Origin of the sequence: Campylobacter sp. CFSAN093249 (genome assembly GCF_011067895.1) — a bacterium.
Lineage (GTDB): Bacteria > Campylobacterota > Campylobacteria > Campylobacterales > Campylobacteraceae > Campylobacter_D > Campylobacter_D jejuni.
In genome coordinates, this window is the sequence record NZ_JAAMWM010000001.1 from 1 (window position 1) to 115343 (window position 115343).

The 115343-nt window shown below is 30.3% G+C and carries 122 protein-coding genes and 4 pseudogenes (1 of these 126 running past the window's edge); 47 read left to right on the forward strand and 79 right to left on the reverse strand.

Annotated features, from left to right (window positions below; genetic code table 11):
• Window positions 1–17: 17 nt before the first annotated feature.
• The gene (locus tag FBF10_RS00005; RefSeq protein ID WP_165433884.1) at window positions 18–755 is read right to left on the reverse strand and encodes an ATP-binding protein; all 738 of its coding nucleotides are present in this window, start codon (window positions 753–755) and stop codon (window positions 18–20) included.
• Window positions 748–1974, reverse strand: a complete 1227-nt coding sequence (locus FBF10_RS00010; RefSeq protein ID WP_002889046.1) for a hypothetical protein — start codon at window positions 1972–1974, stop codon at window positions 748–750. The genes FBF10_RS00005 and FBF10_RS00010 overlap by 8 nt, the downstream gene beginning before the upstream one ends.
• A gap of 127 nt (window positions 1975–2101) precedes the next feature.
• Between FBF10_RS00010 and FBF10_RS00015 the strand changes: the two genes are divergently transcribed.
• Complete coding sequence (locus tag FBF10_RS00015) at window positions 2102–2686, forward strand: YigZ family protein (protein ID WP_002860257.1); 585 nt, start codon at window positions 2102–2104, stop codon at window positions 2684–2686.
• A gap of 43 nt (window positions 2687–2729) precedes the next feature.
• Here FBF10_RS00015 and FBF10_RS00020 read toward each other — a convergent pair whose 3' ends face one another.
• From FBF10_RS00020 to FBF10_RS00045, 7 genes and pseudogenes are all read right to left on the reverse strand, one after another.
• Window positions 2730–3113, reverse strand: a complete 384-nt coding sequence (locus tag FBF10_RS00020) for a hypothetical protein (protein WP_002889045.1) — start codon at window positions 3111–3113, stop codon at window positions 2730–2732.
• 77 nt (window positions 3114–3190) lie between these two features.
• Entirely contained in the window at window positions 3191–3526 is a 336-nt protein-coding gene (locus FBF10_RS00025) for a hypothetical protein (protein ID WP_002859498.1), read from the reverse strand.
• Window positions 3516–5093: an ABC-F family ATP-binding cassette domain-containing protein gene (locus FBF10_RS00030; protein WP_002889044.1), complete on the reverse strand. Its 1578-nt coding sequence runs from the start codon at window positions 5091–5093 to the stop codon at window positions 3516–3518. Before FBF10_RS00030 ends, FBF10_RS00025 begins: the two co-directional genes overlap by 11 nt.
• A gap of 129 nt (window positions 5094–5222) precedes the next feature.
• Window positions 5223–5420, reverse strand: a complete 198-nt coding sequence (locus FBF10_RS08505) for a hypothetical protein (RefSeq protein WP_002889042.1) — start codon at window positions 5418–5420, stop codon at window positions 5223–5225.
• Window positions 5421–5434: 14 nt separating this feature from the next.
• Window positions 5435–5638 carry a hypothetical protein gene (locus FBF10_RS08510; protein WP_002889040.1) on the reverse strand — a complete coding sequence of 68 codons (204 nt, stop codon included), beginning with the start codon at window positions 5636–5638 and terminating at the stop codon, window positions 5435–5437.
• A gap of 12 nt (window positions 5639–5650) precedes the next feature.
• Window positions 5651–6284: pseudogene (locus FBF10_RS00040) on the reverse strand (toxin-antitoxin system YwqK family antitoxin).
• Window positions 6259–6519 (reverse strand): superinfection immunity protein, encoded by a 261-nt coding sequence (locus FBF10_RS00045; protein ID WP_052804098.1) that lies wholly within the window; start codon window positions 6517–6519, stop codon window positions 6259–6261. Before FBF10_RS00045 ends, FBF10_RS00040 begins: the two are co-directional and overlap by 26 nt.
• A gap of 168 nt (window positions 6520–6687) precedes the next feature.
• On the opposite strand from FBF10_RS00045, the gene FBF10_RS00050 reads away from it, so the two are divergent.
• Together FBF10_RS00050 and FBF10_RS00055 are read left to right on the forward strand one after the other, a co-directional pair.
• Entirely contained in the window at window positions 6688–6897 is a 210-nt protein-coding gene (locus FBF10_RS00050; protein ID WP_002778401.1) for a transcriptional regulator, read from the forward strand.
• A gap of 60 nt (window positions 6898–6957) precedes the next feature.
• A complete protein-coding gene (locus FBF10_RS00055; RefSeq protein WP_002889038.1) occupies window positions 6958–7914 on the forward strand; it encodes a hypothetical protein in 957 nt (318 codons plus the stop codon).
• 4 nt (window positions 7915–7918) lie between these two features.
• On the opposite strand, the gene FBF10_RS00060 is transcribed toward FBF10_RS00055, so the two are convergent.
• Together FBF10_RS00060 and FBF10_RS00065 are read right to left on the reverse strand one after the other, a co-directional pair.
• Window positions 7919–8491 (reverse strand): YceI family protein, encoded by a 573-nt coding sequence (locus tag FBF10_RS00060; RefSeq protein ID WP_002855621.1) that lies wholly within the window; start codon window positions 8489–8491, stop codon window positions 7919–7921.
• Between the two features lie 73 nt (window positions 8492–8564).
• Window positions 8565–8927, reverse strand: coding sequence for an HIT family protein (locus FBF10_RS00065; RefSeq protein WP_002855609.1), 363 nt, complete (start codon window positions 8925–8927; stop codon window positions 8565–8567).
• 107 nt (window positions 8928–9034) lie between these two features.
• Between FBF10_RS00065 and FBF10_RS00070 the strand changes: the two genes are divergently transcribed.
• On the forward strand, window positions 9035–9739 hold the full coding sequence (locus tag FBF10_RS00070; RefSeq protein ID WP_002859493.1) for a putative metalloprotease CJM1_0395 family protein: 705 nt from the start codon (window positions 9035–9037) through the stop codon (window positions 9737–9739).
• Between the two features lie 105 nt (window positions 9740–9844).
• Here FBF10_RS00070 and FBF10_RS08670 read toward each other — a convergent pair.
• The 11 genes and pseudogenes from FBF10_RS08670 to lgt form a co-directional block, all read right to left on the reverse strand.
• A pseudogene (locus FBF10_RS08670) lies at window positions 9845–10078 on the reverse strand (hypothetical protein); the annotation flags it as partial.
• Window positions 10079–10365: 287 nt separating this feature from the next.
• A complete protein-coding gene (locus FBF10_RS08675) occupies window positions 10366–10539 on the reverse strand; it encodes a hypothetical protein (protein ID WP_002889036.1) in 174 nt (57 codons plus the stop codon).
• Window positions 10540–10744: 205 nt separating this feature from the next.
• On the reverse strand, window positions 10745–12466 hold the full coding sequence (locus FBF10_RS00080; RefSeq protein WP_002889035.1) for a GMC family oxidoreductase: 1722 nt from the start codon (window positions 12464–12466) through the stop codon (window positions 10745–10747).
• A gap of 1 nt (window position 12467) precedes the next feature.
• A complete protein-coding gene (locus tag FBF10_RS00085; protein ID WP_002855611.1) occupies window positions 12468–13196 on the reverse strand; it encodes a gluconate 2-dehydrogenase subunit 3 family protein in 729 nt (242 codons plus the stop codon).
• A 135-nt stretch (window positions 13197–13331) separates the two neighbouring features.
• Window positions 13332–14036: a tetratricopeptide repeat protein gene (locus FBF10_RS00090; protein ID WP_002860264.1), complete on the reverse strand. Its 705-nt coding sequence runs from the start codon at window positions 14034–14036 to the stop codon at window positions 13332–13334.
• Complete coding sequence (locus FBF10_RS00095; RefSeq protein ID WP_002874540.1) at window positions 14036–15865, reverse strand: dynamin family protein; 1830 nt, start codon at window positions 15863–15865, stop codon at window positions 14036–14038. The genes FBF10_RS00090 and FBF10_RS00095 overlap by 1 nt, the downstream gene beginning before the upstream one ends.
• A complete protein-coding gene (locus tag FBF10_RS00100) occupies window positions 15855–18041 on the reverse strand; it encodes a dynamin family protein (RefSeq protein ID WP_002889034.1) in 2187 nt (728 codons plus the stop codon). Before FBF10_RS00100 ends, FBF10_RS00095 begins: the two co-directional genes overlap by 11 nt.
• Window positions 18042–18068: 27 nt before the next feature.
• Window positions 18069–18794: a fumarate reductase iron-sulfur subunit gene (locus FBF10_RS00105; protein ID WP_002854302.1), complete on the reverse strand. Its 726-nt coding sequence runs from the start codon at window positions 18792–18794 to the stop codon at window positions 18069–18071.
• Window positions 18787–20778, reverse strand: coding sequence for a fumarate reductase flavoprotein subunit (locus FBF10_RS00110; protein ID WP_002861159.1), 1992 nt, complete (start codon window positions 20776–20778; stop codon window positions 18787–18789). The genes FBF10_RS00105 and FBF10_RS00110 overlap by 8 nt, the downstream gene beginning before the upstream one ends.
• A complete protein-coding gene (locus FBF10_RS00115; protein WP_002854660.1) occupies window positions 20762–21544 on the reverse strand; it encodes a fumarate reductase cytochrome b subunit in 783 nt (260 codons plus the stop codon). The genes FBF10_RS00110 and FBF10_RS00115 overlap by 17 nt, the downstream gene beginning before the upstream one ends.
• Window positions 21545–21612: 68 nt before the next feature.
• A complete protein-coding gene (gene lgt / locus FBF10_RS00120; RefSeq protein WP_002854600.1) occupies window positions 21613–22428 on the reverse strand; it encodes a prolipoprotein diacylglyceryl transferase in 816 nt (271 codons plus the stop codon).
• An 89-nt stretch (window positions 22429–22517) separates the two neighbouring features.
• Between lgt and FBF10_RS00125 the strand changes: the two genes are divergently transcribed.
• Entirely contained in the window at window positions 22518–23417 is a 900-nt protein-coding gene (locus FBF10_RS00125) for a membrane lipoprotein lipid attachment site-containing protein (protein ID WP_002859484.1), read from the forward strand.
• Between the two features lie 74 nt (window positions 23418–23491).
• Here FBF10_RS00125 and FBF10_RS00130 read toward each other — a convergent pair whose 3' ends face one another.
• From FBF10_RS00130 to gatC, 8 genes are all read right to left on the reverse strand, one after another.
• Entirely contained in the window at window positions 23492–24280 is a 789-nt protein-coding gene (locus FBF10_RS00130; RefSeq protein WP_002858718.1) for a shikimate dehydrogenase, read from the reverse strand.
• Window positions 24277–25113: an SPOR domain-containing protein gene (locus FBF10_RS00135; RefSeq protein ID WP_002869928.1), complete on the reverse strand. Its 837-nt coding sequence runs from the start codon at window positions 25111–25113 to the stop codon at window positions 24277–24279. Before FBF10_RS00135 ends, FBF10_RS00130 begins: the two co-directional genes overlap by 4 nt.
• Before the next feature lie 13 nt (window positions 25114–25126).
• Window positions 25127–25672: a DUF1882 domain-containing protein gene (locus FBF10_RS00140; protein ID WP_002859481.1), complete on the reverse strand. Its 546-nt coding sequence runs from the start codon at window positions 25670–25672 to the stop codon at window positions 25127–25129.
• Window positions 25669–26913 carry a serine hydroxymethyltransferase gene (locus tag FBF10_RS00145; protein ID WP_002859480.1) on the reverse strand — a complete coding sequence of 415 codons (1245 nt, stop codon included), beginning with the start codon at window positions 26911–26913 and terminating at the stop codon, window positions 25669–25671. Before FBF10_RS00145 ends, FBF10_RS00140 begins: the two co-directional genes overlap by 4 nt.
• Entirely contained in the window at window positions 26910–28415 is a 1506-nt protein-coding gene (gene lysS, locus FBF10_RS00150; RefSeq protein ID WP_002869930.1) for a lysine--tRNA ligase, read from the reverse strand. Before lysS ends, FBF10_RS00145 begins: the two co-directional genes overlap by 4 nt.
• Window positions 28416–28889 carry a Fur family transcriptional regulator gene (locus tag FBF10_RS00155; RefSeq protein ID WP_002854230.1) on the reverse strand — a complete coding sequence of 158 codons (474 nt, stop codon included), beginning with the start codon at window positions 28887–28889 and terminating at the stop codon, window positions 28416–28418.
• Between the two features lies 1 nt (window position 28890).
• Window positions 28891–29454: a CvpA family protein gene (locus FBF10_RS00160; RefSeq protein WP_002869932.1), complete on the reverse strand. Its 564-nt coding sequence runs from the start codon at window positions 29452–29454 to the stop codon at window positions 28891–28893.
• Window positions 29455–29521: 67 nt separating this feature from the next.
• Window positions 29522–29806, reverse strand: coding sequence for an Asp-tRNA(Asn)/Glu-tRNA(Gln) amidotransferase subunit GatC (gene gatC, locus FBF10_RS00165; RefSeq protein ID WP_002858734.1), 285 nt, complete (start codon window positions 29804–29806; stop codon window positions 29522–29524).
• A 143-nt stretch (window positions 29807–29949) separates the two neighbouring features.
• On the opposite strand from gatC, the gene FBF10_RS00170 reads away from it, so the two are divergent.
• The 7 genes from FBF10_RS00170 (at window position 29950) to FBF10_RS00200 (ending at window position 36114) form a co-directional block, all read left to right on the forward strand.
• The gene (locus FBF10_RS00170; RefSeq protein WP_165433885.1) at window positions 29950–30528 is read left to right on the forward strand and encodes a hypothetical protein; all 579 of its coding nucleotides are present in this window, start codon (window positions 29950–29952) and stop codon (window positions 30526–30528) included.
• Window positions 30525–31523, forward strand: coding sequence for a hypothetical protein (locus FBF10_RS00175; RefSeq protein ID WP_002859476.1), 999 nt, complete (start codon window positions 30525–30527; stop codon window positions 31521–31523). Before FBF10_RS00170 ends, FBF10_RS00175 begins: the two co-directional genes overlap by 4 nt.
• Window positions 31520–31810, forward strand: coding sequence for a hypothetical protein (locus FBF10_RS00180; RefSeq protein ID WP_002859475.1), 291 nt, complete (start codon window positions 31520–31522; stop codon window positions 31808–31810). Before FBF10_RS00175 ends, FBF10_RS00180 begins: the two co-directional genes overlap by 4 nt.
• Window positions 31797–32426 (forward strand): type III pantothenate kinase, encoded by a 630-nt coding sequence (locus tag FBF10_RS00185; RefSeq protein WP_002854234.1) that lies wholly within the window; start codon window positions 31797–31799, stop codon window positions 32424–32426. The genes FBF10_RS00180 and FBF10_RS00185 overlap by 14 nt, the downstream gene beginning before the upstream one ends.
• 117 nt (window positions 32427–32543) lie before the next feature.
• Window positions 32544–33890 carry an FAD-dependent oxidoreductase gene (locus FBF10_RS00190; protein ID WP_002859474.1) on the forward strand — a complete coding sequence of 449 codons (1347 nt, stop codon included), beginning with the start codon at window positions 32544–32546 and terminating at the stop codon, window positions 33888–33890.
• Between the two features lie 48 nt (window positions 33891–33938).
• Window positions 33939–35381: a pyruvate kinase gene (gene pyk / locus FBF10_RS00195; RefSeq protein WP_002860275.1), complete on the forward strand. Its 1443-nt coding sequence runs from the start codon at window positions 33939–33941 to the stop codon at window positions 35379–35381.
• 97 nt (window positions 35382–35478) lie between these two features.
• Window positions 35479–36114: a hypothetical protein gene (locus FBF10_RS00200; protein ID WP_002860276.1), complete on the forward strand. Its 636-nt coding sequence runs from the start codon at window positions 35479–35481 to the stop codon at window positions 36112–36114.
• Window positions 36115–36144: 30 nt separating this feature from the next.
• Here FBF10_RS00200 and pflB read toward each other — a convergent pair whose 3' ends face one another.
• From pflB to der, 5 genes are read right to left on the reverse strand one after another with little or no spacing between them, the layout of a single operon-like run.
• Entirely contained in the window at window positions 36145–38607 is a 2463-nt protein-coding gene (gene pflB, locus FBF10_RS00205) for a motility protein PflB (protein WP_020246872.1), read from the reverse strand.
• 9 nt (window positions 38608–38616) lie between these two features.
• Window positions 38617–39852, reverse strand: a complete 1236-nt coding sequence (gene serS, locus FBF10_RS00210) for a serine--tRNA ligase (RefSeq protein WP_020246871.1) — start codon at window positions 39850–39852, stop codon at window positions 38617–38619.
• Window positions 39853–39862: 10 nt separating this feature from the next.
• Window positions 39863–40822 carry a tryptophan--tRNA ligase gene (gene trpS, locus FBF10_RS00215; RefSeq protein WP_002858719.1) on the reverse strand — a complete coding sequence of 320 codons (960 nt, stop codon included), beginning with the start codon at window positions 40820–40822 and terminating at the stop codon, window positions 39863–39865.
• The gene (locus FBF10_RS00220) at window positions 40819–41316 is read right to left on the reverse strand and encodes a shikimate kinase (protein ID WP_079263719.1); all 498 of its coding nucleotides are present in this window, start codon (window positions 41314–41316) and stop codon (window positions 40819–40821) included. The genes trpS and FBF10_RS00220 overlap by 4 nt, the downstream gene beginning before the upstream one ends.
• On the reverse strand, window positions 41303–42685 hold the full coding sequence (gene der / locus FBF10_RS00225) for a ribosome biogenesis GTPase Der (RefSeq protein WP_002888375.1): 1383 nt from the start codon (window positions 42683–42685) through the stop codon (window positions 41303–41305). Before der ends, FBF10_RS00220 begins: the two co-directional genes overlap by 14 nt.
• A 100-nt stretch (window positions 42686–42785) precedes the next feature.
• Between der and FBF10_RS00230 the strand changes: the two genes are divergently transcribed.
• Genes FBF10_RS00230 through FBF10_RS00265 form a run of 8 tightly spaced genes read left to right on the forward strand, consistent with a single transcriptional unit; the run spans window position 42786 to window position 48528 of the window.
• The gene (locus tag FBF10_RS00230; protein WP_002860282.1) at window positions 42786–43718 is read left to right on the forward strand and encodes a DMT family transporter; all 933 of its coding nucleotides are present in this window, start codon (window positions 42786–42788) and stop codon (window positions 43716–43718) included.
• Window positions 43715–44530: a 3-deoxy-8-phosphooctulonate synthase gene (gene kdsA / locus FBF10_RS00235; protein WP_002854449.1), complete on the forward strand. Its 816-nt coding sequence runs from the start codon at window positions 43715–43717 to the stop codon at window positions 44528–44530. The genes FBF10_RS00230 and kdsA overlap by 4 nt, the downstream gene beginning before the upstream one ends.
• Window positions 44527–44991 carry a 6,7-dimethyl-8-ribityllumazine synthase gene (gene ribE / locus FBF10_RS00240; protein WP_002854278.1) on the forward strand — a complete coding sequence of 155 codons (465 nt, stop codon included), beginning with the start codon at window positions 44527–44529 and terminating at the stop codon, window positions 44989–44991. The genes kdsA and ribE overlap by 4 nt, the downstream gene beginning before the upstream one ends.
• A complete protein-coding gene (nusB, locus tag FBF10_RS00245; protein ID WP_165433886.1) occupies window positions 44991–45389 on the forward strand; it encodes a transcription antitermination factor NusB in 399 nt (132 codons plus the stop codon). The genes ribE and nusB overlap by 1 nt, the downstream gene beginning before the upstream one ends.
• The gene (gene pyrF / locus FBF10_RS00250; RefSeq protein ID WP_002860283.1) at window positions 45386–46225 is read left to right on the forward strand and encodes an orotidine-5'-phosphate decarboxylase; all 840 of its coding nucleotides are present in this window, start codon (window positions 45386–45388) and stop codon (window positions 46223–46225) included. The genes nusB and pyrF overlap by 4 nt, the downstream gene beginning before the upstream one ends.
• Window positions 46222–47007, forward strand: a complete 786-nt coding sequence (locus FBF10_RS00255) for a hypothetical protein (protein ID WP_002888372.1) — start codon at window positions 46222–46224, stop codon at window positions 47005–47007. Before pyrF ends, FBF10_RS00255 begins: the two co-directional genes overlap by 4 nt.
• 55 nt (window positions 47008–47062) lie before the next feature.
• Entirely contained in the window at window positions 47063–47956 is an 894-nt protein-coding gene (gene msrP, locus FBF10_RS00260; protein WP_002858649.1) for a protein-methionine-sulfoxide reductase catalytic subunit MsrP, read from the forward strand.
• Window positions 47956–48528: a sulfite oxidase heme-binding subunit YedZ gene (locus FBF10_RS00265; protein WP_002859467.1), complete on the forward strand. Its 573-nt coding sequence runs from the start codon at window positions 47956–47958 to the stop codon at window positions 48526–48528. The genes msrP and FBF10_RS00265 overlap by 1 nt, the downstream gene beginning before the upstream one ends.
• Here FBF10_RS00265 and FBF10_RS00270 read toward each other — a convergent pair.
• The 8 genes from FBF10_RS00270 to rpsU all read right to left on the reverse strand — a co-directional run bounded on the left by FBF10_RS00270 (window position 48493) and on the right by rpsU (window position 55060).
• A complete protein-coding gene (locus tag FBF10_RS00270) occupies window positions 48493–50205 on the reverse strand; it encodes an ATP-binding protein (RefSeq protein WP_002854291.1) in 1713 nt (570 codons plus the stop codon). The genes FBF10_RS00265 and FBF10_RS00270 overlap by 36 nt on opposite strands.
• Complete coding sequence (locus tag FBF10_RS00275; protein ID WP_020246867.1) at window positions 50205–51029, reverse strand: hypothetical protein; 825 nt, start codon at window positions 51027–51029, stop codon at window positions 50205–50207. The genes FBF10_RS00270 and FBF10_RS00275 overlap by 1 nt, the downstream gene beginning before the upstream one ends.
• Before the next feature lie 10 nt (window positions 51030–51039).
• Entirely contained in the window at window positions 51040–51516 is a 477-nt protein-coding gene (locus tag FBF10_RS00280; RefSeq protein ID WP_002854442.1) for a hypothetical protein, read from the reverse strand.
• An 8-nt stretch (window positions 51517–51524) separates the two neighbouring features.
• Window positions 51525–52016, reverse strand: coding sequence for a YajQ family cyclic di-GMP-binding protein (locus tag FBF10_RS00285; protein WP_002854188.1), 492 nt, complete (start codon window positions 52014–52016; stop codon window positions 51525–51527).
• Window positions 52006–52941: a D-2-hydroxyacid dehydrogenase gene (locus FBF10_RS00290; RefSeq protein ID WP_002854730.1), complete on the reverse strand. Its 936-nt coding sequence runs from the start codon at window positions 52939–52941 to the stop codon at window positions 52006–52008. The genes FBF10_RS00285 and FBF10_RS00290 overlap by 11 nt, the downstream gene beginning before the upstream one ends.
• A gap of 2 nt (window positions 52942–52943) precedes the next feature.
• Entirely contained in the window at window positions 52944–54113 is a 1170-nt protein-coding gene (locus FBF10_RS00295) for a glutathionylspermidine synthase family protein (protein ID WP_002888116.1), read from the reverse strand.
• A 9-nt stretch (window positions 54114–54122) separates the two neighbouring features.
• Window positions 54123–54728: a UPF0323 family lipoprotein gene (locus FBF10_RS00300; RefSeq protein ID WP_002854351.1), complete on the reverse strand. Its 606-nt coding sequence runs from the start codon at window positions 54726–54728 to the stop codon at window positions 54123–54125.
• Between the two features lie 119 nt (window positions 54729–54847).
• Window positions 54848–55060 (reverse strand): 30S ribosomal protein S21, encoded by a 213-nt coding sequence (gene rpsU, locus FBF10_RS00305; RefSeq protein WP_002780697.1) that lies wholly within the window; start codon window positions 55058–55060, stop codon window positions 54848–54850.
• A gap of 159 nt (window positions 55061–55219) precedes the next feature.
• On the opposite strand from rpsU, the gene ccoG reads away from it, so the two are divergent.
• The 5 genes and pseudogenes from ccoG (at window position 55220) to cmeC (ending at window position 63004) form a co-directional block, all read left to right on the forward strand.
• Window positions 55220–56596: a cytochrome c oxidase accessory protein CcoG gene (gene ccoG / locus FBF10_RS00310; protein WP_020246865.1), complete on the forward strand. Its 1377-nt coding sequence runs from the start codon at window positions 55220–55222 to the stop codon at window positions 56594–56596.
• Complete coding sequence (gene cmeR / locus FBF10_RS00315; protein ID WP_002866632.1) at window positions 56583–57215, forward strand: multidrug efflux system transcriptional regulator CmeR; 633 nt, start codon at window positions 56583–56585, stop codon at window positions 57213–57215. Before ccoG ends, cmeR begins: the two co-directional genes overlap by 14 nt.
• A 93-nt stretch (window positions 57216–57308) precedes the next feature.
• Window positions 57309–58412 (forward strand): multidrug efflux RND transporter periplasmic adaptor subunit CmeA, encoded by a 1104-nt coding sequence (cmeA, locus tag FBF10_RS00320; RefSeq protein ID WP_020246863.1) that lies wholly within the window; start codon window positions 57309–57311, stop codon window positions 58410–58412.
• Entirely contained in the window at window positions 58412–61534 is a 3123-nt protein-coding gene (gene cmeB / locus FBF10_RS00325) for a multidrug efflux RND transporter permease subunit CmeB (protein WP_002867772.1), read from the forward strand. The genes cmeA and cmeB overlap by 1 nt, the downstream gene beginning before the upstream one ends.
• Window positions 61527–63004: pseudogene (gene cmeC / locus FBF10_RS00330) on the forward strand (multidrug efflux transporter outer membrane subunit CmeC). Before cmeB ends, cmeC begins: the two are co-directional and overlap by 8 nt.
• 22 nt (window positions 63005–63026) lie before the next feature.
• On the opposite strand, the gene cmeU reads toward cmeC, so the two are convergent.
• A complete protein-coding gene (cmeU, locus tag FBF10_RS00335; RefSeq protein WP_002854407.1) occupies window positions 63027–63278 on the reverse strand; it encodes a CmeU family protein in 252 nt (83 codons plus the stop codon).
• Window positions 63279–63404: 126 nt separating this feature from the next.
• On the opposite strand from cmeU, the gene FBF10_RS00340 reads away from it, so the two are divergent.
• The gene (locus FBF10_RS00340) at window positions 63405–64751 is read left to right on the forward strand and encodes a coproporphyrinogen III oxidase family protein (protein WP_002875811.1); all 1347 of its coding nucleotides are present in this window, start codon (window positions 63405–63407) and stop codon (window positions 64749–64751) included.
• Here FBF10_RS00340 and hemJ read toward each other — a convergent pair.
• The 4 genes from hemJ to FBF10_RS00360 all read right to left on the reverse strand — a co-directional run bounded on the left by hemJ (window position 64748) and on the right by FBF10_RS00360 (window position 68103).
• On the reverse strand, window positions 64748–65200 hold the full coding sequence (hemJ, locus tag FBF10_RS00345; protein WP_002854237.1) for a protoporphyrinogen oxidase HemJ: 453 nt from the start codon (window positions 65198–65200) through the stop codon (window positions 64748–64750). The two genes, FBF10_RS00340 and hemJ, sit on opposite strands and share 4 nt — an antisense overlap.
• On the reverse strand, window positions 65184–65654 hold the full coding sequence (gene lspA / locus FBF10_RS00350; protein WP_002858678.1) for a signal peptidase II: 471 nt from the start codon (window positions 65652–65654) through the stop codon (window positions 65184–65186). Before lspA ends, hemJ begins: the two co-directional genes overlap by 17 nt.
• Window positions 65647–66984: a phosphoglucosamine mutase gene (gene glmM / locus FBF10_RS00355; protein ID WP_002888125.1), complete on the reverse strand. Its 1338-nt coding sequence runs from the start codon at window positions 66982–66984 to the stop codon at window positions 65647–65649. The genes lspA and glmM overlap by 8 nt, the downstream gene beginning before the upstream one ends.
• A 93-nt stretch (window positions 66985–67077) precedes the next feature.
• On the reverse strand, window positions 67078–68103 hold the full coding sequence (locus tag FBF10_RS00360) for a cytochrome-c peroxidase (protein ID WP_002857587.1): 1026 nt from the start codon (window positions 68101–68103) through the stop codon (window positions 67078–67080).
• 199 nt (window positions 68104–68302) lie between these two features.
• On the opposite strand from FBF10_RS00360, the gene plsY reads away from it, so the two are divergent.
• The 5 genes from plsY to FBF10_RS00385 all read left to right on the forward strand — a co-directional run bounded on the left by plsY (window position 68303) and on the right by FBF10_RS00385 (window position 71781).
• Entirely contained in the window at window positions 68303–68911 is a 609-nt protein-coding gene (gene plsY / locus FBF10_RS00365) for a glycerol-3-phosphate 1-O-acyltransferase PlsY (RefSeq protein WP_002860289.1), read from the forward strand.
• Window positions 68896–69213 carry a dihydroneopterin aldolase gene (locus FBF10_RS00370; RefSeq protein WP_002854273.1) on the forward strand — a complete coding sequence of 106 codons (318 nt, stop codon included), beginning with the start codon at window positions 68896–68898 and terminating at the stop codon, window positions 69211–69213. The genes plsY and FBF10_RS00370 overlap by 16 nt, the downstream gene beginning before the upstream one ends.
• Window positions 69214–69291: 78 nt before the next feature.
• A complete protein-coding gene (hsrA, locus tag FBF10_RS00375; protein ID WP_002857553.1) occupies window positions 69292–69963 on the forward strand; it encodes a homeostatic response regulator transcription factor HsrA in 672 nt (223 codons plus the stop codon).
• 112 nt (window positions 69964–70075) lie between these two features.
• Window positions 70076–70321 (forward strand): YfhL family 4Fe-4S dicluster ferredoxin, encoded by a 246-nt coding sequence (locus FBF10_RS00380; protein WP_002854647.1) that lies wholly within the window; start codon window positions 70076–70078, stop codon window positions 70319–70321.
• Window positions 70321–71781, forward strand: a complete 1461-nt coding sequence (locus tag FBF10_RS00385; protein ID WP_002888126.1) for a Ppx/GppA phosphatase family protein — start codon at window positions 70321–70323, stop codon at window positions 71779–71781. Before FBF10_RS00380 ends, FBF10_RS00385 begins: the two co-directional genes overlap by 1 nt.
• On the opposite strand, the gene FBF10_RS00390 is transcribed toward FBF10_RS00385, so the two are convergent.
• The 9 genes from FBF10_RS00390 to FBF10_RS00430 all read right to left on the reverse strand — a co-directional run bounded on the left by FBF10_RS00390 (window position 71778) and on the right by FBF10_RS00430 (window position 79018).
• Window positions 71778–72575, reverse strand: a complete 798-nt coding sequence (locus FBF10_RS00390) for a hypothetical protein (protein ID WP_002858691.1) — start codon at window positions 72573–72575, stop codon at window positions 71778–71780. The genes FBF10_RS00385 and FBF10_RS00390 overlap by 4 nt on opposite strands.
• Window positions 72576–72884: a flagellar motor switch protein FliN gene (fliN, locus tag FBF10_RS00395; RefSeq protein WP_002854694.1), complete on the reverse strand. Its 309-nt coding sequence runs from the start codon at window positions 72882–72884 to the stop codon at window positions 72576–72578.
• Window positions 72884–73306 carry a chemotaxis protein CheX gene (locus tag FBF10_RS00400; RefSeq protein WP_002854524.1) on the reverse strand — a complete coding sequence of 141 codons (423 nt, stop codon included), beginning with the start codon at window positions 73304–73306 and terminating at the stop codon, window positions 72884–72886. The genes fliN and FBF10_RS00400 overlap by 1 nt, the downstream gene beginning before the upstream one ends.
• Before the next feature lie 70 nt (window positions 73307–73376).
• A complete protein-coding gene (gene trpA, locus FBF10_RS00405; protein ID WP_002854645.1) occupies window positions 73377–74126 on the reverse strand; it encodes a tryptophan synthase subunit alpha in 750 nt (249 codons plus the stop codon).
• The gene (gene trpB / locus FBF10_RS00410; RefSeq protein ID WP_002854204.1) at window positions 74119–75297 is read right to left on the reverse strand and encodes a tryptophan synthase subunit beta; all 1179 of its coding nucleotides are present in this window, start codon (window positions 75295–75297) and stop codon (window positions 74119–74121) included. The genes trpA and trpB overlap by 8 nt, the downstream gene beginning before the upstream one ends.
• On the reverse strand, window positions 75294–75893 hold the full coding sequence (locus tag FBF10_RS00415; protein WP_002872431.1) for an N-(5'-phosphoribosyl)anthranilate isomerase: 600 nt from the start codon (window positions 75891–75893) through the stop codon (window positions 75294–75296). The genes trpB and FBF10_RS00415 overlap by 4 nt, the downstream gene beginning before the upstream one ends.
• Entirely contained in the window at window positions 75880–77481 is a 1602-nt protein-coding gene (gene trpD / locus FBF10_RS00420) for an anthranilate phosphoribosyltransferase (RefSeq protein WP_002888127.1), read from the reverse strand. The genes FBF10_RS00415 and trpD overlap by 14 nt, the downstream gene beginning before the upstream one ends.
• Window positions 77478–78728: an anthranilate synthase component I family protein gene (locus FBF10_RS00425; protein WP_002858746.1), complete on the reverse strand. Its 1251-nt coding sequence runs from the start codon at window positions 78726–78728 to the stop codon at window positions 77478–77480. Before FBF10_RS00425 ends, trpD begins: the two co-directional genes overlap by 4 nt.
• A 164-nt stretch (window positions 78729–78892) precedes the next feature.
• A complete protein-coding gene (locus tag FBF10_RS00430) occupies window positions 78893–79018 on the reverse strand; it encodes a hypothetical protein (RefSeq protein WP_002854718.1) in 126 nt (41 codons plus the stop codon).
• A gap of 122 nt (window positions 79019–79140) precedes the next feature.
• Here FBF10_RS00430 and FBF10_RS00435 point away from each other — a divergent pair, with 122 nt between their 5' ends.
• The 3 genes from FBF10_RS00435 (at window position 79141) to FBF10_RS00445 (ending at window position 83272) form a co-directional block, all read left to right on the forward strand.
• Window positions 79141–79926 carry a TSUP family transporter gene (locus tag FBF10_RS00435; protein WP_002858695.1) on the forward strand — a complete coding sequence of 262 codons (786 nt, stop codon included), beginning with the start codon at window positions 79141–79143 and terminating at the stop codon, window positions 79924–79926.
• 72 nt (window positions 79927–79998) lie between these two features.
• Window positions 79999–82824, forward strand: coding sequence for an excinuclease ABC subunit UvrA (uvrA, locus tag FBF10_RS00440; protein ID WP_002887793.1), 2826 nt, complete (start codon window positions 79999–80001; stop codon window positions 82822–82824).
• A 4-nt stretch (window positions 82825–82828) separates the two neighbouring features.
• The gene (locus tag FBF10_RS00445; protein WP_002868165.1) at window positions 82829–83272 is read left to right on the forward strand and encodes a YqaA family protein; all 444 of its coding nucleotides are present in this window, start codon (window positions 82829–82831) and stop codon (window positions 83270–83272) included.
• Here the strand turns inward: FBF10_RS00445 and FBF10_RS00450 are convergent.
• Together FBF10_RS00450 and FBF10_RS00455 are read right to left on the reverse strand one after the other, a co-directional pair.
• The gene (locus FBF10_RS00450; protein ID WP_002860301.1) at window positions 83228–84235 is read right to left on the reverse strand and encodes a nucleoside hydrolase; all 1008 of its coding nucleotides are present in this window, start codon (window positions 84233–84235) and stop codon (window positions 83228–83230) included. The two genes, FBF10_RS00445 and FBF10_RS00450, sit on opposite strands and share 45 nt — an antisense overlap.
• Window positions 84232–85593: pseudogene (locus tag FBF10_RS00455) on the reverse strand (MFS transporter). The gene FBF10_RS00450 and the pseudogene FBF10_RS00455 overlap by 4 nt, the downstream one beginning before the upstream one ends.
• Before the next feature lie 163 nt (window positions 85594–85756).
• On the opposite strand from FBF10_RS00455, the gene polA reads away from it, so the two are divergent.
• The 3 genes from polA to motB are packed head-to-tail and all read left to right on the forward strand — an operon-like array spanning window position 85757 to window position 89934.
• On the forward strand, window positions 85757–88396 hold the full coding sequence (gene polA, locus FBF10_RS00460; protein ID WP_002887796.1) for a DNA polymerase I: 2640 nt from the start codon (window positions 85757–85759) through the stop codon (window positions 88394–88396).
• Window positions 88397–88411: 15 nt separating this feature from the next.
• Window positions 88412–89188: a flagellar motor stator protein MotA gene (motA, locus tag FBF10_RS00465; RefSeq protein WP_057033246.1), complete on the forward strand. Its 777-nt coding sequence runs from the start codon at window positions 88412–88414 to the stop codon at window positions 89186–89188.
• A gap of 2 nt (window positions 89189–89190) precedes the next feature.
• A complete protein-coding gene (gene motB, locus FBF10_RS00470; protein ID WP_165433887.1) occupies window positions 89191–89934 on the forward strand; it encodes a flagellar motor protein MotB in 744 nt (247 codons plus the stop codon).
• A 5-nt stretch (window positions 89935–89939) separates the two neighbouring features.
• On the opposite strand, the gene flhB is transcribed toward motB, so the two are convergent.
• Both flhB and FBF10_RS00480 read right to left on the reverse strand, forming a co-directional pair.
• Window positions 89940–91028, reverse strand: coding sequence for a flagellar biosynthesis protein FlhB (gene flhB / locus FBF10_RS00475; RefSeq protein ID WP_002857279.1), 1089 nt, complete (start codon window positions 91026–91028; stop codon window positions 89940–89942).
• 118 nt (window positions 91029–91146) lie between these two features.
• On the reverse strand, window positions 91147–91743 hold the full coding sequence (locus FBF10_RS00480; protein WP_002854219.1) for a peroxiredoxin: 597 nt from the start codon (window positions 91741–91743) through the stop codon (window positions 91147–91149).
• Window positions 91744–91949: 206 nt separating this feature from the next.
• On the opposite strand from FBF10_RS00480, the gene FBF10_RS00485 reads away from it, so the two are divergent.
• The 6 genes from FBF10_RS00485 to FBF10_RS00510 all read left to right on the forward strand — a co-directional run bounded on the left by FBF10_RS00485 (window position 91950) and on the right by FBF10_RS00510 (window position 95244).
• Window positions 91950–92234, forward strand: a complete 285-nt coding sequence (locus tag FBF10_RS00485) for a 4Fe-4S dicluster domain-containing protein (protein ID WP_002854354.1) — start codon at window positions 91950–91952, stop codon at window positions 92232–92234.
• A 112-nt stretch (window positions 92235–92346) separates the two neighbouring features.
• Entirely contained in the window at window positions 92347–92760 is a 414-nt protein-coding gene (ndk, locus tag FBF10_RS00490) for a nucleoside-diphosphate kinase (protein WP_002854376.1), read from the forward strand.
• Entirely contained in the window at window positions 92761–93114 is a 354-nt protein-coding gene (locus FBF10_RS00495; protein ID WP_002859434.1) for a hypothetical protein, read from the forward strand.
• Between the two features lie 24 nt (window positions 93115–93138).
• Window positions 93139–93285 (forward strand): 50S ribosomal protein L32, encoded by a 147-nt coding sequence (gene rpmF, locus FBF10_RS00500; RefSeq protein WP_002858674.1) that lies wholly within the window; start codon window positions 93139–93141, stop codon window positions 93283–93285.
• A gap of 5 nt (window positions 93286–93290) precedes the next feature.
• Window positions 93291–94277, forward strand: a complete 987-nt coding sequence (plsX, locus tag FBF10_RS00505; RefSeq protein WP_004308353.1) for a phosphate acyltransferase PlsX — start codon at window positions 93291–93293, stop codon at window positions 94275–94277.
• On the forward strand, window positions 94270–95244 hold the full coding sequence (locus FBF10_RS00510) for a beta-ketoacyl-ACP synthase III (protein ID WP_002858639.1): 975 nt from the start codon (window positions 94270–94272) through the stop codon (window positions 95242–95244). The genes plsX and FBF10_RS00510 overlap by 8 nt, the downstream gene beginning before the upstream one ends.
• On the opposite strand, the gene FBF10_RS00515 is transcribed toward FBF10_RS00510, so the two are convergent.
• The 17 genes from FBF10_RS00515 to FBF10_RS00595 all read right to left on the reverse strand — a co-directional run bounded on the left by FBF10_RS00515 (window position 95241) and on the right by FBF10_RS00595 (window position 112026).
• Entirely contained in the window at window positions 95241–95591 is a 351-nt protein-coding gene (locus tag FBF10_RS00515) for a RidA family protein (RefSeq protein ID WP_002868753.1), read from the reverse strand. The genes FBF10_RS00510 and FBF10_RS00515 overlap by 4 nt on opposite strands.
• A complete protein-coding gene (gene serC, locus FBF10_RS00520; RefSeq protein ID WP_004308357.1) occupies window positions 95588–96664 on the reverse strand; it encodes a phosphoserine transaminase in 1077 nt (358 codons plus the stop codon). The genes FBF10_RS00515 and serC overlap by 4 nt, the downstream gene beginning before the upstream one ends.
• Window positions 96665–96673: 9 nt before the next feature.
• A complete protein-coding gene (gene xseA, locus FBF10_RS00525) occupies window positions 96674–97837 on the reverse strand; it encodes an exodeoxyribonuclease VII large subunit (protein WP_004308359.1) in 1164 nt (387 codons plus the stop codon).
• A complete protein-coding gene (ubiE, locus tag FBF10_RS00530) occupies window positions 97834–98541 on the reverse strand; it encodes a bifunctional demethylmenaquinone methyltransferase/2-methoxy-6-polyprenyl-1,4-benzoquinol methylase UbiE (protein WP_002859428.1) in 708 nt (235 codons plus the stop codon). The genes xseA and ubiE overlap by 4 nt, the downstream gene beginning before the upstream one ends.
• Before the next feature lie 2 nt (window positions 98542–98543).
• Entirely contained in the window at window positions 98544–99740 is a 1197-nt protein-coding gene (locus tag FBF10_RS00535; RefSeq protein ID WP_002860308.1) for a hypothetical protein, read from the reverse strand.
• Window positions 99741–99785: 45 nt separating this feature from the next.
• Window positions 99786–100196, reverse strand: a complete 411-nt coding sequence (perR, locus tag FBF10_RS00540; RefSeq protein ID WP_002854244.1) for a peroxide-responsive transcriptional repressor PerR — start codon at window positions 100194–100196, stop codon at window positions 99786–99788.
• Between the two features lie 85 nt (window positions 100197–100281).
• Window positions 100282–102129 carry a 1-deoxy-D-xylulose-5-phosphate synthase gene (dxs, locus tag FBF10_RS00545; protein ID WP_002908762.1) on the reverse strand — a complete coding sequence of 616 codons (1848 nt, stop codon included), beginning with the start codon at window positions 102127–102129 and terminating at the stop codon, window positions 100282–100284.
• Entirely contained in the window at window positions 102122–102952 is an 831-nt protein-coding gene (fliH, locus tag FBF10_RS00550; protein ID WP_002858748.1) for a flagellar assembly protein FliH, read from the reverse strand. Before fliH ends, dxs begins: the two co-directional genes overlap by 8 nt.
• Window positions 102953–102959: 7 nt before the next feature.
• Window positions 102960–103988 carry a flagellar motor switch protein FliG gene (fliG, locus tag FBF10_RS00555; protein ID WP_004308364.1) on the reverse strand — a complete coding sequence of 343 codons (1029 nt, stop codon included), beginning with the start codon at window positions 103986–103988 and terminating at the stop codon, window positions 102960–102962.
• Window positions 103988–105670 (reverse strand): flagellar basal-body MS-ring/collar protein FliF, encoded by a 1683-nt coding sequence (gene fliF, locus FBF10_RS00560; RefSeq protein ID WP_002859425.1) that lies wholly within the window; start codon window positions 105668–105670, stop codon window positions 103988–103990. The genes fliG and fliF overlap by 1 nt, the downstream gene beginning before the upstream one ends.
• Before the next feature lie 51 nt (window positions 105671–105721).
• Entirely contained in the window at window positions 105722–106816 is a 1095-nt protein-coding gene (gene hisC, locus FBF10_RS00565; RefSeq protein ID WP_002868177.1) for a histidinol-phosphate transaminase, read from the reverse strand.
• The gene (pheA, locus tag FBF10_RS00570) at window positions 106806–107879 is read right to left on the reverse strand and encodes a prephenate dehydratase (protein WP_002858741.1); all 1074 of its coding nucleotides are present in this window, start codon (window positions 107877–107879) and stop codon (window positions 106806–106808) included. The genes hisC and pheA overlap by 11 nt, the downstream gene beginning before the upstream one ends.
• Window positions 107867–108634, reverse strand: coding sequence for an HAD-IIA family hydrolase (locus tag FBF10_RS00575; protein WP_020246859.1), 768 nt, complete (start codon window positions 108632–108634; stop codon window positions 107867–107869). The genes pheA and FBF10_RS00575 overlap by 13 nt, the downstream gene beginning before the upstream one ends.
• A 1-nt stretch (window position 108635) precedes the next feature.
• Window positions 108636–109844 carry a diaminopimelate decarboxylase gene (gene lysA / locus FBF10_RS00580; protein ID WP_002860313.1) on the reverse strand — a complete coding sequence of 403 codons (1209 nt, stop codon included), beginning with the start codon at window positions 109842–109844 and terminating at the stop codon, window positions 108636–108638.
• 43 nt (window positions 109845–109887) lie between these two features.
• On the reverse strand, window positions 109888–110946 hold the full coding sequence (locus tag FBF10_RS00585; RefSeq protein ID WP_002860314.1) for an LptF/LptG family permease: 1059 nt from the start codon (window positions 110944–110946) through the stop codon (window positions 109888–109890).
• 1 nt (window position 110947) lies between these two features.
• Complete coding sequence (pth, locus tag FBF10_RS00590) at window positions 110948–111493, reverse strand: aminoacyl-tRNA hydrolase (protein WP_002857525.1); 546 nt, start codon at window positions 111491–111493, stop codon at window positions 110948–110950.
• Window positions 111490–112026, reverse strand: coding sequence for a 50S ribosomal protein L25/general stress protein Ctc (locus tag FBF10_RS00595; protein ID WP_002791314.1), 537 nt, complete (start codon window positions 112024–112026; stop codon window positions 111490–111492). Before FBF10_RS00595 ends, pth begins: the two co-directional genes overlap by 4 nt.
• Window positions 112027–112159: 133 nt before the next feature.
• Here FBF10_RS00595 and FBF10_RS00600 point away from each other — a divergent pair, with 133 nt between their 5' ends.
• From FBF10_RS00600 to bioD, 3 genes are read left to right on the forward strand one after another with little or no spacing between them, the layout of a single operon-like run.
• A complete protein-coding gene (locus FBF10_RS00600; RefSeq protein ID WP_002783219.1) occupies window positions 112160–112498 on the forward strand; it encodes a multidrug efflux SMR transporter in 339 nt (112 codons plus the stop codon).
• Between the two features lie 2 nt (window positions 112499–112500).
• Entirely contained in the window at window positions 112501–112815 is a 315-nt protein-coding gene (locus FBF10_RS00605; protein WP_004308370.1) for a multidrug efflux SMR transporter, read from the forward strand.
• 9 nt (window positions 112816–112824) lie between these two features.
• A complete protein-coding gene (bioD, locus tag FBF10_RS00610) occupies window positions 112825–113430 on the forward strand; it encodes an ATP-dependent dethiobiotin synthetase BioD (RefSeq protein ID WP_004308372.1) in 606 nt (201 codons plus the stop codon).
• Here the strand turns inward: bioD and FBF10_RS00615 are convergent.
• Complete coding sequence (locus FBF10_RS00615) at window positions 113417–114700, reverse strand: adenosylmethionine--8-amino-7-oxononanoate transaminase (protein WP_004308375.1); 1284 nt, start codon at window positions 114698–114700, stop codon at window positions 113417–113419. The genes bioD and FBF10_RS00615 overlap by 14 nt on opposite strands.
• Before the next feature lie 67 nt (window positions 114701–114767).
• Here FBF10_RS00615 and FBF10_RS00620 point away from each other — a divergent pair, with 67 nt between their 5' ends.
• On the forward strand, window positions 114768–115343 hold the 5' portion of the coding sequence (locus tag FBF10_RS00620) for a pyridoxal phosphate-dependent aminotransferase family protein (protein WP_002894788.1). It continues 567 nt past the right edge of the window; 576 of the gene's 1143 nt are visible here — the first part of the coding sequence; it begins with the start codon at window positions 114768–114770; the stop codon falls past the right edge of the window.

Here is a 115343-nt window from a genome sequence, read left to right on the forward strand (position 1 = left end):
TTAAAAATGGGGGGGGGTTATATTTTAGAGCACTCGTAATTTTTATTTTTTATATTAACAAATTGACTTTTAAGTGTTTTAAAATCTGGAATATAAGCATAACCACTAAGCGTATCTATAACGATACAAAGAGCATGCTTTTTTGATAACAAATGTATAATGCAATCTGAATTATTCTTTGCTAAAGTTTTTTCATAGGCATAATTGGCATTTTTTAACGGAGAATATACTCTGCCCATTTCATCAAATACTAATCTAGCAAATCCTGAACAAGATCCTTTAAATTCAACCTTTTCTATTCCGAATCTTTTTGTAAGATTAAATCTTTGTGTAGTTTTTTCATCATCTTTACTGATAACTCCACTTTGACCTGAATTCATTAATTTGTTATGATTGATTACATCAACAGCAATTTCTCTATCTATATTGATTTCAGTTTTACCTAAATTAGCATTTCCATCGCCATTTTTATCCAAGAAAATAGTATATGTTTGATCATAACCTGTGGCAGCTGATTTTATAAAATAAATCTGCCACCTACTTTTAAACCACTCTCTTTTTGCGATAGCCAACTCATCAACTCTTATACCTTCTTGCATCATGGCTAAACTTTGGGTGTATTGGATATCATTAAGAATTTGTATTGCGCCTTCTAGTAAATTGTCTTTTTTTAAGTAAAGACTACCTAAATTAAAAACTATACCTAAAATAAGAATTATAAACACAAATTCTAACAAACTGAAAGCTTTAATCATAGTTTAAAATCTGATATACTTTTTCATATTTTCCAAGTTTTACTTTAACAATTTTTTTATCCATATCATACTTATCAGCTTGTTTTAAAGCTTTTAAATAAAACTTATTGCTATTTTTTATTCCATAAAATCGCAATCTTTTTTGCAAACTTGGGGCTGTTGCAAGCTCTAAAACATCTTGTTTTTTTAATTCTAGTGCCAATTCTTTAGCAAAATGATAATTATTGGCAAAATGACGATTTGGATTGTTTATAAAATAATACAATAATTGATTAGCGACGATTAAAAAGTAACAAAATATCAAAAAAATTATAGAACATTCTATAAAGATTTTATACCTTAATCGAAAAACTGGTAATCTCACCCTATAACTTTGCATTAAAGTTTTTATAAGCAAAGGAGTGCAAATAACACAAAAAGGCAAAAAATCATCTAAAAAAAGTTTTTGTCTTAAAGAAAGCAACAAACAAAATACAAATGTTACGCTCATTAAAAACCATAATAAATTTTTATATTTTTGAAAAGTCAAACGATAAATAGTATAAAAAAAATACACAAAAACCAAAGGAGAAAAACATGCAGCAAAAATTCCTAAGGTATCTAAAAAATAACCTCTTGGACGACCACCTGTATCAAAACCATAAAAACTGATACTCACTCCAAACAAAACAAGAGATAAGGTAAATAAAATAGCATTTCTTTTATAAATCCCAAAAAAGAAAAAAGTTAAAAATAAAATATTAAAAGATTTATCAACAAATAATACTATAATCAATAATATATAAAAAAGCCATTTTTTTTCATATTCGTAAGCACATAATATAGCAAGGGTTAAAAAAATCACCAAAGATGCGGCATTAACCAGTAAAGCACTTGCAACAGTACCCGGCAATAAAACAAATAACAATAAAGCAAAAAAAGCATCAATTTTAGTTTTAGTATATTTTAAAGCTAGCAAATACAAAAGCAAACAACTTAAAAAATGAAAAAATAAAAAAGGAAGCCTTAAACCAAAATCATTTTGCCCAAAAATAAAAGTTCCAAAATGAGATATATAATAAAGCAAACTATGGGAAAAAATAAGTGATTTACCCTGCTCACCAAAATAAATATCAGCTTCATCAGCACTAATACTCAGTGTTGAAATTCCATAAAGCAAAGCCAACAAATCAAGACTAAGTAAAATGATGATAAGTTTATAATTTTTGATTTTTTCCATAATGAAAATTTTACAAAATTAAACTTAAAATATCAATGCAAATCATACAAATATCAAATATCTTAAAAATTAACATCAAATTGATTTTAGTTTTTATAAGTATAATTTTAAATAAAAGAAGGCAAAAATGCAAACTATTGATCAAATTTTTCAAACACAAATCGATATTAAAAAATCTACTTTCTTATCTTTTCTTTGCCCTTTTAAAGATTTTAAATTTTTAATAGAAACACTAAAAAAAGAACATCCAAAAGCCGTTCATTTTGTCTATGCTTATCGTGTTTTAAATGATTTTAATCAAATTGCAGAAGATAAAAGTGATGATGGAGAGCCTAAAGGAACTTCTGGAATGCCAACTTTAAATGTTCTTAGGGGCTATGATCTTATCAATGCGGCTTTAATCACTGTAAGATATTTTGGCGGTATAAAACTTGGTACAGGGGGACTTGTAAGAGCCTATAGTGATGCGGCAAATGCCGTGATCAATAATTCTTCTTTACTTTCATTTGAATTGAAAAAAAATATAACCATTGCTATTGATTTAAAAAATTTAAATCGTTTTGAACATTTTTTAAAAACTTATTCTTTTAATTTCACAAAAGATTTTAAGGATTGCAAAGCTATATTACATATCAAATTAAATGAAAAAGAGGAGCAAGAATTTGAAATTTTTTGTAAAAATTTTGCACCTTTTGAAATAGAGAAATTATAAATTCTTGCAAGTAAATACAAAAGCTCCAAAATGGAGCTTTTGATTAAATTGCGTTCAATAAATCATTTAACAAAGTATTATTCTTACTTTGTTCATTTGCACCTTGTTGCGCAAGATCATTGTGAACGCTAGTACTTTGAGCTCTCATAGACAACTCGCCTTCATTTTGTCTAAAACGATAAGCGTAAACATTTGACATTTGAGCATAATTACTTAAATTTGAATTTGAGTTTTGCGCATTGCTTTGAAAACTATTGCTAGAATTTAAAGCATCTCCGCTTGACTTCTCATCTGCCTTATTTAATATATCCATAAAATCAGAATTTCCAGATGAAGAATAATCTTCAACCTGTTTATCCACCTGTTTATACTGACCACTAATAGCATCGTATTCATACGAGCTGATCGTTCTATAATTTACCTGCATAGTTTTCTCCTTTCAAAATATGCAAAAACTATACAAGCAAAAAGTATTCCTTTTTTTATGTAAAAAATTAATGTTTTTCAATCATGATGAGTAGGCAAATGCTCCACATCAAGCTCATTATTGGCTATAAATTCTTCCTTGGCTTTTTTACAGTTTTCATCACGCATTTTGCGGTATTCATTGCGAATCGTGATCTCTTTATCGCTTAGAGGTCTATCTTCTAAAAAACTGATATGAAAATAAGTATCATCGCTCTTTGAATAAGTTTTATAAAAATCTATATAATCAAAATAATCCTTGCCATTATCAAACTCTACGACTTCTTCTATATAAATCGTAGGCCCAAAACCCTTGTGATTTTGCGTATAGTGCCCAAAACCTGCGCTGTATTGAATTCTAAATTTAGCCATCATTTTCTCCTAAAAATTCTTGATAAGTTCCACGAAAATCCGTAAGCTTACCATTTTCTAAATGCCAAATTCTATTAGCAAAAGCAGAAACTAACTCCCTGTCGTGGCTGATACAAAGCACTACACCTTTGAAATTATACAAAGCTTCACCCAATGCAATAATACTTTCAAGATCTAAATGGTTATCAGGTTCGTCTAAAAGCAAGAAATTCGGACGCTCTAGCATTAAACGAGAAAGCATTAAACGATGTTTTTCACCCCCACTTAAACTTGCTGCCATTTTTTCTTGATCGCTGCCACTAAAAAGCATTCTACCTAAACACTTGCGGATTTCATCTAGATCTTTAAATTTTTCACTCATAAGCCATTCGTAAAGTTTCAAATTTTCACAAATTAAATTACTTGTATCTTGAGGAAAATATCCAAGCTCTATAGTTGCCCCAAGGTGCATAGATCCACTATCTGGACTTATAGCATGAGCGATGATTTTTGCCAAAGTACTTTTGCCCACACCATTTGCCCCAATCAAAGCGATTTTATCATTTTTTTCTATTTTTAACTCCAAGTTTGAAAATAGTTGTTTATCATAAGCCTTGCCTATACCTTTAAATTCTAAAACTTCATTACCTATTTCACGATTGGTTCTAAACACTATACTAGGGTCTCTACGGCTTGAAATTTTAATCTCTTCAAGCTCTAGTTTTTCAAGTGCCTTAGCACGGCTTGTGGCTTGTTTTGCCTTAGAAGCATTTGCACTAAAACGGCGAATAAAATTTTCTAATTCTTCTCTTTCTTTCAAGGTTTTATCGCGTTTAAGCTCAGCTTGTTTTGCCAAAAGCGTTGAAGCCATATACCAATCATCGTAATTTCCCGCAAAATCACGAATTTGTTTAAAATCCACATCCAAAATTCTTGTACAAATTTTATTTAAAAAATGCCTATCGTGAGAGATGACAACCAAAGTTCCTTCATGTCTTAAAAGTTCATTTTCAAGCCAAGAAATCGCCTCTAAATCAAGGTTATTTGTAGGCTCATCTAAAAAAAGCACATCCGCACCCAAAAACAAAACTTGAGCTAGTAAGACTTTAAATTTATCCGCACTTTGTAAGGTGCTCATTAAAGCATCAAAATCTTTAATCTTTAAAGAACTTAAAATTTTTTCACAACGCGTTTCACAATCATAATTTGGATCTTCTTCAGCCGTTATTATCTCAAGCTCACCTAAACGCTCATTGATCTCATCTGTAAATTCCTCGCTCATATAAAGCTTTTCTTTTTCTTTTAAAGCCTCATACAAACGCTTATTTGCACACATCACCGCATCTTTGATGGTGTAGTTTTCAAAAGCAAATTGATCTTGTCCTAAAACTGCAATTTTTAAACCTTCATCAAATACTATTTCACCACTATTTGACTCAATTTCTCCTGAAAGAATTTTTAAAAAAGTCGATTTTCCCGCACCATTAGCACCGATAAGTCCGTATCTTTGTCCTCGAACAAGTTTTAAATTAACATTTTCAAATAAAAGCTGATTTGCAAAACGCATAGTAAGATTTTTTACTTCAACCATGATTTTCCTTAAATTTTTTACTTATAAAAATTTTTAAGAAATTGTATCAAAAAAAGACTTGAAATTAATTGAGTATAAAATATTAGTAAGTCATGAAATTAATTCTATTGACTTACTTTAATAAAAATATTATTGGAAATCTCCATTGATATAAGTTATATCTGTAATTTTCACTTGATTTATGTTAGAAACCTTATAAACAACACTCCAAAGACCTTTTCTCTGTTCCCCTTTTAATGCAGCATTAATCGTAGCCATACAAGAATCAAAATTAAGATCAAAATTTGAAATGGAATTAATTTCGATCATATCAGTGTAATTTACCATTCCATCATGCTTGGCTATTTCTTTGAGGCCTTTTGCATAATCTTCATAATCAATCCCTTGGGCTTTAAGTCCGGATAATTCGTAAAGATTTTTAAAATTTCACTAGGAATTTTTTCTTTAAGATTTGAAACAACTGCCGTATTATCACATTTGTCTAATGAGTTGGCCTGAAGCAAGGCAAACCCCATTAAGAAAAATAAAATTACTTTTTTAAACATATCTAAACTCCTCTAATTTTTAGGTTTTGCTACTAAAATACCATTTTTATATTCTTCTTCTCTTACAATCTCCCCTTTTTTTATATTCTCTAAAGACTCCATTTTTAAGTCCATTTTTATAATTTTCTTCGTCTTCTAAGGCGCCATTTTCATCATAACGCTTTTGTACTCCATCAAATTTACCTTTATTATCAAAATTATAATCACACATTAAAGTTCCATTTTCATAATATTCCTTGTAATTACCTTCAAATTCTGGCATACCATCTTCATTATAGCCAAGTAGTTTTCCCTTTGCTCTCATATTTCCATTCTCATAATAGCTTACAAAATCACCATATCCGCGATTATCTTTAAAATGCACCTCCTCAAGTAATTGCCCATTTCTAGAATATTCCCTGCTAATTCCATCTTTTTTTCCATTTTTATAATTTTCTTCAGCTCTTAGCTGACCATTGTCATAAAAAGCTCTTTTTAACCCATGTATTCTTGAATCTTTATTATAGGGAATTTCTTCTTTTAAATTTCCATTTGGATATTTGTTTTGCTGAACTCTAGCCACATCGCTAGGTTGTCCAGGAAAATCACTTCCACAACCACTTAACAACATCGCAATTAAACTACAAATGCTTAAAAATTTTGTCATTTTTTCTCCTATTTCTCATTTTTTCTTTAATAATAATAGTTTGCTTAAAACTTCCCGTAAAAGACCATATTAAACAAACAAGCCAAACAATAATAGTCCAACCAAAAAACAAATTTAGCAAAGAAATTATCAGCCAATTAGAATGCTTTCTGCTCAAACCAATAATAGCGGGCAACATGTATAATACAAACAATAATATTGTTACAAAAATAGACCCGCCACTTGCACCTTCCATGTAATTCTCCTTAAATAAAAATTTTATAAAAACTATTATTCCATACTATAACTTAATTAATATTGAAATATTAAATATATTTTATATAAAAGATTGAATATTTCAAGTGTTTTTAATAAAGAAATTTTAATGTAAAATTTTTTAAAGGCTAAATTTTTAAGGTAAAAAATGACAAAAAAGAGCAAGCGTGATATGGCATATGAACTAGACATTGATGTTAGCACTTTATATAATTGGAGAAAATATAAACCCAATTTATATCGTATTGTTATGCTTGGCTTTAAATTTGATGAACTTTTAGAAAATAGTAAAAAAACTCATGAAGAATTACTCCATATAGAACAAACTATACAAGATGAGATTGCTAAATTTAAATAAAATCCGCTTTTAAGCTTTTTTCTATACAATTATCACTTTTATTAAAATCAAGGATTTGAAATGTTTTTATTAGATTTTTTAATATCATTGAGTTTTATTTTTGAAATTTCAGCTCTTGTGCTATCCTTTTACTTTAAAAATTCAAAAATTTTCTTTTTGACTTTAGTATTACTAGGAGCTAAGCTGCCTTATTTTTATACAAGTTTTTTTCAAGCTAATTTATTTGTGGCTTTGTTTTTACCTATGATTTTTACTCTATTTTGCCTTGGAAAACATCATGTTTTAATTTTAAATAAAAAAAATATCGCCTCAATTACAACCCTTATTTTTATAGGCGTTTTAAGCATCATTTTACCTAGAAATACTACTTTCAATAGCGCTGGTTTAGAATTCCATTTTATTACATTAAATTTTTTTAAACCTGTGAGTGAATTAGGATTTTTATTTTTTTTAGTCGGCTTAATACTCATTTTTATCAAAACTTTTAAAACTAAAGAATATTATTTTCTTATCGCATTTTTTGCTGCATATTTTCAGTTTTTATTCCAAGAAGGAACAGGAATAAGATATTTTGAATTTGCAAGTTTGGTTTTTTGTTTTTATCTTTTAAATCACGCTTATAGGTTAGCTTTTTTTGACACCTTAACAAAGCTACCCAATGAAAAAAGCCTTACACGCTTTACAAAAGGAAAAAACAACTATATCATTGCCTTGCTTCATTTTAATGAACTAAAAGATACCAAAGAAAGCTATACCAAACTCATTTTAAAACAAATTGCAAAAATTTTAAAACGCTTTAGAGCAAAAATTTTTATCGTAGAAAATGATTTTATTTTAATTTTTAATGATAAAAATCAAGCTTTAAATCATCTTGCTTTTTTAGAATCCACCTTGAAAAACACGGAATTTAATTTAGAAAATGAAAATTTTAAACCGGATTTTAAATTGATTTGGCAAGAAAGTGAAGAAAATTTGGATAAAAATTTACAAAGTCTAAGAGCAAGACTCTTAGACTAAAAAATTATTTTTCGTTTGCTTCAACTTCGATATTTAAATTAATATCATCACTTAAAGTAATAGTTGAAGTACTTGTTGCAAATTTAAAATCAGAGCGTTTGATTTTTCCATTTAAAGAAAATCCTATTTTTTCTTTTCCATCTTTGCCTTTAGCTACACCGCCGATTTCAGCATCTAAAACGATATCTTTAGAAACTCCAGCTATAGTTAAAGTTCCTGTCATTTTGCCTTTTTCATTATCGATTTTTTCATATTTTTTCATTGTAAAAGTCATATCAGGATATTTTTTTGCTTTGAAAAAATCATCTTGTTGTAAGTGATTATCTCTTGTTTGATTTTCTGTATTTACAGATGCGATTTTTATAGTTACATCAAGCTTTTTAAATTCAGCACTCGCAGGATCAAAATCAATCACCGCAGAATAATCTTTGAAATTTCCTTTTACATTGCTAATTTGTAAATGTTTGATTTTAAAACCTACATCTGTATGTGCTTTATCTAAAGTATATTCTTTAGCAAACAAACCTGTGCTTAACAAAGACACCGCAACCAATGAACTCAATAAAACTTTTTTCATTTTTTTCCTTTTTTATAGTAATTTTCAATATAAAAATTTTATTAGATAAAACATAACAAATCATTAATAAAAATCAAAAAATTTTACTATTTAAAAATTTTACAAATTCTTCAAATTTAGGCAAATCAAGCTTTATTGTTTCTCTTTGCTGTTTTCCCCACATACACTCTGGAAAAAACGCATCTTCTTTAAATCTTGCCATAACATGAAAATGCACCCTTGGCACATAATTTGCAAAAGAGGCGATATTGATTTTTTCAGGTTTGTAAAATTCTATCATAGCCTTTTCACAAAGTAAAATTTTTTCAAAAAGTTCCTTTTGCAACTCTAAAGGACAATCGCTAAATTCTTTATAAATTTCTTTAGTAAAAATTTTAAGCCAAGGCACTTGAGCCTCCTCTTTCTCTATATAAATCAAATCATTTTCATAAATCATTACATTCCTTTGAAATTGTATTTATGATTATTTTACAAAATTTATCAAATTTTTAAGTCAAAATGCGTTAAAATTCCTAAAAATTTAAAAAACAAAAAGGAGGATAAATGCAAATTAGTTCAAGTTATAACTCTTATGATTACTACTCTAGCAAACCTTCTTTTGATAAAACAAATCAATCTGATTCCACTCAAAAAGATGAAAAAAATCTTAGTGAAAATAAAGATGATAAAGAAAAAAATGGCGAACAAACCCAAATGGTTAATGGCGTAGAGCTAAGCCAAAAAGAAGTAGCTCAAGTTCGCGAACTCCAAAGTATCGATAGAAATGTAAAGGCTCATGAAGCTGCGCATCAAGCAGCGGGTGGCGGCTTAGCAGGTGCTGCAAGTTTTACTTATACAAGAGGCCCTGATAATCAAATGTATGCTACAGCGGGTGAAGTTCCTATCAGCATGCAAAAAGGAAACACACCAGAAGAAACTATAGCCAATGCAAGACAAATCGCAGCAGCAGCTATGGCTCCTGCTGATCCTAGCCCACAAGACTATAAAGTTGCAGCAAATGCTGCAAAAATGGAATTTGAAGCAAGAGCTGAAGCAATGAAGCTTAAAGCCGAAGAAGCCAAAGAAAAAGAAGAAGAAAATAAAGAAAAAGATGACAAAAATTCAGAAAATAGCTTAGAAAAAACAGATAAAGATTCAAAAAACAACGATAAAAATTCAAATTTTGATAAAGACTTTAAAAATTTTGTTGCTAGAACTTATCAACAAAACTCACAAAATAACGACATTAAATTCAATATCGCATCTTAAAATTCTTAATTTAAATAAAAAATTTCCTTATAAAAACGATGACTTGAATTTGTATGTTAAGATATTTAACATTTTTTCTTTTTTATAATTTAAATTTTTGCATTTTCAAGCTTTTATATCTATACTTTTTGGTGCAGAATTTAAAGAAAGAATTTTATTAAATTCTCCTGCATCATCATCACTAAATTTCACACCAAAAAGAATTTCTAATTCTTTGCTAGTGCTAAATTTACCTTCTAATAGTTTTTTTACAAGCTCGTTTCTTGTATTATCATCTTTGTAAGTTTCTTTGTTTTTACTTTCTGCTTGTATAGGTTTGAAAGCTTCTTTGTCTTCTTTTTGATTGTTTTTATTAGTTAAGAACCTATCTATATCTTCTTGAGTAAGTGGCTTACCAAGTTCATTAAAGAATTGTTTTTCTCTTTGTGCCCTTTCAGCACCCCATATTTTCTCAAATTCATTCATACTTGTAAGAGTTTTTAAAAGATCAACTTTTCGTTTATGAAGTGCGGACAAATCTACGCCTTCTGTAAGATAGTCTGTGCCAAATTTATTAAGTATTTTTATTTCATCCTTGCTTAGTCTATCTTCCATATATCTTTTATATAAAGAGTTTTCTACTTCTTTTACATCAGGAGATCCATTATAGCCATTTTCTTCTTTAAATTTTTCAAGATCTCCAAATTTTTTATTATGGATTCATAATAAGCATCATCATCATTTTTAAGCACAGCTTTTTTATTGCTTGTGTTATTATTTGGATAATTGATATTTGTATATTGAGTATCAAAATTTACCATAGAAAACCCTTTTTTTATGATATTTTATTAAAATAATCTTGGATTCCAACCACCAAGAGCAGACTACATTTGCCTTTTTGTATAATTGTAGTTTAAATAAGAATTTACACCATTAATCATTTTTGCCTTCCTTGATATTATACTATATCGGAAGAAAATTAAAAATTTATAATCTTGAGAGTTTTCAAAAACTCTCAAGTTATTATCAAGCTAAGCTTTTTCCACTTTTATGATACTTTAAAATACCTTCAGCACAGCGATAAGCCAAAGCTCCTACAGTATCAGTTGGATTATATCCACTATTGTGTTGGAAATTTCCTGCTCCTACAACAAAAAGATTATCCGCATCCCAGTGTTGTAAATAAGTATTAACCACACTAGTTTCTCTATCTGCACCCATGGTTGTTCCACCTGTGTTATGAGTAGATTGATAAGGCACAACGCTATAATCCTTAAGATAAGCACCTTTTTTGATTGATTTTACTCCTTGCATTCTTTTTGCTACCTCAGCTGTTTTATCTGTGATAAATTTATGCAAAGCTCTATCTTGATCAGTGAAATTATAAGTTAAGCGTAAAAGTGGCATACCAAAAGCATCTTTATAAGTTGGATCAAGACTTAAATAATTATTCTTATGAGGCAAAGAAGCACCTTGTCCTGCTACGGTAATAGCTCTTGTGAAATTATAGTTTAATGCTTTTTTAAATTCAGCACCCCAAGTTGGAGCTCCTGCTGGAAGTGGGGCTGATTGTATAGGGCGAGTTCCAAGCTGAACGCTATAAATCATAGCTCCATGAAGGAATTTTTCCTTAGAATGATCAAAATTATCTCCGTTAAAATCATCACTCGTAGTTCCCAAAGCACCTGAACCCATGAAGGTGTTAAATTGCTCATCAAAGAAAGCTGTTGTACCCATGTTCATTTGATAACAATAATTTCTACCTAAAGTTCCTTTACCTGTTTTTGGATCGTATTGCTCACCTATGTTGCTTACCATTAAAAGCTTAGCATTGTTAAACATATAACTTGTAAGCACAACTATATCAGCAGGTTGAATATACTCTTTCATCGTTCTAGTATCGACAAATTTTACCCCCGTTACTTTTCCGTCTTTTTTAAGAATTTGCGTTACATTGCTATAAGTGCGTATAGTGTATTTACCTGTGCTCATAGCCTTTGGAATTACTGTGTTTAAAGGACTTGCTTTTGCGCCATACTCACAACCAAAACGCTCACAATACGCACAGTATTGACAAGGAGCTAAATCTTGACCATCAGGGTTTGTATAGCCACCTTTAGAATTTGAAGCTGGCAAACGATAAGTGTGTAAATTTGAACTTTTTGCTGCACTTTCAAATCGTTTAAGCATTTTAGTATTTTCAAGAGGTTCTTGTGGATAAGGACTGGATCTAAAAGCTCCCATTTTTTCCGCTAAAGGATTTGACTCACCTGATACCCCACAGGTTTTTTCAAATCTATCATAATAAGGCTCCATATCCTTATAAGTCACACCCCAATCTTGCAAGGTATAATCATTACCTAATTTATTACCATATCTTTGTTTGCTTAGGGTTTGAATTTCAAAATCATAAGGCATAAACCTAAAAGTCCAACCATTCCAATGCACCCCTGCACCGCCAACATTATTACCCAATAAAAACGAACCCATTTTACGATAAGGCAAGGCTAAACCACTAGGATCATGGCGAAAAGTCACAGTGTCTTTCGAGCAATCTTGCATCAAACCATAATTAATCCCGTATCTCCACTCATCATGGATAAAATTAAAATTTTCAGTACTTTGCATATGTCCGCGTTCTAAACCAAGTACATTCAAACCTGCTTTAGTAAGCTCTGCAGCCACTATACCTCCAGTCCATCCTGCCCCAACTGTTACCACATCTACTTTTTTTAATACTTCAGCCATTTTAACTCTCCATATCTGCTAAACTCATAGGTTCAATGTTAAAAAATTCATCACTTGCAATTTTATCCACATAGCTCATTTGTGCGCCTGGATATTGCATCATTCTCCAACCATTTTTATTATCATTTCCGCCATAAATTGGATCAGCTAAAACTCCAGCTACTGTCATATCTCTTAAAAGAGTGAAAAAATAAGAAGATTTAAAACCCGTAGTTTGAATTTTTCCTTTTTCAAAATCGCTTAGAATTTTATCCTGATCTCCACCTTTAAGCAGAGAAAAAGATTTTTTATAACGCTTTTGAGCATTTTCTTCAAGAGCATGCACACCTTCTAAAAAAATATCTTTGCGTTGCATAGGAGTTTGATAGCCTTGTTCAGCTTTACCCTCAATGAAAGGTCCTTGCATATATTCTCTATCATTATAACCATAAGCACTAGCTAGCTGATTATCGATAAAATAAGGTACGCCTAAACCTATAGCTCCTTCTCCTTGCTCATCTTTAGGATAAATTCTTTCACAGGCTGCACTTAAGGTATCAAATTCAGTTTGAGTTTGAAAAAACATTCTACCTCTAACTTTATTTGATTTTCCTTGTGAAGCTTGATGCGAATGCGTAAGTTCTGCTGCCTTTAAAACAGCACCGCCACCTATAGTACTAGCTGCTACTACAGAACCACCTAAAAGCCCTAGTTTAAAAAAGCTTCTGCGATCAATAATATTGTCTTGCATTACTTCTCCTTGATAATAATTTAAACAAGACTATATTAGCCCTATTAATATAAATTTAACTTTAAAAAGCGATAAATTTTGTGTTATTCTTAATTTTATTTAAGAATATCTTTGAAAGTAATGAAAATAGAACTTTTAATAAAGCTCTATATCTTTAGAATTAAGTTCTTTATAAGCTGCACAAGCTTCTTGATGTTTTTGATCACAAGCCATACCAAAATATCTTTTTGCCTTTGTTAAATCTTGTTTTTCTAGTTGATTATAGCGTCCTAACAAATAACAAGACTCACCAAAACCTAAAGTGCAAGATTTAGAATAAAAAGCAAGGGCAGATTTTACACTTGCTTTAACAAGCTCTCCTTTATCATATAAAGACCCTAATTGATAACAAGCTCTTGCATTTTTTAAATCACAAGATCTTTTATAAAAACTTGAGGCCATTTGTCCATCTTTTTCTTTTTCATAAAATAAAGCTATATTATTACAACTTAACGATTCTCCTAAAGTACAAGCTTTATTAAAAGCCAAAAGAGCTTCATTTTTATAACCTTGATTTTGCAAAAGCAAAGCCATATTAGAACACGCACTTGCTAAACCCAATTTACAAGCTTTATCATAAAATTTATAAGCTTGATTTAAATCCTTACTCATACCCTTAGCACTTTCGTACATAAAAGCTAAAGAAAAACAAGCTTTAGAAATATCTTTTTCACAAAGGCTTTTAAAAATTTCATAAGCTTTATCAAATTTATTTGCTTCATAAAGTTTTAAACCTTCTTCTAATTCACTTAATGCAAGTAATGAATTAAAAAATAAAAATAAAGCTAAAAATATTCTCATTAATCTTCCTTTATACTTTCTCTAACATTTAAAATCTGTACTCTTCTTTTTTGAAGTTCTGCTTTTTTAAGATCTAAAAATTTATTTTTTTCTTGGATTAAATTTTGACTTTGTTCTAAAAAATTTTTTGCAATTTTTGTCAAAATAGGCTTATTAATAAGCAAAGTTTCAAACTCATAAACATTTAATTCATTTAAAACTCTTTCATAAATTTCGCTTTTTTTAGGATAAAAAAGTACGAATTCAGAACTATCAAGCTCATAAAGAACACGACTTTCATTGATTTTACGACTAAAAAATGCGAGGCTTAGTTTCGTAGCATTTTCATAATTTGTAAAAGCCTTAAGATTTAATTTTTCAAAAAATAAATCAAGCTCTAAAATACTTTTAAATAAAAGCTCCTTAAAATCTTTCAAAAAGTACTCATCACTTGCATTGCAAAAAGCTCTTAATTCACTAAAATTTTTATCACTTTGGAAAATGTGATCTTTTTGTATGTTTGAAAATTCTGCTTTAAAAAGCAAAATTTCTCTTTCAAGTATGTTTATAAAATCTTTTAATTTCATCTTGATTTCTTCAAAAGATTTATAAAGTTCATTTTTGATTTTTTTAAACTCTTTACTCATTACATCACTATTGTAAAACATCGCCAAAAAAGCATCGTCGCTTGAAATATAAGGCGCTTTATAATCATATCTTGTGTATAAATCTTTCTTTAAAAATCCTTTGCTTTCTTTGTAAAAATAAGCATCTTTTTCCTTAACACTTGCAAAAATTTCACTAGAAATTCTTTCGCTAATGCTTTTAAGCTGTTCTAAAATCTGATGATTTAAAATTTCAATCTCTTTTAAAAAAAATTCATACGCTAAAAGTAAATGCTTTTCATAACTTTGAAATTGATTTAATAAACGATCAAAAATACCTACAAAAAGTTGGTTTTCATCTTCTAAAATTTCGCATAAATTTAAAATTTTTCTTTTAACAAATTTTTCTTTTAAAACTGTTGTATCTAGCTGAGTTAAAAAATCAAGCAAAGATTGAAAATTAGATTTTTCATAGCTTTGCTCATCTTTAGCCTCTTTGCAAGAAATGGCAATAAGCTCATTAAAATATTTTAAAAACACACTTTTTGCATAATTTAAAACATTATCTAGCTCTTCTGTGCTTAATTTATCTTTTTGATTTAATACACAAATGCTATTTTCTCCTAAAAGTTCTAAATTTGCTTTTATGGCATCTTCTTCACTTTTTTTACCTGCATTATCAATCAAACTTAACCAAATCGCTCCATGAATATTTTTAAGCTCATCAAGAGTTGTTAAAGTATCATTTTCATTTGCATTTAAACCTGGAGTATCTACAAGAGTGATTTTTTCAAGCAAAGGAATGGGTGCAAAAATATGCAAACTTTTTGCTTGTTTTACTTCATTTCTTTGATCCGTATAAAAGGCTAATTTTTCTATATTTGTGATAATATCACTTCCATCTTCAAATTCTACTCTTAAAAAATATTCTTTTGCATAGCGTAAAAAAGTAGGTTTAAAAGTAACAGGAACAACACCCGTAGGCAAACAATCACGCCCTAAGATCAAATTTAGCAAACTTGATTTACCACTTGAAAACTGCCCTATAATAGCGATATTAACATTCTTATCCAAAGAAAACACAAGCTCTTTTAATTCATTTTCTAAAGCATAACTTGCGTGCATAAAAGGCTCGTTAAGTTCCTTGCAAAGCTCTTGAATACGCCCTTTAAAACTATCATCAAAACTCACACTATAAGTATTTTCATAGGCTTTTATAAAATCATTTAAAAGATTAATCTGCATTTAAAAGCCCCATTTCAAGTTGTTTTAATTTTTCAATTTTTTCTAAATTTTCTTTAAAAGAATTTAAAATATTGGCATCTTGATTTTTCAGACTCTGTAAAACTTTTTCAAGACTTTCTAATTTTGATTTTTGATTTTTTTCATAATGTTTTAATTTATCATTTAAAAACTCAAAAAATGCTCCATTGATATTTAAAGAGTTTAAAATTTCGCTCATTTTAAATTCTTTAAAAGTATCAAAAATAACCGTATCTAAATTCGTTTCAAGCTCATATAAATCTGATTTTAGATTGCTTAATTTTTCAATTTTCAATCTTAAAAGTGCAAATTTTTCGCTTTGAAAAATACTATCTATATTTTTTGAAATTCCATCTTTAAAACCTTCAAAACCATTATCAAAATCATCTTTTAAAAAATCATATTTTAAAGATAAATTTGTTTTAAGCTCCTCGATTTTTTTAATATTTTCAAATTTAATTTCTCTTAAAATATCATTAATCCCATCTTTTGTGGTAATATCAACTATATTTAAAATACGAGAAAGATTAAGCTTTTGTGCATTATTTTTCAAATATTTAAACTCATCTATCAAGCGTTCTTTTAATTTTTTAGCCAAAAGTAAAACAAGATTATCTATGCCACTATCTATATTTTTAAGTTTTGCAACGGAATTTGAAATTTCATCTTGTGCTTCTTTTAATAAGATATTTTGCTTTTGAAGTTCAAGTAAAAGCTTTTGATTTTCTTCACTTACACCTTGTTTATTCTCCTTAATAAGACGATTTTGCATTTCATATTCGCTTAGAATATTTTTAAGTTCCAAATGTAATTCTTTTTTGTAAGCTCTTAAGGCAATCTTGCTTTTTTCTCCTGCATAAAGCTCGTTAAAAAGATAGTTTTCAAATTCTTGCATACCACTTTTTTGCAAACTTTCCTTAGGTGCTAAACCCTTATAAAAATCACTTGCCATTTTAGCACTCACACATAAAAAATCAATCTTTTCCACTAAATTTTCATCTAAATCCACAAGTCTTGATTTTAAGCTTTCCTTGGTATAAACAATGACTTCTTCTAAATCCTTTTTGCTTAACAAATCCGCTTTAGTTAAAACAATTAAAAACTTACTCAGCCTTGAATTTAAAAGACAATGCACCAAAAAGTCTGCATCTTTTTGAGTCAAGCTTTGAGAAGCATTCATTAAATGAATTAAAAAATCACTTTCTCTAAGATACTCATTTGTAACAATTTCTCTTTGAACTACAACATCATCAAGCCCTGGAGTATCAACTATGGAAATATTATTTTTTAAAAAATCTAAATGACTTTTAATTTCTATTTTTCTAATTAAAGCTGAAATTTTATTTTTAGCTGAACTGAAATTTTTAAGTTCACAAAGTGCGATATTTTGTATTAAAGGTTTATCCTTGATAAAATCCTCTATATTTACACTCTTATCCAGCTTGTCAATAAATTCTTTTAAATCTGCATTAAAGTGCGAACTTTCAAGTATATTTTGCCATTCTTTTTTATCCCAAAAATATATCTTTGCTTCTTCACTCTTACCATAGCTTAATACTGTTAAATTAGCTGTTTCAGGTATGTTTGAAACCCCTAAAAAATCTTCTTTTAAAAGAGCATTTAAAAGACTTGATTTTCCTGCATTCATCACGCCAGTGATGGCTATATTAAACTCTAAATTTTGAAATTTTTCCAAAGTTTTTTGAAGTCTTGATTTTAAATTTTCATCAAAACTTAGCTTTTGAAGCTCTAAATTAATGGTGTTTAATTCTTTAAAATCATTTTGAAATAAAGCTTTTTGATCTATACTTTGAACTTTTTCTTGTGAAATAAAATCAAGCATTTCAGTATTTTTTGAAATTTTTTCTAAAATTTTTAGAGCCTTAAGCAAATCTTGCTTTGAAATAAAACCTGATTTAAAAAAATTTAAAATACAAATTTGAGCATTTTGTATACTAAAAATATCCACTCTTAAATCAATTTTTTTGCAAAGCTCTTGAAATTCTTTTAAGAGAAAATATCTTTCATAATTGTCTTTATTGACACTTAAAATAATCGCACACTCGGCCGTATTAAGTTTGTTTTTATCTTGAAATTTAGCATCAAAATTTAAAAATTGAAGTTCATTTTGCCAAATTTTTTGGAATAATTCTTTCATAATCTTCCCCTTAAAAAGGGGAAAGATTTATTTGTTTCTTTGAGCGACAAGTTGTCTTCTCATATAAGCGATTTTACTTTGCAAAGGTAATTCTTTAGGGCAATTATCTTCACAAGCAAGCAATGACATACAACCAAAAACACCATCATCATCGCCTACTAATTCATAAAAATCTTCCACACTTCTATGGTCATGCGGATCTTGTAAATATCTAGCTGTTCTTAAAAGTCCTGTAGCAGCTATGAAATTTGGGCGCATAAGTTTAGTTGCACAAGAAGCTACACAAATTCCACACTCTATACAACGATCAAGTTCAAAAGTTTCATCCGCAACTTCTGGCTCAATGCGTTCTTCAAGTTTAGAAATATCAGTTTCTTTTTCATTATGCACCCAGCTTTCAACGCGTTTACACATGTCTTCAAACCACTCGCCTGTATTCACGCTTAAATCTTTAATATGCCTAAATGCAGGCATAGGCATAAGCTCTATCACTCCATCAGGATAATCTTTAGTTAAAGTTTTACAAGCAAGTTTTGGCACTCCATTAATCATCATTGCACAAGATCCGCAAATCCCTGCACGACAAACAAAGTCAAAACTCAGATCCGCATCCATTTTTTCACGGATCAAAGTCAAACATACAAAAACCGTCATAAAAGGAGTTTCTTCAAGCTCATAAGTCACAAAATGTGGTTTAGAAATTTTGCTTAAAGGATTATATTTAAATGCCTTTATTGTCAATTTTCTACTCATAATCAACTCCTATTCTTTGGTTTGGTGCTTTATATTTAGCTTGTAATTCATAAGGCATTAAAGCGTTTTGAATTTCATAACGACCTTTGCCTTCAGCTTCCATTTTTTCACGTATTGCATCCACTTCAGCTTGGCGTTTTTCACTTAAAGGATTTTCTATAATATTTCCTTTAGCTCCATATCCACGGAATGCTGGTGGAATTTCCATTTTCATAATATCAAGCTCTTCATATTCTATGCGTGGTAAGGTTTCGCCTTCTACCCAAAAAGTATTGGTTCTTTTCATCCAATTTAAATCATCTCTTTTTGGATAATCTTCCCTATAATGCGCCCCACGACTTTCTGTTCTTAAAAGCGCTCCATAAGCTACGCAAAGTGCTATTTTTAACATTCTTGGCACTCTATACGCTTCTTCAAGCTCTGGATTTGCACAATCAAGTTCTTTACAATGTACTTTAACATCTTGAGAATCTTTATAAAGTTTTTCAAGTTCATCTACTGCTTCTTTCAAACCTTCACCTGTTCTAAAGATGGCCACCTTATCCCACATAATTTCTTTCATTCTATTTTTAATTTCAAAAACATTATATTTACCTTCTTTATCTACTAAAGATTTTAAATATTGATACTCTTTAGTTAAGAAGTCTTTTACTACATTTGTGTCAATTACTTCACCATTATTCTTACAATAATCTGCAAAATAATCTCCCACTATCATACCTGCTACAACAGTTTCAGCACATGAATTTCCACCTAAACGATTAAATCCGTGCATATCCCAGCAAGCTGCTTCTCCACAAGCAAAAAGTCCGTTTAACCATTGACTTTCACCTGTTGGTTTAGTTCTAATTCCACCCATAGAATAATGCTGCATTGGAAGAACTGGCGCCCAACCTTTTGGACCTTCATCTGCTGGATCAATACCATTGAAAGTTTTGCAAATATCTTGTACATCGCGGAGATTTTTTTCCACATGAGCACGACCCAATATAGAAATATCAAGCCATAAATGATCCCCATAAGGACTTTTTACACCTTTACCTTTGCGAATATGCTCCATCATTCTACGACTTACCACATCACGGCTTGCAAGTTCTTTTTTCTCTGGTTCGTAATCAGGCATAAAACGATATCCATCCACGTCACGTAAAATTCCACCATCACCACGACAGCCCTCAGTAAGCAAAATACCGCTTGGTACAATAGGAGTTGGGTGAAATTGCACTGCTTCCATATTTGAAAGTCTACAAAGTCCCGTTTCAAGAGCGATAGCAGCACCTGTTCCTTCACAAATTACCGCATTTGTAGTTTGTTTATAAATTCTACCATAGCCCCCTGTTGCTATCATAGTTCCTCTTGCGATATAAGCAATGAGTTGTCCATTGGTTAAATCTCTAGCAATCACACCTAAGCATTTTTTACCATCATGGATAATTCTTACTGCTTCCATTCTATCAATAATTTTTACTTGATGTTTAATAGCTTCATTTGCTACACCATAAAGCATACAATGCCCTGTTGCATCTGCGATATAGCAAGTTCTCCATTTTTTAGTTCCACCAAAATCTCTAGCATTAATAAGCCCGTGCGCTTCTTCTTTTTCTTCAATCACAGTTTTTTGTGCATTGATTACAACAGTTCTTGGACCTTTAGTAACTCTAGTCCAAGGCACACCCCAAGCCGCAAGCTCACGCACTGCTTTTGGCGCAGTTTGAGCAAACATTCTTGCTACTTCTTGATCACAGCCCCAATCACTTCCTTTTACTGTATCTGCGAAGTGAAGATCTTCATTATCACCCTCACCTTTTGCCCCATTTGCTAAACTTGCCTGCATACCTCCTTGCACCGCTGCAGAGTGAGAACGCTTCACTGGACAAATACTTAAAAGTGTTACACTTTGGCCACTCTTTGCTACTTCAATAGCCGCTCTAAGACCTGCTAATCCTCCGCCTATTACTAAAGCATCACTATATTGTATATTCATAATTTGCTCCATTGTAGTTTTTTATCATCGCAGTAGTTTGGGTTTGATTTTGGTAGTTTTCATAACCTATTTTTATAAATGCTGCAAGACTTAACACACCTAAAACTAGGAAGAAAATACTGATTATCCATTTAGCAGTTTTAAGCTTTTTGCGACTTTCTTTTACATTTTTTCCTTCAAACCAACCCCATTTAACACAAAGTCTATAAAGCCCTATACTTCCATGAAGTTCAACACAGACTAAAAGAACAGCATAAAAAAGCCACATAAAATGACTTACAACCCTATCTCCTGACATATCGCCGCTGATTTTATCTGCATTGGTTACAATAAAAATAAGATGAGCAGAACCTAAGAAAAACATAATAAAACCTGTAAAAGCTTGAACCCACCATAACGAAGTATCGCTGTGATTCATTTTTTTACTGTGTGTTCTTAGTATTTGATACTGACGGTAATTAATAGGAAATTTTCTCATTGCAAGTAAAGCATGAACGAAAAAAACCACTAAAACACAGGCGGCTAAAAATGAAGTAAGATAACTCATAACAGGATTATCGTAAACAAATTTTAATTCTAAAAAATGTACCACAGAATTAAAAAAATCCTCACTGACTAAAATTGTAGAAACAAAAAGCATATGCACCCACATAAAAAGACCTAAAAAAAGCCCTGAGGCGCTTTGGATAAAGTCTAATTTCGCAGGCATTTTACTTTTTTTGCCCTCAATGCTCTTACCCAAATAACCTTCGATAAGCTCACGCATCTTTACTCCTTTGTAAAAAGAAATTAAAAAAATCCATTTCATTATATTACAAAAGTCTTTAAGATAGATTAAATATTTACTTTTTTAAACTTTATACAAATATAAACTAACAAAGCTGTTATAAACATTATAAAACTTAAAATTTGCCCCATACTCATACCCCATAAAACAAAACCTATACCAAAATCAGGCTCGCGATAAAATTCACATATAAATCTTGCCAATGAATAAGCACCAGCATACACAAGAATCAATTCCCCTTGAAAACTTTGCTTAAATCTTGCTAAATAAACTATAATAAAAACAACAATACCTTCTAAAAATGCTTCATAAAGTTGCGATGGATGGCGCAATACTCCATCAACATAAATTCCCCAAGGCACATTTGTAATGCGACCAAAAAGCTCTTGATTTAAAAAATTTCCTATACGACCAAAAACATAAGCCAATGGAACACTTAAAGCAACCAAATCAAGAAAAATCCAAGGATTTGTTTTATATTTTTTACAAAACAATAAAGTAGCTATCAAAAATCCTATAATTGCTCCATGATAACTCATACCTCGAATACCTACAAATTCACCATTAATATAAGGATTAAAAATTTGCCAAGGATGAGTAATATAATACATAGTATTTGCATCATAAATCAAAATATATCCAAGCCTTGCACCTAAAATAACCCCTATTTCAACCCATATAAAATAACTATCCAAATGTTTTTCATTAATGTCTAGTTGAAATTTTCTTACAAAAAATTTAGCCAAAAGCAAAGCCAAAAGCAAAGCTATAACATACATAATGCCATACCAATGCACCTTTAAACCAAAGATGCTAAAAGCTATAACATTAAAATTTGAATAAATATGCTGCCAAAATTCCATATATCTTTCCTAATTTTCTTTTATAAAAATATAACAAAAAAACTTTAACTTGCTATAATTAACACAAACACATTAAATAAAGGTAAAAAATGAAAAAATATATTTTACTTGCTAGTAGTATGTTAATTTTAGCAGCTTGTGGGGGTACAAGCAGTAATTTTGTCAATGTTTCTATGCCAAATTTTAAACCCCAAGTTCCAACAAAGGTTGAACCTATTGATTCTGGAGTAAGCATTGCTCTTGAGCCTATTAATATAGAACAAAATAACAATTATTCTGATTATTTTGAAAATTCAGTGCTTAAAATTCGCATAGAAAAAGAAATTGATCTTTTAAAACAAAATTTAGAAGAGCAGATCAAAACCATCGCTCAACTAAAAGGCTATAAAATAGTTACTACTAATCCAGACTACACTCTTAAAAGTTCAATCAGTATTTATACGGAAGAAAAAAATGCACAAAAAACAAGCAATTTTATGAGTGGAGATTATGTAAAATCCAATTTAGGTATAAATTTTAAAGGTAAAATAGATTTTATAGATGCACACAATCCACAAAATTCAACCAATCTTTCAAGTAGCACTAAACTAGATTCTTTAGTTGCGCTTAACTATCCTATTAAAAATGATGATGGGGTTAATATGTTTAAAACTACTATCTCTACCGTACCAACTCAACTCAATAAAGGTTTAGAGCAACCTGCTTTTGAAATTGATAAAAGTTTTTTAGCTTTTTATAAAAATACATTAAATACACTTTATAACAATCTACCAAAAGCAACAGACATAGGCAAAACTATACCTAATACAAACAGTGGTTTTAATAGTTTTGATGGCGATGCTACCTTTGAAGAAAGCTTACCTCAAACAAATTCTAATCAAAATAATACAATTGAAAACACGCCTACACAAAATATTCCTACAAATCCATCTTCAACAAATCAAAATAATCAAAGTAAAAATCAAGATGGGGTAGAAATATTTGAATGATAAAACTTGTGGGAAAATTAAACTTTCTCACACAAAAAATAAGATTTTCTTATACAAGAAAAATAACTATCATTCTACTTTAAAATCAATGCCTGTTGCATTGCATTTTTTATCATCTCTCTTTTATCTTGTATTTCAAAAAAAAGTTCAAAAGCAAAAACTCCTTGCCATAAAAGCATATCAAGTCCATCTTTAATTTTTAAATGATACTCTTTACATAATCTATAAAAAGGTGTTTCTCTGCCATAAATTACCTCAAAAGCAAATTTAGCTTTAGGTAAAATTCTATCTAAAAGCTCTCTATCACAAGGTAAATTTTCATCTTTTAATCCAGCAGAAGTTGAATTTATAACCAAATCAAAGTCAAAATCTTGCAAGTTTTTATAAAGATAAGTTGGATAAGCTAAAAAATCTTTAAATCTTTCTTTACTACGATTAGCTATATACACTTCTACGCCTTTTTGTTTTAATGCATAAGCAAGCGCCAAAGCTGTACCTCCAGCACCCAAAATCAAAGCTTTTTTTATATTATCAAAATCCTTAATAGCTTCTAAAAAACCTAAAGCATCAGTATTATAAGCGTAAATTTTATCTTCTTTTAAGCATAAAGTATTTGCAGAGCCAATATTTCTAGCAAAATCATCCTTCACATCAGCAATATCTAAAGCTTTTTCCTTAAAAGGCAAAGTAATATTAGCTCCACTAAGTCCTAATTTAAAAAAATCTTCTCTTAAACAGTTAGCATTTCTTAAATGATAGCGTGTATAAATGCTATCAAGCCCTAAGGCTTTAATAGCATTATTATGCATTCTAGGCGATTTAGAGTGAGAAATAGGATCGCCTATAACTGCTAAAAATTTCATTTTAAAGTAAAAGAAAAAGCATCTTTTGCAATATCCTTACGGATTTTAGCAAGTTCTGCTGCAATATCTGCCTTTTCAAATGGTCCTATTAAAACCTTGGTAATTTCTTTACCTCCAACTGTAGTTTTATAAAGTTTATAATCATAACCTTTTTGCTTTACAGAAGCAAGTTCTTTTGATTTTTGATCCAAATTACTTACTGAGAAAATTTGCACATAAATACCCGATGCTAAACCACTTGGATGTACAGGTTTAGCATCAACATTTTTAAATAAATCATTTGCATTTTGTTCTTTTTTAGGGGTTTGTTTTGCACTTTCTTTTTCTTTTTTTACAGCTATTTGTTTTTTTGCTTCTTCTTTAGGTTTTGCAGTTTGTTTTACTTCTTGTTTAGGAGCACTTGCTTGTGGAGTGGTATTTTCTGAAGTAGTTGCTGTTGGTTCTGCTGGAACTTCTTGATCAGGCATAGCAAAATTTGTGCTATCATTGTTATTTAAACTAGAGGTTGTTGTATTTTGAGTTGTATTTTGTTCATCTTGAAATTGTTTTCTTAATGCCTCAAATTGATCTTCTGCTGAAGTATTATCTGTAATTGGCATACTTTCAAAAGAAGTATCATTGTTATTGTCTTGAGTTGCTATAGGTTCACTTGGCAATACACTTTGATTTTGCGTATTTTCATCACCACTACCATTAATAAGCTTCATAACTATCATGATAGCTAAAAACAAAATAACTAAAGCAATAACTCGTAAAAGAATTTTTTTTACTTTTTCACTTTTATTACTTTTTTCTAAAATAATATCATCAAATTCATTTTTTTGATTTTCCATAATTTGTCCTTTCTTACATATGCTTAGACCAAGAACTTCCTCGTTCTTTTTGATAAACCTCATAAGGCAATATTAAAATATTAAATTCCCTAGGTACATCCATGCTAGGAAACACCTTCCATTCTACTGGCATTTTACTTGCAAACATCATTGAAAGTTTAGACGCTAAAGAATAACCTTCGTTTAACGCCGTATGTCCTTTATGAATATAAAGATGTAAATGTCCTGGAGTTTTAGTCTTATAGGCTGTGAAATTTATAAAACCTTCTTCTCTTAAAATAAGTTGTGCACGGTGATAAAATCTTTCAGCATTAAAACCATTATAATCAAAGACAATATTTTCTACTTTATTATCTTTTGTTATTAAATCATGAGCAACAACAATTTTTTTAGCAGCGTGTTCTCTCATGACATTTAAATTTAAAGGAGCATCAACTCTTTCAAATTTATCAAAAAATAAGCGACCTCTATGTGTAATTTTATTTACAATTTTATCGCGTCTTATATAATAATGATCGCCAATTATTTTAATTAGCGACATATCCATTGGTGAAATCAAAACATAGCCCTTTCATAAATAATAAAATTACTTGCAAGTTTTTTTAATTCTTGTTTAATATTCTTTTGTAATTTTTCATTATTAACATCATCTAAAATATCTGCAATATAATTTGACACAATTTCCATTTCTTTTTCTTTAAAACCTCTGGCAGTAAGGGCTGGAGTTCCAAGTCTTAATCCACTTGTGATAAAAGGACTTCTAATCTCTCCTGGAACGGTATTTTTATTTGCAGTAATACCTGCATTTCCAAGAGCTAAATCTGCATCTTTTCCGCTAAACTCACGATCTAAAAAACTCATTAAAACAAGGTGATTATCCGTTCCATCGCTAACAAGTTTAAATTTTCTATCCATTAAAACATTAGCTAAAACTTGAGCATTGGTTCTTACTTGTTTTGCATAAACTTTCCACTCATCGCTAAGATTAAATTTAAATCCTACTGCTTTTGCAGCAATTACATGCATCAAAGGACCACCTTGAATACCTGGAAAAATGGCAGAATTAATTTTTTTAGCAAGCTCTTCATCATTTGTCATAATAATACCACCTCTTGGGCCACGCAAAGTTTTATGCGTAGTTGAACTTACTACATGAGCGTGTGGAAAAGGACTTGGATGCTCACCTGCTACAACAAGACCTGCAATATGTGCTATATCAGCAAAAAGATAGGCGCCTACTTCATCAGCGATTTCTCTAAATTTAGCAAAATCAATCACTCTTGCATAAGCACTAGCTCCACAAACTATTAATTTTGGCTTTTCTTTTTTAGCAATTTCTCTTACTTTTTCATAATCAATTCTTCCATCAAGTTCTACGCCGTAAAAACAACTTTCGTACATTTTACCCGAAGAACTTACTTTTGCACCATGAGTTAAATGTCCACCATGACTTAAATCCATTCCTAAAATTTTATCACCTGGATTAATCAAAGCCGCATAAACACCTTGATTAGCTTGAGAACCTGAATTAGGCTGAACATTAGCAAATTTACAATTAAAAAGTTTTTTACATCTTTCAATAGCTAGAGTTTCAATCTCATCAACAAATTCACAACCACCATAATATCTTTTACCTGGATAACCTTCTGCGTATTTGTTCGTCAAGATACTTCCCATAACTTCCATTACTTCAGGTAAAGTGAAATTTTCACTCGCTATCATTTCAAGACCTTCGCATTGACGCTCTAACTCTTTGTTTGTTAAATCAAAAATTTCTTTATCAAACATTTCTAAACTCATTCTTTCTCCTTTAGTTCTGATTTTAATGGACGCATTGCAGGAAACAATATCACATCACGAATGGATTTTTTATTTGTCAAAAGCATAACAAGTCTATCTATACCTATGCCCTGCCCTGCCGTTGGAGGCATTCCATAACCCAAAGCATTTACAAAATCTTCATCCATTTCACAAGCCTCTTCATCGCCTGCATTTTTAGCTTCAATTTGTTTTAAAAATCTCTCATATTGATCAAGAGGATCATTAAGCTCATTAAAACCATTTGCCAATTCTCTTCCGCAAATAAACAACTCAAATCTCTCAGCAATCTGAGAATCCTCATCGCTACGTCTTGATAAAGGACTTATGGAAATAGGAAAATCAATCACAAAAGTAGGATTGATCAATTTTTCTTCCACATAATTGTCAAAAAGTTCAGCTTGCAAATGTCCAAGTTCAAGCTTTTCATTCGCTTCAAAACCATCTGCTTTTAATTTAGTAAGAATTTTTTCCTTATCTTCGATTAAATCCCTATCTAAACCACCATACTTACAAAGTGCGTCTTTATAGGTTATTCTTTCAAAAGGTTTGGAAAAATTTATCATTTTTCCATCAAATTCTATTGTTTTTCCTAAATTAAGTTTATCCAAAAGTAAAGCAAAAAGTTCTTCGGTTAAATCCATTAAATCTTTATAATTATGATAGGCCCAATAAAATTCTATAGTTGTAAATTCGGGATTATGAGTTAAATCCATACCTTCGTTTCTAAAACAACGATTGATTTCAAAAACCGCCTCAAAACCACCTACTATAAGTCTTTTAAGATAAAGTTCTGGAGCAATTCTTAAAAATCTTTCTACGCCTAAAGAATTATGAAAAGTTACAAAAGGCTTAGCGTTTGCTCCACCTGCAATCGGATGCATCATAGGAGTTTCTACTTCTAAAAAGCCTTTATTTTCAAAAAAATGACGGATTAAACTCACCACTTTAGAACGCACTAAAAAATCTTTTCTAACTTCGACATTCATTATCATATCAACATAACGTTTACGATATCTTTGCTCAATATCTGTTAATCCATGATATTTTTCAGGTAAAGGAACAATAGCTTTTGTAGCGAGTTTTACTTCGCTTGCATGCAAACTAAATTCACCTGTTTTAGTTACAAAAGGAAAACCTTTAACCAAAACAATATCACCCACCTCTAAATTCTTTTTTAAAATCGTATAAAGCTCTTCGCCTACGCTATCTTTACTAAAATAAATTTGTAAATTTGTATCCTCATCTTCAATGTTTGCAAAAATTGATTTCCCAGCTATACGCAAAAGTTTCAAACGTCCTGCAACAACAGCATTGACACTTTCATCTCTTTTTTCAACTTGCTCTAAAATATAAGAAAATTTATCCTTAAAAGTCTTTAAAGACATTTCCTTTTCTAAAAAATGAGGATAAGGATTAATCCCTAATTTTTTTAACTCTTTAGCTTTTTCTATTCTTTGCTGCTCTAAAATATTATCAAACATTTATATTTTTACCTTTGCTTTTTGATTATTACAATCACCACAAACACCATAAAGCTGCATCAAATGCCCTGTAAGTTTAAAACCATGTTCTTTTGCAATCAAGGCTTGCTGTCTTTCTATAATAGGATTTTCAAACTCTATAATTTTTCCGCAATTTTTACATATCATATGATCATGGTGAGGTTTATTAGCAAGCTCATATTTTTTACCTGCTGAACCAAAAGAAATGGAAGTTACCATTTCTGCTTCTTCAAGTAAATTTAAAGTACGATAAACAGTTGCAATTCCTACATTTAAATCAGGTTCAGCTTGTTTGATTTCCATATATAAACTTTCGGGTGTGTAATGAGTATCACTGTGATAAAGAGTTTTTAAAAGTACTTCTCTTTGCTTGGTATATTTAAGTCCGCCTTGTCTTAATATTTTTTTAAATCTCTCAAGTAAAACATCATATTCCACATTTTCTATCAGCATATCACTCCCCTTTTTGAGTATTGTTTAAATCACTTACAATATCTTGCAACTTTTCACTAGCATGATCTAGACTATTTTCTGTTAAAGGTTGATTCATAATAAAAGATCCCGTTTCTTTAAGTAAATTTAAAGTATAGCTATTTTTAGCAAAATTATCTAATTTATCATTTAAAAAATCAATTCTTGCCACACAAAAAACTAAAATTGCAAAAATTAAAAAGATTTTTGCTCCACCAAATATAAAGCCACCAATACGATCTAAAAAACCTAGGCCACTTAATTTAATCAACCTAGAAAGAAAATTACCCACCAATAAACAAACTATCCAAAAAATAATTAATATGGCTAAAAATCCAGCAAATCCAGCTAAGCTTTGATTTTCTATCTTATAAAAAGTACTTTGTATAAATTCAGCTGCTTGAGTTGCATATTTTGAAGCAATAAAAACACCACCAATAATACCCAAAAGTCCAAAAATTTCTTTTATCAAACCATTGATAATACCCTTAAGCCCTAAAAGCAAGGTAAATCCTAAAATAAAAGCATCAAACCAATAAAAATTCATTTCAATCACTCTCTGATTTTTTTTGTTTTAAATTTATTCTACAAATAAGCACTAAATGCTAAGTTAATCATTCTATGATTTTAGGAACAACAAAAAAATGTTCTTGTTTTTTTGGAGCACAATCTAAAACCTCATCAATAACATTGCTATTTCTTATCTCATCAATCCTCAAAGGAGCTCCACCTTTTATAGTACTCACAGTAATCTCTTGGGAATCTAAATCAAGTTCGTTTAATTTTTCAACAAAATTCACAATTTCACTTAACTGTGCAATAGTTTCATTTCTGTTTTTTGTTATTTGTAAAGCACTTAATTTTTCAAGCTTGCTTAATAATTTCTCATCTATTTGCATTTCTTAAACCTTAATAAAAAAGTTAAAATTTTGAAAATTATATCATAAAAAGCTTTAAATTGTTTAGGATATTTTGCAATTTATATGATACAATATCATAATTTTTCTATACAAAAATAAAAATATTTTTTCAAGGATAAATTTTGGGACTAAAAGATAATTTAAAAGCTGTTAAAAATGAACTTAACACAGAAGAACAATTTATAGAAAATTTTATCAAAGGAGAGAGATTTATACGCAAGTATAAATTTTATATATCTGCTGTTGTGATAATTTTAGTTGCTTGGTTTGCTGGAAATTTTATAATCTCAAAAATAAACGATTATAAAACAAAAGAAACAAATGAAATTTATGCCAATCTAATACAAGATCCTAGCAATAAAAATCTTTTAGAACAACTTAAAAATAAAAATACTAATCTTTACACTATCTTTTTACTAAAAGAAAATATTAATGATCTTAATAATACAGCCTTTCAAAATGAACTAAAACAAATTTATAATAATGCTCAAACAAACACTTTACTTAAAAATATTATTGCATTATCTTTAGGAGATAAATCAATATTTTTAAAAAATTATGATAAATTATTAGAAGCTTACAAACTTTTAGAGCAAAATAAAATCGAAGAAGCTAATGTTTTACTTTCTCAGATAAAAGAAAATTCAAGTTTAAATCAAATAGCTAAAAATCTCAAACATTATCAAGGCATTACACAATGAAAAAAATATTTTTAACACTATTTTGTTTAATATTTCTATGTGCTTGTGGCACCAAAAGACAATATTTTGAACCAAAACAAACCGATGGAGATTTAAGTCATAATAGCAATTTAAAAAGTAAAATCGTTGATTGGAATCTAGTTTCTGCAAAACTTAGCAATAATACAGCTATCTTAAAAAATAATATTTCCATAGACAAGTTTAAACTTCCTAAAAATTATATGCTTCTAGCTTATCAAGATGGGGAATATTTTACTGCAGATAATAATGGAAATTTAAAAATTTTTGACAATTCTTATAATGAAATTTATAATTTTCAATTTGACGCTAGTGTTGTAGGAGTAGCTTCTAATGGAGATGATTTAGCCCTTGTACTTGCAAATAATACTATAGTTCTTGCAAATCGTTCTTTGGGTATTAAATTTAGTCAAACCCTAACCTCAGCTCCAGCTCAAGACAGTCGTACCGCTAATCCTATATTTTTAGACAATATCATCGTATATCCAACGCTAGATGGCAAAATTTTAATTCTTTCAAGAAACAATCTTCAAGTCATTAAAGATGTGGTTATTTCGGCAGAAAATTTTTTCAACAATGTAATCCATCTAAGCGTAATCGGAGATAAACTTATAGCAGCAACAGCTAAAAAAATCATTATTGTAAGCCCCGCTAGAACTCTTTATCTTGATGCTGACATAAAAGATGTTGCACTTAGCGATGATGGTATTTTTATACTAGAAAAAGATGGCACTATTATTAAAACTGATTATAACTTAAGAAAAATTGCGGAAAAAAAATTTGAATTTGCTATTTTTGTAAAAAGTAATATATACAATAATTATTTATATATTTTTGAAAAAACAGGCTATCTTATCAAAATGAATCTAAATTTAGATAATACACAAGTATTTAAACTTTCAGAAGCTATTGATAAAATTTCTTTCATGGGGAATGGTAAATTTTACTACGGAGATAAAATTTTAGATTTGTTATGATAAAAATTTTAGAACAAACAATAAAGTCTTTAAAATTAAATTTAAAGCCCTATGACTTAAGTATGTTGACTAGAAAAAAAAGTTATATTTGTGCTAAAGATCAAAATAACATTCTTTTTATGTATACAGGAAAAACAAAATTTTTAATGAAAGATGCCTTATTTTTAGAAAATCTAGCACAGCAAATTAACATAAATAACAAATATTTTTTTAGCATGGCTTCTCTTTGCTCTAAAGCAAAAAATCATCTAGAAATGAAAGGATTTAATATCTATGTTGCTCTGTGATATTGGGAATTCAAATGCTAATTTCCTAGATGATAACAAATATTTTACTCTTAGTATAGATCAGTTTTTAGAATTTAAAAATGAACAAAAAATTTTTTATATCAATGTCAATGAACATCTCAAAGAACATTTAAAAAATCAAAAAAATTTTATCAATCTTGAACCTTATTTTTTATTTGATACAATTTATCAAGGATTAGGAATCGATCGCATAGCAGCTTGTTATACTATTGAAGATGGGGTTGTTGTAGATGCAGGTAGTGCTATTACAATTGATATTATTTCTAATTCTATACATCTTGGTGGTTTTATCTTACCAGGTATTGCAAATTATAAAAAAATTTATAGCCATATTTCACCACGATTAAAAAGTGAATTTAACACTCAAGTTAGTCTTGATGCATTCCCGCAAAAAACTATGGATGCTTTAAGTTATGGTGTTTTTAAAGGAATTTACCTACTGATAAAAGATGCCGCTCAAAATAAAAAGCTTTATTTCACTGGTGGAGATGGACAATTTTTAGCAAATTATTTCGATCACGCAATTTATGATAAACTTTTAATCTTTCGAGGAATGAAAAAGATTATAAAAGAAAATCCCAATTTACTTTATTAAAAATGTTACAAAAATTCTCATTGATATCAAACCTTAATGAAATTTAACTTTTTGTAAAACAAATTCAATTAAACTTTATTTAGAAAAAAGTTTATTAAAATAAAAAAAGGAAAAACAATGGGTCAACAAGAATTTGATGTGCTTGTCATCGGAGCTGGAATTTCGGGAGCAGCATTATTTTACGAGCTTGCAAGATATACAAATATTAAAAATATTGCTTTGATAGAAAAATATAATACAGCTGCAACATTAAATTCTAAGGGAACGAGTAATTCTCAAACCATTCATTGTGGAGATATTGAAACCAATTATACTTTAGAAAAAGCGCGAAAAGTAAAAAGAACAGCTGATATGATAGTTAAATATGGACTCATGCAAAATGCGCAAAATAATTTCATGTTTTCTCATCAAAAAATGGCTCTAGCTGTTGGAGATATAGAATGTGATTATATGAAAAAACGCTATGAAGAATTTAAAGAACTTTATCCTTATATAAAATTTTTCGATAAAGCAAAAATCAAACAAATTGAACCCAAGGTTGTTTTAGGAGAAGATTGCAATCAAGATAGACCTGAAAATATCTGTGCCATGGGTGTTGAAAGCGGCGAGGTTTTTACAACTGTAGATTTTGGGAAAATGAGTATAAATCTAATAGAACAAGCCCAAAAACAAAATAAAAATACTTTCGTTGGCTTTAATCAAGAAATTATTCACATAGAAAAAAAAGATGATATTTTTATATTAAAAACCTCAAATCATCAAGAATACCATGCCAAAAGCGTAGTTGTCAATGCTGGGGCGCACTCTTTATATTTAGCACATAAAATGAACTTAGGTATGGATAAGTCTTGTTGGCCTGTTGCAGGAAGTTTTTATTTAACCAAACAAAAACTTTTAAATGGCAAAGTTTATATGGTGCAAAATCCTAAACTTCCATTTGCAGCCCTTCATGGAGATCCTGATTTGCTTGCTGATATGAACACTCGCTTTGGACCTACTGCACTTGTTATTCCAAAACTAGAACGTTATCATGGTCTAAAATCAGTTCCAGAATTTTTTGAAGCACTAAAACTTGATAAAACTGTTTTAAAAGTAACTTTTAATATGTTTAAAGATGCAACAATTAGAAATTACATCTTTTATAATTATCTTTTTGAACTACCTTTTATTGATAAAAGCTTATTTGTTAAAGATGCCAAAAAAATAGTCCCAAGTCTTAAAGCAAGCGATATTTATTATGCGAAAGGTTTTGGAGGCGTAAGACCACAAGTTATTGATAAAACTAAAGGAGAATTAATGCTAGGTGAAGCAAGCATCACAGAAACCCCTGGTATTATTTTCAATATGACTCCAAGTCCTGGGGCAACAAGTTGTTTAGGAAATGCTGAAAGAGATGCAAAGCTTATATGTAATTACCTAGGAATGGAATTTAACGAAGATAAATTTTCTTCAGAATTATTGTAATCATTTTGTTTCTATTTTTAGCTACAATAATTTCAAAAGGAGTTTACCATGCTTAAAAAAACAAAAATTGTAGCCACAGTAGGTCCAGCAAGTGAAAAGGAAGAAATTCTACGCCAAATGATTATCAATGGTGTAAATGTTTTCCGTTTAAACTTTTCTCATGGAACACATGAGTATCATAAAAAAAACTTAGATACCATAAGAAGAGTAGCTAAAGAATTGCATACTCGTATTGGAATTTTACAAGACATTAGTGGTCCTAAAATTCGTACAGGTGAACTTAAAGAACCATTTGAATTAAAAAAGGGTGATAGACTTGATTTTTATCGTGAAACAATTTTAGGGGAGAAGATTGCTCAAAATCATTATAAAATCAGTATCAATCAAAAATCTATTTTAGATATGTTAAAAATTGATGAATATATTTATCTATATGATGGATCAATTCGTGCTAAAGTAGAAAACATAGATGATCAAAAAATTGAAACCATTATAGAAAATGATGGTTTTTTAAACTCAAATAAAGGTATTAATTTTCCGAATACTAAAATCAATATTGATGTTATTACACAAAAAGATAAAAATGATTTACTTTGGGGTATAAAAAATGAAGTAGATTTTTTAGCAATATCTTTCGTACAAAATGCGCACGATATTGATGAAGTTCGTGAAATTTTAGCACAAAATAACGCAAAAATATCTATTTTTGCAAAAATTGAAAAATTTGATGCAGTAGAAAATATTGATGAGATTATTAAATCTAGCGATGGTATAATGGTTGCAAGAGGAGACTTAGGTATTGAGGTACCTTATTATAAAGTTCCTAATATCCAAAAAGAAATCATACAAAAAGCAAACAATGCCTCTAAGCCTGTTATTACTGCGACTCAAATGCTTTTTTCATTAGCCAAAAGCAAAACCGCCACAAGAGCTGAAATTTCAGATGTTGCAAATGCTGTTCTAGATGGAACAGATGCAGTAATGCTAAGTGAAGAAAGTGCCGTTGGTACAGATCCTGCAAACGCTGTTGATATAATGTGTCAAACTATAATAGAAACAGAAAAACGCTATCCATATAACAAATTTAATGATTTTAATGATTTAGACAATACAGATAAAATCATGCGTTCTTCAGCTCATCTTGCAACAGATCTTAACGCTGATGCTATTTTTTCTTTAACAAGTAGCGGAAAATCTGCTATTAAGATTGCGAGATATCGTCCAAATATAGAAATCATAGCAGTAGGACATTCTGAAAAAACCTTAAACTCTTTAAGCATAGTTTGGGGAGTTAATCCTGCGATTTTAGTTAACAAAAGTAATGAACTTACAGAATTATTAAAAGACTCTGTAAGATCAAGTGTTGAAAAAGGTTTTATGGATGAAGATAAATGCTATCTTCTAACTGCAGGCTTTCCAACAGGGGTAGAAGGCACTAGCAATCTTATCCGCATTCTCAATAAAGAGCAAATTACTTATTATCTACAATAAAACATTAAATTCCTTTGAAAATAAGGAATTTAATGTCCTTATAAATTTTTTAAGTCAAAAGTCGATATAAATTAAAGCCTCACACAAAGGAGCAAATATGCAAGTGAATACTTTTTCAAATATCGCTAGCATGGCACAAACACAAGTTAGCAATAAGAAGGCAGATGATGCTAAGGAAAACACAAAAGACAAAAATGTTCAAAGTGCTAATTCTAGCAAGGATGTAGATAAAAATACCCTTGAAAAATTAAATGCACTTGGTGGAAAAGGCATTACACAAATTTACCTAGTTCAGTTTCAACAGCAAACAATGAATGCTGTAATAGGTTCGAGCAATGCCCAAACTGGACTAGATAGTCTTTTAAATGGTGCCAATTTAGATACTGCGAAATCTATACTTACAAATATTGATTTTGCATCCTTAGGCTACAGTGGCAAAAATCCACTTGATATGAATACAGATGAACTTCAACAACTTGTAAGTGAAGATGGTTTTTTTGGAGTGGAAAATACAGCCAATCGCATCGCGGATTTTGTTATTAAAGGCGGTGGCGATGATGTTGAAAAATTAAAAAAAGGTCTTGAAGGTATGAAAAAAGGATTTGAGCAAGCAGAAAAAATGTGGGGTGGAGAACTTCCTCAAATCAGTCAAGATACAATAGATGCGGCACTTAAAAAAGTTAGCGATCGCATCGATGAACTAGGCGGAAAAACTCTAGATCTTCAAGCTTAACTAAAAATGCTTAGAAATTTCTAAGCATTTTTAGTTGTTATTAATATCAAAAGTAAAAAATTCACTCTTAAAATTATTAGGTAAAGTTTTATACTGAGATATCGCAGCTTCATAGTTCTTTACTTCTTGATACAACATACCAAGAGCTGCTTTACTCTCTTTGTTATTTTTATCTGTAAGTTTAGAAAGCTGCAAAAGCGCTATAGCTGAATTTGGATTATTTGCACCTACGGCTGCTACGGCTGCTAAAAATAAAGTTTTAGTATCTTTAGCTCCATAATCATCAATCAAAGAATTATAAAGCGCATAAGCCTCCTCGTATTGCTGTGCAAAAATATCCAAATAAGCTAAAGTTTGTAAAATACCCTCATCTTTTGCTCCTGAAACATTAATCAACTCTTTAAATTTCTGTCTTTCTAAATTTAAAAGCCCTGCAATATGCATTAAATTAACATAAAATTCCCTAGCTATATTTGGCCCACCAAAAACACTACGATAATCAAGTTTTAAATTTTTAAAATGAATTTGAGCATTTTGAGCATATTCTTTAATATTTAAATTTGAATTTAAAGAATTAAAATACAAAATATTTGCCAAAATATCTTCAGGCAACTCTGAACGCAATTTAGCAATTTTCACATCTACTTGATTATTAAGGTTATTATTTTTAGCAATAATAGCTTCAAAAATCAAACTCAAAGGCGTATCTTTTTTTATTTCATCTAAATAAGGAAGCATAGAAATATAATTATTATTAACTAAAAATAACATACTTTTTTGCATATTAGCTTTAAAATTAGAATCAGCAGCTATATTATCAAGAATTTCATTGTAAAGTTTAGTTGTATCAATATCAATTAATTTTGCACAAAACATAGCAAAAGCACCTGCTAAGTAATTTTTAGGATTAAGATGATATGAACTTGAAAAATGCTTATAAGCAAGTTCATAATTTTGCATTTGGGCATAAGTTAAAGCCAAATTATAATGTAAAATACTATGTTCTGGATAATCCTTGATAAGTTTTTGAAATTCTTGGTTAGCAAGGCGTAACTTCTGATTTAATGCATAGTTAATAATATTGGCAATTTTTACATTGGTAGATGAAAGAGCTTTGCTTATATTAAGATAAATTCCCGCATCAGTACTATCATCAACGAAATCTGTAACATTAGCTTTTTTAATATATAAAGCAGCCTGCTTACTATCAAAAACCTGATAAGGTGCAAAATAAAAAAGCAAATCGAATTGATCTTTTTGTTTTTTTAGCAAATCTTTTGAAAAAGAATTTTGAGCAACTGCTATATTAAAAAGATCCTTATTTAAACGAACTTGAATTTTATAAGTATCTAAAATCTTATATCTATCTTTATCGTTATCATAAGAATTTTGCAAGCGCGCTAACATATCTTGATAATTTCCTGTTTTAATATCAACCAATGTTAAAGCCGCTAAACTCTGATTAAAATCTCTTTCAATTTTCATCGCTGTACTTAAAGCGACTTTAGCTTTAGCATATTCTCCTATTCTAGCGTATAAAAGACCTAAAGATAAACTAGATTCAAAATTACCTTGAGAATTTAATTGCTGTATAGCCTTGGAATCAAAGTCCATTTTTGCATAAATTTTAGCAGACAAATACTTTGCAACATCAGAATACGGCTCCACATCTGTTCTTTGTAACATTTGCAAGGCCTCAGGGTAATATCCTTTGTAATAATTAATCAAGCTTAAATAATAATCATATAATTTTGATTTTCCTTCTTTTGGAAGATACACTTGAGCTAAATCAATATAATATCTAAATTTTTCCTTATCATTAAGCTTTAAAGCACAAACAGCAGCATTGATAGCAGCTACACTTTGATTTTCTCCATTGGCTATAGCTTTCTTGAAGCTTTCAAAAGCTTCTTGGAATTTATTCTCATTCATTTGAGAAACGCCTAAATTATAATTAGATAAAGATTCGTTATATACGGCAACTTGCTCATAAACTTTTAAAGCCTGTTCAACCTCACCCTTTAAATATAAAGCATTTGCTTTTTGGATCATACCATCAATTCTTTGCATATCATTGTATTTATATGATTCATCAGGCATAATAACAGGTTGTTCTAAAGGCTTAGAAGCTATAATATCTGGTTTAATTTTTCCTTCACTAAAAGTTAAATAAAAAAGTGTAAAAACTAAAATGCAAATAATCCCCAAAGATAAACCCACAAGAGACATAAACTTACGATCTTTATACCAAGGCGTAGGCTCTTGACTTTCAACTTCTTCAAAAGTTGATACATCTTCAGGCGCACTTTCTCTTGTAAATTTAAAACCACTATCACTATTTTCTTGAGGTAATTCTTCTGGCAATGATGCAAATTCTTCATCTTCTGGAGCTTGCCCCTCTTGCCCCTTAAATCCCTCTAAACTCTCATCAAGTCTTGGTTGATTTAAGCCATCTTCGGGTTTTTCTAGTATTATATCTTCTTGTTCAGCCATCTATACTCTTTAAAAATATTTTTTCAAAGCATCAGGAATATGAATTTTTCCTTCTTTATCTTGATAATTTTCCATAATCGCTACCAAGGTTCTTCCTACTGCCAAAGATGAGCCATTAAGAGTGTGAACGAGTTCATTTTTTCCTTGTTCGTTTTTATAGCGAATTTTAGCGCGTCTTGCTTGAAAATCACGACAATTTGAAACCGAGCTGATCTCACGATATTTATTTTGTCCTGGAAGCCACACTTCAAGATCTACAGTTTTTGCCGCACTAAAACCCAAATCTCCGGTGCAAAGCATCAAATGTCTATGCGCTAAACCTAAAGAACTCAGCAAATCACTTGCACACTCAAGCATTTCATTAAACACGCTATCACTTTGCTCAGGTTTAGTGATACTTACAAGCTCTACTTTTTCAAACTGGTGTTGTCTTATAATACCTCTTGTATCACGCCCTGCACTGCCTGCTTCTTTTCTAAAACAAGCACTATAACAAGTCATTTTTATCGGTAAAGTTTCACTAGCTAAAATTTCTCCGCTGTAAAGATTGGTTACTGGAATTTCAGAAGTTGAGATCAAATACAAATCCTCATCATCTACCTTATACATATCTTCTTTAAATTTTGGCAACTGACCTGTCCCAAACATAGTAGCACCATTTACCAAAAAAGGTACATTAACAAATTCAAATCCACGACTTCTATTAAAATCTATCATATAATTTACCAAAGCACGGCTTAATAAAGCTCCTTCGTTCTTAAGCACACAAAAACGGCTTTGTGAAATTTTTACCCCACGCACAAAATCAAGCCAATTTAAACTCTCTCCTAATTCAAAATGCTCTTTTGGAGTAAAATCAAAGCTAGGTGGATTTAAAACTTTTTTAAGCTCCACATTTTCATCTTCGTCCTCACCCACAGGCACACATTCATCTGGGATATTTGGGATGGCATGAGCGATTTCTTCAAGCTCATTTTCTAAAGCATTTACTTTAGCGCTTTGCTCATTAATTTTGCTTTTATTTTCGCTTAATTTTGCTTTTAAACTTTCTTTATCTTCGGCTGTAGCAAGTTCTTTACTGAATTTATTTTGAAAAGCTTGAAATTCTTCTAAAGCTGTTTTTTCTTTTTTTAAACTTGCAAAAAGTTCAGCAAGTTTTTTTAAGATATTTTCATCAACTTTTTTATTTTTTAACTTTTTAGCCACTTCATCAAAATTATTTTGCAAATTTTTTAAATCTAGCATTTTCTACTCCTTAAAGTCCGATTTTTTCATAAATTTTTTGCATTTTTTCTTGGGCGATTTTTCTTGCTTTTGTCGCACCAAAATCCAAAATTTCTTTCAAATGCGAAGGCTTTTCTAAAAGCTCATTATATTTTTCTCTTGCTTCTTTAAAATAAGCATTTACAAGCTCGTTTAAATATATTTTAAAATGTCCATAACCCTCACCACCTTTTTCATAGCGTATTTGTAATTCTTTTTGCCCTGATTCATCTAAAAAAAGCTTTGCGATTTTAAAAATATTGCAGTTTTCATGATCTTTTGGATCTTCTAAAGCGGTACTATCTGTAACTATGGAAGAAATTTGTTTTTTTAAGGTTTTTTCACTGCTAAAAATATCTATAGTATTTTGATAAGATTTACTCATTTTTGCTCCATCAGTACCCACAACCACAGCTACTTCTTCATTAACTCTCGCTTCTGGAAGGGTAAAAATTTCACCCCATTCATTATTAACTTTTAAAGCAATATCGCGTGCGATTTCAACATGCTGGATTTGATCTTTTCCTACAGGGACAATTCGTGTATCAAAAAGTAAAATATCTGCCGCCATTAAAACAGGATAAGAAAAAAGCCCATGTGAAGCACTAAGTCCCTTAGCAACTTTATCCTTGTAACTATGTGCACGCTCTAATAAACCCATAGGAGTAAATTGCGATAAAATCCAATAAAGCTCCATAACTTCCTTAACATCACTTTGCAACCAAAAAACGCTTTTTTGAGGATCTATACCAAGGCTTAAAAAAGCTGCAGCAGCTTTTAAGGAATTTTGTTTAAGTTTTTCTCCATCTTGAGAAGAAGTCATGGCATGATAATTAGCAATAAACATAAACATTTGGCTTTTTTCTTGTGCATCTACCATTTGCTTAATCGCACCAAAATAATTACCTATATGCAAATCGCCACTTGGCTGAAGGCCTGTTAATACTCTCATTTTATCACCTTTTTAATCTCGCTTAAAAGCTCATCTATATTTTTATTTTCTATATTTAAAATAAAATTTGCCTTTTGTTCATACTTGCTTAAACGCTCATTATATAATTTTTTTGCTTTAATTTCATCATAAAATAAAGGTCTTTTAGAAATTTCATCTTTGTCTAAACGCTTTTTTAAATATTCAAAATCTACTTTTAAATAAATACAAAAACCTGCTTTTTCTAAATTTGAAACATTAACAAAACCCCCACCTGTAGCAATACAAGCTTTCTCACAAGAACTAAAAAAATCAGCCATTTTTTGCTCTTGTTCTCTAAAAAAATTTTCCCCTTTTTGTTCAAAAATTTCACTGACTTTTTGATTAAATTTTTGTTCTATTAAAAAATCACTATCTAAAAAAACAAGATCTAAATCCTTAGCTAAAGCTCTTGCTAAAGTGCTTTTTCCAGAACCCATAAATCCTATAAAAACGATATTTTTAGCTTTCATCATTTTCTTTACTGCCCTTTTTACGCGAAGCAATCACTAAAGGCACACCTTCAAAATTAAATTCTTTTCTGATTTGATTTTGTAAATAACGCTTATAGCTAAAATGCAAGGCCTTAGGACGATTCATAATAAGTGCAATTTTTGGCGGTGCTAAGTCATATTGTACTGCATAATAAATTTTAACCAATTTCCCATAATCATGCGGCAAAGGATGTGCTCTTGTGGCATTTTCTATCAAGGTATTAAGCTTAGAAGTTTGGATTTTTTGAGTGAAATTTTCAAAAATTTGCAAAATTTTATCGAGTAAAACATGCACCCTTTTTCCACTTAAAGCTGATACGCTAATCACGGGTGCGTAAGCTAGAAATTTAAAACGATCAAGACGCAATTCTTTTACAGTCTTATCAAAATCCATCTCACTTTTATCCCATTTATTTAAAACAATAATCACACCCAAATAATGCTTAGCCACAAGCCCAGCAATGCGTTCATCAAGCTCGTTAAAGCCCTCATGCGCATCTAAAACCAAAAGTGCTATTTGAGAATGAGATAAAATTTTTTCCGTGCGATTCAGGGCAAAGCGTTCGAGTCCTTGAATTTTACCCCTTTTTCTAATACCTGCAGTATCAACAAATTCTATCACTTTATCTTTATGAACTACACTTTCATTAACAGGATCTATAGTAGTTCCTGCAATAGAACTTACAACACTGCGTTCTTGTTTAACCAAAGCATTTAAAAGACTTGATTTTCCAACATTTACACGCCCTACAATACCCACTCTGATATGATTTTGATCGACTTCTTTAAATTGAAATTCTTTTCCTTCTTCATAATACTCTAAAAAATCTTCTAAATTTTCTTCTTCATCGGGGATTAAAAACTCTTCATGTAAAAATTTTTCAAGCCATTCATAAAGTTCATCTAAGCCTACATTATGGGTTACTGAAAGATTAAAGATTTCCTTTACGCCAAAATTTGCAAACTCCCAAGCCCTTTCTTCATCTTTTTTATTATCTACTTTATTAATCACTAAGGCTATAGGTTTTCCAAGTTTTTTTAAAGAATAAAAAAATTGTCTATCCTCGTCATCAGGCGCTAATTTCCCATCAACTAGATAAAGTATGATATCGCTTTCTTTGGCTACTTTTAAAGTGTTTTTTTTCACATTTTTAAAAAGTTCATCACTTTCATCAAGCCCTCCACTATCAATAAGCATGGCTTTTTTTGAATTAATATGAATTTCTGTTTTATTTGTATCTCTAGTTGTACCTGAAATATCACTTGTAATAGCTATTCTTTGTCTTGCCATTCTATTAAAAAGGCTTGATTTTCCCACATTTGGCTTACCTATAAGTATAATGCTTTGCATTTTTTTCCTAGAAAATTATATTTTTAAAATTATATAAAATTTGGCTTAATATTAAGCAAAAAAAGACTAGAATTAACCCAGATTTTAGTCAAGGAAAAAAATGCTAAAAGTAATCAAGCATAATTTAGGAATTTATTTCATGATTTTAGCATGTTTGGATTTTGCACTTATGGGAGCTTGTGCAAAAATTCTTAGCAAGGAAATGAGTTCTATAGAAATTATGTTTTTTAGAAATATCATAGGAATTTTTTTCATAGTCTATCTTTTAAAACGATCTAAGGCGCATAAAGAAGGGGGGCATTTTTGGCTCTTGGTATTTCGTGGAGTAGTAGGCACGCTTTCACTATATATGTTTTTCTATAATGTTTCAAATATTACACTAGGTGGAGCTTTTGCTTTTCAAAAAACTGCTCCTATTTTTATTACTTTAATAGCTTTTGTTGTTTTTAAAGAAAATATTGGTATCAAAGGCTGGATAGGAATTTTAATAGCATTTGGTGGAGTACTTTTAATCGCTCAGCCTTGGGCTCATAATTTAAATCATTCAGGCTTTGATTTAAAAAATTCAGTTATAGGTATCACGAGTGGATTTTTAGCCGCTTTAGCTCTTACAAGTGTAAGAGAACTTAGAAAATCTTACACTACAGAACAAATTGCCTTTTCTTTTATCCTTTTAGGAACCTTAATGCCTTTAATTTCTATGATCAGTGCTGAATTTTTTGAACCACAGCATCTTGATTCTTTACATTTAGATTTCATTCTAGCGCCTTTTGTGATGCCAAGTCTTGCAGCTTGGCTTATCATTGCCATTATGGGAACTTTAGGCACCATTTATCAAATTCATGTCACTAAAGCTTATGGTATCGCTAAACAAGCAGGAGTGGTTGCCGGAGTTAGTTATCTTGATGTAGTATTTAGTATGATAGTTGGGATAATTTTGGGAGATAATTTACCAAGTACTATGGTTTTTTTAGGTATAATAGGCATTATTTTTGGTGGATTAATTTTAGTTAAGAACAAAGGAAAAAAATGAAAAAAATGATACTCATTGCTGGTCCTTGCGTGATAGAAAGCAAAGATTTGATTTTTAAAGTTGCTGAACAGTTAAAAAATTTTAATGAAAATCCAAATATAGAATTTTATTTCAAATCAAGTTTTGATAAGGCCAATCGCACAAGTATTAATTCTTTTCGAGGTCCTGGTCTTGAAGAAGGATTAAAAATTTTACAAAGCGTAAAAGATGAATTTGGTATGAAAATCTTAACCGATATACACGAAAGCAATCAAGCAAACCCTGTAAGTGAAGTAGCTGATGTCTTGCAAATTCCTGCTTTTTTATGTCGTCAAACCGATTTACTTGTAGCTGCAGCAAAAACTAAGGCAAAAGTTAATATCAAAAAAGGACAATTTTTAAACCCAAGCGATATCAAATACAGCGTTAAAAAAGTTCTACAAACCCGTGGTATAGAAGATGAAGGCTATGAAGCTGCTCAAAAAAATGGTGTTTTTGTAGCTGAAAGAGGAGCTAGCTTTGGCTATGGAAATTTAGTAGTAGATATGCGTTCTTTAGTTATCATGCGTGAATTTGCTCCAGTTATTTTTGATGCTACCCATAGCGTACAAATGCCAGGGGCTGCAGGTGGAAGTAGCGGAGGGAAAAGCGAATTTGTAGAACCTTTAGCAAGAGCGGCAGCAGCCGTAGGCATAGATGGCTTTTTCTTTGAAACACATATTAATCCTTGCGAGGCTTTATGCGATGGACCCAATATGCTTAATCTTACACGCCTTAAAAATTGCGTTAATACATTACTAGAAATACAAAATATCATAAAGGAAAACAAATGAATATTATTGAAGGAAAATTAAATTTAGACTCAAATACAAAAATTGCTATCATTAATGCAAGATTTAATCATATCATCACAGATCGCCTTGTAGAAGGAGCAAAAGATGCTTTTTTAAGACACGGAGGCAAAGAGGAAAATCTAAGCCTTATACTTGTTCCTGGTGCTTTTGAACTTCCGTATGCGTTAAAAAAAGCTATAGAAAGCAAAAAATTTGATGCAATTTGTTGCGTAGGTGCAGTAATTCGTGGCTCAACTCCGCATTTTGACTATGTTTCAGCAGAAACCACCAAAGGCATAGCCAATGTGAGTTTAAATCATAATATCCCTGTAAGCTTTGGTGTTTTAACTACAGATACAATAGAACAAGCCATAGAAAGAGCTGGAAGCAAAGCAGGCAATAAAGGCTTTGAAGCTATGACAACTGTAATCGAGATGTTAAATTTAAGCAAGGAGCTTTAATGGCAACGCGTCATCAAGTTCGCCAAAGCGTCATCTCCTTGCTTTATGCTTTTGAGTTAAATTCTCAAAACAATGTTTTTGTAGATGAAATTTTAAATGAAAAAAAAATACGCAATGAACAAAAAAATTTTACTTTAAATTTATATAATGGAATTTTAGATAATTTAAACAATATTGATGAAACCTTAAATTCATTTCTAAATGATAATCAAATTACAGCTTTAGGACATGTAGAAAGAGCTATACTAAGACTTGGAGCTTATGAGTTACTTTTTACCGATACTCCTAGCGCCATTGTCATCAATGAGGCTATAGAACTTGCTAAAGAACTTGCTAATGACAATTCTCCAAAATTTATAAATGGAGTTTTAGATGCCTTAATAAAGGCTAAAAAATGAAGCTTTGTGTCGCACTTGATCTTTCTACAAAAGAAGAATGCTTACAACTTGCCAAAGAATTAAAAAATTTAGACATATGGTTAAAAGTAGGTTTAAGAGCATATTTAAGAGATGGTTTTAAATTCATAGAAGAACTTAAAAAAGTTGATGATTTTAAAATATTTCTTGATCTTAAAATTCATGATATTCCCAACACTATGGCAGATGCTTGCGAAGAAGTATCAAAACTTGGTGTTGATATGATCAATATCCACGCAAGTGCTGGAAAAATAGCCATACAAGAAGTTATGACACGGCTTAGCAAATTTTCAAAAAGACCTTTAGTTTTAGCAGTTTCTGCTCTTACGAGTTTTGATGAAGAAAATTTCTTTAGTATTTATAGACAAAAAATTGAAGAAGCTGTAATTAATTTTTCAAAAATATCCTATGAAAATGGACTTGATGGTATGGTATGCTCTGTTTTTGAAAGCAAAAAAATTAAAGAGCACACAAGTTCAAATTTCTTAACCCTTACTCCTGGAATTCGTCCTTTTGGAGAAACAAGTGATGATCAAAAACGTGTTGCTAATCTTGCAATGGCTAGAGAAAATTTGAGTGATTATATCGTTGTGGGAAGGCCTATATATAAAAATGAAAATCCTAGGGCTGTATGTGAAAAAATTTTAAACAAAATACACAGAAAAAATATAAGCGAAAACGATATAGAGCAAAATTATGAAGTAATTCAGCAAAAAGAATGGGATATGTGTAATCACTTTGAAGAATGGATTAAAACTCAGCCTGATAAAGAACATGCTTTAAAAGAATTTTATGCTAAGTGTGGGATAAAATATTGAATTATCAACAATTAGAATGCGATTACTTTAATCTTTACAATCAGTTTCTTAGCGTGGATTTTCAAATTTCATTATTTGAAAAAGATCATAAAGGTTTAATTAAAGATTTTATATTTTTTTATTATCAAATTTTAAAACAAAAAGACTTGAGCTACTTGCTTGAGGTAAGAAATAAAATTTCCCTGAAAGTTTATAATTATATGCAAGAGCACTCCACTTCTCCAAAAGATTTAAGTCTTATTTGTCTAAGAGAAAATAAACATATTAAATTTTTTCAAATATTTTACAAGGCTCTCGCTTATTTTGTAGCCTTTAGAAAAAAACTTGATGGAGAACAAAAAATTAAAAATTTGATTTCAAATATCAATGACTGTTTTGGCTATCATTTCTTGAATTCTGACTTTAACAATCTTCAAAATTTTCAAAAAAGCGATTTGTTCACCTTACCTGAAAAACATCTTAAATATTTTCACTTCGCCATGATTCATCTTTGTTTCATGGTTTTAAATCCTTTAAATTTTAAAGACTCTAATCGGCATCTTGATAAAGCGATTAATTATCTTGTCGATGGAACTTTTGAAATTTATGAGCTCATCTTTAAAGAATATTTTTTATTGTTTTCAAAAGATAAAGAGCTCAAGGATGAACTTAGAAAATTAAAAAAATTAGAATTTAAAATTCTAATGCAAGAAACTTCAAAAATGAAACTACTTAATCACTATAAAGAATTTTGCGAAGAAATATTCTACAATATAGAACTTGAAAAAATCACACAAAATTAATCCTGTATTAACATTGTTATAGTTTAATAATAAAAATTTTTAATAAGGAAAAATTATGCTTATAACACCTGAAAAACTTTATAAACAAAGGAGAAATTTTTTAAAACTTGGAGCGGGTGCTTTAATAAGTTCAAGCGTGCTTGCTTCTAAACTATCTGCTTTAAATTTCACAAGCGATACTAATCCAAACAAACTTGAAATCAGCGATGAAGAACTGGCTACAAATTATGTCAATTTTTATGAATTTTCAACAGATAAAAGAAAGGCTGTATCATTGGCACAAAATTTCAATACTCAAAATTGGAAAATCGATATCAGTGGAGAAATAGAAAAACCTTTAACTTTAAGCATGGAAGATATTTTAAAATTTCCACTAGAAGAAAGAATTTATCGTTTTCGCTGTGTTGAAACTTGGTCTATGGTGGTACCTTGGGTAGGCTTTGAATTGCGTCGTTTGATTGAAATGGCAAAACCTACAAGCGAGGCAAAATTTGTTAAATTTACCACTCTTTTAGATAAGAGCCAATTTCCCGATCAAGACGCTTTATTTCCAACTATAGACTATCCTTATGTAGAAGGACTTCGCATGGATGAAGCTATGCATCCTCTTACCTTGCTTGCAGTAGGAATGTATAAAAAAGCCTTAAAGCCTCAAAATGGCGCTCCAATACGCCTTGTTGTTCCTTGGAAATATGGCTTTAAAAGTATTAAATCCATAGTTAAAATAGAATTTACCAAAGAACAGCCTAAATCCACTTGGGAAAGTTACGCTCCAAGTGAATATGGTTTTTATGCTAATGTCAATCCTAATGTTTCTCATCCTAGATGGTCTCAAGCTAACGAGAGGGCTTTAGGAGACTTCTTTACCAAACCTACTTTAATGTTTAATGGATATGAAAAAGAAGTGGCAAGTTTATATAAAAACATGGACTTGAAAGTGAATTTTTAATGCAGACAAAATACTTTAAATTTCTTGCTTATTTTAGCTTTATCATAAGTTTAATTTATGGCTTTTATCATATCATAAAAGCCTTTGATTTTGTAAAAGAAGCCTATATTTACACTGGAATATTTGCTTTAATCTTTTTAAATTTAAGTCTTTTATTTTCTTTACTTAAATTTAAAAAAACAAGAAATTATCCTAAAATTTTAGGTATTTTTGCAGCTTTTTGGGCGATTTTGCACTTTTTAAATTATTTTATTTTTGATAGAAATGCTCAAATTTTAAGGCTTTTCGATGATATTTCACATCGTTTATTAGAAGCAAGTGGATTTATCGCATTTTTAATCATATTTTTAATGCTTTTAAGTTCTTTTAAAATCTTTAAAAAACTTAGTAAAATCAGAAAACTAGGATATTTATGCTTAGTTTTGGCAAGTTATCATTATTTTTTAACCCCAAAAATTCCTATGTTTTGGGAATGGAGTGCTTTAATTATAGCTTTGTTTTATTTTATAGTTCGCTATACAAAAACATTAAAAAAGTTAAAATCCAACAATCTTACTTTTATCAAAACTTGAATTTAATTCTTTTTGTATACTTTCTATAAAATCTTGCATTTTAAAAACCCCATCTTTTGATACAGCTACTTTCAAAGCTGTATTCTTCACCACCATTAAAATTTGTGCTCCACTTAATTCATAATTTGATAAAATATTTATATCAAAATCTTTTTCAAATAATGCTTTTTTAGGTAGAAATTTTTCCCAAATTTTAAGCCTATCTTTAAAATCAGGTTTTTTAAATTCTATCTTATAATCAAATCTTCTTGAAAATGCACTATCTAAGCTTTCTAAAAAATTTGTCGTAGCGATAATCACACCACTAAAACGCTCAATTTGCTCTAAGAATATATTTTGCATTTGATTATGCATTTTATCGCTACCACTACTTCCATCTACACGCGTACTTAAAAACTGATCAGCTTCATTGAGAAGTAAAATAGGACTTTGTTTACAAGTTTGCACGATATTTTTATAAGTATCAAAAATTTTTCTTACATTTTGCTCACTCTCTCCAACCCATTTGCTCAAAATTTTAGAACAGTCAAAACTAAGAACAGATTTTTTCATTGATTTAGCCATAGCTAAAGCTGACATAGTTTTTCCAGTACCAGCAGGACCATAAAAAATAATTTTAGCTTCTATATTTTTATTACTCTTTATACCCCAAGAATGAAGTCTTTCTAGGACTTTTTTATCTTGTTGTTTTAAAATATTTTCTAAAAGCTCTTTTGTATTTTCAGGCATAATAATATCATTGATGTCAGTGCTTGGTTCTATAAGCTCGAAAATATCTTGATCTTTTAAAACACTTTCAATTTTGATTTTTTTACTTTGTTTTGGTTCAAAATTTATAATTCTTTGTAAAATTTCATCGATAATAAAAAAACTTTTAGAAATATCTCCAAAAGCATTTAAATATTCATCATACTCGATTAAGTTTAAAAGAGGAGCATTTTCTTGTAATAGTTTTTTATTTTTATGCCTTTCTAAATCATTTTCACTGATTAAAGAAAGTAAAGAATTCATTTCTCTAGAAATCGAACTTTCATTACTTAAGGCGTATTCTTCTTTTAAAAGTGCTAGAAAAATAATTTGTTCTTTATGTTCAAGATTGTATTCTTTAAAAATATCAGCCAATACATTATAAAATTTACTTTTTTTTAGTCTTTCTTTGATATGTTTTTCATAAAGTTTAATTTGATTTTTTATTTCACTATTATAAGCACTTTTTTGTATAAAACTTAATCTTTCGTATAATTGAATACGCGCAAATTCATCTTTTAAATATTCTAAATAATCTGCATAAGCCTCTTGTTTCTCAAAATTTAAACGAGGTTTTGCTTCTAAAAATTCTAAAAAATATTCACTTAGACTAAGCTCACTTTGCAATAAGGCAAGAGTTAATGTTTGAGTTTTATTATTTTCTAAACTTTTAAAAAAACTCGAATTTTGATTTACAAAACCTCTTTCGATAAGTTTTTTTAAATCCTCCAAAGCATCAAGATAAAGATACTTATCATTTCCAAAAATTGTCGATAATAAAGTAAAGGCATTGATAGAAGAAATAGAAACGACATAATTTCTACAAAGTTCTCTAAGAATCAAAGCCTCATTTTTAGCACACTTAAGCTCTTTATAAATTTGAGTATCTTCTATATTTTTCAAACTTAAAAAATTTTTTAATTTTTCCATTATTTTTTAAATTCCTTAAGCTCATCTTCGTTAAATTCTACGCAAATATTTTCATCTAAAAAATGACCTTCAAAAGGTAGATAACAAATTTTTAGTTTTCCATTATTAAGCAAAAAATTATTATTAAATTGTAAATTTTGCAGATCTTCAAAACACTCATCACATGTATTTTTAAGCTTCTCATGTAAAAGATTTTGAAATTTTTGATTTTTAGTATTATACAAATCATTTAGTTTTACAAATGCGTGAGCATTAATATCATAAACAAAATTATTTAACTCTAAAATAGCACGGCTCATACCATCTTCATAAAAATAATACCATTCTTCAAAACTAATTTTTCCATCTTGTAAAAAAATAGGCTTTTGGCGAATTTGTTCAAAACTAAATACACTCTTATGAACAGGATGAAATTCTTTAAAATCATCATTAAAACCTATAAAATCAAGACTACGCTTTATACGAATGCCATCTTGCGTTTCAACAAGTTCTAAAGTAGTTGTTCCTAAAATTTCTCCTTGAAAATTTTTATTATCATATGTAAGCATTTTAGAAGAATTGATTTTATATTTTTTACGCTCATCCTGCCAAAAATCATTTGTCTTAACGAGCGGAATCTCTAAATTTCCATTTATATCATCAATAATTAAAAAACTAGAACTTGTTTGATTTTTATCCCTGTCAAAAAGTGGAGTCATAGGCGCATTATCATAAACTATGGCAAAAATTTCTTTATCCTGCAAATGATAAAAATACAATTCACCTTTATAAACTTGCGCTAAAGCTAGATTTACAAAGCAAAATACCAGTAAAAAAAATTTCAAACTCTATCCTTTAATTTTGAATATGCGTTAAGATAATTTTAGTATGTGAAATTTTATCAAAAAAACTTACTTTATTATCACAAACTTGATAAAAAATTTCATAATTTTTTGCTTTTAAATTTTGTTCAAAACCACAATCAGTTTTTTCTAAATTTTTACCCTGCCATAAAGCATTTGCCTTTAAAATATCACTTAAAATATCATCATAATATACATTTTTAAAAAATTTTTGATTAAACACTTTTTTATCATAACACACTGCATTGATACAAATTTTATCTTTGATTTTGAGTTCAAAAAAAGCTTGCCCTAGTTTATAAACTTCTAAATTTAAAGCATTATTTTCTTTTTTTAAAAAAGCTGCGTCATTGATTTTTATCATAGGAGAAGCAATCAAAACCATCAAGCTTTGACTCGAAAAATTTTGATTTTTCACACTACAAGCACAAAGAAAAAAAATAAAACACAGAGCTAAACAATGCTTCAAATTTGACCTTATTTAAGATTTTTAAAACTGATATTTAACTCTAAATCAAGCTCTTTTACAAGCTTCATCACAGCTTGTAAATCATCAATTTGTTTTGCTACAACACGAATTTCTTCACCACGAATCGAAGAATTAACTTTAAGTTTGCTATCTTTGATAGCTTTATTGATTTTTTTGGCATTTTCACTATCAATAGCATCGTTTGCTTTCAAATTTAAACGAAACATTGCTCCACTTTCACGAGAAAGCTCTTTAATAGCATTAGGATTAATTCCTCTTTTGATAAGTTTAGAAATCACTATATCTTTTAAAACATCAAGCTTTCCTTCACTAGAAGAACTGAGTTTAAAAATACTCTCTTTTTCGCTTAAATCAATCTCACACTTAATTCCTTTTAAGTCATAACGACTATCAAGTTCTTTTTTAGCTTGTTCAAAAGCATTTTTTAACTCTTGTTTATCTAAAGCTGCTGAAATATCAAAACTATGTTCACTTGCCATTTTCTATCCATTCTTTTAAATTATTATAAACTATATCCATTAAAGCATTTAAAGCCTCCTTGCTCGCCCACGCAACATGAGGAGTGATAATAAGATTTTCTTTATTTTTAATGCTTAAAAGTGGATGATTTTTCATCATAGGTTCAATTTCTAAAACATCAAGCCCTACACGAATATTTTTTTCATCTATGATTTTAGCTAAATCATTTTCATTGACAATCCCACCTCTTCCTACATTAATCAAAATCGCATTATCTTTTAAAAGCTTTAATTCTTCAAAGGCGAGTAAATTTTTGGTTTTTTCATTTAAAGGTGCGTGGATACTTATAATATCGCAAGTTTTTAATAAATCTTTTAATTCCAAATGTACAAAATCTGCGTTTTTATTAGCTCCACTCGTAGAATAATAATAAATTTCGGCTCCAAAAGCCTTTGAAATTTTTGCCACTTCTTTACCTATGGTTCCTAAACCTATAATACCATGTTTTTTACCACTTAAGGTGTTTAAAATTCTACTATAATCTGTAAAAATAGGACTTTCACACCATTTACCCTCTTTGCTCCATTTGTCATAATAAAGCACTTGATTTAAAAAAGCAAACATAAACGCAAAAGTATGTTGCACCACACTCATAGTAGAATACCCAGCAGCATTTTTTACAATAATACCTTTTTCTTTAGCATACTCAATATCGATATTATTAACCCCTGTAGCAGTTTCCAAAATGAGTTTTAAATTTTTACAAGCATCAATCACATCTTTATCAATTACAACCTTGTTTGTCATGGCGACATTAGCATCTTTTAAACGCTCTATGGTTTGCTCTTTATTTGTTGTGGTATAAATTTGCAAAGAACCAAATTTTTCAAAAACACTTAAATCATAATCCCCTAAAGTTGCCGCATCTAAACAAACAATTTTCATTTCTAATCCTTTATAATATGTCCTACAAATTTAGAATAATTATCAAGCACAAGTCCTCCTTTTCTAAATCCTAAGCCACACCCTTCATAAGCAAAGAAAACACCTGCTTGATAGTATTCGTTTTCACATGAATTAAACTCTACATATTCTTGATAAATAGCCTTATTATTCCCATAAGGACCTACATTCTCATGCAAAGTTTTTCCATCTTTAATTATACTGATATTTGCACCTTCTCTACCAAAAACAGGTTTTTTAACATAGTTTTTACCTTCCAAAGGAGTATCTTTTGTTTCTAAAAGTAATGGATGATTTGGATAAAGTTCCCATAGAATTTTTAAAATTCCCTTAGATTGAAATAAAAGCGTATAAGCAGGATTTAAAATAATTGCTCTTTGATTACGCATGATTTGAGTTAAAAGCATAGCAAGTTCACCCTCTTCTATGGCTATATCTTCCCAAGGAATAAGCTTAAACCAATACTCATAATTTTCACCCTCTTTAAAAATTCCTTCTTCACTAAATTCTACCTCATCTACAAAGGAAAAATTAGTTTGAAAACCTGCTTCATTGGCTACATGTGAAAGCAATTTTGTAGTGATTTCCTCTTCTTTACTTCCTGCAACACTTGAAAAAAGAATTTTCCATCCTTGATAATGCTCTTCAAACCCTTCAACACTTTCATCAAGGGTAATAAGTCTTTTAAAATTATCCATCAAACTTTCATAAATGCTGTTAAATTGTGCGCTTTCATCCATTCCATTTTGTTTTAAAAGTGCCCATTGTAAAATCGCACTTTCAAAAAGAGCAGTAGGGGTATCAGCATTAAATTCTATAAGTTTTATAGGCTTGCCATCAAGTCCACCCGCTAAATCAAAACGCCCATATAAATGCCAATGAACCTCATTTTCCCAACTCATCTTAATCGCATCAATAAGATTAAAAGGAATTCCAAGCTCATCAAAACGATCATTATTAATCACTTCTTGCGCTGCAGCAATAAACATATCATAAAGCTCATTTACCGCTTCATAATAAGCATTAGCTTCACTTTCCTTAACACAAACTAACTTATTGCTAATATAATCACTTCCATCTTCATCTGTATGCCAAGAAAAACCTATATTTTCTAAATAATCTTTTTGAAGTTTGTCTACTTGTAATAATTGCATTATTTATCCTTAAGAGCCAAAAGAAGAACTAGAACTTGTGGCTTTAGAGCCTCCACCAAAAAAACCTGATTTTTTAGCACTTGAAGCAGAGCTTGTTGTGCCTGCTTTATTAAAACTATTAACACTCCTTTGATAAGCACTTTGATTTGAAAAAGCACCGCGTTGTTGGTTGGCAAAATTTTGATTATTGAAAAGTTTTGAACCTATCCAACTTCCTAAAATAGCACCTGCAGCACTTGCGAGTAAAGTTTCCCCTAAACTCAATCCCCCACTACTGATTTGTCCATTGTCTTTAGTTAAATTTGAAGTTCCATTATCAATTTTAGCTGCTTCTTCTTTAATCAAAGCATCCATTTCTTCTTTGGATAAAATTCTTTCTGTACCATTAAGATCTTTTAAAACTACCCTTGTTTCATCACTTGGATATTGATCTTTGATTTTATACTGCCCTGGAGCTGTTTCTTCGATAATTACAAAAGCTCCTTGAGCATTAGCTGCTTGATTTAAAGTATCTGCATTGTCATTATTACTTCCACAACCTGCTAAAGCACCTCCAGCAACAGCTGCTAAACCACCTATCATACCAATTTGAATGATTTTTTTGATTTTTTTCATAAGTTTATCCTAAAAACAGAAAATTTAAATTAGAAATTTTAACAAAAAATAATAAATACTTTTTAATTTAATACCAAATGAAGTTTGTAGATATAAAAAAGCCCTTTCGGGCTTTTGGGTTAGAGTCTTGACTCGTAGCGTCTAAGCATATAAAGTCTTTTAAGCATTTTTTTGCGTGCTGAAATTTTTTGTTTTTTGCGAATTTCAGTCATAGGCTCAAAAAATCTTCTTGCTCTTACTTCAGTCACAACTAGATTTCTATCTACTTGTTTTTTGAATTTACGATACGCTTCATCAAAAGACTCGTTAGGATGCACCTTGATTCCTGGCACAGTCCTCACCACCTTTCTGTGTAAATTTTTGTTGTGAAATATAATTATAAAACACTTCTTATTAATTCTAACTTAGAAAGCATTTAAAAATTGTTTTAGTTTTTATCGGTTATAATCCTTAATTACAAAGTGCTAAAAAATTATAATTAAGGTCTAAAAATGCAAGGACACATTACAAACTATACAAAAAAACGATATTTTGTATATTTAATTGCAAGTATTATCATATTTTCCCTACCTTTCATAAGAATTAATGAGAATCATTTTTTTCTTTTAAGTTTTGATCATTCTAAATTAAACCTATTTTTTATTTCTTTTTCAACACAAGAATTTTATCTCATGCCTTTTGTTCTTATATTTCTTTTTTTATTTATTTTTTTTATTACAACTTTAGGTGGAAGAATTTGGTGTGCTTGGAGTTGTCCACAAACGATTTTTAGAGTTATATATAGAGATATCATACAAACTAAATTTCTTAAAATTCGCAAAAATATCAATAACAAACAAAAAGAATATGAGAGGCAATATTTTAAAAAATTTCTTGGAGTAATAATTTTTTATTTTATATCTTTAGTTGCTGTTAGTAATTTACTTTGGTACTTTATTCCTCCTGAAGATTTTTTCAATTATATTCAAAATCCTGGCGAGCATCTACTTTTACTTGGAATTTTATTTTGTGCTAGCTTACTTTTTACTTTGGATATTACCTATTTACAAGAAAAATTTTGTGTTTATGTCTGTCCTTATGCAAGAATACAATCTGTAATGTTCGATCATGATACAATGCAAGTGATCTACGATGAAAAACGCGGGGGCTTGATCTATGATGGACACACCAAACTTCATAAAAAACCGCCTGAGGGAGAATGCATAGGTTGCGAAGCCTGTGTTAGCATCTGTCCAACTCATATTGACATACGCAAAGGAATGCAACTTGAATGTATTAATTGTCTTGAATGTGCCGATGCTTGCTCTAAGGTTCAAAGCAAATTTAATCGTCCAAGTTTGATCAATTGGACAAGTGCAAAAGCTATTGAAACGCATTCTAAGGTTCATTATTTAAGATTTAGAACGATAGCATATTTTATAGTTCTTCTAATTGCTTTACTGGCTTTAATCATCATGGGAAGCAAAAAAGAAAGCATGCTTTTAAATATCAATCGCAGTAGTGAATTATATAATATTTCAAATGTTAAAGGTGAATTAGTCATTTCAAATGCTTATACCTTTTTATTTCAAAATACAGATTCTAAACCTCATGAATATTATTTTACAGCAAATTTAGAAGGAATAAATGATGGAATTGAAATCATAAGACCAAACAAACCTTTTAAATTAAAAGCAGGAGAACAAGTCAAAAAAATAGTTGTTATCAGGGCTACAAAAAATTTAGCAAATAATGATAAAAAAGACGTAATCTTTCCTTTACATATAAAAGCTTACGCAAAGGATAATGAAAAAATTTCGGTTTTTAGAAAAAGTATATTTGTATACCCTAAAAGCACTCTTATAAAGGATAAAAATGAACTCAAATAGAACACCATCACAAAAAGTTTTAGCCAGACAAGAAAAAATCAAAGCAGTGGCCTTAGAGCTTTTTTTAACAAAAGGATACCAAGAAACAAGTTTGAGTGATATTATTAAATTATCTGGAGGATCTTATTCTAATATTTATGATGGTTTTAAAAGTAAAGAAGGGCTATTCTTTGAAATTTTAGATGACATATGTAAAAAACACTTTCATCTTATTTATTCCAAAACACAAGAAATTGAAAATGGCACTTTAAAAGAAATTTTAACTTCTTTTGGTTTAGCTTTTATAGAAATTTTCAATCAACCAGAAGCTGTAGCTTTTGGTAAAATTATCTATTCTCAAGTTTATGACAAAGATAGACATCTTGCCAATTGGATAGAAAACAATCAACAAAATTTTTCCTATAACATACTTATGGATTTTTTCAAGCAACAAAATAATTCTTATATGAAAAAAAATGCAGAAAAACTTGCTGTTCTTTTTTGCACTATGTTAAAAGAACCTTATCATCATCTTAATGTTTTAATTAATGCTCCTTTGAAAAATAAAAAAGAACAAAAAGAACATGTTGAATTTGTTGTAAATGTTTTTCTAAATGGGATCAATGGATCCAAAGCTTAAAAATAATTTTATTAACCAAAATTAAGATATAATTAGCCAAAAATTTTTGTAATAAATATTACAATTTTTAATTTAATTTTTCAAGGCAAAACCATGAAATTATTTCAAAAAAATACTATTTTAGCTTTAGGTGTTGTGCTTTTACTCACTGCTTGCAGCAAAGAAGAAGCACCAAAAATACAAATGCCGCCTCAACCTGTAACAACCATGAGTGCTAAATCTGAAGATTTACCACTTAGTTTTACTTACCCTGCTAAACTTGTCAGTGATTATGATGTCATTATAAAACCTCAAGTTAGTGGCGTAATAGAAAATAAACTTTTTAAAGCTGGAGATAAAGTAAAAAAAGGACAAACATTATTTATTATAGAACAAGATAAATTTAAAGCTAGTGTTGATTCGGCTTACGGACAAGCTTTGATGGCTAAAGCAACTTTCGAAAATGCAAGCAAGGATTTTAATCGTTCTAAAGCTCTTTTTAGTAAAAGTGCAATCTCTCAAAAGGAATACGACTCTTCTCTTGCTACATTTAACAATTCAAAAGCTAGTCTAGCAAGTGCTAGAGCACAGCTTGCAAATGCAAGAATTGATCTAGATCATACCGAAATAAAAGCTCCTTTTGATGGTACTATAGGAGATGCTTTAGTTAATATAGGAGATTATGTAAGTGCTTCAACAACTGAACTAGTTAGAGTTACAAATTTAAATCCTATTTACGCAAATTTCTTTATTTCAGATACAGATAAACTAAATTTAGTCCGCAATACTCAAAGTGGAAAATGGGATTTAGACAGCATTCATGCAAATTTAAATCTTAATGGAGAAACCGTTCAAGGCAAACTTTATTTTATTGATTCTGTTATAGATGCTAATAGTGGAACAGTAAAAGCCAAAGCTATATTTGACAACAACAACTCAACACTTTTACCAGGTGCTTTTGCAACAATTACTTCAGAAGGTTTTATACAAAAAAATGGCTTTAAAGTGCCTCAAATAGCTGTTAAACAAAATCAAAATGATGTTTATGTTCTTCTTGTTAAAAATGGAAAAGTAGAAAAATCTTCTGTACATATAAGCTACCAAAACAATGAATATGCCATTATTGACAAAGGATTGCAAAATGGCGATAAAATCATTTTAGATAACTTTAAAAAAATTCAAGTTGGTAGCGAAGTTAAAGAAATTGGAGCACAATAATGTTTTCTAAATTTTTTATCGAAAGACCTGTTTTTGCTTCAGTTGTTGCAATTATCATTTCTTTAGCTGGAGCTATAGGTCTTACAAATTTACCTATAGAACAATATCCTTCTTTAACCCCTCCTACAGTTAAAGTAAGTGCAACTTACACAGGAGCTGATGCACAAACCATTGCTTCAACAGTTGCAAGTCCTATCGAAGATGCAATCAATGGCGCAGATAATATGATTTACATGGATTCAACTTCAAGTTCTTCAGGAACTATGAGTTTGACTGTTTATTTTGATATCGGTACAGATCCTGATCAAGCCACCATAGATGTTAATAATAGAATTTCAGCCGCAACTGCAAAAATGCCAGATGCAGTTAAAAAACTTGGAGTAACAGTTAGAAAAACTTCCTCAACAACACTTGCTGCAATTTCTATGTATTCAAGTGATGGCTCAATGAGTGCAGTAGATGTATATAACTATATCACTTTAAATGTTTTAGATGAGTTAAAAAGGGTTCCAGGAGTTGGAGATGCAAACGCTATAGGAAATCGTAATTATTCTTTAAGAATTTGGCTCAAGCCTGATTTATTAAATAAATTTGGAATCACAGCTACTGATGTAATTTCTGCGGTTAATGACCAAAATGCCCAATACGCAACTGGTAAAATTGGCGAAGAACCTGTAACCCAAAAATCCCCTTATGTTTATTCAATCACTATGCAAGGAAGACTACAAAATCCTAGTGAATTTGAAAACATTATTTTAAGAACAAATAATGATGGATCATTTTTAAGACTTAAAGATGTAGCTGATGTGGAAATAGGATCACAACAATACAGCTCACAAGGACGATTAAATGGCAATGATGCAGTTCCAATTATGATCAATCTTCAATCAGGGGCAAACGCATTGCATACAGCAGAACTTGTTCAAGCCAAAATGCAAGAACTTTCAAAAAATTTTCCAAAAGGTTTAACATATAAAATTCCTTACGATACAACAAAATTTGTAATAGAATCAATCAAAGAAGTTGTTAAAACTTTTGTTGAAGCTCTAATTTTAGTTATCATTGTTATGTATATGTTCTTAAAGAATTTCCGTGCAACACTTATTCCTATGATAGCTGTACCTGTTTCATTGTTAGGAACTTTTGCTGGACTTTATGTTTTAGGTTTTAGTATTAACTTGCTTACGCTTTTTGCTTTAATTTTAGCCATAGGGATCGTTGTAGATGATGCGATTATAGTTGTAGAAAATATTGATAGGATTTTACATGAAAATGAGCAAATAAGCGTAAAAGATGCTGCTATCCAAGCGATGCAAGAAGTTAGCTCTCCGGTTATTTCAATTGTTCTTGTGCTTTGTGCTGTTTTTGTACCAGTTTCTTTTATATCAGGTTTTGTTGGAGAGATTCAAAGACAATTTGCTCTTACCTTAGCTATATCTGTAACCATATCAGGTTTTGTTGCTCTTACCTTAACACCTTCTTTATGTGCACTCTTTTTGCGACGCAATGAAGGAGAGCCATTTAAATTTGTAAAGAAATTTAATGATTTTTTTGATTGGAGTACCTCTGTATTTAGCGCAGGAGTAGCATATATCCTAAAAAGAACCATTCGTTTTGTTTTAATTTTTTGTATTATGCTTGGAGCAATTTTTTATCTCTATAAAGCAGTACCAAATTCTTTAGTTCCTGAAGAAGATCAAGGTTTGATGATTAGCATTATTAATCTTCCTTCAGCTTCAGCACTCCATAGAACAATTTCAGAGGTTGATCACATAAGCCAAGAAGTTTTAAAAACTAATGGAGTTAAAGATGCAATGGCTATGATAGGATTTGATCTTTTTACAAGTTCACTCAAAGAAAATGCCGCTGCAATGTTTATAGGTTTGCAAGATTGGAAAGATAGAAATGTAAGCGCTGATCAAATTATAGCCGAACTTAATAAAAAATTTGCTTTTGATCGCAATGCTTCAAGTGTATTTATAGGCTTACCTCCTATACCTGGATTAAGTATCACAGGCGGTTTTGAAATGTATGTTCAAAACAAAAGCGGAAAAAGCTATGATGAAATACAAAAAGATGTAAATAAACTTGTTGCTGTGGCCAACCAAAGAAAAGAGCTATCAAGAGTAAGAACAACCCTTGATACAACTTTCCCTCAATACAAGCTTATAATTGATAGAGATAAATTAAAACACTACAATCTTAACATGCAAGATGTTTTTAACACGATGAATGCAACTATAGGCACTTATTATGTTAATGATTTTTCTATGCTAGGTAAAAATTTCCAAGTAAATATCCGCGCAAAAGGTGATTTTAGAAATACACAAGATGCGTTAAAAAATATTTTTGTAAGATCAAATGATGGAAAAATGATACCACTTGATTCTTTCTTAACTTTACAAAGAAGTTCAGGGCCTGATGATGTAAAACGATTCAACCTTTTCCCAGCAGCACAAGTTCAAGGTCAACCCGCACCAGGTTATACTTCAGGCCAAGCTATAGAAGCGATTGCTCAAGTAGCAAAAGAAACTTTAGGGGATGATTATTCGATAGCTTGGAGTGGATCAGCTTATCAAGAAGTTTCTAGTAAAGGAACAGCAAGCTATGCTTTTGCTTTAGGCATGGTATTTGTCTTTTTAATCCTAGCTGCCCAATATGAAAGATGGCTTATACCTTTAGCAGTTGTAACAGCTGTGCCTTTTGCGGTATTTGGATCATTTTTATTGGTATATTTAAGAGGATTTAGCAATGATATATATTTTCAAACAGGACTTTTGCTCTTGATTGGACTTTCAGCTAAAAATGCTATCTTAATCGTAGAATTTGCAATGGAAGAGCGCTTTAAAAAAGGTAAAGGGGTTTTTGAAGCAGCTGTTGCAGCAGCAAAACTTCGTTTTCGTCCTATCATAATGACTTCTTTGGCATTTACTTTTGGGGTCTTGCCAATGATTTTCGCAACAGGAGCAGGAAGTGCTTCAAGACACTCTTTAGGAACAGGGCTTATTGGTGGAATGATCGCAGCATCAACTTTAGCGATATTCTTTGTGCCTTTATTTTTCTATCTTTTAGAAAATTTTAATGAATGGCTAGATAAAAAAAGAGGTAAGGTTCATGAATAAAATAATTTCAATTAGTGCTATAGCAAGTTTTACTCTTTTGATTTCAGCTTGCTCTTTAAGTCCAAATTTAAATATTCCCGAAGCAAACTATAACATTGATAATAAGCTTGGAGCCTTATCTTGGGAAAAAGAAAACAATAGCTCTATCACAAAAAATTGGTGGAAAGATTTTGATGATGAAAATTTAAATAAAGTGGTTGATTTAGCACTTAAAAATAATAATGATTTAAAACTTGCCTTCATACACATGGAACAAGCTGCTGCTCAATTAGGTATAGATTTTAGCAGTTTGTTGCCAAAATTTGATGGTAGCGCAAGCGGTAGTCGTGCAAAAACAGCTATAAATGCTCCAAGCAATCGAACTGGGGAAGTAAGTTACGGTAATGATTTTAAAATGGGGCTTAATTTAAGCTATGAAATCGATCTTTGGGGAAAATATCGCGATACATATCGCGCCTCAAAATCAAGCTTTAAAGCAAGTGAGTATGATTATGAAGCTGCAAGACTTTCTGTTATTTCAAATACGGTTCAAACTTATTTTAATCTTGTAAATGCTTATGAAAATGAAAATGCTCTTAAAGAAGCCTATGAATCTGCAAAAGAAATTTATAGGATTAATGATGAAAAATTTCAAGTTGGCGCTGTAGGTGAATATGAATTTGCTCAAGCAAGAGCCAACTTAGAAAGTATGGCTTTGCAATATAATGAAGCAAAATTAAATAAAGAAAATTACCTTAAAGCTTTAAAAATTTTAACTTCAAATGATTTAAATGACATACTTTACAAAAATCAAAGCTATCAAGTTTTTAATCTTAAAGAATTTGACATTCCAACTGGAATTTCAAGCACCATCTTGCTTCAACGTCCAGATATTGGCTCTTCTTTAGAAAAATTAACTCAGCAAAATTATCTTGTTGGAGTAGCTCGCACGGCTTTCTTACCTAGCCTTTCTTTAACAGGATTATTGGGATTTGAAAGTGGGGATTTAGATACCTTGGTTAAAGGAGGTTCTAAGACTTGGAATATAGGTGGAAACTTTACTCTGCCTATTTTTCATTGGGGTGAAATTTACCAAAATGTAAATTTAGCTAAGCTTAATAAAGATGAAGCTTTTGTAAATTATCAAAATACTTTGATTACTGCTTTTGGAGAAATTCGCTATGCTTTAGTAGCTAGAAAAACTATACGCTTACAATACGATAATGCACAAGCAAGCGAACAATCTTACAAAAGAATCTATGAAATTGCTAAAGAACGCTATGATATAGGAGAAATGTCTTTGCAAGATTATTTAGAAGCACGTCAAAATTGGCTTAATGCTGCCGTTGCTTTTAATAATACTAAATATTCTTATGCCAATTCCATAGTAGATGTAATCAAAGCATTTGGCGGAGGATTTGAGCAAAGCGAAGATACAAGCAAAAATATAAAAGAAGAATCAAAAATTTAGATATGTCTTTTAGAGAATAGTTTGTTCTATTCTCTAAATAAATTAAAAATCTTTGTCTAAATCTGCATCTGTAATTTCATAAGCCTTGTAAATAGCAGGCAATAATTTTCTTATAGCATAATCAAAATGATAAAATTGCTTATATACCTCTTCTGGATTTAAATTTTTAGCATTCTTAAAATCAAATACTTCAGTATTATTGATTTTGGCAACATTTTCATCAAAATAAGAGTAAAACTCTGCTCTTTGTTTAAACAAAGCATTTAAATTTTGAACAATTTTGGTTTTATCCATTTTATATCCTTTTTAAATAATTTAAAAACTTAATCCTATTTTTTATTTAAGAAATAAAAAATTTACTCCTATTTTAGCTAAAAATTGATAAAGTTATGTCTTAAATATTTTATATATAGGCCACTTATGAATTTATTTCAAAATTTAGCTTTAAAATACTCTCATACTATGATGGAAAAATCTCTTCAAAAAGGTTTCAATGTTGAACTTTTAAAACAACCCAAAGAAAAAATTCCAAAACAAGATAAAAGCTATATGCTTTATGCTCATGTACCTTTTTGCCATACTTTTTGTCCTTATTGTAGCTTTCATAAATATTATTATGATGAAAATTTAGCCAAAGTATATTTTCAAAATCTTAGAGAAGAAATTAAAATCATGAAAGATAAAGGTTTTGATTTTACCTCCATGTATGTGGGTGGTGGTACAACACTGATTAACGAAGAGGAATTATTAAAAACCTTAGAACTTTGTAAAAAATTATTTAATATAAAAGAAATTTCATGCGAAAGCGATCCAAATCATATTGATCCAAATAAGCTTTCTATGTTTAAAGGTATAATTGATCGTTTAAGTTGCGGGATTCAAAGTTTTGATGATGAAACTTTAAAAAAAGTGGCAAGATATAATAAATTTGGTTCATCTCAAGAACTTCAAGAAAAAATTTCAAAAGCTTTAGGAATTTTGCCTATTTTTAGTATAGATCTTATTTTCAATCTTCCAGGACAAAGCGAAAAACAACTTTTAAATGACTTAGAAATTGCCAAAAATTTAGCCCCGCAACAAATCACAACCTATCCTTTAATGAAATCAAATCTTACCAAAGACAATATCGCCAAAAGTTTAGGAGTGAGCATTGAAGACAATGAATTTGCTTATTATCAAATCATACGCGAATTTTTTAAAGACTATACCCAAAACAATGGTTGGAGTTTTTCTTTGGAAAAAAATAAACTCAATGATGAATATGTTAGCTCTCATCATGAATACCTAGGAGTAGGTAGTGGAGCATTTAGCTTCTTAGATGGAGAGCTTTTAATTAATGCATTTAATCTAAATGATTATGCCAAATTTATACAAGAAAAACAAAATGCTAATATAGCCAAAGCTTGTTTTGATAAAAAAGAAATTATCAAATATGTCTTTTTAACTGAAATTTTTTCAGGGAAAATAGAAATTGATAAATTTAACAAAACTCTAAATTGCAATCTCGAAAAAGAACTTTTCATAGAACTTTTAGGGCTTAAAACAAGCGGTGCCATCATAAAAGATCAAAATGCTTTAATCGCAACCAAATTTGGTCAATATCTTTTTGTGGTTTTAATGAAAGATTTTTACACAGGAATGGATCTTGTGCGCGCAGTATTTAGAGATGATAAGCGTCTTAAAAATAAAGATTATATCGATATCATGAAAGAAAATATTGATCCGCTTAACTCCACTAGCATGGAATTTAAAGCGGAGACAAACTAAAAGGGACGAACAACCATCATTAGAGCGATAATAATAAACATTATAGTTGGAAATTCATTATAAATTCTAAAATATTTTCCACTTTTAGTAGAAGTATCATTTGCTAAAGCTTTTAAACAATAATAATTATGTATATGGAAAATAATCAAAAGTGTAACACAGGTAAGTTTAACATGCATAAAACCCGCACCTACCATTAAAACTTCCTTATGAGCATGCAACATTAAACTTCCTGTGATTAAAGTCACAATCATTGCAGGAGTTTGTATATAATAATAAAGTTTTCTTTCTTGAATTTTTACAACCTCAACAAAACCTTTATTGTCTTTATGTTCAGCATGATACACAAAAAGACGAGGTAAATAAAAAAGTCCAGCCATCCAAGAAACAAATGCCAAATAATGCACCCATTTAATCCAAAAATAATAATCATTAATCCATTCTGTCATCTTTTTTCCTTTTTTTAAATATTTCTTGTATTAAAATCAAAGCCACACTTATATTTATCATGACATCTGCAACATTAAAAATAGCAAAATTAAACCATTTATGCCAAAAAAACATATCCACTACACCTCCATGTATAAAACGATCCAATAAATTTGAAACGCCGGCACCAAGCATCATTCCAAAAGCTATGCTATGAGTTTTTAAAAGTGTTCTTTGCCAAAAAAGATAAATAAAAAGCACGCCAATTAAAGCAAGATGTAAATATTTTAAATTATGTTCTAAAAAACTCAACATTGAAAAAGCTACGCCTGTATTTAGAGCATAAGTTAAATCTAAGTATTCACTCTGCCATCTAAATCCTGCTAAAGTTAAGGATTTTACCCATTGATCAAGGGCAAAAACCAAAACAAAGGCACCCCAAAAATAAAAAATAAATTTAAAAGTTTTAGCCATTTAAAGCTTTCTTAAAAAACTCCACAACATTTTTCATTTCTTTTTCTAAGAGCTTAATATCTCTGGCTTCTAGTAAAAGTCTTATCAAATTTTCTGTTCCAGAATAGCGAAATAAGGTATTAATATTTTTATTTTCTAAATCTTTTTTTAATTCTTTTAAACCTTTAATTTTATCTAAATCTTTTTTTTCTGCAATTTTAAGATTGGTTAAAAGCTGAGGATAAGGTTTAACTTGACCCAAAATAGAACTTGCAGATTTTTTCTTAGAAAGCATTAAAGCACTAAATTGCAAGGCGGCTATCAAACCATCTCCAGTTTTTGCATAATCGCTAAAAATAATATGCCCACTTTGTTCTCCACCAAAATTTCCACCATTGGCTTTTAGTTTTTCAAGCACATATTTATCGCCAACATTACAAGTATCAAGTTCTATACCATGTTTATTTAAAAACTCTTTTAAAGCACCATTACTCATTATAGTAGCCACAACACTTGATTGTAATTTACCTTGTTCTTTAAGATAAAGTGCCAATACGCCCAATAAACTATCCCCATTAGCCACTTCGCCTTTTTCATCTACAACCACCAAACGATCTGCATCACCATCAAAAGCAAAGCCCAAATCTGCACGCAAACGCTTTACCTCAGCAGCTAAATTTGCAGGATGTAAAGCTCCACAATTTTCATTGATATTAAGTCCATTAGGTTTATCGCTCATTACTATAACTTCAGCACCTAATTCCTTAAAAACAGTAGGTGCTACCTTATAAGCTGCCCCATGAGCCACATCTAAAACCACACGCAAAGACTTTAAAGTAAGATCTTTTGGAAAAGAATTTTTAATAGAAACAATATACCTTCCTATAACATCATCAATTCTTTTTGCTTGACCAATTTTCTCCATATCTACCTTAGAGGCTTGTATAAGCTTATCATCAAAATAAATTTCTTCTATTTTTTTCTCTATATCTTCACTGAGTTTGTTTCCATGAGCATCAAAAAATTTAATACCATTATCATAATAAGGATTGTGAGAAGCTGAAATCATAATCCCTGCATCACAACGCATATCTTCAGTTAAGAATGCAATCGCAGGAGTTGGCATAGGACCAATTTGTATAACATTATATCCTATAGAAGTAAGCCCTGAAACAATAGCATTTTCTATCATATAGCCGCTTCTTCTTGTATCTTTTCCTACTAAGATATTATTAGTAATACTTTTATCTTTAAAATAAATACCCGCAGCCATTGCTAAACGCATAGCCAAAAAACTATCTAAAAATTCACCCGCTTTTCCACGAACTCCATCAGTTCCAAAAAGTTTCATTGCAAACCTTTCTAGCAAAATTTAAAGACAATTATAACAAAGCTAAGATAAAGAAATTTAAACAAGCTCTAAAATTAGAGCTTGTTTGGAACCTTATAGTTCAGGTTTAGGAGTTTTTTCAGTAGAAATAGGAAGTTGTGGATAAACAATTGCTGGTTTTGTTCCTGTTAAAGATTTTAAGAAAGTTTCAATACTTTTTGCTTCTTTATCAGAAATTTTAATGCCAAGTTGCACACTACCCATTTCCTTAATAGCATCTTTTAAATTCCAAATAGCGCCATTATGAAAATATGGAGCAGTTTCAGCAACATTTCTTAAAGTTGGAGTTTTTACCATGCCATTTGCATCACCTTTAAAATCACCTAAATTTGCAAATTTATATTTACCAGCAACTTCAAACGCTTGCATATTGCCACCTAAATTCACACCATTATGACAAGCTACACAACCTTTATCTATAAAAAGCTTTAAGCCTTTTTGTTCTTCTTTTGTTAAAGCTTTTTCATCGCCTTCTAAAAATTTATCAAAACGAGATGGAGTGATCAAAGTTCTTTCAAAATTTGCAATTGCATCAGCAATATTGTCAAAATTTACACCGCTTTTACCATAGATTTTTTTAAACTCACTCACATATTCAGGCAAAGATGAAATTTTTTCTACTGCAAGTTTAGCAGGAGTTGCCATTTCAGGATCAGCTTGGATTGGACCTTTAGCTTGATCGGCTAATGTTCCTGCACGACCATCCCAAAATTGAGTATTATTTAAAACTGCATTATAAACTGTTGGTGAATTTAAATGATGAGGATTTGCTGTCCATTTATGACCTATTGCAGTACTGATTCCATCTGTTCCACCAAGTCCTACATTATGACAGGTATTACAAGAAATGATACCACTTTTTGAAAGGCGTGGTTCAAAATAGAGCTTTTTGCCAAGCTCTGCTTTTTCAAGAGTAAATTCACTAGCCTTTACTCCATTTTGTTTTAAAATTTCATCAACGCCTTTTTGATCTTTTGGTAAGGCAACAAGACCTGAATTTTTAGCTTCATCTATAAGACTTGCAGCATTTAAGCTTGAAAAAGCAACTAAGGATGCGATTAGCAATGATTTTACTTTCATTTATAAACTCCTATTAAAGATAAATTAAAATAAAATAATAATCATTTAGAGCTTAAATAAAAATAAATATTATTAAAAAATATTTACAATTAATTAATACTATTTTTATCTTAAAAATTATTTTTTGTTTATTTATTTTCATAAGATATAATTTTTAGTTATAAATCTTAAAATTTTAAGATGATTTGAAAAGGATATTATGGAAAATTTAATAATTTACGCTTTTATATATCTTTTAGGTTCAATCCCTTTTGGGCTAATCCTAGCTAAATTTTTTGCTAAAACTGATATCAAAAAAGAAGGTTCAAAAAGTATAGGAGCAACCAATGTTTTAAGAGTAGTAAAAGAAAAAAATCCCAAACTAGCAAAAAAACTTGCCATTGCTACAATAATTTTAGATTTTGCAAAAGCAGCTATTCCTTTACTAATCTTGAAATTTCTTCATTATGATCAAGCTTTGCTTTGGAGCGTCGCAGTTTTGGCTATTTTTGGACACTGTTTTTCAATTTACTTGTTATTTGAAGGAGGGAAAGGCATAGCAACAGGAGCAGGCGCTATGATAGTTTTACTTCCATTGGAAGTGCTTACAGCATTTATTGTGTGGGTAGTTATTGGAAAAATTTTTAAAATATCTTCGCTAGCTTCTTTAGCAGCGTTACTTGCTTTTGTTATAAGTTCTTTTATATTTAATTATGACTTAGAAATTCATACACATGCACCCGTTTTCATTATCGCTTTTATTATAGTATATAAACATCTACCTAATATTAAAAGATTGATTTTTAAAGAAGAATGCAAAGTCATATAAAAATAAAATTTCACTTTAAGTGTATCATTGGTATATTAGATTTCGAAAGAAGAAAAAAACAAAAAATTATTATCAAGCTTAAAGCTAAAGCAAATGAATTTTTAAATTATGCAGAGGTAATTACCAAAATTAAAACATGGTATAAAAAAGAAGAATTTTACACCCTTGAAGAGTCTTTAGACTTTGTAAGCTTAAATTTAAAAAAAGATTTTCCTAATTTAACCAATCTTAACATAAAAATTTTCAAACCCCATATAATAAAAAATGCTACAGTTGGGGTTAAATTGAAAAAAAAATATTAATTTTTTTTTAAAGATATCTAAACATTTACTTAAGCTATGATATAATTCTTTAAATTTTTCTTAATAAGGATAGAACAAATGAGAATTTTAGTTATAGAAGATGAGATTAGCCTAAATAAAACAATTATAGACAATCTTAATGAATTTGGTTATCAAACTGATTCTTCTGAAAATTTTAAAGATGGAGAATACTTTATCGGCATTAGACATTATGATTTAGTTTTAGCAAACTGGACTTTACCTGATGGAGATGGAGCGGAACTTGTTAACACTATTAAGCATAAATCTCCAAGAACTTCGGTTATGATTATGTCTTCAAAAACAGACAAAGAAACAGAAATCAAAGCTTTGAAAGCTGGAGCTGATGATTTTGTTAAAAAACCTTTAGATTTTGATATTCTACTCGCAAGAATTGAAGCAAGACTAAGACTTGGCGGAACCAATGTTATTAAAATTGAAGACTTAGTTATTGATCCAGATGAGGAAAAAATTACTTATAAAGGTCAAGATATAGAACTTAAAGGAAAACCTTTTGAAGTTTTAACGCACTTAGCAAGACATTCGGATCAAATTGTATCCAAAGAACAACTTTTAGATGCCATCTGGGAAGAACCTGAGCTAGTAACTCCAAATGTTATCGAAGTAGCTATCAATCAAATTCGTCAAAAAATGGATAAACCATTAAATATATCTACCATAGAAACAGTTCGTCGTAGAGGATACCGTTTCTGCTTCCCTAAAAAATCTTAACAATTTTGCACCTTCGGTGCAAAAAATTTATCTTTATTTCTATTTTTATATTTTATTTAAGTTTGGTTATTGTATAAACTAAAATTATTTTTTAAATTTTTGAAAGGTTATGATGTCTCTTTTAATTACAAAAGACTGCGTATGTTGTGATGCTTGCAGAGAAGAATGTCCTGATGAAGCTATTTATGAAAATAGTCCAATTTATGTAATAGACCCTGATCTTTGTTCAGAGTGCGTTAATGATTTTTCAGAGCCTGCCTGTATTGTTGCTTGCCCATATGAATGTATCATTCCTGATCCTGATAATGTAGAAACTATAGAAGAATTAAAACTCAAACATAGAGATAGAGAATTTTAATGGCAAAAAAAACAGCCGTTGTTGATCTTGGCTCAAACTCCATTAGAATGGTGATTTTTGAAAAAACTTCTAGATATGGTTTTTATACAACTTGCGAATACAAACGCAAAGTAAGACTTGGAGAAAATGCTTATAATAATGGCAAAATTCTCCAAGAAGAAGCCATGCAAAGAGCCGAAGATGCCTTAGCTTTTTTCAAACAATGCGCTTTAAAGCATAAGTGCAAAAAAATATTTATAGTAGGCACATCAGCCTTAAGAGATGCCCCAAATTCAAAAAATTTCATTAAAAGAATCAAAGATAATCTGTCTTTAAATATACGCTGTATAGATGGAAAAAGCGAAAGTTACTTAGGTGGTCTTGCAGCTCTAAATTTATTAAGTCCTTTTAAAGATGGAACCACTTTAGACATAGGTGGTGGTTCTAGTGAATTGTGTTTAATAAAAAATAATAGAATTATTTCTTGCATATCTCTTGATATTGGCACTGTTAGGCTAAAAGAATTGTTCTATGATACTGGAAAAATGGATTCTTTAGAAGAATTTATAAAACCAATTTTAGAACAAATTCCTAAAGAATTTTGCAATCAAAACCTTATTGCAATAGGTGGAAGCTTAAGAGCAATATCTAATTCCATCATGCAAAAAAATTCCTATCCACTGAAAAATTTACATGATTTTCGCTATATGCTAGATGAAGAAAAAGGACATATTTTAAAAATTTTTAATTCAAACTTAGACTCTTTAATCAATTTTGGCATAAAAAAGGATCGTTTTGATACCATTAAAGAGGGTATATTTATTTTTTTAAAGATTGCGGAAAAAATAAAAGCCAAACAAGTTATCACGAGTGGGGTTGGAATCAGAGAAGGAGTTTATTTGCAAGATTTGCTTCGTCCTAAAATCACTTTTCCACCAAATTTTAATCCTAGCTTAAAATGTTTACAAGATAAATTTTTACAATCAAAACAAAAAAATAAAACTCCACATTTTGCTCTGCAAATTTTTACAACCCTTAAAAATCTTCATAAACTTAACGATAGCTATAAGCATACTTTACTAAATGCTGCCAAATTATGCCATATTGGAGAATATTTAAATTTCTATTTTGCTAATGAACACTCTGCTCATTTTGTACTAGGTGGATTAAATTATGGATTTTCACATAAAGAAAAAGCTTTAATTGCTAGCATTATTAAGCTTAATGGAAAAAAAGTTAACCCTTATAATCTTGAACCCTATAAGCAACTTTTACCCAATATTCATACCATTTCATGGCTTAATTTTATTTTGTGCCTAGCTAAAACTTTAAGCACAAATGAAGATAAGATTGATTTTGCTTTTGCAAACAATACTCTTTATATATATCAAGAAAACAAAATTCTTAATTTACCCAAAGATGAGCTCAAAAAAATTGCAAAACCAGCTACCATAGCATTAGCAATCAATCAAAAAATTTAAGATTTTTTACCTTTTTGACGCTGCTCTATAAGATTTTGAATTCTTTTTTTATTCTCTTCAAAAAAAGAATCAAAATTTTTCTCTGTTTTTTCTGTATGTTTTATTGTTTGTTCCTCTGGAATTTCAACACTTTCTAAAAGCACATTGGAATTACCTATTATCATTGTATAACGTTTATTAGCGTGATCAAAAATAACAAGTTGATTATTTTTATCTAAAAATCTTTGGAAAATCATAGTAAAATCTCTAGAAACATTGTTATTTTTATAAACCATAGTCTTTTTAAACCACCAAAGCACTATTAACAAAATAACTAAAATTAGCATTACTAAGATATAATTTGTATAATCATACCCTTCTAAACTTGTACTTTTTGGTTTAGGCATTAATTCTTGAGAATTATTCACAGTAGTTGTAGGTACAGATTCGATATTTGCTTTTCCTTGCTCTATAGCTCGTATCCTTACTCCAAATTTATCATTGATAGAGCTAAGTTCTAAATTAATATTTTGTTTGTTTTGTAGCATAATATAGGTATTATTATTTTTAGAACTAATACTAATTTTATCTACAAGTTGAGAGTTAAGTTCTTTTAATTCATCTTTAGAATACGTTAAATCACTAAAAGTTAAAAGAGTTAAATTTTTTTCTTTTTTTTGAGAAATCTTGCCATTATAGGCATTATCAAAAGAAAGCATTAAATCTACTCGATCATTTCTATCGTAGATATTAAAACTAATCAGCTCAACACTATATAAAGGTAAAATTAAAAAAAATAATACTAGCAATCTCATTTAAATTTCTTTTTTAAAGTATTGAAGCACAGTCTTAGAATCCAAAATTTCATTAATTCTTATAGCGAGATTTTTTTCATAAACCATAACCTCGCCTTTGCCAAAAATTCTTTTATTGATATAAAGCTCAACGCTTTCTCCAGCAGGCTTTTCAAGATCAATAACCGAACCTACTTCAAGTTTTAAAAGCTCCGCTACACTCATATTTGTAGTTCCAAGCTCGCTTACAAAATCTACTGTAATATCTAAGATATCTTCATAAGATTGTAAAAGCCCATGATAAATGTTAAACTCTATATCATCGCTCATTATTTACAATATCCTATTCTAAAATAACAATTTTCAAATTTATAAGTTAAAGCTTCATCTAGAACTATTTCAGAAAAATCAACTTTTCCTAAATATTCCGGAATTCCGAGTTTATACTCGTCATCACCCTTAGCATCATTTAACAAATTTTTAGCATAACCTATAATCTGATTGGCACATTCTTTAGTTAAATCGCACCAGTCATCTTCTTTAAATTTTTCATCATTAATTAAAATTTCTGCAATTTTTTTTAAAAATTCTTTTGGAAAAAATAAATAAAAATTACATTCTCCTTCGCTTTTGCCCATGATAGGAATACTCGCTCCATAAAGTTCACCGCTTATATCTTGAGCTGCTTCAATGCGAAGTCTTAAGATATGCTCGCAAAAATGAGTGATGGAATACTCAAGAATCTTTAACATAACTACCACCTTTATAAAAAACTTAATTTAAAATTATAGTAAATATAAAATAAAAATATGTTTTAAAATTTTATTTTTTGAAAATTTCTTCAATATCTTTCATTATTATATCCAAATTTCCTTGTTTAAAACACTTTACTATGCTAGTTCCCACAATCACTCCGTCAGCAACTTTTCTCATTCTTTTTACATCTTGATTATTTTGAATGCCAAAGCCTACAAAAATAGGCAAATTTGTAAAAGATCTGATTTCTTTTACTTTATCTTGTAAGATTGCTTCTTCGACACTTTTCGTACCTGTAATACCTATGCTTGCTAATAAATAAATAAAACCTTTAGCATGTTTTACTAACTTTTTAACCCTTTCTTTAGGGGTTGTAACACTTACAAGTGTAATTAAAGCTATATTATATCTTTCACACTCTTTAATTAAATCATCACTTTCTTCAAAACTCAATTCAGGCACAATCAAAGCACAAATCCCTAAAGATTTTGCTTTTTTCACAAATTTTTCCAAGCCATAAGAAAAAATTAAATTATAATAAACCATAAAAACCAAAGCTTTTTTAGTTTTTATCCTAGCTAAAAGCTCAAAAACACTATGAATATCCACGCCTTGATCAAGAGCTATTTTTGCCGCATCTGCAATAATCTCACCATCGGCAATAGGATCACTATAAGCAACACCAAGTTCTAAAATATCAATAGGGCTTTGATCCAATCTTTGCAAAAAAGCTTCACTTGTTTGAAGATTTGGATAACCTAAAACCGTATAAGCCACATTTGCATTTTCTTTATAAAATTTTCTAAAATCAACCATAAATCACCCCTTTTTTATAATCTCTAATCATTTGCATATCTTTATCTCCCCTGCCTGAAAGATTTACTACTATCACGCTTTTCTTTTTTAAAGTTGGACAAAGTTTTTCTAAAAATGCCAAAGCATGCGAACTTTCAATCGCTGCAATAATACCTTCTTCTTTACAAAGTAATTTTAAAGCCTGCATACATTCTTCATCACTTATAGCATGATATTGCGCTCTTTTGCTTTCAAATAAAAAAGCATGCAAAGGACCAATTCCTGGATAATCAAGCCCTGCAGAAACACTATGTACAGGCAAGATATTGCCTAAATCATCTTGTAAAACCTTGGTTTTCATACCGTGAATAATGCCTGTTTTTCCCTTATTTAAAGTCGCTGCATGATAAGGCGTATCAATGCCAAGCCCCCCTGCTTCAATACCTATAAGTTTAACATTTTCATCTTTGATAAAATCATAAAAAATCCCAGCTGCATTGCTTCCACCCCCAACAGCTGCGATAATATAATCTACTTTTTTATTGAGTTTTTGAAGTTGCATTTTGCATTCTTTTCCTATAATACTTTGAAAATGCATTACCATTTTAGGATAAGGATAAGGACCTACCGCACTTCCAACCACATAAAAAATATTTTTAATATCTCCAACCCAAGCTTGAATAGCCGCAGTAGTAGCTTCTTTTAGAGTTTTAAGCCCACTTTGTACTGCATGAATTTTAGCACCCAAAAGCTCCATTTTATAAACATTTAAAGCCTGTCTTTGCACATCGGTTGCCCCCATATAAATTTCACATTCAAGTCCTAAAAGTGCTGCTGCAGTGGCTGTTGCAAGCCCGTGTTGACCTGCTCCTGTTTCTGCTATGATTTTTTTCTTTCCCATTTTTTTTGCTAAAAGGGCTTGAGCGATGGCATTATTGATTTTATGTGCTCCGGTATGATTTAAATCCTCGCGTTTTAAATAAATTTCATGCTGATATTTTTTGCTTAAATTTCTAGCAAAATAAAGTGGAGTAGGACGCCCTACATAAGTTTTTAAAAGCTCGTTTAATTCTTTTTTAAAGAGTTTATCTTTAGAAAATTTCAAAAAAGCACCTTCTAGCTCATTTAAAGCAAACATTGCACTTTCAGGCAAAAACTGCCCACCAAAATCCCCATAATACGCTTTTTTCATTTTTTCAACTCCTTTAAAATTTGTTTTATTTTGTTGATATCTTTTAAGCCTTTTTCATCTTCAAGTTTTGAATTAAGATCTAAAATTTTAGCTCCCGTTTGTACAGCCTTATGAACATTATCCAAACCTATGCCTCCAGCTAATGCAAAATCTTTAGTATAAGAACCTAATAAAGTCCAATCAAAACTTATTCCATTACCGCCCTTTAAAATTCCCTTAGCATCAAAAAGTACTAAATTAGCAAAAATTTCACTTTTTAAATCTAAACTATTTTCCACACTAATCACCTGCCAAACAAAAACATTTTGCACCTTTAAAATTTCAAATTCTTCTTTGGTAATAGTGCGATAAATTTGTATCCCATCAAGCTTAGCTTCTTTAATACATCTTAAAATTTGTTCCAAATTTTCATCTACAAAAACACCGACAACTTTTTTATCTTTTTCATGAAAAATTGCACTTAAATTTCTTGCTTGTTCTAAACTCACTCTTCTTGGACTTTTAGCAAAAATAAGTCCAAAAAAATCAATATTTAAAAAAGCTAAATCTTTGGCATTTTTTTCATCTTTAATACCACAAATTTTAAGCTTTAGCATAAGCTTGATACTCCTTAAAATATTCTATAACCTTACCTGAATAAATGGCTTCTAAAATCATATCTTTAGCCACTAAAGGCGAACTTGCTTTATTGGCTGTATAAAGTGCAAACATAGCATTTAAAACTACCAAATCAAATTTTGCCCCTTGCATTCTACCGCTTAAAATATCTTTTAAATCTTTAGCGTTGTCATATGCACTAGATCCTATGATTTCACTATGAAAAGCTCTTTTAAAACCAAATTGTTCAGGACAGATAGAATACTCTAAAATTTCTCCTTCACAAAGCTCATAAATTTTACTTTCATCGCAAATACTAAGCTCATCCATACCATCATTTCCTCTTACCACTAAAGCTTTTTTGCGTCCTAAATTTTTTAAAACCTCTATCAAAAGCCTATGCACAGGTGCGTGATAATTTCCCATAAGTTGATATTTTAACTTTAAATTAGGGTGCAATAAAGGACCTAAAACATTAAAAACCGTTCTTACTCCAAGTCTTGATCTGACCTCTTTAAGTTCTCCTACCAAAGGATGAAAAAATGGAGCATGTAAAAAACTAAGCCCTTGATTATTTAGTTGTTTTAAAACTGATTCTAAAGTGTTTGGAGTAGTTATATTTAAAGCTTCTAACACATCTGTACTTCCGCTAGAACTTGAAATGGCACGATTTCCGTGTTTGGCTACTTTTACTCCTAAAGCTGCTAAAATAAAAGCACTAGTCGTAGAAACATTGATACTTTTAAAACCATCTCCACCTGTTCCACAAATATCAATCATCTCACTCTCATCACTAAAAGTTTGAGAATATCTTAAAATTTGTCTTACAAAAGCACTTAAAGATTTTTCATTTAAGGACTTTTCAGTGATTAAAATCAACAAAGCCACTACTTGTAAAATTTCATAATCTTTAGACATAATAATCTTACAAATTTGCTCAAAATCATCGCTTTGTAAAAAATGATTTTCACTCATTTTTTGCAAATAAAAACTTAAAGGATTTTCTTGTTTTTGTGGTTTTTTTATATCTTGTTTTAAAAAATTAGAAAAAAGTTGCAAGCCATATTCACTAAAATAGCTTTCAGGATGAAATTGCACACCATAATAAGGTAAATTTTTATGTCCCAAAGCCATAATCACACCCTTTTCATCAAGGGCTAAAATTTCAAGCTCATCACTAAGCTGTTTAACCTCTAAAGAATGATAACGCATTACACTAAAATTTGAAGGCAAATTAGAAAATAATTCATTTTCCCTGCACTGTTTTATCAAAGAATTTTTTGCATGCATAGGCTCTTGCATCTTAACCACTAAAGAATCAAAAGCTAAAGCTAAAGCTTGATGTCCTAAGCAAATGCCCAAAACAGGGATATTAAGCCTTGCTTTAAAAATTTCAAGACAAATCCCACTTTGACTTGGATGCTTTGGACCAGGACTTAAAATAATATGAGTAGGATTTAAATTTTTAATTTCACTCAGAGAAATTGCATCATTTCTTCTTACTAAAATTTCATCATTGCTGAGTTGCTCTAACATGCTTTTAACATTAAAAACAAAAGAATCATAATTATCAATTAAAAGTATCATTGATTTTCCTTTTTTAAATTTTCAAAAGCTACCAAAAGCGCCTTGCGTTTAGCACAAATTTCTGCATATTCTTTTTGACTCTCACTTTGCAAAACAATACCCGCCCCACTTGCCAAATAAGCCTTATCTTGAGTAAAAAAAGCGCAACGGATTAAAATCGCTAAAGTTATGTCTTCGTTAAAATTTAAAAATCCTACCGCACCACCATAAATTCCACGATCGCAATCTTCAAGCTCGCTAGTGATCTCTAAAGCTCTTATTTTAGGAGCTCCGCTTAAAGTTCCCGCTGGAAAAACTGCTTCAATCACATCAAAAATACTCGCATCTTCTTTCATATTGGCATACACTTCACTCACTATGTGCATTACAAATTTATTTTTAATAATAGAAAAAAGATTTTCCACTCTTGTTTGAGTGCCAAATTTAGAAGCATCATTTCTTGCTAAATCTACAAGCATCTTATGTTCACTAAGTTCTTTTTCATCGCTTAAAAGATCTTTTTCTAAAGCTAAAAGATCACAGTTATTTTCCAAATTTCTAGTTCCAGCAATAGGGGCTAAATAAATCTCTCTTTTTTTAATTTTCAATAAAAACTCTGGAGAAGAACCCAAAACAACACCATATTTACTTGGAAAATAAAACATATAAGCGCTTGGATTTAAAGCACTTAAACTCTCATAATAATCAAAAGCATTTACTTGATGTTTGATACAAAGTTGCTTACTTAAGACCACTTGAAAAATATCTCCACTTAAAAGATATTCTTTGGCTTTTTCGCACATTTTTAGAAAATCATTTTTTTCATCTTCTAAAGAATTTAAAATTTCAAAATCATTTTTTTGTTTCTTTTTCATTGGTTCAATATCATCTTTTAAATATTCAAAATATTTTGAAGCACCAAATTTAAAAAACATCTTGCTATTTTTCTCATAAATCAAATAAGCCTTAGCATTGGCAAATAAAAATAAAGGAAAATCATAATTTTTCTTAGAAGAAAGTGGAATTTTTTCAAACAAAGATACAAAATTTGCACTAAAAACTCCAAAAAATCCAGCAAAGTCGCAAATTTTATTCTTGCTTAAAGCTTCATAATATTTTGCCTTAAACTCGCTAAAGGATAATTCATTAGCATCTAAATAATCACAATCAATCCCTATAATTACCTTAGTCAAATCCTCTGCAAAATAAGAATTTTCAAATTTTTCAAGGATTTGTCTGTAATAAAAATTTACATTTTTAACAAACATAATAAACCTTTTTTTAAAAAATAAATTAAAATAATATTAAAGAAAAAATTTAGATAAAAAGAAGTTTAGAAACGCCAAGAGCGAAGAGTATGTGTAAGTTTTAAAATCAAAGAATTACTAAAAAAACCATTTTCACTCATCTTTTACCTTTCTTATAAAATATTTCAAAAATTAAGACTTTTATGAAAATTTTTAAAGTCTAAATTAATTTTAATCAATAAATATAAATTTTGCTTTAAATTTAAAATAAATATTATAAAATCTTTATATTTTATAATATTTTGAAACATTTTTACGATGCTTAAAGTTACCAAAAAATATTCTATTGTTATAAAAAAACTAAGATAATACTTAGCTTAATAAGATAAAATTATTCCGTATTTGAAATATTTAATATTTTTTAGGAAAAGCTATGGAAATCACAGATTTACCTTATCTAATCATAGGAATCATTTCAGGTATTGCTTCTGGACTTTTTGGCATTGGTGGAGGTATGATTATCGTTCCTTCTATGTTCGCACTTGGAGCAAGTGCTCACCATGCTATCGGAATTTCAGTATTGCAAATGATTTTTGCAGCAGTTTTTGGCTCTTATATTAATTATAAGAAAAAAAATCTAAATCTTAAAGATGGTATTATGATAGGTTTTGGAGGGCTCATAGGGGCAAGCTTTAGCGGAATGCTTTTAAAAGCTTTAAGTGATGTAGCTCTTACTAGCGTATTTTTGGCGGTAAGTTGTATATTTTTTATCAAATATGCTTTTGGAATTAAAGAAAACATTGTACAAAATCAAAGAAGCGTTTGGGTAAAGAATGTCATTTTATTTATTGCTGGAGCTTTTACTGGTATTTTTGCTATTTCTTTGGGAATTGGTGGCGGACTTTTAATTGCTCCGATTTTAGCTTATTTTTTAGGCTATGATAGTAAAAAAGTTGTTTCCTTATCCTTGTTTTTTGTTATTTTTGCTTCAGTCTCTGGTATTATATCTTTTTCAAATTCTGGAGTTATAGACTCTGAAGTTATTCATAAAGGAATACTAGTAGGTATAGCTTCTATGGTTGGAGTTTTTATAGGAATTAAAATCATAGAAAAAATGCATATTTCAGCTCATAGAAAAATTTTACTTTGCGTATATGCCTTATCAATACTTGGAACCACCCACTCTTTGCTTAATAAGCTAAATTTTATAAATTTTTAACTTGGATTTATCCAAGTTCTTTTAATATTATTATGCTAAAATCTTAAATTTATTTAATGTTTAGGAAAGACTATGAACGATACCATAAAAATCATTGGCGCAAGAGAAAATAACCTAAAAAATATCCACCTTGAAATTCCCAAAAACAAACTCATTGTTTTTACAGGACTGAGCGGAAGTGGAAAATCAACCCTTGCTTTTGGAACTCTTTATGCTGAAGGACAACGCCGTTATATAGAAAGTTTAAGTGCTTACGCCAGACAATTTTTAGATAAGGTAGGCAAACCTGATGTCGATAAAATCGAAGGTTTAACTCCAGCCATTGCCATAGATCAAAAAACTACTTCTAAAAATCCACGCTCTACTGTAGGAACCATCACTGAAATTTATGATTATCTAAGACTTTTATACGCAAGAGTTGGCATTCAACATTGTCATCAATGTGGACAAAAAATTTCATCTATGAGTGTAAGTGATATAGTCAGTGAAATTTTAAAATTTCCAAAAGGTGCAAAAATCATCATCTACGCCCCACTCATACGAGAAAAAAAAGGAACTTATGCAGATTTGCTTGAAAATTTACGCAACAAAGGCTATGTAAGAGCTCAAATTGATGGAGTTTTGGTAAGACTTGATGAAGAAATTGAACTAGCCAAAACCAAAAAACACACCATTAAACTTGTCATAGATAGACTTGAAATTCAAGAAGATTTACTTTCTCGTCTTGCAAGCGATATAGAAAAAGGTTTACAGGAAAGCTTTGGAGAAATAGAAATAGAAGTTTTAAATCATGAGGAAATAAACCTTAATAAACACTATCATTTTAGCGAGCATTCAGCTTGTTTTGATTGTAAAATTTCCTTTGTTCCACTTGAACCTTTAAGCTTTTCTTTTAATTCTCCAAAAGGAGCATGTGAAGCTTGCGATGGACTTGGAATTCGTTATACTTTAGATATGAAAAAAATCATCGATGAAAATTTAAGTCTCGAAAACGGTGCTGTTAAAATCATGTATGGTTTTAATAAAAGTTATTATTATAAATTCCTAATCGCCTTTTGCGAACAAAATGAAATTCCTATCAAAATACCTTTTATGCAATTAAACGAAGAACAAAAACGTCTTGTATTGTATGGTAATGCCAAAACTATAGAATTTCTTTGGAAAAGAAATCGCCTAAAACGCACTTTTGAAGGCGTGGTTAAAATGGCTTATGAAATGCTAAAAGATGAAAAAGATTTAGCTGAATATATGAGTGAAAAAATTTGTAAAGACTGCGGTGGGCATCGTTTAAAACCCGAAAGTTTAGCCGTGAAAGTAGCCAAAAAAAGCTTGGGTGAAATTTTAGATATGAGCATAGAAGATAGTACGGCCTTTTTTGCAGATGAGAAAAATTTTTCTTATTTAAGCGAGCAACAAAAACTTATTTCTAAACCTATCCTAAAAGAAATCAACGAAAGATTGTTTTTCTTGTATGATGTGGGGCTAGGTTATCTTTCTTTAGGGCGCGATGCAAGAACGATTAGTGGGGGTGAAGCACAAAGAATCCGCATAGCTTCACAAATTGGCAGTGGTTTAAGCGGAGTGATGTATGTCTTAGATGAGCCTAGCATAGGACTTCATGAAAGAGATACTGCAAAACTGATTAAAACTTTAAGAAATTTACAACAAAAGGGCAATACCCTAATTGTCGTAGAGCATGATAAAATGACCATAGAAGAAGCAGATTTTATTGTAGATATTGGTCCAAAAGCAGGAAAATTTGGGGGTGAGGTTGTATTTAGTGGAACTTATAAAGAACTTTTAAAAAGCAAAAGCGAAACTGCACTTTATATGAATGGTAAAAAACAAATTTCACAACTTCAAAACAGAACACAGAAAGAATGGCTTGAGCTTAAAAATGTAAATATTAACAATATCCAAGATTTAAGCGTAAAATTTCCTTTGCAAAATTTAGTCGCTATAACAGGAGTTTCAGGTTCTGGAAAAAGCTCTTTGATACTTCAAACCCTACTTCCTTTTGCACAAGAGGAATTAAACCGTGCGAAAAAAGTTAAAAAACTTGGCGGAGTACAAATAGAAGGACTTGAAAAACTTGATAAAGTCATTTATCTTGATCAAAGCCCAATTGGGCGCACACCACGTTCAAATCCTGCCACCTATACAGGTGCTATGGATGAAATCAGAAATCTTTTTGCCGCCACTAAAGAAGCCAAAATGCGTGGTTATAAAGCCGGACGCTTTTCTTTTAATGTCAAGGGTGGAAGATGTGAGAAATGTAGCGGAGATGGAGAAATCAAAATAGAAATGCATTTTTTACCTGATGTTATGGTAGTTTGTGATACTTGCGGGGGCAAACGCTACAATGATGCCACGCTAGAAATCAAATATAAAGGCAAAAATATCAGTGAAATTTTAAATATGAGTGTTTTAGAAGCGAGTGAATTTTTTACAGCCGTTCCTAAAATCAAACAAAAATTAGATACTCTAGTAAAAGTGGGTTTAGATTATCTAACTCTAGGACAAAATGCCACCACCTTAAGTGGAGGTGAAGCACAAAGAATCAAACTTGCTAAAGAACTAAGCCGTAGCGATACAGGAAAAACGCTTTATATACTTGATGAACCTACAACAGGACTGCATTTTGAAGATGTCAATAAACTCATCTTAGTTTTACAACATTTAGTTGATCTTAAAAATTCTGTTTTTGTGATAGAACATAATTTAGATGTGATTAAAAATGCTGATTATATCATCGATATGGGGCCTGAAGGCGGAGTTAAAGGTGGAAAAGTTATAAGCACAGGAAGCGTGGAAAAAGTCGCTAAAGAACACAAAAAAACCCGTTCTTACACAGGATATTATCTAGACTTAGAGCTTAAAAATACACAAAAATCATAATTTTATGTTTGATTTTTTATATAATGATATTAGCTATTTGGGGCTTTTCATGGTGTGTTTTCTTTCAAGCACACTATTACCCTTAGCAAGTGAAGCCTTTGTTTTAGGCTTTATAAAACTTGATTTTACTCCGAATTTGGTACTTATCGTAGCCACTTTGGGTAATACCTTAGGAAGTTTAAGTACTTATGCTTTAGCGTATTTTGGAAAAGAAAAAATTTTAGAAAAATACTTTAGCAAATCCTTAAAAAAATTAGAAAATTTCAATGCTAATTTTGCTAAATTTGGAAGTATATTTGCTTTTTTTACTTTTTTACCTTTAGTAGGAGATCTTTTTGCCTTGGGACTTGGTTTTGCGAAATATTCTTTTTTAAAAACTATATTTTTTATCTTACTTGGAAAATTAAGTCGTTATGCTTTCATAATTTTCATAGCAAACTCCTTTTAAAAACCTCTCTTTTATAAGTTTTAAAAGCTTTGCATTGTCTACATTTTTTAGAATTTTAACACAATTTTTAGTGCTTAAATCCACCCCCATACTCATTTTTGGTTCTTTAAAACAACGCCAACTCATACCTCTTGCCAAAGAACTATCGCAAATAACATCAGCATAACACTCATCAAAATCTGCAATACTAGAATCTAATGCGTAAGCTATCGTTAAAGCATCATGTATCCAGGTTCCCTTTGTACCACGTGTTTTAGAGGCATAATCAATCCAAACACCTAAAGTTTCAACGATAAAATCACATAAAATATTCTTACCTTGCAACTCTTTTAAATCCTCGTGTGTTAATAAAGTCTGCATGGTTGCATTATAAGGTATGAGTGTAATTTTAGCTCTTGAATTTAGCACTATACTAGCCGCCTCAGGATCAAAACCAAAATTTGTATCTTTAGTGTAATAAGGCATATCAAAACTGCCGCCCATAATAAAAAGCTCTTTAAGATTTATATCAAAATCTTTAAAAATTTTCATAGTCATAGCGATATTTGTCAAAGGTCCTATCGCACAAATAGAAATTTCTTTAGGATTTTTACTCACCAACTCACCCATTTTAAAAATCGCATCAGGATTTATATTTTCTAAAATTTCAGGACTTTTTATATTTTCCCAAAGATATTCAAGTTTAAAATTTTTAACACTTTCATCAAGTCTTTGACGCCAAGCTTTACTTGGTTCTTTTAGAGCTTCATTCGCTCCCAAATAAACGGGGATATTTAAATTTAAACGTTTAAATAAATCCTTAGCCACACTATAGGCAACAAGGCTTGGAACATTACCGCAAACTGTGCTTAGCATTTCAAGTTTGATTTCTTTAGATGACAAAATCAAAGCAAGTGCTAAACCATCATCAGTATTTGCTCCTGCAATAGCATTGCCTATGTCCGTGTCTAAGATAAGTCTCATATCGCATCTTCTATTTTATTTAAATCTCTACCTCTAGTTTCTGGCGCAAAAAATGTAGTCACAAAACCTATACCTGCAGTTAATACAAAATATGTCGCGATAGGCCACCAAGCGCCATAATATGCAAGCAAAGCAGAAGCCACCATAGGCGCTGTTCCTCCTGAAAGAATAGAACCTAGCTCCTTAGCAAAAGCCATTTTTGTATAACGGTTTTTTACCCCAAAAAAGCTCCACACCCCAAGCCGCTTGCACACCAAAAATCCCTAAAGATGCTAAAGACATACCTACAATAATAGTTAAAATCACAATAATTTCATTTTTACTATCTAAAAGCATAAAAGCAGGAAAAGCATAAATCATTAAAAGCAAACAAAACATTCTATAAGTAATACATCTTCCAAATTTATCACTTAAATAACCCGCCAAAGGAATAACTAAAAACCCTACCAATGAAGCTATCATTACCGCTGTAGTAACTACTGATTTGTCTAAAAGTAAAATTTTAGTCACATAACCTAAATAAAACCTTGCGCAAGATAAGAAGGTCCGTTTTCGCCTATTCTTAAGCCAACCATAGTCCAAAAAGCACGACTTCTTTGCCAAAAACTTCTTTCATCTTTTTTCATATGCTTTTCGTTATTAAGACGCAATTTCATCATTTCATTTTTTTGCTTTTCAAAAACAGGGGTTTCTTTGACATGAAAACGAATATATACAGCAAAAAGAGCGATTAAAATACTTCCCATAAAAGGAACTCTCCAGCCCCATTCTTTAAAACTTGCTTCATCTATTTGTACCATCAAAAGCCATACAAAAGACGCAAGCAAAGTTCCACTATTTGACCCTAAAGCAATCACAGAGGAAACAAGCCCTCTTCTCTTGCTAGGAGCATATTCTCCAAGCATAACTGTTCCACCTGAAAGTTCAGCTCCTGCGCCAAAACCCTGCATAAAACGCAATGCAACCAAACAAATAGGCGCCCAAACACCAATCACTGCATAACTTGGGATAAAACCTATTAGAGTAGTTGAAATTCCCATTAAAGCTATTGTAGCCATCATAACATTTTTTCTTCCGTGTTTATCACCTAAATGACCAAAAAACAAAGCCCCAATAGGTCTTGCAATAAAACCTATACCATAAGTTACAAAACTAAGCAAAAGTGCAATTACTGGAGTTTGCTCAGGAAAAAACACTTCTGAAAAAATTGTTGCAGCTGCTAAACCATAAAGTGCAAAATCTGCATATTCCATAGCAGTTCCCAACCAGCAAGAAAAAACTGCCTTTTTAAAAACTTTTCTACCTTCAGGTGTGTTAAAATTCTTATCTGCAATTCCATCAATTTGCTGATTTGTCATTACATTTTCCTTACATTATTCATATAAAATTTTACTCTACTCTATAATTATGACTAAAAATTGGAGTATTTTCGCTTAAATATCTTTAAATTTCGAGACATTTTAAGCAAAATTTTGAAATAATATAATCAAAAAATATATTTTATCAAAAAAAGAAATTATTATGAAAACTTTAACTATTATTGATACTTTTGGATTTTTTTTCAGACTTTACTACGCATTAAAAGATTTTAAAAATTCACAAGGACAAGCTAGTGGAATGATTAGCGGTTTTGCAAATTTTATTTATAGCTTAAAAAATGAACATAAAAGTGATTATATTGTTTTTGCATTAGATTCCAAAGGAAAAACTTTTCGTAGTGAAATTGATCCAAACTATAAACAAAATCGCACTCCACCACCGCCTGAACTTCTAGAACAAATTCCAATTTGCATAAAGATGATAGAAAAAATGGGTTTTATAAGCGTTTCTCAAGAAGGTTATGAAGCCGATGATATCATCGCTTCTTTTGTAAAAACTTGTGAAAATAGAGATATTTTTGTACGCATTATCACTCAAGATAAAGATCTTTATCAACTCATAAAAGATGGTAAAACAAGCATTTACAGTCCTATTTCTAAAAACGACTATGATGAAGCAGCGTGTTTAGAAAAATACGGAGTAAAACCTAATCAAATCAGAGATTTTTTAGCTCTTTGTGGGGATAGTTCTGATAATATTCCAGGCGTTAAAGGTATAGGTGCAAAAGGAGCTAAAACCTTGCTTGATGAGTTTGGTAGCATAGAGGGAATTTATGAAAATTTAACCCTAGTACGTAACGAAAGAAGTCGTAACTTGCTTTTAGAGGGTAAGGAAAATGCATTTTTAAGCAAAAAATTAGCTTCTTTGTATGACAATTTAGAAGTACAAAATCTCATAGAAAAAGCCACTTATCCTGATGAAGAACCTCTTTTAAAAATACTTGAAATTTTAGAACATTACGAACTTAATACTTTGCTTAAAAAACTGCGTCAAAATCCTGATAATAAAGATAAAAATTTAGGTTTTAAAGCCACTTTAGTACAAGATGAAAACAAACTTTTTGAAATTTTAAATACCCTTGATAAAGAAAGTATTATTGCTTTTGATACCGAAACCACAGGACTTGATACTAAAGAAGCAAAAATTGTTGGTTTTAGTTTTTGCATGAATGAAAATGAAGCCTTTTACGTGCCTTTAACTCATAATTATCTTGGAGTAGGTGAGCAAATCTCATTGCAAAGTGCCAAAAAAGCTATAGAAGTAATCTTTAATCATTTTGTTATAGGGCACAATCTCAAATATGATTTTAAAATCATTCAAAACAATTTTGACTTAAATTTACCTCAAAAATACGCAGATACAATGATTTTGGCATGGCTTAAAAATCCTTCTTTAAGAGTAAATATGGATGATTTAGCCTTAAGACTTTTTAATTACGAAACCTTGCATTTTGAAAGCCTTGTTAAAAAAGGAGAAAATTTTGCAAGTGTAGAACTTGAAAAAGCTTGTAAATACGCTGCAGAAGATGCTTATATCACTTTAAGATTTTATCTTTATTTTTTAAAAAATCTTGAAACTCCTTTATTAGAACTTGCTAAAAACTGCGAATTTGATTTCATTAAAATCATTATGATGATGGAAGAAAATGGCATAAAGCTTGATACAAATGCACTTGAAATCCTTATGAAAAAATTTGAAAATGAAATCAAAAATTTAAGTGAAGAAATTTATACTCTTTGCGAGGATAGATTTAATCTAAATTCACCTAAACAAATGGGTGATATACTTTTTGAAAAACTCAAACTCCCAAGCGGAAAAAAAGGAAAAACAGGATATTCTACCGATGAAAAAGTTTTAAATATACTTTTAGATAAACATCCTGTAATTGCTAAAATTTTAGATTATAGAGAACTTGCCAAACTTTATTCCACTTATTGCGAACCTTTGTTAAAACTAGCGTTAAAAGATAAAAATTCACGCATTTATTCAAGTTTTTTACAAACTGGAACCGCTACAGGACGTCTTTCATCTAAGGATCCAAATTTGCAAAACATCCCTGCACACGGACAATATGCAAAAGATTATAAATCTTGCTTTGTAGCTAAAGATGGATTTAGTTTTATCTCTCTTGATTATTCTCAAATCGAACTTAGAATACTTGCACATTTTAGCGAAGATGAAAAACTTTTAAATGCTTTTGCCAATGATGAAGATATACACGCAAGAACAGCAATAATGATTTTTGGTGAAAGCAATTATGAAACCAGAAGTGTTGCAAAAAGTATAAATTTTGGACTTATTTATGGTATGGGTTATAAAACCTTAAGTCAAAATTTAAAAATAGAAGCTAATTTAGCCAAATCTTACATAGAAAAATATTTTGAAAATTTTACTAGCATTAAGAAATATTTTGAAAAAGTTAAAAACGAAGCTAAACAAAATGGTTTTATTGTTACTTTAAGCGGTCGCAAGCGTTATTTTGATTTTGAAAACGCAAAACCTATGCAAATTGCCATGTATGAAAGAGAAAGCATTAATTCAATCTTGCAAGGCTCAGCAGCAGATGTAATCAAGCTTGCAATGCTAGAAATCAATAAAGAATTAAATGAAGATAAAAAGCTTATTTTACAAATTCATGATGAATTAATTTTTGAAGTAAAAGACGATTTGTGTGAAAATTTTGTAAAAAAAACTAGAGATATTATGGAAAATATAGTAAAATTAAAAGTAAAATTAAAAACAAGTTCAAGTATCGCCAAAAATTGGGGCGATTTAAAATAATCAAGGAGATAATTAATGGATCTTTCAACCATATTAGGAATGGTGCTTGCAGTTACTAGTATTTCGGTAGGAGATATACTAGAGGGAGGCAATCCTTTGCATGTTGTGCATCTTTCTTCCTTTCTCATAGTTATGCCAACAGCTGCATTTTGCGCAATGACTTCTACGCATAAAAAAATTGTAAAAGCAGCCTACAAAGAACTCAAAGTTGTTTTTAAAGGTTCTGGAGTAAATTTACCCGAAAGGATAGCCCAGTTAATAGAATTTGCTATTATTGCAAGACGAGATGGTCTTTTAGCGTTAGAATCAAGAACCAGTGAGATTGAAAATGAATTTTTAAAAAATGCTATGATGATGCTTGTAGATGGTAAAAGCTTTGAAGAAATTCATGAAAGCATGGAAATACAAACTGAACAACTTGAAGAGCATTATAAAGAATGTGCAGAATATTGGATAGTATTTGGAGAGACTTGTCCTACCATGGGGCTTGTTGGAGCGGTTTTTGGACTTATTTTAGCTCTTAAATTACTAGACAATCCTCAAGCAATGGCAGCAGGTATTTCAGGTGCTTTCACAGCTACAGTTACGGGAATTTTTGGCGCTTATGCACTTTTTGCTCCTTGGGGGAAAAAATTAAAAGCTAATGGAATGGATTTTGTAAAAGAGCAAATTGTTATTACTGAAGCTATAAAAGGAATTGCAGAAGGTGCTAATCCTAGAGATTTAGAAGCTAAACTTTTTAACTTCTTAAGTCACGATGATCCAAGAATTTCACAATTTGACAAAGGTTAAAAATGGCTAAAAAACATAAATGCCCAGAATGTCCAGCAGGTGAAAAATGGGCTGTGCCTTATGCAGACTTTCTAAGTTTGCTTTTGGCACTTTTTATTGCTCTTTGGGCAATTTCTAAAACAAATCCTGCTAAAGTAGAGGCTTTAAAAACTGAATTTGTTAAAATCTTTGATTACACCTCTACTCAAACAGTCAAAGAAGAGAGTAAAACCCAAGAAAAATATAAAGGCGCAGCAAAAGAAGAAAGCGATGAACTCAAATCGTTAAAACAAATGACTATGACACAGCAAGAAACTATCAAACGTCTTCAAGCAGCTCTAGATCAAAACGATAATCAGGTTGCTCTTAACCTTCCATCTAAAGTTGAATTTGAAAGAGGTAGTGCTCAAATCGTTTCAGCTGATATGCAAGATTATTTAAAACGTATGGCTGAGCTAACAACATATTTGCCACCTCAAGCAAAAATAGAAATTAGAGGCTATACAGACAATAGCGACTCTATTATAAGAAGTTATGAACTCGCCTACCAAAGAGCGGAAAATGTATTAAAATATTTTATAGAAGGTGGAGCAAATTTGAAAAATATTAGCATTAAAAGCTACGGGCTTAATAATCCTATCAATGGAAATCCACAAGCTCTAGAAAATAATAGAGTAGAAATATATTTTAAAGTCGATACAGCAGATACAAGTACTCAAAAATCGGTTCTTGAGCTTATTAACAAAATAGGAACTAAAGCACCTTAAAAGTTTTAGTTTCCTTTTTTTACTTGACCAGCTAAACGACTCTTATTATTTGTATTATAAACAAATCCTAGCACCTCAGCTACAGCTTTAAACATTTCCCTAGGAATAAGATCATTAACATCACAAGCTTTATAAAGCTCTCTTGCTAAAGGAGGATTTTCATAAACTACAACATTATTTTCATAGGCTACTTGTTTTATGCGAAGAGCGAGAAAATCCACTCCTTTGGCAACAACCCTAGGGGCTTGTTCTTTACTTGTATCATAACGAATAGCTACGGCATAATGCGTTGGGTTTGTGATCACCACATCCGCACCTGCAACATCTTGAACCATACGACGACGCGCAGCTTCCATTTGAAGTCTACGAATTCTACCTTTAACCTGAGGATCTCCTTCCATTTGTTTATACTCATCTTTTATTTCTTGTTTGCTCATACGCAAACCTTTAAAATACTGAAAACGCACCAAAAAAACATCTAAAACAGCAATAATTAAAAAAGCAACTATAACAATAGCTGCTAAAACAATAGCTCTGTCTCTTAGCCAAGTAAGCTGTGCAACCATAGTATAAAGCTCAACTCTTGGAAGCTCTTGCATAAATTTAAGTAAAACTATAAAAGCTATAGTAAAAACAATACCCACTTTTAAAATAATTTTTATACTTTCAACAATTTTTTTCAATGAAAAAAGGTTTTTTAAACCTTTTAGAGGATTGATTTTTCCTAAATTTGGCATAATAGGTTTAGTTGTAAAAATAAAACCAAATTGCATAATATTTCCCAAAACCCCAGCAATCATAATACTTAAAACAATAGGTGCAAGAATAATTAAAACCTCAAAAATGCTTTTAATCATAATGGCTTGAATAATACGCAAATCAAATTCAACACCAATAAAACTTTGATAGTATCTATATAAATTTACAATTCTCTCGCCCATAAAACTCATCATAAATAAAGTTATAGTTACTCCAATTATCAAAGTTACAATAGCTGCCGCATCTTGAGACTTTGGAACATTACCTTCTTTACGCGCATCTTCTATCTTTTTGGACGTGGGTTCTTCTGTTTTTTCTTGATCTTCGCCTGCCATATTTTAGCCTAAATAAAAATTTTAATATGTGTGTAAAATTATAGTAGAAAATTTATGAATTTCAATTAAAGAATAAAAATAAAGAAAAAGCCTCGTAAAGAGGCTTTATACTAAGAAATTAAAGTTTAGCTTCGTTTTTGCCAAGATATTCAGCCACGCCTTTAGGGTTAGCTTTCATACCTTCATCGCCCTTATTCCATCCTGCAGGACAAACTTCACCATGCTCATTTGTAAAAAGCATAGTATCAACCATTCTTAACATTTCATCTATATTTCTACCTAGTGGTAAATCATTAACCACAGCATGGCGAACTGTTCCATCAGCATCAAGCAAGAACGAACCACGAAGGGCAACTGCTTCTGCATAAAGTACATCAAAATTTCTAGCAATCTGCTTAGTTAAGTCAGCAACAAGCGGAAATTTAACCTGACCAATACCACCTTGATTTACTGGAGTATTTTTCCAAGCAAAATGTGAAAATTCATTATCTCCTGAAATTCCAATTACTTCAATGCCACGATTTTTAAATTCTTGATATCTTTTGTCAAAAGCTATAATTTCTGAAGGACAAACAAAAGTAAAATCTTTTGGATAAAAGAATACTACCGCTCCTTTTGGACCTATGTTTTTATAAAGATTAAAATCTTGAACAATTTCATTGTTTCCCAATACTGCTGGAGCAGTAAAATCTAAAGCTTTTTTAGTAACTATCATATTTTCTCCTAAATAATAAATTTTATTGATAACGAAATTATATCGTTTAAATCTTTATTTTTTTTTAAATATCTAAAATAATATTAAAAATTTAAGAAAGTTATAATTATTATCAAATAATGTAAATTTTTGATTATCAAAATTTACATTATTTAAGAATTTTATGCTAAAATCTTTTAAATCTTAATATTAAATAAGGAGAAAAAATGGCTGTAAAAATTACAGATATATGTATTGCTTGTGGTTCTTGTATTGATGAGTGTCCAGTGAGTGCTATCGTTGATGATGCTAACAATCCAGAAGGTGAAGATAGATATTATGTTTATGCAAACAAATGCGTTGAATGCGTAGGACATAATGATCAACCAGCTTGTGCCAGTGCTTGCCCAACAGATGGATGTATAGTTTGGAGTGCTGTAGAATCAGGACAACCAAGTCGTGATAATATTGGCGCTGATATGAGAAGTGGGGACACTCCAGTTTTTGCATAATTTTAAAAAATTAAAAAGCTAGAGATTCCTAGCTTTTTCTTTTAATTTAACTTTCTTTAAACAAATTCAAGTATAATTTTAAGCTTTATTAAAATAAGGAGTTATTACAAAGATGGAAAAAACTTTATCTATAATTAAACCTGATGCTGTTAAAAAAGGTGTTATAGGAAAAATTTTAGATCGTTTTGAAAGCAATGGATTAAGAATCGCTGCAATGAAAAAAGTTCAACTTAGTAAAGAACAAGCTGAAAATTTTTATGCTGTTCATAAAGAAAGACCTTTTTTTAAAGACTTGGTTGAATTTATGATTAGCGGTCCTGTTGTTGTTTCTGTACTAGAAGGAGAAGGTGCTGTATTAAAAAATAGAGATTTAATGGGAGCGACAAATCCTAAAGAAGCTAAAGCAGGAACAATTAGAGCCGATTTTGCTGAGAGTATTGATGCTAATGCTGTTCATGGAAGTGACAGCTTGGAAAATGCAAAAATAGAAATTGATTTTTTCTTTAAACCAAATGAAATTTGCTAAATGAAAATCCCTTTTTCTAAGATTAATACAAAGGAATATCCTTTTAAACTTAATCTTGAAAATATGATTTTTGAGGGAAATTTAGTAAAAATAAATCCTAAGCTTGTTAAAATAAATGCTATTATGCAAGGTTTTATCTATAGACCTTGTGATAGTTGTGGAACTGAGTTAGAACTTGAAATTAAAGAAAATTTAGAACTTTTTGCAAGTGATGGTATTTTTAAAGATGAAGCAAACGAATTGAGCAATACTATAGAATTTTTCGATGGACATATTGATTTAATAGAAGTTGCTATTAGCGAGCTTGAAGTTTATTTGAGTGATTATTTTTATTGCATAAATTGCAATAATTAATTAAATTTTTATAAAGGAGAAAAAATGGCAGTACCAAAGAGAAGAGTGAGCAAAACTCGTGCAGCTAAACGCAGAACTCACTATAAAGTTAGTCTTCCTATGCCTATAAAAGACAAAGATGGAAGCTACAAAATGCCTCACCGTGCGAATCCAACAACTAAGGAATATTAAAATCAATGATTAACATTGCCATTGATGCAATGGGTGGTGATTTTGGAGAAAAACCCATTATAGAAGGCGTTTTAAAGGCACTAGAAGCAAAACCTTTTAACGCTATCTTAGTGGGAAATTCTAAAATTCTAAAACCTTTAATACCAAAAAAATTAGAACAATATATACAATACGAAGAAGCTAGTGAAATTTTTTCGATGAATGGAAATGCCACAGATGCTTTAAAAAATAAAGAAACAACCATATACAAAGCTATTAATTTATTAAAAGAAAAAAAAGTAGATGCTGTAGTTTCAGCGGGTCATAGTGGAGCAAGTATGTCTTTGGCTACCTTAAGGCTTGGAAGACTTAAAGGTATTTCAAGACCTGCTATTGCCACTTTAATGCCAAATATCGTTAACAGAACTTTACTTTTGGATGTTGGAGCTAATACAGATTGTAAAGCTGAAAATTTATTTCAATTTGCCATAATGGGTGAAGTTTATGCTAGAGAAATTATGCAAATTCAAAAACCACGCCTTGCTTTACTTTCTAATGGCGAAGAAGAATGCAAAGGCAACGAACTTACCAAAGAAAGTCATCAGCTTATGAAAAAAATTCCAAATTTTATAGGTAATGCTGAAGGTAGAGATATTTTCAATGGTGAAATAGATGTTTTAGTCTGCGATGGTTTTGATGGAAATGTTATCTTAAAGGCTTGTGAAGGTGTAGCAACAGCTATTTTTCAGCTTCTAAAAAACGAAGTAAAGCAATCTTTTATTTCTAAAATAGGTGCTTTACTTATGAAGTCATCTTTTAAAAAATTAAAAAAACACACAGATTGGCAAGAATATGGCGGAGCACCCCTTCTTGGAGTTAATGGCTGCGTGATCATAAGTCATGGAAAAAGCGATTCTAGAGCTATTAAAAATGCAATTTTTCAAGCTATAAATTTTAGCCAATCTCATATCAATAAACTTATAGAAAATGAACTTGGGAAATACAATGCTTAAAGCCAGTCTTAAAAGTATAGCTTCTTATATTCCAGAAAAAATTTTAAGCAATGCTGATCTTGAAAAAATGGTAGATACCACAGATGAATGGATCACTAGACGCACAGGTATTAAAGAAAGGCGCATTGCTAGTGAAAATGAAAATACTAGCGATTTGGGCACAAAAGCTGCATTAAAAGCCATAGAAAGAGCAAATTTAAAACCTGAAGATATTGATGCGATTCTTGTAGCTACTTTAAGTCCTGATTATTTTACTATGCCTTCAACGGCTTGTAAAATTGCTTCAAATTTAGGACTTGTAAATATTAGCGCTTTTGATATTTCAGCAGCTTGTTCTGGTTTTATCTATTTGCTTGAACAAGCTAAAGCCTTAGTAGAAAGTGGTTTGAAAAAAAATGTTTTAATCATAGGAGCTGAAAAAACAAGTTCAATTATGGATTACAATGACAGAAGTATTTGCATACTCTTTGGAGACGGTGCAGGTGCTGGAGTTGTAAGTTTGGATAATGAAAATCATATCCTTGATGTACATACTGCAAGCAATGGTAATTATGGAGATCTTTTAATGACTCAAAGATCGCAAAAATCAAGCCTATGTCAAACACTTTCTATGCAAATGAAAGGCAATGAAGTTTTTAAAATAGCAGTAAACACGCTTAGTAATGATGTTGTAGAAATTTTAGCTAAAAATAACATTTTAGCACAAGAAATTGATCTTTTTATTCCTCATCAAGCTAATCTACGCATCATTAAAGCCGTCCAAGAAAAACTCAATCTAAGCGATGAAAAATGTGTGATCACTGTACAAAAATATGGCAATACTTCAGCTGCTTCTATACCTATGGCAATGAATGATGCCTATGAAGAAGGTCGACTTAAAAAAGGAAATCTGATCTTACTAGATGCTTTTGGCGGTGGTTTTACTTGGGGATCTGCGCTTTTAAAATTTGGAGGAGAGAATTTTTAATTCTCTCTTAGCTTTCCAAAAGCTTGAATTTCCACCAAATAACCCTCTGCTAAAGCACTTCCTACACAAGCTCTAACAGGTTTAGGATAATTTTTAATCCAAGCATCATAAATTTCATTCATTGCATCAAAATCTTGCATATTAGCTAACCAGATTTGAATTTGAATCAAATCTCCTTTGCTTGCGCCTATTTTTTCAAACAAAGCATCAAGTTCTGCAAGTGCTTCTTTGGTTTGTTTTTTAATATCTCCGCTAGGTTCAAAAGCCACTTGTCCTGCAGTCTTAAAATATTTATCAAAAACAATAATTTGCGACATTCTATCGCACTCATCAAAACGCTTTATCATGCATATTTTCCTTGAAATTCTTTCATAAATTCACACAAGGTTTTTACCTGATCCAAATTAAGCGCATTATAAATACTTGCACGAATTCCTCTTAAAATTCTATGTCCTTTAAGTCCTATCATTCCAGCTTCTTCGGCTTCCTTTACAAAAAGAGGCTCTAAATCTTTATTTTTAGCAATATTAAAACTCACATTCATTAAAGATCTGTCCTTTTTATCTGCATGTCCTTTATAAAATCCATTACTTAAATCAATACACTCATAAAGCATAGCAGCTTTTTGAGAATTTTTCTCATGTACTTTATCAAGTCCGCCTTGATTTAAAAGCCAATCCATTTCAAGATTAAACATATAAATGGCAAAGGTTGGAGGCGTATTAAACAAGGACTGATTCTCAGCATGAGTCAAATAATTTAACATACTAGGAATTTGTTTATTTTTAGATCTTTCTAACATATCTTTACGGATAAAAATACAACTTAAACCCGAAATTCCAGCATTTTTTTGCACTCCGCCATAAAAAAGAGCAATATTTGAAAAATCTACTTTTCTAGAAAAAAAATCACTCGATGCATCCACAATCAAAGGAGTTTTAGTTTTAGGATAATTTTGATATTGAGTGCCGTAAATAGTATTGTTAGAACAAATATAAGCATAATCAGCATTATCACTAAATTCCACTCTAGGAATATGATTAAAATTACTTTCCTCGCTACTTGCTACGGTTTTAACATTGACACCTAAAATTTGCGCTTCTTTAATTGCTTTTTTTGTCCAAACTCCTGTATTTGCATATTCACAAACTCCATTTAAAGCCAAATTCATAGGAATCATAGCAAATTGCAAACTTGCTCCACCTTGTAAAAATAATACTTCATAATCATCATTTAACCTGTAAAGTTTTTTAGCTTTCTCTTGTGCTCCAAAATGCACTTCTTCAAATACTTTTGTGCGGTGGGAAATTTCCATTATAGAATAACCCCTACCCTGATAATCACAGAGTTCTTTTTGAGCTTGCTCTAAAATTTCTAAAGGTAAAGTCGATGGCCCTGCACTGAAATTGATTTTTCTCATAATCTATCCTTATAAAATTTTTGCTTCTTTTTGAGAAGTTTGAGAACTTAAAATAACGATATCATCACTCTTAAGATCTTCTAAATTTGCTATTTTACCATTTTTTCTGATACAAATAAACTTTTTGCTTTTATTAAAAAAATTCTCATGTTGCAAATAAGCATTTTGCAATTTATCTAATTTTAATTCATTATAACGCATTTGATTTGCCAGTAGATGATTTAATTGCTTTTCTATATTATGGCTTTGTTTTATTTTTTCATCTATTATTTTTGGCAAAGAATTAAATTTGAAAAATTTGCTTAAATTTAAAAGCAAATTTTCATAATTTTGTATTTTATAATTCCAAAGTTGCATTAATTTTTCTTCCATTAAATCCAAACTTTGCTCTATATCCAACTTAGAATAAAACAAAGTATCTATAGCAGCTGAAGGCGTTGGAGCTCTAAAATCTGCAACAAAATCACTAATAACACAATCAATCTCATGTCCTATGGCTGAAATAATAGGAGTTTTTGCTTTAAAAATCTCTCTTGCTAAATTTTCATCATTAAAACAAAAAAGATCTTCTCTGCTTCCTCCACCACGTGCTATAATAAGAACATCTAAATCCATATCATCGGCTTTTTTTAAAGCTTGTATAAGAGAAAAAGGAGCATTATTTCCTTGAGTTAAAGCATCAAAAATATAAATTTTTGCCAAAAAATATTCTTTTTGGTGAATAAGTTTTAACATATCTTGCAAAGCAGCAGAAGTTTTTGAAGTGATAATGCCTACTTTTTTAGGAAATTTTGGCAAAGATTTTTTAAAGCGTGGATCAAAAAGTCCTTCTTGTTGCAAACGCTCTTTTAAAGCCAAAAACTGTGCTTCCAAATCCCCAAAACCTGCTTTTTTCATACTAGTAGCGATAAATTGATAACGACCACTTTCAGGATATAAACTTACACTTCCACAAAGCTCTAAAAAATTCCCCACAGCTGGTTTAAATCCGACTTTTAAATTAGCTCCTTTAAACATAGCACAAGCAATGCTTGATCTTTCATCTTTTAAATCAAAATACCAATGCCCTGAACCATGCAAAGTAATTTTTGAAATTTCTCCACTTAAAACTATATCATCAAAATGTGTTTCTAATAAAGCCTTTGCTTTAAGATTTAATTCTGTTGGTGTCATAGTTTTTTTGCTATAAACATTGAACTCACGCCAAAGCTAAAACTTTTATAATCAAGTATTTCAAAACCAGCATTTTTAAGTTCTAAGATGAACTCTTCCTTACTTAAAAATCCTTCAATAGAGTTTGGCAAATACTCATAAGCACTTTTATTTTTACTGATTATCCCACCTATACTTGGTAAAATATTTTTAAGATAAAAATCTCTACAAGCTGCTATAAATCCACCCTTTTCTCTTTTTGTAAATTCCAAAACTACCAAAATACCATCTTTTTGAAGTACTCTAGCAAATTCACTTAAGGCTTTTTGTCTTTCTACAACATTGCGAATGCCATAACTAATGCTTAAAATATCTAAACTTTGACTTTCTAAAGGTAAATTTTGCGCCCCTGCTTCTATAAATTCGACATTTGGAAATTTTTCTTTTGCAACATTTAGCATGCCACTACTTGGATCAATACCTTTAATATTTAGAATATTTTTTTCCATTTTTAAAGCACTCTCTTGCCAAATCTCTATCATATCCCCTGTGCCACAGGCAATATCAGCGATTTTTAAATCTTTTTTTAAATACAAACTCATCACTCTTTGACAAGCTTTTTTGCGCCACGCTACATCAGCTCCAAAGCTTAAAATTCTATTCGCCTTATCATAAGTAGGTGCAATTTGATTAAACATTTCTATAATTTTTTCTTGTTTTTGCATTTTTATCCTTTGTAAATTTTCAAATTTTTACTTGATTTTTTAAGCAATTTGCAAAATTTATTTTTATTATTGATTATTTTCGAAAAAATATTTTTATCCCTATCTTTGCAATATTTTTCATAAAGTTTGTTTAAATTTTTTATCTCTAAAAAACGATAAAAATATTCTAAAAATATTGCCAATTCAAAAAAACTATTTTCAAAAAGCTCTAAATCAAAATTTTTTAGTATATTTTTTCTAAATAAAATAATTTTTTTTCTAAGTTCTAACGCAACAAGTTGTTTAAAAAACCTATCTTTGCAATCTCCTTCATAAAAAGAATTTTCCTTTATGAAAAAATCAAAATCATTAAACAAATCTTGGATTTTTTCATCGCTTAAAAATAGCAATAAATCTTGATTTGAATTTTCACTTGCTAAAATATCTTGAGTTTTTTTCGTTATATCTTTAAACTTTAAAGCCAAAATATTACTCAAATTTTTATCTAAAATAGTATTCATACTTGATAAAACTATATACAAGCTTCTTGAATAAAATAAAAATTCGCATAAACTTTGCTTATCTTTTCTCTCTAAAGATAAAGTCCAATAAAATTTTAATTTTTTAAATAAATAAAATAAAAAAATTCTAAATCCATCATAAGCATTAATATAATTTGGAAAATCCAAGCTAAAATTCTGATTTTTTTCTATAATTTTAAAATATTTCTCTATATCAAAATTTTGATATTCAAAACCATATAAAACGATATGTTTAGAATTTAAATCATGATGTAATTCTTTTTGAATTTTAAAATCTTTAGGAATTTTAAATTCATTGGAACTATCCAAAGTTGGAAAAAATATTTTTAAAATACAAATTTTAGGCTCTTCATAAATATCAATATAACTTTTTAAAGAGCAAAATTTAAATTCGAAGCGTTCTTTTTTAATACTCTTTCCTATAATCTTTTTTCGAGCTTTTTCAAATTTTTTTTTAGAAATTTTCTCTTCTTGATTCTGTTCTAAAATTGAATTATTAAATTTTGTAATTTTATAAAATTCATTGCAAAAACTTTGAAATTTAACACTATGATTTGAAGTTATTTGAGTATAAAAAGTTTCAAATTTAGAATTTCGAAAAGGTATATTATCTTTTTTTAAATTCTCTAAAAGAGTGCAATCAGATAGTAAAAAGTTTTTTTGAATTTCATAAACCATTAAAATAACCCTTAAAATATATGGGTTATTTTAACCTTATTTTGCTTAATGACACTTTTTGCAACTATCAACATAAGCACAAACAGACAGATGATTGACGAGATTGCCTATCTTTTTTTCTAAATGCTCTTGATATTCATAAAGCTTAGCATCTTTAAAACTTAAATCCTCTATACCACCACATTTGGCGCAAACAACATGAATATGTTCTTCTTCATAGATATCGTAACAAGTTTTTTGATTTAAAACATTGATTTCAACAACTAAACCTTGTTCTTGTAAAGTATTAAGATTTTTATAAACCGTCGCTAAAGAGATTGAAGGGTATTCTTTTTTAATTTCTGTATATAATTCATCAATATTAGGATGCTCATGTCTTTTTAAAATTTTTAAAACACATAGTCTTTGCGGAGTAGCTTTTAACTCATGTTTTTTAAGCATTTGTAGTAATTCCATTTTATTTATTCCTTACTTTTTTAAGTAAAAATAATAATAAAATTTTTATTAAAAGAAGTTTATATTAAATAATATTTTTTATTATTTAATGATAAAATTTTAAAACTTTCGTCAACAAACTATTGACATCTTTTTCTAGATTTTTTTCCACCTCACTTGTTTTTCCATGTTCAATAAATTTGTCTTCATATTCAAAGCTAACAACTTTTACATGCAAATCATATTTTTGTAAAAAATTATTAATTAAACTTTCTATACCGCCAATTTTAACATTTTCACTAAAAATAAACCAAATTTTACTTTTTTTAGCAAGCTCACACAAAAGCTCTTCATCTAAAGGTTTAGCAAAAATTAAATCAATCAAATTAGCATTATTATTCATTTCTTGCAAGGCTCTTAAGACTTGCCACGCTTTTGCCACACCTTGTCCATAACCTAAAAAAGCAATTTCACTACTATTTTTTACAAGCCATTGCGCCTTGCCAAGTTTTATCTCACAAGGATTAAATTCTTTATCCAAAATAAAACTCCCTCTAGGATAACGAAAAGCAATAGGTCCTTGATGTAAATAAGCATACTCCATTATATTTTGCATCATTTGTTCATCTCTTGGGGCTAAAAGAGTGAAATTTGGCAAAGGAGCTAAAAAACTAAGATCAAAAACACCTTGATGCGTCTCCCCATCTTCGCCTACTATCCCTGCCCTATCCATAGCAAAAACCACATTTAAATTCATAATCGCACAATCATGGATCACTTGATCATAAGCACGCTGCAAAAAAGTGCTATATATTGCAATAAAAGGTTTAAATCCTTCTTTTGCCATAGCGGCCATAGAAGTTACTGCATGCTGTTCTGCAATAGCCACATCCCAAAAACGATTTGGATATTTTTCTATAAGCTTATCAAGACCTGTTCCACTTGGCATAGCCGCCGTAACCCCAACAATATTTTCATATTTTGAGGCTAAATCAAGCAAATTCTTAGAAAAAATTTCAGTAGCAGATTTTTTAGTATCACTTTTTTTAACACTCTCTCCACTATCTATATCAAAAGCTCCCACCCCGTGCCATTTAGCATGTTTTCCTTCAGCTAAAGCATAGCCTTTACCCTTTATAGTTTGAGCATGTATCACACAAGGCTTTTGCATAGCTTTTGCTTGTTTTAATGCAGAAATAATTTCACCTAAATTATGTCCATCAATAGGCCCTATATATTCAAGCCCTAATTCTTCAAACAAAAGCCCAGGAGTAATAAGTTTAAAACTCTCTTCAAAACGCTTAGCCATATAAGTAGCACTATCAGGCAATATATCCAACATTTTAGCAATACGCTTTTTAAAACTTTGATAAAACTGCGTTGCCATAGCCTGAGAAAGATACTTTGAAATTGCTCCAATTGGTTTTGAAATACTCATTTCATTATCATTTAAAAGTATTACGCAAGGAAATTTAGAATCACCCAATTCATTTAAAGCCTCATAGGCCATACCCGCACTTAAAGCACCATCTCCAATCAAAGCAACAGGAATACGCTTTTCACCTTTTAAAGCAATGGCCTTACAAGCACCTACTGCCAAAGAAATAGAGGTGCTAGAATGCCCTGCTACAAAATAATCTCCCTCGCTAGGTTTTGTATAACCACTTAAACCATTGATTTGTCTTAAAGTATCAAATATTTCTTCTTTTCCGCTTAAAAGCTTGTGTGTATAAGACTGATGCGACACATCAAAAATAAAAGGATCTTTTTTTGCATCAAAAACCAAATGCATTGCTATACTAAGTTCTACAGCACCCAAATTTGAACTTAAATGCCCACCATTTTTACTCACAACTTGTATGATTTTTTCACGCATAGATGCTGCTAAATTTTCTAATTCTTTTAAACTTAGCTTTTCTAACTCTTCTTGAGTATGGGCAAATTTTTTACTCATTATTCACCATTTTTTTAATTTTAGTTAGACGAGAGTTAAGATTGGATTCTATATTGCCTGCGTCACTTATAATAACAACACTTCCTTTGCTAATTGCATCATCAAGACTTATTTTAATATGAGCATTCTGATCAAATTGCTCTTTTAAATACTCATAATCCTCTGCATTAACCTTAAGCTCAATTGCACTAGCACCCTTAAGCTCGCCGATTAAATCTTTAGCCAAAGCATAAGCTATCTTACTTGAATTTAGTTCAAGTTCTTTTAAGATTACTTCTTTAGCGATATCTATAGCAGTATCTGCTAATTCTTTCTCATTTTTTTCTATGAAATTTTCAAGATTTTCGCAAGCATTATCAAGTTTGGCTATACTTTTTAAATACTTATCTTTAAAATCACTCAATTCCTTTTGAAATTCTTCTTTTGCTTTCTCATAACCCTCTTTGGTAAATTTTTCTTTAGCATTTTCAAGTTCTGAATTTAAGCGGTTATTAAATTCATTCTCTTGGCTTTCTATTTGCATTTGAAGTTTAATAATATTGCTTGACATTTCATCTGTTTTTTTAAGTAAATCTTCAACAAAGCTTGGTTGAAATGTTGGAATTTGAGTTTCCATAACAGCTTGTGTAGAGGCAATGACTTGATTTTCTTCGACTGGTTTTTCGTCATTTAAAGATATATTAGTATTTTCTTCATCTGGAGTTTGAGTATGTTTTTTTTCACCTGTATGATTATCAAATTCTGAAATAACTTTAAAACGATATCCTTCAACAACATGCTGATCAGAAGCCCCACCAGAAATTACATTGCTACGATTAACCATCTCTCACCTACTCTATCATTTCATCCGCATCGCCTGTTTGAACAAGACCTTGTTCTGCAAGTTTTTGCACCACTTCAACAACCTTTCTTTGTGCATCTTCAACATCTTTAACACGCACAGCACCCAAAAAACCCATTTCTTCAAGAAAAGCTTCGCTTGCACGCGTAGACATATTGGCTAAGAATTTTTGCTTTAACTCTTCACTTGCACCTTTTAAACCTATCATTAAATCACGCTTATCGGCTACTTTTAAAATTTCTCTTATAGCCTGAGCGCTAAGTTTTTGTATATCATCGAAAGTAAACATAAGCTCTTTAATAGTCTCTGCTAAGCGTTCATCACTTTGTTCAATATAAGTAATGGTTGATTTGCTTGCTTTTTGACCCAAACGATTAAGCACTTCTGCTACTGCTCTTGGGCCGCCCACTTCAACCTTATAAGAGGTAAGACTTTCAAGCTTGCTTTCTAGCACTGCAGAAACTCTTTTAATAATACTTGGAGAAATATCGCCAAGATTTGCCATTCTTATAACCACCTCAGCCCTTAATTCATCGCTAAAATACTCTAAAGTTTCTGCCGCATGAATAGAATCCATGTGTGCCAAAATAAGAGCGATGGTTTGTGGGTGCTCTTTGGTAATAAAGTCTGCAAGTTGCTGTGGTTTAATTTGCGCCAAATAAGCAAAATTTTGATTATTCTCCATACTTTTAGTGAGTTTTTCAAGAATTTTATTTGCAATCTCTGGTCCAAAAGTACGAAAAAGTATTTCTTTAGCATATTCTAAACCACCACTTTTAATATATTGATTTGATTGAAGCAGAGTGTAAAATTCTTCTAAAACTGCAGTAGCTACAGATCTATCAACATTTTTAGCCATAGCAATATAACGTGAAATTTCTGTGATTACATCAATTTCCATATGTGAAAACACAGAAGTGGTTGCATCTTCGCCAAGTTGTATAAGAAATATCGCTACCTTCTCAGGCATCGATAAATCATCATAGACCATTTTTTGTTCTTCACTTAGCTTTATCATCACATATCCTTTTCGCCAAATTCGCTATCATTTTGAATTAAGTTTTGCAAAAGTGCTGCAATTTCCTCACCTTTATCACTTACCAAACCACGCAATTTTTCAAGCAAAACCTCATACTGGATAGAATCTTCATTGAAGTTATCCCCAAAACCAAGTTGTTCTTCAACTTTTTTCCTTGCTGCATTAAATTTCTCTAAAGCATCTTCAGCATCATCTAAAACAGCATTTGGACCTTGCTGCATTTCCTCTTGTGCTGCGACATCTTCAAGCATTTTTTGAGTAAATGGAGCAATAACTTTTTTGTAAAAAATAAAAAGTAAAATCGCTGCAATAAAGTATTTAACCGGCGGAATAAATGGCTCAACAAAACGATTGTAAAAAGTTTTAACTTTACTCTCAACTCTAATCGACTCACGATGAAATGGTAAATTTTGCACCACAACGCTATCACCTCTAGTAGCGCTAAAATTAATAGTATTTTTAACTATACTCTCAACACTTGCAAGCTCTTCTTTAGTCAATGGGACATATTCGCTTTTTACATCCCCATTTTCATCAACCACATCTTGATATTTTCCATCTATAGTAACAGCTGCTGAAGTGCGTAAAACTGTTGCAAATTGTTTTTTGGTATTTGTGATAGTTTTAGAAAGTTCATTATTTGTAGTAACTTGATTTTTTTTATAAGTGTCAATTTGACCCTTATTGTCAAGTCCTTCAACAGGACCTATATTAGAAACAGCACCTGGAACACCCTGAATTTCTGGATCTTTTCTACCTGTTCTTTCCTCGTTTAAAGTTTGCTCACTACGCACTATAGGATTTGGATCATAAATTTCACTTTGAGATTCTTGCTTGGAAAAATCAAAATCTATATTTACACTCACTTTTACTTTATCCATGCCACCTGCAAAAGGAGCTAAATTTTCTATAATCTTATCTTCTAAAGCTTTTTCTTGATCACTTTTAAATTTAATTTGCGCACGAACCAAGTCATCTTCATATGCTTCTTGCTCATCTAAAGGCACACCACTTTGATCACTAATCTTAACATTTTCTTTAGTAAGTTTTGGAACTGCCGCTGAAACAATATTTTTTATACCATCAATTTGTTTTCTAGTAAGCTTTAAGCCTTCGCGAACATTAACAACAACTGAAGCTGTAGGCGGAATTTGCCTTTCGGTAAAAACACTATCTTTAGGAAATGCTATGTGTACAACAGCGCTACGAATAGGTTCTAAAGTCTCAATAGTTCTTGCAAGTTCGCCTTCTATGGCTCTTTGGTATTTTACCTTTTGCTCTTCATTTGTAGCTCCAAAAGCTTGAGTATCAAAAGCTTCAAAACCCACGCGACTATCTTTTATAAGACCTTCGCTTGCAATAAACATTCTTTGACGATAAACCTGATCTTGTGGAACTAAAATTTTATTTTCACTTTCTAATTTATAGGGAATATTATTTTGTTCAAGTTTAGCTACAATTGCAGCAGAAGAACTTGGGCTTACATTTTCAACTAAAACTGCATATCCATTATTTGCATTACTACCACTTCCACGAAATAAAGCTAAAAAAACCAAAAACCCAACCACTACTATAATAGATGCAGCAATCACTATACGCTGCTTGCGAGTTAAATTTTGATAAAGTTGCCCAATTTGATGAAGCATATTTTTAAAATCCATTAATTCTCATCCCTTAGTTTAGCGAATTTTACATATTTTTATTTGATTTATCTATCTTAAAATCTTATCAAATTCTGTAAAAAATTTTTCATTTTCATAAGATGTTCCTATAGTAATGCGTATAGCATTTAAACCATAGCTTTTTAAATTTCTTATTATTATACCCTTTTTAAGCAATTTTTCAGACAAATCTGTACTATTTTTTTCATCAAAAAAATAAGTGATGAAATTTGTATAACTATCGATAATTTTGATATTATGTTTTTTAGCAAATTCTTTATAAAGCTCCATTTGAGAAAAATTATTCTCTAAAGTTTTTTCAGTAAATTCATCATCATTTATTGCTGCAACTGCTGCTTTTAAAGCAAGATTGCTCACATTAAAAGGAGCACGAAGCTTGTAAAATGCACTAATAATATTAGCATTAGCTATGCCATAACCAATGCGTAAGCCTCCTAATCCATAAAGTTTAGAAAAAGTTCCTAAATAAAGTACATTGTCAAATTCTTTAATCAATTCACAAGGTTCTAAATGTTTTTTGCTATCTTTAAAACTTGCAAATTCATTATAAGCTGCATCAATCACAACTAAACAATCCTCATTTACACCTTTAATAAACTCGGTCGCCTCACTTGCATCCAAACACTCGCCTAAAGGATTGTTTGGTAAGCATAAAAAAATAAGTTTAATTTCATCTTTGTGCGTTTCATAAAGTTTTTTAAACTCATCTAAATTATGAGTAATACTTTGAGTTTTATAACACTTTGCACCACATTGTTTGGCATAAATTTCATACATAGCAAAGGTAACTCCAGCTTGCAAAAAAGCATTTTTAGAATTTAACTTAGAATGTATAGCAAATTCAATCACTTGATCACTGCCTGCACCGATAATGATATTTTCATTTTGAACTTTGTATTTTTGAGCCAATGTGCTTTTAAGTTCTATCATACTATCATCAGGGTAAAGATGGGCTTTGTTTGCATTTTGTCTTAAACATTCTATAGCTTTTGGTGGCGTGCCAAAAGGATTTTCATTGCTTGCTAATTTTATCACTTCTTTAACACCATATTCTTTAGCAATAACTTCTATATCTTTGCCGGGTTCATAATTGCTTAAATTATTTAAAAATTCATTAAATTTCATCTTTTTCTCCTGATAAATAAGATCCAAGCCAAACAATCTCTTGTATATCTTTTAAGGCTTTTTTTACATTTTCATCATCAATATGCCCTTCAAAATCTATATAAAAACTGTGTAAAAATTCTTTTGATTTTACAGGGCGAGATTCAAGCTTAGTAAGATTGATATTTTCTTTTTTAAACTGCTCTAATAAAAAGCTAAGTCCCCCAGGTTTATGTGCTGTGTGTGCTAAAATAGAAGTTTTACAATTTGGCATTTTAGGATTTTTAATATCGCTTAAAATTAAAAATCTTGTTTTATTGGCTGCATTATCTTCTATTTTATCAAAAAGTACAGGCACATTATAAAGCTTAGCCGCTATTCTAGAACAAATTGCTGCCGCATATTTATCTTGCGAAGCTAGGTAAGCTGCATTAGCTGTAGATTTTGAAGGAACAAATTCTATAGCACTAAGTTCATGACTTTCTAAAAATTTACGACATTGATTATAACCTTGCGGATGCGAATAAATGCGTTTGATTTCTTTTAAATTTTCATTAATTCCTACAAAAGAATGATGAATATCCATATAAATTTCGCCAAAAATTTTAAGCTCATTATACTTACCTAGACAATCTAAAGTAATGCCCACTGCACCTTCGGTATTATTTTCTATAGGTACAACACCGTATTTTGCTTCTTTGTTGCTTAACTCTTTAAAAACATCTTCGATATTGGCCAAGGCTATATAACGACTCATCGCACCAAAACGACTTCTTGCTGCTTGATGTGTATAAGTTCCTTCAGGCCCTAAATAAGCTATAGTTTGAGGCATTTCTAAATTTCTTGAAACTGCAAAAATTTCTTGATAAATTGCCTCTATGGCATTTTGATCTAAAAGTCCTAAATTTGCATTTTTTAAACGATTGATAATGGCTCTTTCACGCTCAGGACGATAAATACTTCCCCCACTACTTTGCTTAAGCTCACCTATACTTTTAACATAAGTCATTCTTTCATTTAAAAGATCTAAAATTTTATCATCAACCGCATCGATTTTATTTCTAAATTCTTCTAAATTTGGCATTTTAGATCCTTTAAAAACTCAAAAACACTAGGATAAACTCCATCAAGCAAATCCGTATCAAGCCCTTTTGTGTCGCTTATCTTGCCGCTTAAAACTAGCAAGGTTTTCATGCCAAGTTCTTTTGCCTTAAGCAAGTCACCCCTAAAATCATCACTAATGATTTTAATATCTTCAAAATCGATTTTTGAATTTTGTCTTCTTATTAAATTTAAAGCTTCTTTATAAAAAGCAATGCTAGGCTTACCCACAACCTCGTATTCAAAATCAATAGCATTTTTAAGCATAGCCATAATGCTACCTACACCAGGATAAGGCCTACCATCTTTTTTATAAATACTAGTTTCGTGCATAGCTATAAATCTAACTTCTCTTCTAGCCAATTCTATCATAGTGGCAAAATCTTTAAATTTAAAATCATCATAACTAGCCACAAGCACAGCACTAGGATTTACAAAATCGAGCTCAAAACCAAGATTTTCAAGACCTTTTACAAACTCATCTGCACCAAAAGCCGCAACTTTACAAGGTCTTAAAAGGTGTTTTAAAACGCTGAAAGGATCAATATAAGCATTTTCTTTTATAGCCAATCCTTTTTGCTGTAATTTTTCTAAAAAATCAAGTTTTTTTGTATTGTTAGTGATGATAAGATAAGGAAGATTTTTTGCATTTAAAAAATCGATCAGTTCTTTAGCACCATGGATTAAAGATTTATCATGATCAGAAATTAAAGTCCCTTGAACATCTAAAAAAAACATTTTAAGCCTTTAAAAATTTCTCTTCTAAAGCGATTTGATCTTCAAAATTTTCTCTTTGACGGATCAATCTTACCTGTCCTTCTTCAAGGGCTAATTCGCAAACTTTATTACGAGTATTGTAATTACTACTCATGCTAAAACCATAAGCTCCAGTATTTTTAATAACCATTATATCATCACTTTGAGTGCTAGGCAAAGACCTTGCTTTAGCAAAAAAGTCCCCACTCTCACAAATTCCACCTACAACATCACATAAACTCTCTTCGCCTTGATTATAAGGTAAGATTATTTCATGATAAGCCTCGTATAAACTTGGGCGTATAAGATCATTCATCGCTCCATCTACTACAACAAAACGCTTGGTTTTATTTTGTTTTTCATAAAGTACTGAACAAACAAATTCTCCACTTTTAGCAACTAGATACCTTCCAGGCTCCATTCCTATAGTTAAATCAAGCCCATGAAGTTGTGCTAATATACCTTGTGCATAATCATAAAGATCAGATTCACACTCATCTTTTTCATAAGCCACACCCAAACCACCGCCTATATCAAAAAATTTAAGATCGATTTGCAAGGCTTTTAACTCTCTTACAAGTTTTGCAACGATGCCTGCTGCTTCATGAATGGGAGAAATATCTAAAAGTTGCGAACCTATATGAAAATGCACTCCAACGGGCTCTAAAAAAGATGAATTTTTTGCATAAAGATACATTTTTCTTGCTATATCAATTTCGACACCAAATTTATTTTCATTTAATCCTGTAGAAATATAAGGATGAGTTTTTGCATCAACATTTGGATTAACACGAATACTGATTCTTGCCTTTAGATTAAGTTCTTTAGCCACACTTTCTAAAAGCATCATTTCAGCTTCGCTTTCAAGGTTAATATATAAAATATCATATTCTAAAGCTTGTCTTAACTCTTCTTTGGTTTTTCCTACTCCACTAAAAATAATCTTATAAGCTTTTGCTCCTGCTTTTAAGGCACGCTTTACCTCGCCTATACTCACACAATCAAATCCACTATCTAAATTTGCAAGCATTTGCAACAAACTTAAATTTGAATTAGCTTTTACAGCGTAAAAAATTTGAGATTTTCTAGCCTTAAAAGCCTCTTTGAGATTTAAAAAACGCTCTTTTATGAAATCAAAATTGTAAATATAAAAAGGGGTATTAAATTCTTGTTTTAATTGTTTATAATCCATATTTAACCTTTAATTTTTATAATTTTACTACACAAAGCTTAATTTATCGATGCTTATAATACATATAAGCACTTAAACAACCCAAAATTATAATAGGCACTACAATGCCAATTTCACTTGCAATCACACTATTTTCGCTTAATCTAGTAAGCAAAAACAAGACTCCCCAAATCATCAAAGTCACTACAAAAGCTACAAAAGTTACAATAGCAAGATTAAAAAATCTTGCTATTACAGGAAAAAAATAATACATAATAAGCATTAAAAATGGTGCAAAAAAAGGAGTAAAAACAAATTTATAAAGATTGATTTTAAGAGTATCTGTATTGACATTTTGTGCCTTAAAAAGCTCAAAACTTTCAAGTGCATCAGATATTGAATAATCACTATTACTAGCAACCCCTTCTATAATCTTTGGTTTAAAACCCTCAAGCGATTTAAGCTCGGAGAAATCTTGTATCTTTAAACCATCATTAGCAAGTTCATAATTTTTAGGTAATAATGTAATATTACCATCTCGCAAAATCCAGCTTTCACCTTCAAAATGGGCATTTTTAGCACTTACAAAAGAGCTTAAATTTAAATCATTAATATTAAAAATTTTTATATTTTGAGCACTATTTTGTCCATTGTTTATCTTTGAAATATAAACAAAATTATTGTTAAATTTCAAAAACACTTCTCCACTTTGATTCATAATAGTGCCATTTTTTAAAATATTTCTCTTATAATCATTTGCATAAGCAAAAGAAGTAAAATTCAATCCTATATAAATACAACAAAAAAATAAAGCCCATAAAAAAGGAAATAAAATAACATAATTTCTACTCAGTCCTAACGCATAAAGACTTACAAATTCATTTGCTCTGATCATAGAAATCAAAGAAACTACCAAAGCAAAAATCAAAGAAATGGGTAATACATAAGGCACTGCCGAAAAAGATAAAAACATAACATAAAGCAAATCAAGATTTGCGGCTTTTGGTAGATCTTTAAAATTTAAGAGTAAATCAATACCGCAATAAAAACCAAGTAAAGAAAAAAATATAATAAAAAAATTTTTTAAATAAATCCCTGAAATAAAACGAAAAAATATCCACATCTTAAGCCTTTAGGCTGTATTTGGATGATATAGCAGACAAATCATCATTTTCAATAAGCTCAAGCAAAGCTTTTTTTGTATGCTCTAAAACTTTGCTTAAAGTTATTTCTTCTTCGGATTTAAATTTACCTAAAACATGGGAAATCACATTTTCACCCTTTCCCACTCCTATACGCACTCTTTCATAGTCATTTCCACATAAAGTATCTATGCTTTTAAGCCCATTATGTCCACCACTTGAACCGCCTTTTTTAAAGCGCAAGGCTCCTAAATTTATATCTATATCATCATGGATAACTATCATTCTTTCGCATTTATAAAAATCATTCACTGCTTTTACGCTAAGTCCTGAATTATTCATATAAGTACTAGGTTTAAGAAGAAGTAAAGAAGAACCTATTTTAAAAAGCTCTCCTTTAAATTTAGAGTTTGTAAGATTTGTAAAATTGCTTTCTTTTAAAAGTAAGTCAATTAGCATAAAACCGACATTATGACGGGTATTTTCATACTCTACGCCTATATTGCCAAGCCCTACGACTAAAATCATCTAGCTTTTTCTACACCTACAACCGCTACTCTATCAGCATCAATCATAGTTACTCCCGCAGGAACTACAATATCACGAACAAGTAAAGCATCACCCACATCAAGTTTACTTACATCAAGTTCGAAGAAATTTGGTAAATTTTCAGCTGCACATTTTACTTTTAATCTTCTTTTTGATTGGATTAAAACACCTTTATTTTTAAGACCTATAGCTGTTCCTGTGATTTTAACTGGAACCATGTATTTAGAAATCACACCTTTTTGTGCAACTTTTAAATCCACATGTTTAAGTTCTGCAGTTACAGGATCTTTTTGATAATCTACAACTACAACGCTTAAAGTTTGAGAACCTACTTTTACATCAAAAATTAAAGTAGTTTTTTTACGAACTTCCTTAATAAACTCATTTACTTTAAAAGCGGCATTGATGTTTTCTAATCCTTTTCCATAGATGTTTGCGATTAGATAACCATCTCTTTTTAAAGCTTTAGCAGCTTTTCTACCGATACTCTCTCTAACGATGCCTTCTAACATCTTTTGTCCTTTCTTAAAAAATGAGCTTTGATTATATCTAATTTTGGCTTATGGAAAAGTAAATTTATAGCTTCTTTTAATTTCTTTAAGATATAATTTGTTTTACAAATATTATGTTAATTTAAGGCTTCATGTGAATGAAAAATTCAATATTAATATAGCTTGGTTTTTAATAATCTTAGGTGGAATTATAGAATGCTTTTGGGTAAGTGGACTTAAATATTCTACAGAAATTTGGCAGTATATTTTAACAGCCATTGGGGTTTGTATTTCTTTTACTTGCTTTTTAAAAGCTTGTGAAAGACTTGAAGTAAGTATTACTTATAGTGTTTTTGTAGGCATTGGCACTATTGGGGTGGTTTTAAATGAAATGTTTATTTTTAACGAAGCTGTTTCTATAATTAAACTTGTGCTTATAGCAATTTTACTTTTAAGTATTATAGCCCTTAAATGGGTAAGCAAGGAAGCTTAAATATGGAATGGTTTTATTTGTTTTTAGCTACTGCTTGTGAAATTTTTGGCGTGGTGATCATGAAAGAACTTGTAAGCACTAAAAATAAGCTTTACCTTTTAGCTTTGATGGTGTGTTTTGGATTTTCTTTTACTTTTTTAAGCTTAAGTATGCAAAATATCGCTATGAGTGTTGCTTATGCTATATGGACAGGAGCTGGAACCGCTGGTGGGGTAATGATAGGAGTGCTTTTTTATAAAGAAAGTAAAAGTTTTTTGAAACTTTTTTTAATCGCTGTGATTATTACCTGTACAGCGGGTTTAAAATTTCTTTCTTGAGGATTTTTTGTGCAAATTTATGTAAGTGGAATACATACTGATGTAGGAAAAACACATTTTAGCGCAGCTTTTTGTGCGAATTTTAACTATGATTATTTTAAACTCATTCAAGCAGGAACTCCAACAGATAGTGAGTTTATTGCAAAATTTAGCCCAAAAACAAAGATTTTTAAAGAAGGTATTTTTTTGCAAACTCCAGCTTCTCCTCATCTTGGAAAAATCAAAGAAAAGCTTGATTATAAAGCCTTAGATATCATTTTACCAAAAAGTGAGAACCTACTTATTGAGCTTGCGGGTGGGCTTTTTTCTCCTATGGATGAAAATTACACTATGATTGATTTTGTGAATATTTTTAAACACCCTACGATTTTAGTAGCAAAATACTATCTTGGAAGCATTAATCATATCTTGCTTAGCATTGAAGCTTTAAAGCAAAGAAATATCAATCTTTTAGCCCTTGTGATGATGGGCAAAAAAGATACCTTTCAAGATGATTTTATAAAAAATTATGCAAAAATTCCCATAATTAATCTTGATTTTTTTGATGAAAATAGCATTTTAAATCAAGATTTTAAAGAGCAAATGCAAGAAATTTTGCAACTTAAAATTCCTTAAAAATTTGTTCTAAACTCTCTACTACATAAACGATTTGTTCTTTTGTGATGATGTAAGGAGGCATAAAATAAATCGTATTTGCTAAAGGTCTTAAAAGCAAACCTTTTTCTAAGGCTTTTTGAAATACAAAAAGTCCCACGCGTTCGTGTTTATGGCTTAAAATATCAAAAGCACTGATCATTCCACAAGTTCTAAAATTTCCTAAAAAATCAAATTTTTTAAGTTTTGAAAATTCTTGCTGGATAAAGGTGCTTAAAATTTGATTTTTTTCTAAAATATTTTCATTTTCAAAGATATCTAAAACCGCATTAGCTGCTGCACAAGCTAGAGTGTTTCCTGTATAACTATGAGAGTGTAAAAAGGCTTTTTGTTCGCTATAGGGTGCATAAAAGGCATTATAAATTTCATCCTTTGTAAGCACTACAGAAAGAGGCATAAATCCTCCTGTAATCCCCTTTGAAAGACAGATAAAATCGGGGCTTTGTTTGCATTGATGCAAGGCAAACAAAGTGCCTGTGCGTCCAAAACCCACTGCAATTTCATCAAAAATCACTTGCACATTAAAATCATGGCAAAGCTTGATCGCTTCATCAATAAAACCAGCTTCATACATGTGCATATTTCCCGCACATTGCACCAAGGGTTCAAGTATAAAAGCGCAAATTTCATTCGAGTGTTTTTCTAAAATATCTTTTAAAATTTCAAGCTCTTTAGTATAGTCTTTACCTTGTGGCACAGGAGTGCTTAAACACTCTAAAAGCAAGGTTTTGTAAGTATCTTTATAAAGTGCAACATCGCCCACACTTAAAGCCCCTAAGGTTTCGCCATGATAGGAATTGCTTAGGGATAAAAATTTATTTTTTTTCAAACCTTTATTTAAATGATAATGAAAACTCATCTTAAGTGCTACTTCAATGGCACTTGATCCATTATCCGCATAAAAACATTTATTAAAATCACGCCCCACTTTTTCACAAAGTCTCGTAGAAAGCTTGATGATAGGCTCATGTGTAAAACCTGCTAAAATCACATGCTCAAGCTCATCAACTTGTTTTTTGATGGCATTTGCGATTTTTTCATTACAATGACCAAAAAGATTTACCCACCAAGAACTCACACAATCCATATAAACCTTATCATCAAAATCATAAAGCCACACGCCTTTTGCTTTTTTTATAGGGATTAAAGGTAGGGTTTCGTGATCTTTCATTTGTGTGCAAGGGTGCCAAATGTGTTTTAAATCGAGATTTTTTAAGATTTGATTTTGCATTATAACTTCTTTTTTAAAAATATTTTGGCAAAATAATACTTTAAATTTTTAAATTTACAGGAAAAAAATGAAGCTTGAAAAAATTTTGCAAGATCTAGAGCAAAATCACAATCTAAGAACTCTAACACCTTTAAAACATGAAAATAAATTTGTTTATAAGCAAGATCACAAACTTTTAAATTTAGCAGGAAATGATTATCTTTATTTGGCGTCTTCTAAAGAGTTAAAAGCTGAGTTTTTAAACACCCTAAAAGAACAAGATTTGTTTTTTTCAAGTTCGAGTTCAAGAAGTTTGAGTGGAAATTTTGAAATTTATGAAGAATTAGAAAGTTTTTTAAAGACTAAATTTAAAGATAAGGAAATTTTACATTTTAATAGTGGTTATCATTTAAATATCTCTTGTATAGCAGCACTTTCTAGCGTTTCTAAGACGCTTTTTTTAGCCGATAAATTTATTCATGCAAGTATGATTGATGGCTTAAGACTTAGCGGGGCTGATTTTTTTCGTTTTCATCACAAAAATATGAATCATTTAGAGAGTTTAATCCAAAAACATTATGAAAATTATGAAAATATCATCGTTTTAAGCGAAGCTTTGTTTAGTATGGATGGAGATTTTAGCGATTTTAAAACTTTGTGTGAG

Bases quoted from the DNA above. Each gene is read 5' to 3' on its own strand.
- FBF10_RS00435 (WP_002858695.1), top strand. From the start codon at position 79,141: ATGGAAATCACAGATTTACCTTATCTAATCATAGGAATCATTTCAGGT.
- flhB (WP_002857279.1), bottom strand. From the start codon at position 91,028: ATGGCAGGCGAAGATCAAGAAAAAACAGAAGAACCCACGTCCAAAAAG.
- lysA (WP_002860313.1), bottom strand. From the start codon at position 109,844: ATGGATTATAAACAATTAAAACAAGAATTTAATACCCCTTTTTATATT.
- FBF10_RS00030 (WP_002889044.1), bottom strand. From the start codon at position 5,093: ATGGTTGAAGTAAAAAATCTTACTATGCGTTTTGCAAATCAGCTTTTA.
- FBF10_RS00340 (WP_002875811.1), top strand. From the start codon at position 63,405: ATGAATTTATTTCAAAATTTAGCTTTAAAATACTCTCATACTATGATG.
- FBF10_RS00130 (WP_002858718.1), bottom strand. From the start codon at position 24,280: ATGAAATTTTTAGCAGTTATAGGCGATCCTATTTCTCACTCTAAATCG.
- FBF10_RS00265 (WP_002859467.1), top strand. From the start codon at position 47,956: ATGCAGACAAAATACTTTAAATTTCTTGCTTATTTTAGCTTTATCATA.
- FBF10_RS00575 (WP_020246859.1), bottom strand. From the start codon at position 108,634: ATGTTTTTTTTAGATGTTCAAGGGACTTTAATTTCTGATCATGATAAA.
- uvrA (WP_002887793.1), top strand. From the start codon at position 79,999: ATGAACGATACCATAAAAATCATTGGCGCAAGAGAAAATAACCTAAAA.
- FBF10_RS00015 (WP_002860257.1), top strand. From the start codon at position 2,102: ATGCAAACTATTGATCAAATTTTTCAAACACAAATCGATATTAAAAAA.
- pflB (WP_020246872.1), bottom strand. From the start codon at position 38,607: ATGGCTGAACAAGAAGATATAATACTAGAAAAACCCGAAGATGGCTTA.
- plsX (WP_004308353.1), top strand. From the start codon at position 93,291: ATGATTAACATTGCCATTGATGCAATGGGTGGTGATTTTGGAGAAAAA.
- polA (WP_002887796.1), top strand. From the start codon at position 85,757: ATGAAAACTTTAACTATTATTGATACTTTTGGATTTTTTTTCAGACTT.
- FBF10_RS00005 (WP_165433884.1), bottom strand. From the start codon at position 755: ATGATTAAAGCTTTCAGTTTGTTAGAATTTGTGTTTATAATTCTTATT.
- fliN (WP_002854694.1), bottom strand. From the start codon at position 72,884: ATGAGCGATGATATAGAGTTTAACATTTATCATGGGCTTTTACAATCT.
- FBF10_RS00055 (WP_002889038.1), top strand. From the start codon at position 6,958: ATGTTTTTATTAGATTTTTTAATATCATTGAGTTTTATTTTTGAAATT.
- ndk (WP_002854376.1), top strand. From the start codon at position 92,347: ATGGAAAAAACTTTATCTATAATTAAACCTGATGCTGTTAAAAAAGGT.
- FBF10_RS00185 (WP_002854234.1), top strand. From the start codon at position 31,797: ATGTTGCTCTGTGATATTGGGAATTCAAATGCTAATTTCCTAGATGAT.
- FBF10_RS00190 (WP_002859474.1), top strand. From the start codon at position 32,544: ATGGGTCAACAAGAATTTGATGTGCTTGTCATCGGAGCTGGAATTTCG.
- nusB (WP_165433886.1), top strand. From the start codon at position 44,991: ATGGCAACGCGTCATCAAGTTCGCCAAAGCGTCATCTCCTTGCTTTAT.
- FBF10_RS00135 (WP_002869928.1), bottom strand. From the start codon at position 25,113: ATGGAAAATCAAAAAAATGAATTTGATGATATTATTTTAGAAAAAAGT.
- FBF10_RS00360 (WP_002857587.1), bottom strand. From the start codon at position 68,103: ATGAAAGTAAAATCATTGCTAATCGCATCCTTAGTTGCTTTTTCAAGC.
- FBF10_RS00480 (WP_002854219.1), bottom strand. From the start codon at position 91,743: ATGATAGTTACTAAAAAAGCTTTAGATTTTACTGCTCCAGCAGTATTG.
- FBF10_RS00425 (WP_002858746.1), bottom strand. From the start codon at position 78,728: ATGTTTGTTAAAAATGTAAATTTTTATTACAGACAAATCCTTGAAAAA.
- pheA (WP_002858741.1), bottom strand. From the start codon at position 107,879: ATGCCAAATTTAGAAGAATTTAGAAATAAAATCGATGCGGTTGATGAT.
- trpS (WP_002858719.1), bottom strand. From the start codon at position 40,822: ATGAGAGTATTAACAGGCCTTCAGCCAAGTGGCGATTTGCATATAGGT.
- FBF10_RS00295 (WP_002888116.1), bottom strand. From the start codon at position 54,113: ATGCAATTATTACAAGTAGACAAACTTCAAAAAGATTATTTAGAAAAT.
- FBF10_RS08505 (WP_002889042.1), bottom strand. From the start codon at position 5,420: ATGGTAAATTACACTGATATGATCGAAATTAATTCCATTTCAAATTTT.
- motA (WP_057033246.1), top strand. From the start codon at position 88,412: ATGGATCTTTCAACCATATTAGGAATGGTGCTTGCAGTTACTAGTATT.
- FBF10_RS08510 (WP_002889040.1), bottom strand. From the start codon at position 5,638: ATGTTTAAAAAAGTAATTTTATTTTTCTTAATGGGGTTTGCCTTGCTT.
- hsrA (WP_002857553.1), top strand. From the start codon at position 69,292: ATGAGAATTTTAGTTATAGAAGATGAGATTAGCCTAAATAAAACAATT.
- ubiE (WP_002859428.1), bottom strand. From the start codon at position 98,541: ATGCAAAAACAAGAAAAAATTATAGAAATGTTTAATCAAATTGCACCT.
- FBF10_RS00070 (WP_002859493.1), top strand. From the start codon at position 9,035: ATGCAAATTAGTTCAAGTTATAACTCTTATGATTACTACTCTAGCAAA.
- dxs (WP_002908762.1), bottom strand. From the start codon at position 102,129: ATGAGTAAAAAATTTGCCCATACTCAAGAAGAGTTAGAAAAGCTAAGT.
- fliH (WP_002858748.1), bottom strand. From the start codon at position 102,952: ATGGTTAATCGTAGCAATGTAATTTCTGGTGGGGCTTCTGATCAGCAT.
- hisC (WP_002868177.1), bottom strand. From the start codon at position 106,816: ATGAAATTTAATGAATTTTTAAATAATTTAAGCAATTATGAACCCGGC.
- FBF10_RS00380 (WP_002854647.1), top strand. From the start codon at position 70,076: ATGTCTCTTTTAATTACAAAAGACTGCGTATGTTGTGATGCTTGCAGA.
- FBF10_RS00220 (WP_079263719.1), bottom strand. From the start codon at position 41,316: ATGATGAAAGCTAAAAATATCGTTTTTATAGGATTTATGGGTTCTGGA.
- msrP (WP_002858649.1), top strand. From the start codon at position 47,063: ATGCTTATAACACCTGAAAAACTTTATAAACAAAGGAGAAATTTTTTA.
- pth (WP_002857525.1), bottom strand. From the start codon at position 111,493: ATGATTTTAGTCGTAGGGCTTGGCAATATAGGCGTAGAGTATGAAAAT.
- FBF10_RS00125 (WP_002859484.1), top strand. From the start codon at position 22,518: ATGAAAAAATATATTTTACTTGCTAGTAGTATGTTAATTTTAGCAGCT.
- FBF10_RS00115 (WP_002854660.1), bottom strand. From the start codon at position 21,544: ATGCGTGAGCTTATCGAAGGTTATTTGGGTAAGAGCATTGAGGGCAAA.
- FBF10_RS00060 (WP_002855621.1), bottom strand. From the start codon at position 8,491: ATGAAAAAAGTTTTATTGAGTTCATTGGTTGCGGTGTCTTTGTTAAGC.
- serS (WP_020246871.1), bottom strand. From the start codon at position 39,852: ATGCTAGATTTAAAAAATTTGCAAAATAATTTTGATGAAGTGGCTAAA.
- FBF10_RS00050 (WP_002778401.1), top strand. From the start codon at position 6,688: ATGACAAAAAAGAGCAAGCGTGATATGGCATATGAACTAGACATTGAT.
- FBF10_RS00390 (WP_002858691.1), bottom strand. From the start codon at position 72,575: ATGAGATTGCTAGTATTATTTTTTTTAATTTTACCTTTATATAGTGTT.
- FBF10_RS00010 (WP_002889046.1), bottom strand. From the start codon at position 1,974: ATGGAAAAAATCAAAAATTATAAACTTATCATCATTTTACTTAGTCTT.
- FBF10_RS00100 (WP_002889034.1), bottom strand. From the start codon at position 18,041: ATGAAAGAATTATTCCAAAAAATTTGGCAAAATGAACTTCAATTTTTA.
- FBF10_RS00180 (WP_002859475.1), top strand. From the start codon at position 31,520: ATGATAAAAATTTTAGAACAAACAATAAAGTCTTTAAAATTAAATTTA.
- FBF10_RS00200 (WP_002860276.1), top strand. From the start codon at position 35,479: ATGCAAGTGAATACTTTTTCAAATATCGCTAGCATGGCACAAACACAA.
- FBF10_RS00285 (WP_002854188.1), bottom strand. From the start codon at position 52,016: ATGGCAAGTGAACATAGTTTTGATATTTCAGCAGCTTTAGATAAACAA.
- FBF10_RS00290 (WP_002854730.1), bottom strand. From the start codon at position 52,941: ATGAAAATTGTTTGTTTAGATGCGGCAACTTTAGGGGATTATGATTTA.
- rpmF (WP_002858674.1), top strand. From the start codon at position 93,139: ATGGCAGTACCAAAGAGAAGAGTGAGCAAAACTCGTGCAGCTAAACGC.
- ccoG (WP_020246865.1), top strand. From the start codon at position 55,220: ATGCAAGGACACATTACAAACTATACAAAAAAACGATATTTTGTATAT.
- FBF10_RS00535 (WP_002860308.1), bottom strand. From the start codon at position 99,740: ATGGTTTATGAAATTCAAAAAAACTTTTTACTATCTGATTGCACTCTT.
- trpB (WP_002854204.1), bottom strand. From the start codon at position 75,297: ATGAAAAAAGCGTATTATGGGGATTTTGGTGGGCAGTTTTTGCCTGAA.
- FBF10_RS00090 (WP_002860264.1), bottom strand. From the start codon at position 14,036: ATGAGAATATTTTTAGCTTTATTTTTATTTTTTAATTCATTACTTGCA.
- FBF10_RS00105 (WP_002854302.1), bottom strand. From the start codon at position 18,794: ATGAGTAGAAAATTGACAATAAAGGCATTTAAATATAATCCTTTAAGC.
- xseA (WP_004308359.1), bottom strand. From the start codon at position 97,837: ATGACACCAACAGAATTAAATCTTAAAGCAAAGGCTTTATTAGAAACA.
- glmM (WP_002888125.1), bottom strand. From the start codon at position 66,984: ATGAAACTTTTTGGAACTGATGGAGTTCGTGGAAAAGCGGGTGAATTT.
- serC (WP_004308357.1), bottom strand. From the start codon at position 96,664: ATGAGAAAAATCAATTTCAGTGCAGGGCCATCGACTTTACCTTTAGAA.
- FBF10_RS00110 (WP_002861159.1), bottom strand. From the start codon at position 20,778: ATGAATATACAATATAGTGATGCTTTAGTAATAGGCGGAGGATTAGCA.
- FBF10_RS00450 (WP_002860301.1), bottom strand. From the start codon at position 84,235: ATGAGACTTATCTTAGACACGGACATAGGCAATGCTATTGCAGGAGCA.
- FBF10_RS00175 (WP_002859476.1), top strand. From the start codon at position 30,525: ATGAAAAAAATATTTTTAACACTATTTTGTTTAATATTTCTATGTGCT.
- FBF10_RS00510 (WP_002858639.1), top strand. From the start codon at position 94,270: ATGCTTAAAGCCAGTCTTAAAAGTATAGCTTCTTATATTCCAGAAAAA.
- FBF10_RS00495 (WP_002859434.1), top strand. From the start codon at position 92,761: ATGAAAATCCCTTTTTCTAAGATTAATACAAAGGAATATCCTTTTAAA.
- lspA (WP_002858678.1), bottom strand. From the start codon at position 65,654: ATGGCTAAAACTTTTAAATTTATTTTTTATTTTTGGGGTGCCTTTGTT.
- FBF10_RS00485 (WP_002854354.1), top strand. From the start codon at position 91,950: ATGGCTGTAAAAATTACAGATATATGTATTGCTTGTGGTTCTTGTATT.
- FBF10_RS00160 (WP_002869932.1), bottom strand. From the start codon at position 29,454: ATGAATTTTTATTGGTTTGATGCTTTTATTTTAGGATTTACCTTGCTT.
- lgt (WP_002854600.1), bottom strand. From the start codon at position 22,428: ATGGAATTTTGGCAGCATATTTATTCAAATTTTAATGTTATAGCTTTT.
- plsY (WP_002860289.1), top strand. From the start codon at position 68,303: ATGGAAAATTTAATAATTTACGCTTTTATATATCTTTTAGGTTCAATC.
- FBF10_RS00085 (WP_002855611.1), bottom strand. From the start codon at position 13,196: ATGCAAGACAATATTATTGATCGCAGAAGCTTTTTTAAACTAGGGCTT.
- hemJ (WP_002854237.1), bottom strand. From the start codon at position 65,200: ATGACAGAATGGATTAATGATTATTATTTTTGGATTAAATGGGTGCAT.
- cmeU (WP_002854407.1), bottom strand. From the start codon at position 63,278: ATGGATAAAACCAAAATTGTTCAAAATTTAAATGCTTTGTTTAAACAA.
- cmeR (WP_002866632.1), top strand. From the start codon at position 56,583: ATGAACTCAAATAGAACACCATCACAAAAAGTTTTAGCCAGACAAGAA.
- FBF10_RS00385 (WP_002888126.1), top strand. From the start codon at position 70,321: ATGGCAAAAAAAACAGCCGTTGTTGATCTTGGCTCAAACTCCATTAGA.
- cmeA (WP_020246863.1), top strand. From the start codon at position 57,309: ATGAAATTATTTCAAAAAAATACTATTTTAGCTTTAGGTGTTGTGCTT.
- FBF10_RS00415 (WP_002872431.1), bottom strand. From the start codon at position 75,893: ATGCTAAAGCTTAAAATTTGTGGTATTAAAGATGAAAAAAATGCCAAA.
- cmeB (WP_002867772.1), top strand. From the start codon at position 58,412: ATGTTTTCTAAATTTTTTATCGAAAGACCTGTTTTTGCTTCAGTTGTT.
- FBF10_RS00065 (WP_002855609.1), bottom strand. From the start codon at position 8,927: ATGATTTATGAAAATGATTTGATTTATATAGAGAAAGAGGAGGCTCAA.
- FBF10_RS00300 (WP_002854351.1), bottom strand. From the start codon at position 54,728: ATGAAAAAAATCAAAAAAATCATTCAAATTGGTATGATAGGTGGTTTA.
- FBF10_RS00445 (WP_002868165.1), top strand. From the start codon at position 82,829: ATGTTTGATTTTTTATATAATGATATTAGCTATTTGGGGCTTTTCATG.
- FBF10_RS00095 (WP_002874540.1), bottom strand. From the start codon at position 15,865: ATGCAGATTAATCTTTTAAATGATTTTATAAAAGCCTATGAAAATACT.
- FBF10_RS00045 (WP_052804098.1), bottom strand. From the start codon at position 6,519: ATGGAAGGTGCAAGTGGCGGGTCTATTTTTGTAACAATATTATTGTTT.
- ribE (WP_002854278.1), top strand. From the start codon at position 44,527: ATGAATATTATTGAAGGAAAATTAAATTTAGACTCAAATACAAAAATT.
- FBF10_RS00230 (WP_002860282.1), top strand. From the start codon at position 42,786: ATGCTAAAAGTAATCAAGCATAATTTAGGAATTTATTTCATGATTTTA.
- fliF (WP_002859425.1), bottom strand. From the start codon at position 105,670: ATGGATTTTAAAAATATGCTTCATCAAATTGGGCAACTTTATCAAAAT.
- lysS (WP_002869930.1), bottom strand. From the start codon at position 28,415: ATGTTTGATAATATTTTAGAGCAGCAAAGAATAGAAAAAGCTAAAGAG.
- FBF10_RS00595 (WP_002791314.1), bottom strand. From the start codon at position 112,026: ATGTTAGAAGGCATCGTTAGAGAGAGTATCGGTAGAAAAGCTGCTAAA.
- pyk (WP_002860275.1), top strand. From the start codon at position 33,939: ATGCTTAAAAAAACAAAAATTGTAGCCACAGTAGGTCCAGCAAGTGAA.
- FBF10_RS00145 (WP_002859480.1), bottom strand. From the start codon at position 26,913: ATGAGTTTAGAAATGTTTGATAAAGAAATTTTTGATTTAACAAACAAA.
- FBF10_RS00020 (WP_002889045.1), bottom strand. From the start codon at position 3,113: ATGCAGGTAAATTATAGAACGATCAGCTCGTATGAATACGATGCTATT.
- FBF10_RS00615 (WP_004308375.1), bottom strand. From the start codon at position 114,700: ATGCAAAATCAAATCTTAAAAAATCTCGATTTAAAACACATTTGGCAC.
- der (WP_002888375.1), bottom strand. From the start codon at position 42,685: ATGCAAAGCATTATACTTATAGGTAAGCCAAATGTGGGAAAATCAAGC.
- FBF10_RS00515 (WP_002868753.1), bottom strand. From the start codon at position 95,591: ATGATAAAGCGTTTTGATGAGTGCGATAGAATGTCGCAAATTATTGTT.
- pyrF (WP_002860283.1), top strand. From the start codon at position 45,386: ATGAAGCTTTGTGTCGCACTTGATCTTTCTACAAAAGAAGAATGCTTA.
- FBF10_RS00400 (WP_002854524.1), bottom strand. From the start codon at position 73,306: ATGTTAAAGATTCTTGAGTATTCCATCACTCATTTTTGCGAGCATATC.
- FBF10_RS00430 (WP_002854718.1), bottom strand. From the start codon at position 79,018: ATGTTTCAAAATATTATAAAATATAAAGATTTTATAATATTTATTTTA.
- FBF10_RS00080 (WP_002889035.1), bottom strand. From the start codon at position 12,466: ATGGCTGAAGTATTAAAAAAAGTAGATGTGGTAACAGTTGGGGCAGGA.
- motB (WP_165433887.1), top strand. From the start codon at position 89,191: ATGGCTAAAAAACATAAATGCCCAGAATGTCCAGCAGGTGAAAAATGG.
- FBF10_RS00270 (WP_002854291.1), bottom strand. From the start codon at position 50,205: ATGGAAAAATTAAAAAATTTTTTAAGTTTGAAAAATATAGAAGATACT.
- FBF10_RS00585 (WP_002860314.1), bottom strand. From the start codon at position 110,946: ATGTGGATATTTTTTCGTTTTATTTCAGGGATTTATTTAAAAAATTTT.
- FBF10_RS00370 (WP_002854273.1), top strand. From the start codon at position 68,896: ATGCAAAGTCATATAAAAATAAAATTTCACTTTAAGTGTATCATTGGT.
- FBF10_RS00605 (WP_004308370.1), top strand. From the start codon at position 112,501: ATGGAATGGTTTTATTTGTTTTTAGCTACTGCTTGTGAAATTTTTGGC.
- trpA (WP_002854645.1), bottom strand. From the start codon at position 74,126: ATGGTTGATTTTAGAAAATTTTATAAAGAAAATGCAAATGTGGCTTAT.
- perR (WP_002854244.1), bottom strand. From the start codon at position 100,196: ATGGAATTACTACAAATGCTTAAAAAACATGAGTTAAAAGCTACTCCG.
- fliG (WP_004308364.1), bottom strand. From the start codon at position 103,988: ATGATAAAGCTAAGTGAAGAACAAAAAATGGTCTATGATGATTTATCG.
- trpD (WP_002888127.1), bottom strand. From the start codon at position 77,481: ATGATACTTTTAATTGATAATTATGATTCTTTTGTTTTTAATGTTAAA.
- FBF10_RS08675 (WP_002889036.1), bottom strand. From the start codon at position 10,539: ATGGTAAATTTTGATACTCAATATACAAATATCAATTATCCAAATAAT.
- FBF10_RS00025 (WP_002859498.1), bottom strand. From the start codon at position 3,526: ATGATGGCTAAATTTAGAATTCAATACAGCGCAGGTTTTGGGCACTAT.
- gatC (WP_002858734.1), bottom strand. From the start codon at position 29,806: ATGCAAATAGATGAGAAATTATTAAGCAAGCTTGAAAAATTAAGTGCT.
- FBF10_RS00155 (WP_002854230.1), bottom strand. From the start codon at position 28,889: ATGCTGATAGAAAATGTGGAATATGATGTTTTACTTGAGAGATTTAAA.
- kdsA (WP_002854449.1), top strand. From the start codon at position 43,715: ATGAAAAAAATGATACTCATTGCTGGTCCTTGCGTGATAGAAAGCAAA.